General features: G+C 45.3%; 101 protein-coding genes and 3 pseudogenes (2 of these 104 running past the window's edge). 28 read left to right on the forward strand and 76 right to left on the reverse strand.

The window, feature by feature from the left end:
- Positions 1-226, reverse strand: partial view of a YrpD family protein gene (locus BM358_RS20685; RefSeq protein ID WP_028541814.1) — the 5' portion only. Its footprint begins 830 nt before the window's first position; the window shows 226 of its 1,056 coding nt (coding positions 1-226); the start codon lies at positions 224-226; its stop codon lies off the left edge, out of view.
- 219 nt (positions 227-445) lie between these two features.
- On the opposite strand from BM358_RS20685, the gene BM358_RS20690 reads away from it, so the two are divergent.
- On the forward strand, positions 446-1,855 hold the full coding sequence (locus BM358_RS20690; protein ID WP_028541813.1) for an RCC1 domain-containing protein: 1,410 nt from the start codon (positions 446-448) through the stop codon (positions 1,853-1,855).
- Positions 1,856-2,039: 184 nt separating this feature from the next.
- Here the strand turns inward: BM358_RS20690 and BM358_RS20695 are convergent, their stop codons facing one another.
- The 5 genes from BM358_RS20695 to BM358_RS20715 form a co-directional block, all read right to left on the reverse strand.
- Entirely contained in the window at positions 2,040-3,014 is a 975-nt protein-coding gene (locus BM358_RS20695; protein WP_023990345.1) for a polysaccharide pyruvyl transferase family protein, read from the reverse strand.
- The gene (locus tag BM358_RS20700) at positions 2,989-4,368 is read right to left on the reverse strand and encodes a lipopolysaccharide biosynthesis protein (protein ID WP_028541812.1); all 1,380 of its coding nucleotides are present in this window, start codon (positions 4,366-4,368) and stop codon (positions 2,989-2,991) included. Before BM358_RS20700 ends, BM358_RS20695 begins: the two co-directional genes overlap by 26 nt.
- A gap of 73 nt (positions 4,369-4,441) precedes the next feature.
- Positions 4,442-5,395 (reverse strand): glycosyltransferase family 2 protein, encoded by a 954-nt coding sequence (locus tag BM358_RS20705; protein ID WP_023990347.1) that lies wholly within the window; start codon positions 5,393-5,395, stop codon positions 4,442-4,444.
- Between the two features lie 41 nt (positions 5,396-5,436).
- Positions 5,437-6,378 (reverse strand): glycosyltransferase family 2 protein, encoded by a 942-nt coding sequence (locus tag BM358_RS20710; protein WP_028541811.1) that lies wholly within the window; start codon positions 6,376-6,378, stop codon positions 5,437-5,439.
- 204 nt (positions 6,379-6,582) lie between these two features.
- Positions 6,583-7,383, reverse strand: coding sequence for a DUF1836 domain-containing protein (locus BM358_RS20715; RefSeq protein WP_028541810.1), 801 nt, complete (start codon positions 7,381-7,383; stop codon positions 6,583-6,585).
- 224 nt (positions 7,384-7,607) lie between these two features.
- Here BM358_RS20715 and BM358_RS20720 point away from each other — a divergent pair, with 224 nt between their 5' ends.
- Together BM358_RS20720 and bacA are read left to right on the forward strand one after the other, a co-directional pair.
- A complete protein-coding gene (locus tag BM358_RS20720) occupies positions 7,608-8,978 on the forward strand; it encodes a hemolysin family protein (protein ID WP_028541809.1) in 1,371 nt (456 codons plus the stop codon).
- Between the two features lie 125 nt (positions 8,979-9,103).
- Positions 9,104-9,901, forward strand: a complete 798-nt coding sequence (gene bacA / locus BM358_RS20725) for an undecaprenyl-diphosphate phosphatase (protein ID WP_028541808.1) — start codon at positions 9,104-9,106, stop codon at positions 9,899-9,901.
- Between the two features lie 129 nt (positions 9,902-10,030).
- Here bacA and BM358_RS20730 read toward each other — a convergent pair whose 3' ends face one another.
- From BM358_RS20730 to BM358_RS20760, 7 genes are all read right to left on the reverse strand, one after another.
- Positions 10,031-10,357: a thioredoxin family protein gene (locus BM358_RS20730; RefSeq protein WP_013312008.1), complete on the reverse strand. Its 327-nt coding sequence runs from the start codon at positions 10,355-10,357 to the stop codon at positions 10,031-10,033.
- Between the two features lie 148 nt (positions 10,358-10,505).
- Positions 10,506-11,417, reverse strand: coding sequence for an aldo/keto reductase (locus BM358_RS20735; protein ID WP_028541807.1), 912 nt, complete (start codon positions 11,415-11,417; stop codon positions 10,506-10,508).
- A gap of 280 nt (positions 11,418-11,697) precedes the next feature.
- The gene (locus BM358_RS20740; protein ID WP_028541806.1) at positions 11,698-12,441 is read right to left on the reverse strand and encodes an alpha/beta hydrolase; all 744 of its coding nucleotides are present in this window, start codon (positions 12,439-12,441) and stop codon (positions 11,698-11,700) included.
- 33 nt (positions 12,442-12,474) lie between these two features.
- Complete coding sequence (locus BM358_RS20745; protein ID WP_028541805.1) at positions 12,475-13,455, reverse strand: siderophore ABC transporter substrate-binding protein; 981 nt, start codon at positions 13,453-13,455, stop codon at positions 12,475-12,477.
- A 12-nt stretch (positions 13,456-13,467) separates the two neighbouring features.
- Positions 13,468-14,226, reverse strand: coding sequence for an iron ABC transporter ATP-binding protein (locus BM358_RS20750; protein WP_028541804.1), 759 nt, complete (start codon positions 14,224-14,226; stop codon positions 13,468-13,470).
- On the reverse strand, positions 14,220-15,170 hold the full coding sequence (locus BM358_RS20755) for an iron chelate uptake ABC transporter family permease subunit (RefSeq protein WP_028541803.1): 951 nt from the start codon (positions 15,168-15,170) through the stop codon (positions 14,220-14,222). Before BM358_RS20755 ends, BM358_RS20750 begins: the two co-directional genes overlap by 7 nt.
- Entirely contained in the window at positions 15,160-16,113 is a 954-nt protein-coding gene (locus tag BM358_RS20760; RefSeq protein ID WP_028541802.1) for an ABC transporter permease, read from the reverse strand. Before BM358_RS20760 ends, BM358_RS20755 begins: the two co-directional genes overlap by 11 nt.
- A 328-nt stretch (positions 16,114-16,441) precedes the next feature.
- Here BM358_RS20760 and BM358_RS20765 point away from each other — a divergent pair, with 328 nt between their 5' ends.
- The 4 genes from BM358_RS20765 to BM358_RS20780 all read left to right on the forward strand — a co-directional run bounded on the left by BM358_RS20765 (position 16,442) and on the right by BM358_RS20780 (position 21,356).
- Complete coding sequence (locus BM358_RS20765) at positions 16,442-17,119, forward strand: response regulator transcription factor (RefSeq protein WP_028541801.1); 678 nt, start codon at positions 16,442-16,444, stop codon at positions 17,117-17,119.
- Positions 17,116-18,033 (forward strand): sensor histidine kinase, encoded by a 918-nt coding sequence (locus BM358_RS20770; RefSeq protein WP_028541800.1) that lies wholly within the window; start codon positions 17,116-17,118, stop codon positions 18,031-18,033. The genes BM358_RS20765 and BM358_RS20770 overlap by 4 nt, the downstream gene beginning before the upstream one ends.
- Before the next feature lie 108 nt (positions 18,034-18,141).
- The gene (locus BM358_RS20775; RefSeq protein ID WP_023990360.1) at positions 18,142-18,819 is read left to right on the forward strand and encodes an ABC transporter ATP-binding protein; all 678 of its coding nucleotides are present in this window, start codon (positions 18,142-18,144) and stop codon (positions 18,817-18,819) included.
- Entirely contained in the window at positions 18,816-21,356 is a 2,541-nt protein-coding gene (locus tag BM358_RS20780) for an ABC transporter permease (protein WP_028541799.1), read from the forward strand. Before BM358_RS20775 ends, BM358_RS20780 begins: the two co-directional genes overlap by 4 nt.
- Before the next feature lie 189 nt (positions 21,357-21,545).
- On the opposite strand, the pseudogene BM358_RS20785 reads toward BM358_RS20780, so the two are convergent.
- Positions 21,546-21,861: pseudogene (locus tag BM358_RS20785) on the reverse strand (transposase); the annotation flags it as partial.
- Positions 21,862-22,151: 290 nt separating this feature from the next.
- Positions 22,152-22,619, reverse strand: coding sequence for an Lrp/AsnC family transcriptional regulator (locus BM358_RS20790; protein ID WP_023990362.1), 468 nt, complete (start codon positions 22,617-22,619; stop codon positions 22,152-22,154).
- Between the two features lie 172 nt (positions 22,620-22,791).
- On the opposite strand from BM358_RS20790, the gene BM358_RS20795 reads away from it, so the two are divergent.
- Together BM358_RS20795 and BM358_RS20800 are read left to right on the forward strand one after the other, a co-directional pair.
- Positions 22,792-22,989 (forward strand): hypothetical protein, encoded by a 198-nt coding sequence (locus BM358_RS20795; protein WP_023990363.1) that lies wholly within the window; start codon positions 22,792-22,794, stop codon positions 22,987-22,989.
- A complete protein-coding gene (locus BM358_RS20800) occupies positions 22,986-24,506 on the forward strand; it encodes an MFS transporter (protein ID WP_028541798.1) in 1,521 nt (506 codons plus the stop codon). Before BM358_RS20795 ends, BM358_RS20800 begins: the two co-directional genes overlap by 4 nt.
- 231 nt (positions 24,507-24,737) lie before the next feature.
- Here the strand turns inward: BM358_RS20800 and BM358_RS20810 are convergent, their stop codons facing one another.
- Positions 24,738-25,268 (reverse strand): GNAT family N-acetyltransferase, encoded by a 531-nt coding sequence (locus tag BM358_RS20810; protein WP_028541796.1) that lies wholly within the window; start codon positions 25,266-25,268, stop codon positions 24,738-24,740.
- A 249-nt stretch (positions 25,269-25,517) separates the two neighbouring features.
- Between BM358_RS20810 and BM358_RS20815 the strand changes: the two genes are divergently transcribed.
- Positions 25,518-26,489 (forward strand): ring-cleaving dioxygenase, encoded by a 972-nt coding sequence (locus BM358_RS20815; protein WP_028541795.1) that lies wholly within the window; start codon positions 25,518-25,520, stop codon positions 26,487-26,489.
- A gap of 261 nt (positions 26,490-26,750) precedes the next feature.
- Here BM358_RS20815 and BM358_RS20820 read toward each other — a convergent pair whose 3' ends face one another.
- The 7 genes from BM358_RS20820 to BM358_RS20845 form a co-directional block, all read right to left on the reverse strand.
- Entirely contained in the window at positions 26,751-27,428 is a 678-nt protein-coding gene (locus BM358_RS20820) for a hypothetical protein (RefSeq protein WP_028541794.1), read from the reverse strand.
- A 517-nt stretch (positions 27,429-27,945) separates the two neighbouring features.
- A complete protein-coding gene (locus BM358_RS26985; protein WP_256026502.1) occupies positions 27,946-28,080 on the reverse strand; it encodes a hypothetical protein in 135 nt (44 codons plus the stop codon).
- A 21-nt stretch (positions 28,081-28,101) separates the two neighbouring features.
- A complete protein-coding gene (locus BM358_RS20825) occupies positions 28,102-28,443 on the reverse strand; it encodes a hypothetical protein (protein WP_028541793.1) in 342 nt (113 codons plus the stop codon).
- A 76-nt stretch (positions 28,444-28,519) separates the two neighbouring features.
- A complete protein-coding gene (locus BM358_RS20830; RefSeq protein ID WP_028541792.1) occupies positions 28,520-30,217 on the reverse strand; it encodes a M3 family oligoendopeptidase in 1,698 nt (565 codons plus the stop codon).
- A 237-nt stretch (positions 30,218-30,454) separates the two neighbouring features.
- Positions 30,455-31,264, reverse strand: a complete 810-nt coding sequence (thiD, locus tag BM358_RS20835) for a bifunctional hydroxymethylpyrimidine kinase/phosphomethylpyrimidine kinase (RefSeq protein WP_013312022.1) — start codon at positions 31,262-31,264, stop codon at positions 30,455-30,457.
- A gap of 197 nt (positions 31,265-31,461) precedes the next feature.
- Positions 31,462-32,868 (reverse strand): hypothetical protein, encoded by a 1,407-nt coding sequence (locus BM358_RS20840; protein ID WP_023990369.1) that lies wholly within the window; start codon positions 32,866-32,868, stop codon positions 31,462-31,464.
- A gap of 246 nt (positions 32,869-33,114) precedes the next feature.
- Positions 33,115-35,025, reverse strand: coding sequence for a bifunctional 2',3'-cyclic-nucleotide 2'-phosphodiesterase/3'-nucleotidase (locus tag BM358_RS20845; RefSeq protein ID WP_028541791.1), 1,911 nt, complete (start codon positions 35,023-35,025; stop codon positions 33,115-33,117).
- Positions 35,026-35,277: 252 nt separating this feature from the next.
- On the opposite strand from BM358_RS20845, the gene BM358_RS20850 reads away from it, so the two are divergent.
- From BM358_RS20850 to phnE (BM358_RS20865), 4 genes are all read left to right on the forward strand, one after another.
- Positions 35,278-36,246: a phosphate/phosphite/phosphonate ABC transporter substrate-binding protein gene (locus tag BM358_RS20850; RefSeq protein WP_023990371.1), complete on the forward strand. Its 969-nt coding sequence runs from the start codon at positions 35,278-35,280 to the stop codon at positions 36,244-36,246.
- A gap of 133 nt (positions 36,247-36,379) precedes the next feature.
- Positions 36,380-37,150, forward strand: a complete 771-nt coding sequence (gene phnC / locus BM358_RS20855) for a phosphonate ABC transporter ATP-binding protein (protein WP_023990372.1) — start codon at positions 36,380-36,382, stop codon at positions 37,148-37,150.
- Complete coding sequence (gene phnE / locus BM358_RS20860; RefSeq protein WP_028541790.1) at positions 37,147-38,001, forward strand: phosphonate ABC transporter, permease protein PhnE; 855 nt, start codon at positions 37,147-37,149, stop codon at positions 37,999-38,001. Before phnC ends, phnE (BM358_RS20860) begins: the two co-directional genes overlap by 4 nt.
- Entirely contained in the window at positions 37,998-38,795 is a 798-nt protein-coding gene (gene phnE / locus BM358_RS20865) for a phosphonate ABC transporter, permease protein PhnE (RefSeq protein WP_013312028.1), read from the forward strand. Before phnE (BM358_RS20860) ends, phnE (BM358_RS20865) begins: the two co-directional genes overlap by 4 nt.
- An 85-nt stretch (positions 38,796-38,880) precedes the next feature.
- Here the strand turns inward: phnE (BM358_RS20865) and BM358_RS20870 are convergent, their stop codons facing one another.
- The 14 genes and pseudogenes from BM358_RS20870 to BM358_RS20935 all read right to left on the reverse strand — a co-directional run bounded on the left by BM358_RS20870 (position 38,881) and on the right by BM358_RS20935 (position 52,570).
- A complete protein-coding gene (locus BM358_RS20870) occupies positions 38,881-40,011 on the reverse strand; it encodes an aminotransferase class V-fold PLP-dependent enzyme (protein WP_028541789.1) in 1,131 nt (376 codons plus the stop codon).
- 162 nt (positions 40,012-40,173) lie between these two features.
- Positions 40,174-41,049, reverse strand: a complete 876-nt coding sequence (cysW, locus tag BM358_RS20875; RefSeq protein ID WP_013312030.1) for a sulfate ABC transporter permease subunit CysW — start codon at positions 41,047-41,049, stop codon at positions 40,174-40,176.
- A 79-nt stretch (positions 41,050-41,128) separates the two neighbouring features.
- Positions 41,129-41,962 carry a sulfate ABC transporter permease subunit CysT gene (cysT, locus tag BM358_RS20880; RefSeq protein WP_028541788.1) on the reverse strand — a complete coding sequence of 278 codons (834 nt, stop codon included), beginning with the start codon at positions 41,960-41,962 and terminating at the stop codon, positions 41,129-41,131.
- A 78-nt stretch (positions 41,963-42,040) separates the two neighbouring features.
- A complete protein-coding gene (locus BM358_RS20885; protein ID WP_028541787.1) occupies positions 42,041-43,105 on the reverse strand; it encodes a sulfate ABC transporter substrate-binding protein in 1,065 nt (354 codons plus the stop codon).
- A 354-nt stretch (positions 43,106-43,459) separates the two neighbouring features.
- On the reverse strand, positions 43,460-44,143 hold the full coding sequence (locus BM358_RS20890) for a hypothetical protein (protein WP_023990377.1): 684 nt from the start codon (positions 44,141-44,143) through the stop codon (positions 43,460-43,462).
- A gap of 116 nt (positions 44,144-44,259) precedes the next feature.
- On the reverse strand, positions 44,260-44,448 hold the full coding sequence (locus tag BM358_RS20895) for a hypothetical protein (RefSeq protein ID WP_231517203.1): 189 nt from the start codon (positions 44,446-44,448) through the stop codon (positions 44,260-44,262).
- 120 nt (positions 44,449-44,568) lie between these two features.
- Positions 44,569-45,618: a leucine-rich repeat domain-containing protein gene (locus tag BM358_RS20900; RefSeq protein WP_028541786.1), complete on the reverse strand. Its 1,050-nt coding sequence runs from the start codon at positions 45,616-45,618 to the stop codon at positions 44,569-44,571.
- Between the two features lie 134 nt (positions 45,619-45,752).
- A complete protein-coding gene (locus BM358_RS20905) occupies positions 45,753-47,054 on the reverse strand; it encodes a pyrimidine-nucleoside phosphorylase (protein WP_028541785.1) in 1,302 nt (433 codons plus the stop codon).
- A gap of 32 nt (positions 47,055-47,086) precedes the next feature.
- Entirely contained in the window at positions 47,087-47,794 is a 708-nt protein-coding gene (gene deoD, locus BM358_RS20910; RefSeq protein WP_023990381.1) for a purine-nucleoside phosphorylase, read from the reverse strand.
- Between the two features lie 91 nt (positions 47,795-47,885).
- Positions 47,886-49,070, reverse strand: coding sequence for a phosphopentomutase (deoB, locus tag BM358_RS20915; protein WP_177235832.1), 1,185 nt, complete (start codon positions 49,068-49,070; stop codon positions 47,886-47,888).
- Positions 49,071-49,099: 29 nt separating this feature from the next.
- On the reverse strand, positions 49,100-50,278 hold the full coding sequence (locus BM358_RS20920; RefSeq protein WP_023990383.1) for a NupC/NupG family nucleoside CNT transporter: 1,179 nt from the start codon (positions 50,276-50,278) through the stop codon (positions 49,100-49,102).
- A 75-nt stretch (positions 50,279-50,353) separates the two neighbouring features.
- On the reverse strand, positions 50,354-50,749 hold the full coding sequence (locus BM358_RS20925; RefSeq protein WP_023990384.1) for a cytidine deaminase: 396 nt from the start codon (positions 50,747-50,749) through the stop codon (positions 50,354-50,356).
- A gap of 30 nt (positions 50,750-50,779) precedes the next feature.
- On the reverse strand, positions 50,780-51,442 hold the full coding sequence (gene deoC, locus BM358_RS20930) for a deoxyribose-phosphate aldolase (RefSeq protein WP_025722509.1): 663 nt from the start codon (positions 51,440-51,442) through the stop codon (positions 50,780-50,782).
- 209 nt (positions 51,443-51,651) lie between these two features.
- Positions 51,652-52,570: pseudogene (locus tag BM358_RS20935) on the reverse strand (sugar-binding transcriptional regulator).
- Between the two features lie 275 nt (positions 52,571-52,845).
- Here BM358_RS20935 and BM358_RS20940 point away from each other — a divergent pair.
- Entirely contained in the window at positions 52,846-53,259 is a 414-nt protein-coding gene (locus BM358_RS20940) for a chemotaxis protein CheW (RefSeq protein WP_023990387.1), read from the forward strand.
- A 60-nt stretch (positions 53,260-53,319) separates the two neighbouring features.
- Here BM358_RS20940 and BM358_RS20945 read toward each other — a convergent pair whose 3' ends face one another.
- From BM358_RS20945 to BM358_RS20970, 5 genes are all read right to left on the reverse strand, one after another.
- Entirely contained in the window at positions 53,320-54,438 is a 1,119-nt protein-coding gene (locus BM358_RS20945) for a slipin family protein (RefSeq protein ID WP_028541783.1), read from the reverse strand.
- Between the two features lie 837 nt (positions 54,439-55,275).
- Positions 55,276-58,194, reverse strand: coding sequence for a glycosyl hydrolase (locus BM358_RS20955; protein ID WP_049828437.1), 2,919 nt, complete (start codon positions 58,192-58,194; stop codon positions 55,276-55,278).
- 596 nt (positions 58,195-58,790) lie between these two features.
- A complete protein-coding gene (gene ribD, locus BM358_RS20960) occupies positions 58,791-59,891 on the reverse strand; it encodes a bifunctional diaminohydroxyphosphoribosylaminopyrimidine deaminase/5-amino-6-(5-phosphoribosylamino)uracil reductase RibD (RefSeq protein WP_028541782.1) in 1,101 nt (366 codons plus the stop codon).
- Positions 59,888-60,652 carry a GTP cyclohydrolase II gene (locus tag BM358_RS20965; protein ID WP_025722502.1) on the reverse strand — a complete coding sequence of 255 codons (765 nt, stop codon included), beginning with the start codon at positions 60,650-60,652 and terminating at the stop codon, positions 59,888-59,890. The genes ribD and BM358_RS20965 overlap by 4 nt, the downstream gene beginning before the upstream one ends.
- 68 nt (positions 60,653-60,720) lie before the next feature.
- The gene (locus BM358_RS20970) at positions 60,721-61,827 is read right to left on the reverse strand and encodes an FAD-dependent monooxygenase (protein ID WP_028541781.1); all 1,107 of its coding nucleotides are present in this window, start codon (positions 61,825-61,827) and stop codon (positions 60,721-60,723) included.
- A 268-nt stretch (positions 61,828-62,095) separates the two neighbouring features.
- Here BM358_RS20970 and BM358_RS20975 point away from each other — a divergent pair, with 268 nt between their 5' ends.
- Complete coding sequence (locus BM358_RS20975) at positions 62,096-62,431, forward strand: winged helix-turn-helix transcriptional regulator (RefSeq protein ID WP_023990392.1); 336 nt, start codon at positions 62,096-62,098, stop codon at positions 62,429-62,431.
- Between the two features lie 170 nt (positions 62,432-62,601).
- On the opposite strand, the gene BM358_RS20980 is transcribed toward BM358_RS20975, so the two are convergent.
- Positions 62,602-62,994: a winged helix-turn-helix transcriptional regulator gene (locus BM358_RS20980; protein ID WP_013312050.1), complete on the reverse strand. Its 393-nt coding sequence runs from the start codon at positions 62,992-62,994 to the stop codon at positions 62,602-62,604.
- A 149-nt stretch (positions 62,995-63,143) separates the two neighbouring features.
- Between BM358_RS20980 and BM358_RS20985 the strand changes: the two genes are divergently transcribed.
- Together BM358_RS20985 and BM358_RS20990 are read left to right on the forward strand one after the other, a co-directional pair.
- Positions 63,144-63,662, forward strand: a complete 519-nt coding sequence (locus tag BM358_RS20985; protein ID WP_028541780.1) for a DJ-1/PfpI family protein — start codon at positions 63,144-63,146, stop codon at positions 63,660-63,662.
- Positions 63,663-63,856: 194 nt separating this feature from the next.
- Complete coding sequence (locus BM358_RS20990; protein ID WP_023990394.1) at positions 63,857-64,558, forward strand: YoaK family protein; 702 nt, start codon at positions 63,857-63,859, stop codon at positions 64,556-64,558.
- Between the two features lie 12 nt (positions 64,559-64,570).
- Here BM358_RS20990 and BM358_RS20995 read toward each other — a convergent pair whose 3' ends face one another.
- The 4 genes from BM358_RS20995 to BM358_RS21010 all read right to left on the reverse strand — a co-directional run bounded on the left by BM358_RS20995 (position 64,571) and on the right by BM358_RS21010 (position 68,565).
- Positions 64,571-65,746 carry an alanyl-tRNA editing protein gene (locus BM358_RS20995; RefSeq protein ID WP_028541779.1) on the reverse strand — a complete coding sequence of 392 codons (1,176 nt, stop codon included), beginning with the start codon at positions 65,744-65,746 and terminating at the stop codon, positions 64,571-64,573.
- Positions 65,747-66,077: 331 nt separating this feature from the next.
- Positions 66,078-66,509 (reverse strand): universal stress protein, encoded by a 432-nt coding sequence (locus tag BM358_RS21000; RefSeq protein ID WP_023990396.1) that lies wholly within the window; start codon positions 66,507-66,509, stop codon positions 66,078-66,080.
- 2 nt (positions 66,510-66,511) lie between these two features.
- Positions 66,512-67,747 carry a CynX/NimT family MFS transporter gene (locus BM358_RS21005; protein WP_028541778.1) on the reverse strand — a complete coding sequence of 412 codons (1,236 nt, stop codon included), beginning with the start codon at positions 67,745-67,747 and terminating at the stop codon, positions 66,512-66,514.
- Between the two features lie 251 nt (positions 67,748-67,998).
- Positions 67,999-68,565, reverse strand: a complete 567-nt coding sequence (locus BM358_RS21010) for a helix-turn-helix domain-containing protein (protein WP_023990398.1) — start codon at positions 68,563-68,565, stop codon at positions 67,999-68,001.
- Positions 68,566-68,900: 335 nt separating this feature from the next.
- On the opposite strand from BM358_RS21010, the gene BM358_RS21015 reads away from it, so the two are divergent.
- The 3 genes from BM358_RS21015 (at position 68,901) to BM358_RS21025 (ending at position 72,122) form a co-directional block, all read left to right on the forward strand.
- Positions 68,901-69,434, forward strand: a complete 534-nt coding sequence (locus BM358_RS21015) for a MarR family winged helix-turn-helix transcriptional regulator (RefSeq protein WP_023990399.1) — start codon at positions 68,901-68,903, stop codon at positions 69,432-69,434.
- A 134-nt stretch (positions 69,435-69,568) separates the two neighbouring features.
- A complete protein-coding gene (locus BM358_RS21020; RefSeq protein ID WP_023990400.1) occupies positions 69,569-70,888 on the forward strand; it encodes an HlyD family secretion protein in 1,320 nt (439 codons plus the stop codon).
- A complete protein-coding gene (locus tag BM358_RS21025) occupies positions 70,872-72,122 on the forward strand; it encodes an ABC transporter permease (RefSeq protein WP_028541777.1) in 1,251 nt (416 codons plus the stop codon). The genes BM358_RS21020 and BM358_RS21025 overlap by 17 nt, the downstream gene beginning before the upstream one ends.
- 122 nt (positions 72,123-72,244) lie before the next feature.
- Here the strand turns inward: BM358_RS21025 and BM358_RS21030 are convergent, their stop codons facing one another.
- Positions 72,245-72,805: an NAD(P)H oxidoreductase gene (locus tag BM358_RS21030; protein WP_028541776.1), complete on the reverse strand. Its 561-nt coding sequence runs from the start codon at positions 72,803-72,805 to the stop codon at positions 72,245-72,247.
- Positions 72,806-72,964: 159 nt separating this feature from the next.
- On the opposite strand from BM358_RS21030, the gene BM358_RS21035 reads away from it, so the two are divergent.
- A complete protein-coding gene (locus tag BM358_RS21035) occupies positions 72,965-73,360 on the forward strand; it encodes a winged helix-turn-helix transcriptional regulator (protein ID WP_028541775.1) in 396 nt (131 codons plus the stop codon).
- Between the two features lie 30 nt (positions 73,361-73,390).
- Here the strand turns inward: BM358_RS21035 and BM358_RS21040 are convergent, their stop codons facing one another.
- The 3 genes and pseudogenes from BM358_RS21040 to BM358_RS21050 form a co-directional block, all read right to left on the reverse strand.
- Entirely contained in the window at positions 73,391-74,680 is a 1,290-nt protein-coding gene (locus BM358_RS21040; protein ID WP_028541774.1) for an arsenical efflux pump membrane protein ArsB, read from the reverse strand.
- An 88-nt stretch (positions 74,681-74,768) separates the two neighbouring features.
- On the reverse strand, positions 74,769-75,122 hold the full coding sequence (locus BM358_RS21045; protein ID WP_023990405.1) for an ArsR/SmtB family transcription factor: 354 nt from the start codon (positions 75,120-75,122) through the stop codon (positions 74,769-74,771).
- Positions 75,123-75,202: 80 nt separating this feature from the next.
- Positions 75,203-76,788: pseudogene (locus tag BM358_RS21050) on the reverse strand (alkaline phosphatase family protein).
- A gap of 185 nt (positions 76,789-76,973) precedes the next feature.
- Between BM358_RS21050 and BM358_RS21055 the strand changes: the two are divergent.
- Together BM358_RS21055 and BM358_RS21060 are read left to right on the forward strand one after the other, a co-directional pair.
- Positions 76,974-77,747, forward strand: coding sequence for an alpha/beta fold hydrolase (locus BM358_RS21055; protein WP_028541773.1), 774 nt, complete (start codon positions 76,974-76,976; stop codon positions 77,745-77,747).
- Between the two features lie 430 nt (positions 77,748-78,177).
- The gene (locus tag BM358_RS21060; RefSeq protein WP_023990408.1) at positions 78,178-79,683 is read left to right on the forward strand and encodes an alpha/beta hydrolase family protein; all 1,506 of its coding nucleotides are present in this window, start codon (positions 78,178-78,180) and stop codon (positions 79,681-79,683) included.
- Positions 79,684-79,879: 196 nt separating this feature from the next.
- On the opposite strand, the gene tnpB is transcribed toward BM358_RS21060, so the two are convergent.
- On the reverse strand, positions 79,880-80,131 hold the full coding sequence (gene tnpB / locus BM358_RS21065) for an IS66 family insertion sequence element accessory protein TnpB (protein WP_081819224.1): 252 nt from the start codon (positions 80,129-80,131) through the stop codon (positions 79,880-79,882).
- A gap of 597 nt (positions 80,132-80,728) precedes the next feature.
- Here tnpB and BM358_RS21075 point away from each other — a divergent pair.
- Positions 80,729-81,955, forward strand: a complete 1,227-nt coding sequence (locus BM358_RS21075; protein ID WP_023990409.1) for a sugar efflux transporter — start codon at positions 80,729-80,731, stop codon at positions 81,953-81,955.
- Positions 81,956-81,962: 7 nt separating this feature from the next.
- On the opposite strand, the gene BM358_RS21080 is transcribed toward BM358_RS21075, so the two are convergent.
- Together BM358_RS21080 and BM358_RS21085 are read right to left on the reverse strand one after the other, a co-directional pair.
- Positions 81,963-83,180 carry a macrolide family glycosyltransferase gene (locus tag BM358_RS21080; protein WP_028541772.1) on the reverse strand — a complete coding sequence of 406 codons (1,218 nt, stop codon included), beginning with the start codon at positions 83,178-83,180 and terminating at the stop codon, positions 81,963-81,965.
- A 189-nt stretch (positions 83,181-83,369) separates the two neighbouring features.
- Positions 83,370-86,678 carry a pectinesterase family protein gene (locus tag BM358_RS21085; protein WP_028541771.1) on the reverse strand — a complete coding sequence of 1,103 codons (3,309 nt, stop codon included), beginning with the start codon at positions 86,676-86,678 and terminating at the stop codon, positions 83,370-83,372.
- Between the two features lie 188 nt (positions 86,679-86,866).
- On the opposite strand from BM358_RS21085, the gene BM358_RS21090 reads away from it, so the two are divergent.
- A complete protein-coding gene (locus BM358_RS21090; protein WP_023990412.1) occupies positions 86,867-87,706 on the forward strand; it encodes a helix-turn-helix transcriptional regulator in 840 nt (279 codons plus the stop codon).
- 223 nt (positions 87,707-87,929) lie between these two features.
- Here the strand turns inward: BM358_RS21090 and BM358_RS21095 are convergent, their stop codons facing one another.
- From BM358_RS21095 to BM358_RS21175, 17 genes are all read right to left on the reverse strand, one after another.
- The gene (locus BM358_RS21095; protein WP_028541770.1) at positions 87,930-88,967 is read right to left on the reverse strand and encodes a threonine aldolase family protein; all 1,038 of its coding nucleotides are present in this window, start codon (positions 88,965-88,967) and stop codon (positions 87,930-87,932) included.
- A complete protein-coding gene (locus BM358_RS21100; RefSeq protein WP_028541769.1) occupies positions 88,954-89,415 on the reverse strand; it encodes a MarR family winged helix-turn-helix transcriptional regulator in 462 nt (153 codons plus the stop codon). The genes BM358_RS21095 and BM358_RS21100 overlap by 14 nt, the downstream gene beginning before the upstream one ends.
- A gap of 166 nt (positions 89,416-89,581) precedes the next feature.
- Positions 89,582-92,692 (reverse strand): efflux RND transporter permease subunit, encoded by a 3,111-nt coding sequence (locus BM358_RS21105; RefSeq protein ID WP_023990415.1) that lies wholly within the window; start codon positions 92,690-92,692, stop codon positions 89,582-89,584.
- Positions 92,689-94,080, reverse strand: a complete 1,392-nt coding sequence (locus BM358_RS21110) for an efflux RND transporter periplasmic adaptor subunit (protein ID WP_028541768.1) — start codon at positions 94,078-94,080, stop codon at positions 92,689-92,691. The genes BM358_RS21105 and BM358_RS21110 overlap by 4 nt, the downstream gene beginning before the upstream one ends.
- Before the next feature lie 201 nt (positions 94,081-94,281).
- Positions 94,282-94,932, reverse strand: coding sequence for a response regulator (locus tag BM358_RS21115; RefSeq protein ID WP_023990417.1), 651 nt, complete (start codon positions 94,930-94,932; stop codon positions 94,282-94,284).
- The gene (locus BM358_RS21120; RefSeq protein ID WP_028541767.1) at positions 94,929-96,167 is read right to left on the reverse strand and encodes a sensor histidine kinase; all 1,239 of its coding nucleotides are present in this window, start codon (positions 96,165-96,167) and stop codon (positions 94,929-94,931) included. The genes BM358_RS21115 and BM358_RS21120 overlap by 4 nt, the downstream gene beginning before the upstream one ends.
- Positions 96,168-96,353: 186 nt before the next feature.
- Entirely contained in the window at positions 96,354-96,821 is a 468-nt protein-coding gene (locus tag BM358_RS21125) for a hypothetical protein (RefSeq protein ID WP_028541766.1), read from the reverse strand.
- A complete protein-coding gene (locus tag BM358_RS21130; protein WP_028541765.1) occupies positions 96,814-98,838 on the reverse strand; it encodes a S9 family peptidase in 2,025 nt (674 codons plus the stop codon). Before BM358_RS21130 ends, BM358_RS21125 begins: the two co-directional genes overlap by 8 nt.
- Before the next feature lie 45 nt (positions 98,839-98,883).
- Entirely contained in the window at positions 98,884-99,888 is a 1,005-nt protein-coding gene (locus tag BM358_RS21135; protein WP_028541764.1) for an ABC transporter ATP-binding protein, read from the reverse strand.
- Positions 99,885-100,862 carry an ABC transporter ATP-binding protein gene (locus BM358_RS21140; protein ID WP_023990421.1) on the reverse strand — a complete coding sequence of 326 codons (978 nt, stop codon included), beginning with the start codon at positions 100,860-100,862 and terminating at the stop codon, positions 99,885-99,887. The genes BM358_RS21135 and BM358_RS21140 overlap by 4 nt, the downstream gene beginning before the upstream one ends.
- A 23-nt stretch (positions 100,863-100,885) precedes the next feature.
- Positions 100,886-101,818: an ABC transporter permease gene (locus BM358_RS21145; RefSeq protein ID WP_028541763.1), complete on the reverse strand. Its 933-nt coding sequence runs from the start codon at positions 101,816-101,818 to the stop codon at positions 100,886-100,888.
- Positions 101,819-101,835: 17 nt separating this feature from the next.
- Positions 101,836-102,753 carry an ABC transporter permease gene (locus BM358_RS21150; protein WP_023990423.1) on the reverse strand — a complete coding sequence of 306 codons (918 nt, stop codon included), beginning with the start codon at positions 102,751-102,753 and terminating at the stop codon, positions 101,836-101,838.
- An 85-nt stretch (positions 102,754-102,838) separates the two neighbouring features.
- Positions 102,839-104,386 (reverse strand): ABC transporter substrate-binding protein, encoded by a 1,548-nt coding sequence (locus BM358_RS21155; RefSeq protein ID WP_028541762.1) that lies wholly within the window; start codon positions 104,384-104,386, stop codon positions 102,839-102,841.
- Between the two features lie 69 nt (positions 104,387-104,455).
- Positions 104,456-105,640: a M20 metallopeptidase family protein gene (locus BM358_RS21160; RefSeq protein WP_028541761.1), complete on the reverse strand. Its 1,185-nt coding sequence runs from the start codon at positions 105,638-105,640 to the stop codon at positions 104,456-104,458.
- A 47-nt stretch (positions 105,641-105,687) separates the two neighbouring features.
- Positions 105,688-106,413: a FadR/GntR family transcriptional regulator gene (locus BM358_RS21165; protein ID WP_023990426.1), complete on the reverse strand. Its 726-nt coding sequence runs from the start codon at positions 106,411-106,413 to the stop codon at positions 105,688-105,690.
- A gap of 249 nt (positions 106,414-106,662) precedes the next feature.
- A complete protein-coding gene (locus tag BM358_RS26590; RefSeq protein WP_007432293.1) occupies positions 106,663-106,833 on the reverse strand; it encodes a hypothetical protein in 171 nt (56 codons plus the stop codon).
- A 19-nt stretch (positions 106,834-106,852) separates the two neighbouring features.
- Positions 106,853-107,047, reverse strand: coding sequence for an H-type small acid-soluble spore protein (locus BM358_RS21175; RefSeq protein ID WP_028541759.1), 195 nt, complete (start codon positions 107,045-107,047; stop codon positions 106,853-106,855).
- 199 nt (positions 107,048-107,246) lie between these two features.
- On the opposite strand from BM358_RS21175, the gene BM358_RS21180 reads away from it, so the two are divergent.
- Positions 107,247-108,434 carry a macrolide family glycosyltransferase gene (locus BM358_RS21180; protein ID WP_028541758.1) on the forward strand — a complete coding sequence of 396 codons (1,188 nt, stop codon included), beginning with the start codon at positions 107,247-107,249 and terminating at the stop codon, positions 108,432-108,434.
- Positions 108,435-108,508: 74 nt separating this feature from the next.
- Here the strand turns inward: BM358_RS21180 and BM358_RS21185 are convergent, their stop codons facing one another.
- From BM358_RS21185 to BM358_RS21205, 5 genes are all read right to left on the reverse strand, one after another.
- A complete protein-coding gene (locus tag BM358_RS21185; protein ID WP_049828436.1) occupies positions 108,509-109,924 on the reverse strand; it encodes a glycoside hydrolase family 32 protein in 1,416 nt (471 codons plus the stop codon).
- Positions 109,925-110,007: 83 nt separating this feature from the next.
- Entirely contained in the window at positions 110,008-110,835 is an 828-nt protein-coding gene (locus tag BM358_RS21190) for a carbohydrate ABC transporter permease (protein ID WP_025723176.1), read from the reverse strand.
- Positions 110,835-111,719 carry a carbohydrate ABC transporter permease gene (locus BM358_RS21195; protein ID WP_028541756.1) on the reverse strand — a complete coding sequence of 295 codons (885 nt, stop codon included), beginning with the start codon at positions 111,717-111,719 and terminating at the stop codon, positions 110,835-110,837. The genes BM358_RS21190 and BM358_RS21195 overlap by 1 nt, the downstream gene beginning before the upstream one ends.
- A gap of 59 nt (positions 111,720-111,778) precedes the next feature.
- Positions 111,779-113,104 carry an ABC transporter substrate-binding protein gene (locus BM358_RS21200; protein WP_028541755.1) on the reverse strand — a complete coding sequence of 442 codons (1,326 nt, stop codon included), beginning with the start codon at positions 113,102-113,104 and terminating at the stop codon, positions 111,779-111,781.
- Positions 113,105-113,268: 164 nt separating this feature from the next.
- Positions 113,269-114,246 carry a LacI family DNA-binding transcriptional regulator gene (locus BM358_RS21205; RefSeq protein ID WP_023990435.1) on the reverse strand — a complete coding sequence of 326 codons (978 nt, stop codon included), beginning with the start codon at positions 114,244-114,246 and terminating at the stop codon, positions 113,269-113,271.
- A 500-nt stretch (positions 114,247-114,746) separates the two neighbouring features.
- Here BM358_RS21205 and BM358_RS21210 point away from each other — a divergent pair, with 500 nt between their 5' ends.
- Positions 114,747-115,343, forward strand: partial view of a beta-glucanase gene (locus BM358_RS21210; RefSeq protein ID WP_028541754.1) — the 5' portion only. The gene runs 117 nt beyond the window's last position; only the first 597 of its 714 coding nucleotides appear in the window; its start codon is at positions 114,747-114,749; the stop codon falls past the right edge of the window.

Below are 115,343 nucleotides of genomic sequence, written 5' to 3' on the forward strand. Positions count from 1 at the left end.
CTTCTCTAACAACTTTTTTGGCTTGAATAATAAAGTTGTTTATCTTTTCCTGGCTAACCTCAGCATCATTTTTTACTGTAACATTTTTAGAATGTTCTAATCCATAAGTTGATTGCGTTACTGAATCGCTAACTTTTTCCGTAATATCTTCGTTATTAGCCGAAGCAGTAACACCAATTGAAGAGAATAACAGAAAGATAATTATTGAGAACTTTACCTTTTTCATTCACTCTCACCTCATCCTAATTTTTGAGAAAAATTTTTGCTATTCCCCTTCCCTAATATTGTAAAAATTTTCACCCAAAACATATAATAGTATTTCATTATTCATTTGTCTACATTTTTTATGGAAACAAATACATATTAGCTGGATTTATTTGCAATTTCTTTCTTGTTTATGGTTATATGATATTAGAAGTTATTTCAAAAAAGGAGAGAGCATATCTTGAAAAATCAAAATTTAAAGCAATGTTTCATAGCTTTATCAGTTATTTTATTAATTTTCTCCTCTTGCTTAGTTTCAAAAGAAGCATATTCAAACGAATATGTAAAACCATCTCCAGATATAGTTCAATTTTCAAGCAGTGGTGAACATACTTACGCTATTGACAATCAAGGAAAGCTACTTGCATGGGGGCGTAATGAAGATGGGGAATTAGGCTCAGAAGACGGCATAAATCGTTCCGTACCCTCTCCTGTGGTTTCTATGTCATCTGATACTTTTAAACAGGTCACCACGGGTCGCTTTGGTTCTCTAGCCATAAAAACAGATGGTACCGTTGTTAGTTGGCAAAGTAAAAAAAATCAAGGTCGTAGTGTTGCCCCTAAAACCTTCTCAAGCCTAAAAAATGTTGTTAAAATTGCCGCCGGAGGAGATCACTTTTTAGCATTAGATCAAAGCGGGCAGGTTTGGGGCTGGGGTGATAATTCTCGGGGACAATTAGCCAACTTTAAGTCATCTTTCATCAATGAACCAACTTTAATAAAAGATCTACCCATGAATATTGTGGGTATAGCAGCTACGAATCAGGGTTCCTTTGCACTTTCCAAGGATGGAACATTGCTCTATTGGGGCGGCGACAATGAAGATGCGAATATTAAAGAACCACAGCTGCTTAAACAACTTAAAAAAATTAAAATGATTAAAAGTGGAGATTTTGCTATAAGTGCAATTGATATGAATGGCAACGGGTGGACATATAATCCGCTAGAGAGCAAAACTAAACAGTTTAAAATTCCACAGAAGTTAAAAGATATCTCTGCTCAATTCGACCACACTGTTTCATTTGTAACAACTACTGGCGATGTCTGGATTTCTGCTGGTAATTCCAATCCAGAGAAAGTAAAGGGGCTTGCTAATATATCGGAAGTAAACTCTGGAAACGACTTTACAATCGTAAGAACGGAAAACAATAAATTATGGAGTTGGGGGAGCAACGTTAACGGTCAACTTGGAATTGACTCGACATTGAAAAATGTAAAGCAACCGACTATTGTAGTGAAGCCTATTCAATTGACCGTAGATGGCTCTATCATGGATCTGACTACCACTCCCAAATTACTGAACGGCTCAGTCTATGTTCCTTTCAGAGGAATATTTGAAAAATCAGGAGCTAAAGTCATTTGGAATAGTAGCCAAAGGGATCATGTCACCATCACAAAAGGTAAACTGACTATAGAACTAGTTGTAAACCAAAAATTCGCATTGGTTAATGGAAAAAAAGTAAGTCTCGCTGCTCCTCCAAAATATATAAACGGGAGTATTTTGGTACCGATCAGATTCATTTCTCAAACCTTGGGTGCAAAGGTAAACTGGAACGCATCAAAATATGAGGTAACTGTCAATAATCAATAGAAGCCAAGAAAGAACGAGCGATCATCCCATTAAATATGAATAGCCTTAATAGTTCACAAGCTTAACTCTTAACTATCCTTATTAATTTAACACAAGCAAAAATCTCCTATACCAATGAAATGGTCAGGAGATTTTTTGCCGTTATCATACCTTTGAAATTAATCATACGTATCTTTTCTTACTATTAAGATGGCTGCTCCAACGCACTTGGAGCTTCACTAAACAGCTGCGCCTTTGGATTCGGCTGTGTCCAGGTATTATAATATTGCGAGTTCTTGCCGTAGGAATTGTCAATGACAACGTGCGGCATATCAAGCAGACAGGCCAGAATGTGACCGTGCAGCCGTGAAGTGCGAACCTCGCGGTAAGAGCTGAACAGCGTAACCGCTTTGTTCATGAGATGGTCTGTGTACTTGTACCAGAACGTACGTGTAGGCAACGGTCCACCGATTTTCTTATCCAGTCGATAAAACTTCTGGAAATAGACAATTCCCTTCACTTCCAGCGGAGTGAACAAAGTATCCCAGTCCAGCCGGTGAGCGGCATCTGCCTCGTCATCGAACTTCTTTTGTCCACCCACCGTTTCAATATCAGTCCGCAGGAAATACAATACATCCTTCACTGTTTCCGTAGTCGGCTTCAATGGCCAGAGCTGGTGCGCCATATCAGGGCATAGTGTGATACTGCACTGGTTCAGCTTGTCCTTAGCCCACTGATAAGAGCGTGTATCCCGCACAAACATATGTAGATCCGGATGAGCATTGAACAAGGCAGCGACTTCATTAGCCTTCTGTTCAGATTGAAAGTGGATCGTCTGCGGCATAATTACAATTCGGTGGTTAGGGAAATCGCGAACGATGCGTTCTCGCAAATTTTGGTGATTTGAATAGAGATCGCCGAAGTTGCCGCCGCCGTGGCACACGATAATCCAGTCACCCGGAATTTGAAGCCGATCGGGAATATCCATAGCGCTATAACGGGCACGGACACGGATGCCATTATCCTTGAAGAACGCTTCGGTGCCTTTCATGATGAGTACATCCCCACCGTTATTATAGACGGGATAATCGACATAAATGATATTCGAACCTTGGGGGACTACGTCGAGAATGACGCTCAGCTTATTTTTCAGTTTAGCCATGGGATGCAAATTCGGCATCTTTCAGTTCTCCCTTCCTGCGCTTCTTTTGTATAGTCTGAATGACAAATGTAATGTCACTTTTATCAAAAATGATCCGTGATAGCGGAACATTGAAAAACATCGGGAATGAGAACAGTGAGAACGCCAATCGTACACAAGCGCCTACAAGCAAAGCAATCGCAATGCCGTCCAGACCAAAGATCGGTGTACAAATAAAAAATAGACCGACGGTGATCGCATAGGCTACAATTTGCCGGAACAATACCAGTCCCGGACGTCCCAGCGCGTTAAAGGCCGAAGCCAGAATCCATGAGCCGCCACCAATGATACATTCCAGTGACAGCAGGTAGAACGTTAGCGATGCTTCCAGAAAAGCGGGGCCGTACAGCAAACCCAGCATGTATCGTCCAATGAAGAGAGCAGGCACAATGACGATTAGCATCGCAGCCATAGAGATGCGAAAAGCACGACCTACTGTTTCGACAATCTTGCTGTGCTCCATCCCCGTCACCTTAGGAAAAGTAACGTTAGTGACGGCATTTTGCACCACATTGAACACACGAGACAAGGCGTAGACGACAGAGTACAGACCGAACGCTTTGGGTGATAGCAGCGCCACAATAACGATTTTGTCCGTTTGTGTGGACAGCGTCCCCATCAGCTCCATCCCGTAAACCCTCGCTCCATAGCTATAATAAGGACGAAGCACTTGGCGGCTGGTAAATGGACGGAAAGCACGCAAATTCATATACTTGCGCAAACGGAGGAACGCCCATACTAGCGCAAGGAAACTCGCGGCAAAATTCACTGCTCCTGCCAGCTGCACATTGAGCAGGCCCATCAGCCACAGTGTCACCAGACCGATGAAATTCAGTAACGGGTAGTAAAACAACAGACCGTTATATACGCTAAATCGATCCAGCCCTTGCGACAATGCTGTCGTCAGCGCTGTAAGCACTGCCAGCGGTATGGCTGCCGCACAATAAAGCTGGGACAGCTGGATGATATCCGCACCATAACCATTCAGCCACAGCGGCATGCATATCCAGGCCACCGCTCCCGCCAACAAGCTGGCAGGCAACTGAATCCAGAGCGACAACGCCAGCAGTTCTTCCGTCGTGCCTGTTTTCTTCTTGATGTTATAAATTAACGACGTTGGTAATCCGAAGCTCAACACACTGCCGATCAACGTAGGCCAGAACAGAACTGCCGCCAGTTCTCCTTTCCCCTCTACTCCGAGCATACGTGCGGTCAGGATGGAAGTCAGGGTCGTGACGATTAGCACAAAAAAATTGTTAAAGCTCGTGCGCATGATCGTTTTGGCGAGACTGTCACCCGTGAATACTTTCCTTGCTGCTGTCCATGTGCTCATGTTACGTCCAACTCCTGTTCCTTATTAAGCCTCTCGTCTCTATGCTCACATTGCGTCTTTTGACGCACCTCCATCAGCCTACCGTTTTTTTGGAATTGCGTTCAGGCAACTGTCCCCCGCCAACAGGCTCCTTTGGACTTGAAAAGATTGCTTTCAACGCTCTTCTATAGCCTTGAATGGCAGTATGATTTTTCTTGGGCTTTTCTCTCAAAATCTGATACAACGTCGTCCAGTATAGTGCTGCATAACCAATCGGCCCAGATCCCTCTTCACGCAGGAGATGAATATGATTCATCACCCGCATATAAGTAACCTGCTCCATATTGTCGCGCGAGGACGGCGATTCGTGATGAAGCAGCGTAAGCGCCGGGTTAATGTATAACGGACCGCTTTTCATTGCGATGCGTGAAAGTAATAAATCCTCGCCTACGCTATAGCTTTGCAACCAAGGTACCGGCTCCAGACTGCGAATCGCCTCACGGCGAAATGACATATTGCAGCCATGAAAAAACTGGGTTCTAAACGTCTTCTTGGCCTTATGCCAGTTATACATCGAGCCGGACTGACCGCTGAGGGACAACCTCCCTTTGGACAAAGACTGCTGGAATGACAGCAAGCATCGAATCGTTCCCATGAAGCTGTTACTCATTCCCTGTGCAATACCGCCAACACCAGCGGCCTGCGGGTAAGCCTCATAGGTACGCATCAACTCATTCAAATAGTTGCTCGGCAGCTCAACGTCATCGTCAAGGAACAAAATGATGTCACCCTGCGCAAGTTCAGCTGTCTTTACACGAGATAACCATAATCCCGGCTGCTCCTTGCGATGATATCGGTAGGTAATTCCCGCTCTGCCCAACTGACGCTCATAACGTTCCAGCACATGCTTCGGCAGTTCTCCGTCGTCAATAATCCATAGCTCGGTTTCACATGCCTCCGGTGCTCCCCCAATGGCAATTGAATTAATGCATCGGGTCAGATCATCAACCCGATTTCGGGTGCACAGAGCAATGGACAAGCTTAACATCATACTCCCCCTTTATCCTGTCAGTGTGTTAAAAAAACAGTTTACTGAACCGCCGGGCCTAAATATTCGTTATATTTTTGCTTGCGCGGGTTCAGAATGAACAACACCCCCTGCTTGTATCCATCTGCGGCATTAAAATTGCGGCGCAGCATTTCTTTGAGCATCAAGTAGGATAAGGTCCATAAAAGGGCTCCATACTGAATCACTCCAGCCTTTTTCAAGGCAAGAAAATAATAGTGGTTAATCGCTGTAGCCTTGGCTACTTTGCCCGCCTTATCGCGCGAGCTTGGAGATTCATGATGAATGATGGTTAAGTCAGGATTGATAACCAATTTGCCGTAACGGCTCGCCAACTGGCACATGTACAAATCGTCAGCAACGGCATAACTGGTCATCCACGGATACGGCTTCATGTCCCGAAGCGCATCCCTCCGAAATGACATATTGCAGCCATGGAAAAATTCTGTATCGAAAACCTCAGTCGCTTCGCCCCAACGCAGCAAAGAACCTGCCAGACTACTAGGCGAGAGCTTGCCGAGGGATGAAGACATCTGAAATGTCAAAACGCCCAGCAGCTTTCCTGCCCGGCTCGAATGTAATCCCTTTGCAATCCCTCCAACACCCACAATCGTTTCATCCTGATCATAGGTATCGAGCAAGCGCCGGATATAGAGTTTATCGTCCAGTTCTGCATCATCGTCAAAATACAGCACAATATCATACCGCACAAGAGACAAGGCCTCATAGCGGGACAACCAAACGCCGGGACGACTTTTTTTATAATATTTCAAAACGCTTTGAGGCAATCCGGATACCATGTGACGGTACTGCTCGATCTGTTGGTCGGAAATATCGCCGTCATCAACAATCAGCAGTTCTACAGCCGTATGCTCCAATTGCTGCTGTACTGCAATAGATTGTATACAGCGTGTCAGGTCTTCGATCCGGTTGCGGGTACAAATGATGATGGAGACATCGGACATGCCATTACCTCCTGTGTGTGTATCCAGATGCTTTGGAAGAGATATTCTAAGTTTTTCCAATTGCTGGATTATATATGTTTATTGTATCTTTGACAGCGTTTTAGTGTATATACCTCTTTTGTATACTTTTTCAGTCTCCAAAAGGGTAGACAATCCTCTAAAAAGAGCAAAAAAATAGGATTGGCTTCTAGTGCCAATCCTGATTTACCCCTGGAAGTCCAGAAACAACGTCGCATTCACATACCGACGTGCCATGGACAAAAAATAACTATTTTGCACCGCTACCGCTGCCACCAGCAAAGTATTACGCACTGCTTCACACTGGTTAGGGGTCAAATGCTGTAAACGGCTGATGTATTGATCGGCCGCCTGAACCAGCAGCTCCTCTGTCGCAGCTTCCTGGCGCTGCTGTCCTGTAACGGAATTTCCGTTGTCCTTTGCATAGCCTGCTCCAGCAACATCGAGCAGTTGGTCTCCGTTCGCATCCAGCTCCTCAAACAAAGTTGAATAGGCGGCGTACAAATCGACCGGCTGAATCAGATCGTCCGTATCATCTTCGGGTTGTTGGAACAGGATATGAAATAGCTGACGAATGGATTCAAAATCAAGACATGATTTTAAATCTTCCACAATGAGCAATATAGCTGCCTGGTTGACCGAGTATTTTTTGCCGATCTTCGGAGCGCCGAGAAATTCCTTGAAGTCGCGTTTGACCCAATTTTGCATAGATGCCAGTGAGACATGACTGTATTCGACCAGTTGACCCAGGGAAACGATCTCCTGCAGCGAAAAGGCTGCGCTGTGCTTACCCTTGATGATTTTATCTAGCACAGGTGTCACGTCGGTGTATAAAAATGTCGGCATCGTGCTCCCGGAACGGGCGAGATGGCTATGAGTGCGCCTCCAGGCGTCCTGTAGAACGGCCAAAGGCTGCAATTCGCGGCGACCTTCCATGGCCAGCAGCAAATGGGCCATATCACGACGAGTAAGGGTAAAAGACTCCATCTGCTTTCCTCCCTTTATTACATTTCAAGTTCATTTGAACTCATCATACGCCCTCAAACTAGGCTTGTAAAGTGAAGCAATGAGCCGTGCGGGTTCTATTATGCCTTATTTTCCGTGTAAATTGGAGGTAGGTGACCTGCTATGATTCCATATGAACCTTGTATATTTCCTTTTAAGTTCTTAAAATAAGTTCAAGTGAACTTAAAATGGAGTTCCTTAAAAAATTGAACGAAAAAGGGATGAGTGAAAATTATATGGGTATAGGTGTCAGTCTATTTTTGTTTGCGGTGTTGATTTTATTTAGTGCTTTTTTCGTGGCTACCGAGTTTGCGATTATTAAAATCCGTTCCAGCCGGGTCGATCAGCTGGTCGTGGAGAACCGTAAAAACGCACTGGCGCTACAAAAAGTCGTCAATAATCTGGACGGCTACCTGTCCGCCTGTCAGCTTGGTATTACGATTACAGCGTTGGGACTCGGCTGGCTCGGTGAACCGACCGTAGTCAAATTGCTGGAGCCTCTCTTTCAACAGCTCAACATCAATGGGGATTTTTCACATATCCTGGCCTTTATTATTTCATTCGTCATTGTAACTTACCTGCACGTGGTGATCGGCGAACTGGCTCCCAAAACATTGGCGATCCGCAAAGCGGAAGCTGTCAGTCTGTTAACCTCCCCAGTCATCGTGTGGTTTAATCGGATTATGTATCCGTTTATTTGGCTCCTTAACGGCTCGGCCAATCGTCTGGTTCGTCTGTTTGGTCTTCAACCGGCTAGTGAGCATGAAGAAGCGCACTCTCAGGAAGAAATTCAGATCATTTTGTCCGAAAGCGTGGAAAGTGGTAAGATCAATAACACCGAATATGGCTACGTAAATCGTATCTTTGCTTTTGACGAGACCGTTGCAAAAGAAATTATGGTACCACGTACAGATATGGTATGCTTGTTTACGAATCGCTCGCTACAAGAAAACATGCTGACTATTCACGAAGAGCAGTATACCCGTTTTCCGGTGGCGACAGACAGCAAGGATCAGATCATTGGTATGATTAATACCAAACAGCTATTCCTTGAGTATGATCGCAATCCAGAGCTTGTTTTCGACAGTCTGATTCAACCGATCTTGACCGTTCCGGAAGTTATCCCCGTCAACACACTGCTGAAACGTATGCAGAAGGAGCAGGTTCATATCGCTCTCCTGGTCGATGAATACGGTGGAACCTCCGGCCTCATTACCATTGAGGACATTTTGGAGGAGATTGTTGGCGAAATTCGGGACGAATTTGATAAGGATGAACGGAAGGAAATCGAGAAACTGACGGAGAACAGTTATTTGATGGATGGTAAAGTGATGCTTTCCGATCTGAGTGATCTGACGGGCTTGACATTGGACGATGAAGACGTGGATACTGTCGGAGGGTGGGTGTATAGCCGGGTTCCGGAACCTAGACAGGGCAAGGAATTCATAGAAGAGAATGTGAAATTTATCATTCGTGAAATGGGTAAAAATCGTATTCGTCGGGTGGAGATTATTTTACACCACACATCCCCCGCATCTGAATTGGAAGCAGAATCGGACACTTCTTCCCGGGAGTGAACCGTGTGACCTGAGCGTTTATCTTTGCACTTGACACTTGTGTTCACTCCTACTGAAATGACATATTCCCAGGGCAAACGGCTTAGGTCGTTTGCCCTGCACGCGTGTAAGGAGGAGCTAGTAAAGTGGATATTTTATCTTCTATTATTATGGGAATTATTGAAGGACTGACAGAGTTTTTGCCGGTCTCTTCGACGGGTCACATGATCCTTACGGCTAATCTTCTAGGATTAAACACAGAGAATGATACGGTCAAAACGTTTGAGGTTATCGTACAATTAGGTGCTGTGCTGGCAGTCGTTGTATTATACTGGCGCAGATTCCTGAGCCTGTTTGATTTCAGACGCAAAATCTCGAGTCAGCCACGTCTAAACCTGTTACATATTATTTTAGCCATGATCCCTGCAGGCTTGATTGGCGTACTGTTCCGTGATGTAATCAAGCAATACCTGTTTGGTCCTGAAACGGTTTTATACAGTTTGGTGATCGGGGGCCTGCTCATGATCGCGGCTGAAAAATTTCATCCGCCTATTAGATCACATACGCTGGATGAGATCACGTACAAACAAGCATTTACCATCGGTGTGTTCCAAGTCCTAGCTCTGTGGCCAGGCTTCTCCCGTTCAGGATCAACCATGTCTGGGGGCCTATTCGCACGTGTAAGCCATACGGCAGCCGCGGAATTTACATTCCTCGTATCTGTTCCGGTCATGCTGGGTGCATCGGGTATTGATATGATCAAAAGTATGGATCATCTGTCTATGAGTGATTTCCCAGTGTTCGCGGCCGGCTTTATTACTGCCTTTATCGTCGGGATGCTGGCGATCAAAACATTCCTCGGTCTGCTCAAACGCTTGAGCCTGACTACGTTCGCCATTTACCGCTTCGTGCTGGCGGCTGTGTTCTTTTTCATTATTTTATAAGCCATCGTTTGGTACCAATAAATAGTAAAAGGGATATCCATAGGATCTGAATGATCAGCCTTGGATATCCCTTTTACTATTTTGCTGAAAGGAAAGATAGTCTGGAACTATCCCTATCATGCGTTCTGATTATTGTTTGGATTCCAGCGTAGTCAAATATTCCGAGATTTGAGCTGGCGTTTTAGCGTATTTGCTGTGCAAATGAGCAATTTTTTCGCCATTACGGAACACGAGCAGACTCGGAATGCCGCGCACTTGATTTTCTTCGGCAATCGGCTGGAATTTCTCCGCATCAAGCGCAAAGAAACGCTTATCTGCGTTTTCTTCAATAATGCCGTCCATAAATTTATCCAGTGTCTTGCAATCCGGACACCAGGTTGTATCAAATTTCACGACAGTCAGACCGTCACCATTAATTAAATCCTGATATTGCTGCTGAGATTCGATGCGTTCCATTCGTTGGTCCCTCCTAGAGTGTATTTATAACGTCTCCATATTCACATATGAATTATAAACCGAGGCTTATTCCTATATTGTAATGATTCTTTTATAAATTGCAACTGGGACGGGTACATGTTTGACACTTGTCCTATACTTGCTCGGATTAGCGATATTGCGCATCATACCGATTGGCTCGGCTGATTTGCTGTAGCGTCTGCCGCTCTTGCCTGGTTAGCGGTGCAATATCCGCAGCAGAAATATTATGCTCCAATTGTCCCAAAGAGCTTGCACCCGGGATCACAGCAGCGACAGTCGGATGAGACAGGCTATAACGGATCGCTGTCTGACCCATACTACGGTCCGCCCCTGCAAATGCCTTTAATTGCTTACGCACGTCCAGCAGCTCTGCTTCATTGTAGTCCAGATATCCCTTGGCTATCTTCCCTTCCCCCTCTTCAGCCAATACACCACTGGCCACTGGCCCACGTGCAATCACGCTAATTCCCCGCTCCTGAAGCAAAGACAGTACCTCTTCCTCTGCACGCCGATCCAGTAAACTATACTGATTCATAACACTAACGATATTCGAGCGTTTGACATATTCACGGATGACATGAGGGCGAATGGAGGAAATACCATAATAACGGATGACGCCCTCCCGCTGTAGTTGCTCAAAAGCCTCTATCGTTTCGTCTATCGGATCGTCAATTGTCCCTCCGTGCAGCTGATACAGGTCGATGTAGTCCGTTCCAAGGCGTCGCAGGCTCTCTTTAACAGCAGACAGGATATATTCCTTGGACGGATCCCATCCCCAGCCCTCCTGCCCCGGTATACGCCGGTTGCCGACCTTGGTCGCCAGGATGACCTCCTGCCGTCGTCCACGGATTGCTGTCCCCACAATTTCTTCATTGCGCCCATGCTGGTACAAATCGGCCGTATCCAACAGGTTTACGCCCCTGTCTAGCGCTTCATGAATCAAGTAAACACCTTGCTGCTCATCCGTACCGACCGACATACATCCCAAGCCAATCTCACCTACCAGTAAATCTGAAGATCCCAAGCGGTTTTTTTTCATTTATGCTCCCCTCACTTCCAATAACGTATAACTTTAAATTTTTAATATTCCTCTATTGAATCAATTTCATAAATGATTAAACTAACGAAATGTAAACCTCATATAGACAAATTAAACCATTTTGATCTATATGTACTCTTTATTAAAGCTACTCAAGGTATTATGAAATTGATTCTATTATACGAAAAAAAATATACAAAAAAAACAACCCCAAAGGCATAGAGACTCCACGCTCTCCAATCCTTTGAGGTTGTTGTATGAAATTCGTATTCCATTCATGCTATCCGAACAGCCATCGGACGGCCTTAGGAAATTGACGCTGAAAACAATCCACACGATGCACCGCATCCTGATCCAACTCAAGGAGCATATCTTTTGCATCCAGTCCCTGTGTCCGCAGCACCTCGTGTGCCTGGAGGGTCAGCGGAACCATATCTTTTTGTACATTCGTCTTCCCTTCACCTTCACGGGTCCCGACAGATATATAAAAGCGATGTATCCCATCCCTCACAGTTGCACAAGATGCAGATTGCATATAACCAATCATACCCGGATACCAATACGAGCCTGAGACGGAACCGACGCGTCCGAATATGTCCTTATACTTGAAGACGGCATACATGGAAATTAATCCGCCCAATGAGGCGCCGATGATTCCCGTATGCTCCGGTCCGGTTTTTACCGGATATCTCCCCTCGACGTACGGCATTACTTTTGTAACCACAAACGCCAGATAGGCATCTCCGTCACCACCAAAAGCAGGTCTTCCTTCTACTAAAGCAGCTGCCTTCCAAGGCGTATAATCATTCAGCCGATTTACGGGCTGAATACCTACCAGCACGACACGGGGCAACTCTCCCGTAGAAAAACCTCTTTCCAGCTCATCCAACCCGCTTAGAAATAAAGAGCTGCCATCCTGCACATACAGCACAGGATACAGCTCATTATGACTCACGGAGACGGGAGGTGTATAGACGTGCACAAGATACCCATCTAATGGAATTTCATCTACATGACCTTTCATCCTACACAGTCCTCCATGATGTGAATGTATTCATTACAGTGCAGCATCCATTTCCTTGATCATTTCAGACACAGATTCCAGACCATTACCTGACAGGTACCAGTAGTTAGGATCAAGGTATACAATATGACCGTTTTTAAATGCATTGGTTTTCTTCACCAGTTCATTCTCAATGGTTTGTTTACCTGTAACCTGTTCCTTGCCTTCCTCGACCACCACAGCCCCACGGTCAACAACAAAAATATAATCCGGATTTTTTTGCTGTACATATTCAAAAGAAACCTTTTGTCCATGCGTGGATACTTTAATGCCCGGATCTACAGGGGTTACGCCAAAAGCATCATGAATGATACCGAAGCGGGATTGTGAGCCATATGCGCTCAGGCTTCCTTCATTCGTCAGCACGATCAGTCCTTTAGCTTTGCTCGCTACAGCCTTGTCATGTACGGCCTTGATGGAGCTATCAATCGCAGCCAGCTCCTGCTTGGCAGCATCCTCTTTATCGAAGATTTTCCCCAATGTTTCAACGTTTTTCTTAAAGGAATTGATATAATCCTTGGTGTCTACAGCCATCGAAATGGTCGGTGCAATTTTACTCAACTCTTTATATGCATCAGCTTGTCTGCCGCCGATGATGATGAGTTCAGGAGACAGATCACTGATTTTCTCGTAATCCGGTTCAAACAGCGTGCCTGCACTTGCATATTTGGAATCTTTATATTTGCTCAAATACGTAGGAAGATCCTGCTGCGCTACTGCCGCAACGTCAACGCCCAGCTTATCCAGCGTATCCAATGAACCAAAATCAAAGACAACGACATTTTTTGGATTAACTTTGACTTGGACCGGGTTTTCATCCAGTGCGTGTTTGACCGAGATGGTTTTGGATTCCGTTGTTGCAGCAGAGGAGCCGTTTCCAGTCGCTTCCGGTGTTGCCGGAGCTGCTTTGCCACAGGCTGACACAATCAGTACCAATGCAAGCATTAGCGTTAAAAACATCATATTTTTCTTCATTTAACATTCCCCCTAAGTGAAATAAACGCAAATTTTATGGTCACCGATCTGTTGAATCGGAATATCCATATCGTACAAATCCTTTAATACCTGACTATCAATCATCTCGTCAGCCGTTCCTTGTTTTAGCAACCTGCCATCCTTCATCCCTACAATATAGTCTGAATAGCAGGATGCAAAATTAATGTCGTGCAACACGACCAGAATCGTTTTGCCCAGATCATCCACCAAACCGCGCAACGTCTTCATAATCTGAACCGAATGCTTCATATCCAGATTGTTCAGCGGCTCATCCAGCAGGATGTATTCTGTGTCCTGAGCCAAAATCATGGCAATAAAAGCCCGCTGTCGCTGTCCCCCACTAAGCAAATCAATATGCTTATCTTTCATGTCCTCCAGTCCCATGTAAGCCATAGACTGCTCCACCATTTTGCGATCCTCGCTGTTCAATCTGCCCTTGGAATACGGAAAACGGCCGAAGCTAACCAGCTCCTTCACGGTTAAGCGGATATTGACATCGTTCGTCTGTTTTAAAATAGATATCTTCCGGGCTAGCTCCTCACTTTTCGTCAGACTCACGGCCTGCCCGTCAATGAGGATTTCTCCCTCATCACTGTCAGTCAGGCGACTGATCATCGACAACAAGGTGCTTTTTCCAGCGCCGTTAGGTCCAATAAAGGAGGTAATGGTACCTTTAGGTACAGTGACGGATACCTGATCCACCACATTTTTATTCCCGTAGCGTTTGGATACGTTTCTGACTTCTACCATGACTTATTCTCCCGCAGCAAAAGGTACAGGAAGTACACCCCCCCGATAAAGTTAATAATGACACTGACCGTTGTCGATAAGTCGAATACTCTTTCTGCCAGCAGTTGGCATCCTGCCAACGCAATGACACTGACACAAATAGAGGCCGGAATAATATAACGATGCTGATAGGTTTTCATCACCTGATAAGCCACATTGGCCACAATTAACCCTAGAAACGTAATCGGCCCGACAAGTGCCGTGGATATGGAGATAAGAATCGCTACGATAATTAGCAGCCTTTTGATAATAAAACTATAAGGGAGCCCTAAATTAATCGCATGCTCTCGTCCGAGCGACAGCACGTCCAGATACTTGATGAATCTCCACGCATAAGCAAATACGAGCACAAGAATGAATACAGAAAGCCACAGTAGTTCGGTGTTTACATTACTGAAGCTGGCAAAGCTCTTGTCTTGGATTTTCGCAAATTCGTTCGGGTCAATCAGTACCTCCATAAAGGTAGACAGACTGTTGAATAGTGTGCCGAACACCAGACCGATCAGCAAAAGTACATAAATACCGCGTCCATCTTTGCGGAAAATTAATTTGTATAGCAGTCCTGCGAACAGCACCATCAGCCCTACCGACAGCAAAAAGTTCAATTCTTTGCTGGTCGAAATGAAAGGGACGGAACCAAATGCAAAAATAATCGTCGTCTGAATCAGCATATACAGTGAATCCAGTCCAATAATACCGGGAGTCAAAATCTTATTATTCGTAACCGTCTGGAAAATAACTGTTGCAAAAGCAATGGAGCCACCTGTCAGAATGAAGGCTGCGATCTTTTTCAATCGTCGTGGCAGCGCGTAATGCCAGGTATGTGGAAGATCTATAAACACGAAAGCAGCAATCAACACAAGCGCGGCAGCGGCTAATATTCCGATTTTTAATTTAGGATTCATAAGCCCTTCTCCTCAGCAGCAAATACAAAAACAACGCGCTCCCGATCACACCAACCGTAAGCCCTACAGAAATTTCATACGGATAAATGATCACCCGTCCCAAAATATCGCAAAACAGCACAAAGACGGCGCCCAAGATCGCTGTATGGGCCAGGCTTTTTTTCAGATTATCCCCCATATACATGCTGACCAGATTGGGTACAACCAGCCCCAAAAAGGGAATCGTTCCGACCGTTAAGATGACAACAGAAGAAACCAAAGCCACGATCACCAAACCGACATTGACGGTGCGCTTGTAATGTACACCCAAGTTGGCCGCAAAATCCTCACCCATGCCTGCAATTGTAAAACGATTCGCATATATGTACGCCAACGCAACCAAAGGAATACTAAGATATAGCATCTCGTAGCGACCACTCATGATTAGAGAAAAGTCTCCCTGCATCCACGAAGAAATGCCCTGGATCAGATTGTATTTGTAAGCAAAAAAGGTCGTTACCGAATTTAAAATGCCTCCAAACATCAAACCGACAAGCGGGATAAATACCGGGTCCTTGAAACGGATTTTATCCAGTATTTTCATGAAAATCAGTGTTCCCCCTAGAGCAAATCCGAAAGCCGTCAGCATCTTCGTCCAAAATCCTGCTGCTCCAAACACCATAATAGCCATCAGCACACCCAATCGTGCCGCATCCATCGTCCCTGCAGTGGTGGGAGAAACAAATCGGTTCCGGGTAAGCTGCTGCATAATGAGCCCACAGATACTCATACTCGCCCCTGCAATAATGATACTGATCAATCGTGGGAATCTGCTAATCAGGAGTACCTGCGCCTGATCGTTGGTTAAGTGGAACACATCAAGTGGAGTTACATCATGAACACCGATAAAAACCGAGGCGAAGGCCAGTACCAGAAAAGCCACTATTAAATAACGCAATTTCATGTTCTAACCAAGGGAGCCTGTTCTCCAACAACCTGTACCAAGCTTCGGCCCTGTCCTCCCCTCCAATAATGATAATGATTATCAAAATCAACTAGCATAAATTATATCAGTCATACCGTATCTGTCAATGTGATGAGGTTTTAAAGCAGGACAAAAAAGCTGCAGAGAACTTTCTCGACACCCCACCTGGACAACCCAATGAGCAAATAAGAGTAAAATCCGGTAAACTAGAAATAGAGAGTTTGGGAGCCCTTTTTTATGTTTATGGTGAGCAGTTCTGGAAACCGAGTTCATTAACTTTGGTTAGTAAAAAAATAGGAGGAGAATGATGAATCACATATTAATCATCGAGGACGATATCGCCTTGAGTAACGGTATTGTTCTTGCCCTTAAAGAACCTAACAACGTATTTACGCAAATGTATGACATAGCTACTGCAAAAGAACAATTGAACGTTACCGCCTTTGACCTAGTGATTCTTGATGTAAATTTGCCGGATGGAAGTGGACTCGATCTGTTAACCCATATACGAAAAAGAACAACTTTACCAGTCATCGTTCTGACTGCGAATGATATGGAAACAGATGTCGTCACTGGTTTTGAGCTGGGTGCTGACGATTATATAACCAAGCCTTTCAGTCTTATGGTACTGAGAGCAAGAGTTGGCGTTCAGCTAAAGAAATCCAGATACTCGCTTGCAGACTCCATTCAGCTCGACAATTTTTCCTTTTCATTCGAGAGGATGGAATTTACTAAGAATGGTACGCCCATTGAACTAAGTAAAACTGAACAAAAATTGTTGCGCATCCTATTCGATAATCGAGGCAATACTGTATCTCGCGATCATTTAGTAGACAGCATCTGGACTGATGGAGCTGAGTATGTAGGTGAAAACGCCTTGTCTGTTACAGTAAAAAGGCTACGTGACAAGCTCGAGGATCATCCTTCCTCCCCACAATATATTAAAACGGTTTACGGGCTGGGCTACACATGGGCGTTGAAATGACAACACTCCTATATATATGTATTGGAATTGCCGTTGTTGCTGTATGCACCGCTGTGTGTGCTATTATGCTTTATCGCAGGAGCATCCATAAAACAATGAAAACTATTGAGAACATGCTGGATGCCGCGATAAATGGCAGCTTCTCAGAGGATGTCTTTGATGAATCCGTTCTTTCTTCAATAGAAGCTAAATTTGTGAGATTTCTTTCCATTTGTTCCGTGTCCTCCAAAAATCTGCTTGCCGAAAAGAATAAAATAAATGAGCTGATTTCCGATATTTCACACCAAACGAAAACACCATTGGCCAACATCCTGCTTTATTCCCAACTACTTAGCGAATACGAACTATCACAGGATACCTCCACTTGTGTGAAAGCTCTATCTGCACAGGCCGAAAAGCTTAACTTTCTGATCCAGGCATTGTTGAAAACATCGCGGCTTGAAACGGGGATTATCACGGTATCGCCAAGGCGAGAATCTGTTCAAAAGCTCCTTGATGCTGCACTGGAGCAAATGATGCCAAAAGCTGACGCCAAAGGGATTTCAGTTGTTATGGAGGACACAGTTACCCATGCTTATTTTGACCTAAAGTGGACGAGTGAAGCTGTCTATAACATTATGGATAACGCCATAAAATATACAGAGACAGGCGGAAGCATGAATATAAAAGTAATGGCATACGATTTGTTTTGTCGAATTGATATTACCGACAGTGGTATAGGCATTGCAGAAGAAGAACAAGGTAAAATCTTTACCCGCTTTTATCGCTCCCCTACTGTTAACTCGCAGGAGGGTGTAGGTATTGGACTGTTTTTAGCTAGAGAAATCATCGCTGCGGAGGGGGGTTACATCAAGGTACGATCACGCTACGGCCGTGGTTCTACCTTCTCTATTTTTCTTTCTATGGATACTTAATTCTTTCAATACCGTTAGATTTCAGAAAGATTGTAGAAAGATCAGTGTGTTAATGTCTGTACTGTAGATGACTACGATACAGACATTTTTTTGTGGAGGAGAACGTATATGGGTCTATTGAAAACTCAGGCATTAAAAAAACATTATGGAAACGGAGATACTGCTGTTTATGCCTTAGATGGTGTGAATCTGGAGGTGGAAAGCGGAGAATTTGTCGCTATTGTCGGTACGTCCGGGAGCGGCAAATCTACCCTTCTCCATATGCTGGGTGGACTTGATCGTCCAACAAGTGGAAACGTTACGATTGACGGCAAAGATATTTCTACATTAAAAGACGAAGAATTGACTATTTTTCGCAGACGAAAGATTGGCTTTGTGTTTCAAAATTACAACTTGGTACCTGTCTTGAATGTCTACGAAAATATTGTGCTTCCTATTGAACTGGACGGTAAAGAGCCAGACAAAACCCACATAGATAAAATTGTACATACCTTGGGCCTTGACCACAAAATGAATAACCTGCCAAACAATCTTTCCGGTGGACAACAGCAACGTGTAGCTATTGCCAGAGCACTGGCAGCCAAGCCCGCCATTATCTTGGCAGATGAACCCACCGGAAATCTGGACAGTAAAACGAGTCTGGATGTGATGGGATTGATCAAAGTATCCAGCCAGCAGTTCCGCCAAACGATAGTGATGATTACCCACAACGAGGAAATTGCGCAAATGGCAGACCGGATCATCCGTATTGAGGACGGTAAAATTGTCGGCGGTGATGCCAAATGATCAAGGTAAAGAACAAAAAAGTAATCCGCAAGCTGGCAGATAAAAGTTTCAAAGTAAACAAAGCCCGTAACCTCTTTGCTATTGTTGCCATAGCACTAACCTCATTGCTATTTACAACACTGTTCACTATGGGGATTGGCGCTGGGGAAAACTTACAACGGGCGACCATGCGCCAGGTCGGTGGAGATGGACATGCCGTACTTAAATATATAACGGATGACGAATTTAATCATGTCAAGGATCATCCGTTGATCAAGGAAATAGCTTATAACCGTATATTAAGCGATCGAGTTATGAACGATAATTTTCTAAAACGCCATACGGAGTTCTGGTATTACGACGATGTAGGGATGAAGCTTGGTTTTATTGAGCTTAAAGAGGGGCACAAGCCTGCGGCGGAAAATGAAGTAATCGCAGACTCCAAGACGTTGCAGCTATTGGGTGTTCCACTGGAGGTTGGAGCACCTTTGAGACTAAAGCTTGACATACGAGGTAAAGAAGTACAGCGTGATTTTATCCTCTCCGGCTGGTGGAAAAGCGATCCTGTGTTTAACACAGGACAAATATTCGCCTCCAGATCCTATGTCGATGCTCATGCAAAGGAATTACAAAGCACCTATAAAAAAGATCATTTCTATACAGGAACCATTAGTGCATATATGATGTTCGACAATAGCCTTGATTTGCGGGGAAAGCTCAGTAAAGTGATTACCGAAAGCGGGTATTCGCTTGACGAAGATGCACCGAACTATATCGCGAATAATGTAAATTGGTCATACATCTCGACCAATTTTAGTATGGATGCGGGAACAATCATGGCACTTACTTCTGCCCTGATACTGATCGTATTTACCGGCTATTTGATCATCTATAACATTTTTCAAATATCGGTGATGCGAGATATTCGTTTTTATGGTCTTTTAAAGACGATCGGCACAAGCGGCAAGCAGATCCGCCGGATCATTCGCAGACAGGCGTTAGTTCTTTCAGTGATAGGAATCCCGTTTGGATTAATAGCAGGTTTTTTTGTCGGTAAAGCACTTATACCACTTCTTATGAACAACACTACCTTTGCTGGCACCGAGATATCGGTATCTCCCAACCCATGGATTTTTATAGGATCGGCTTTGTTCGCGCTCATTACCGTAATGATCAGCACTTTCAAGCCAGGCAGGATTGCGGCAGCTGTTTCGCCGGTTGAGGCAGTAAGATACACAGACGGAAATACCAAGGGCAGCCTTAAGCTGAAAAAATCCACCAAAGGCGCTAAAATGATCCACATGGCTCGCTCCAACTTGGGGCGCAATACAAAGCGTACCGTGTTGGTAGTCATCAGTCTTTCGTTGAGCCTTGTACTTCTTAACACGGCCTTCACCCTGTCTAAGAGCATTGATATGGATAAGTTTGTATCCAATTTCAATGACACCGACTTTCTCATTGCTCATGCTGAATATTTCCATAGCCCCTTTTTTAAAGGCCCTGAAAATGAGACCTCCGAGAGTTTTATTCAGGCTGTACAGACACAGCCCGGCTTTGAAGAGGGCGGTCGCTTGTACGGCGGCAAATTAGTGCTTACTGTCGAGAATGGAAAAGACACCCATGAGGACGATGTGACTGACTCTCGCGGCAACTTCATGGCGACAGTATATGGGCTGGAAGATTTACCATTGCACCGTTTGCAATTGCTAGACGGTGAGCTTGATTTTGAGAAGCTGGCTTCCGGTAAGTATATATTGGAAGGGGTAGATTTAGATGACCATAACATCCCCCATATGGAAGAAGCTCTTTATAAGGTGGGTGAAAAGGTCACGCTTCACAGTTATATGGGAGCAGCAGAAGCTCCGCTGGATAAAGAGTATACTACGCATGCATTCACAGTGCTTGGTCATGTTGCAATTAAATATATGACCAATTCTGATCGCCTTTCAGATAAGTATAATTTTTATCTTCCAGCGAATATTTACAAGCCGCTTGCGGAGCAACCTGCTGTGATGAGCTATGCCTTTAATGTATCCCCTGATCAGGAAGAGGCCATGGAGGTTTTTTTAAAAAGTTACACCGAAACTACAGAGCCGGTAATGAACTACACATCCAAATTTACTTCAATGAATGAGTTTTCCGGTATGCAAAACACCATCATGATGATCGGCGGCACGCTTAGTCTGATTATCGGCCTAATTGGTATCCTCAACTTTGTAAACGCAATTCTGACGAGTATATTGACACGGCGTCAGGAGTTTGCCATGCTGCAAAGTATCGGCATGACCAAAAAGCAATTGCGGGGTATGCTGATCTATGAAGGGCTATATTATGTTCTCGGCACCGCCCTATTCTCCATTTTATTAGGGATCATATTTTCTATTTTGATTGTGAAACCTTTTTGCAACTTGCTATGGCTTTTGAGCTATCACTTTATAATCTGGCCACTTCTAGCCTTATTGCCTTTACTGTTATTGCTTGGGATACTTATTCCAGTAGCGGTCTATTCTATGAACGACAAACAAAGTATTGTGGAGCGGCTTCGAGAATCAGAGTAGATTTACCGAGAAAGTCCATAATACCAGTGTGAATAATAAAAAGATGACTCCTGATCAATTCGAGGCCACCGAAAAACCAGCCTTTCGTGAAAAAAACAAGAACACGAATCAAAAAGACGACGGTTTATTCTGAATTCACAGAATGAACCGTCGTCTTTTCTCTTGCTCTCCGCCTCATGTGGCCCTTGCTTACTCCATCAGTTTCAATATTCGTTTTAAATTGACAGTGAATATCGCCATAGCCCCCTGGATTTCCATACCTATCAGACCCGAGGAGGACGCTACATCGTACCCGTGTCTGTGCTTCAGTTCACTATTCTTCGCCTCAATTTTGTATCGTTCTTTGGCCTTGGCTTTAAAGCTTTCGCTTTCTTGAAACGTAACTTCTTCAAATGCTCATGGCTTTTTATACTTTTTTGCCTTCACGCGCTCTGCGGATCGCCAGATGTCCAGCTTTGCATACGTACATTCCCGCATCTTTGTTAAACTCGAACTCGTCTTGTCGTGACAATAGGTTTCGTTCAGTTCCTCATAAATAAAGCTAAAGTCCACCAATTCGTCCATTCTTCCGTAACAGATGGTCTTTGGGAATCAACAGATTGTATAGTTCAATATATGGACTTAGGACCATGCTTTGCTGTTTCGGAAACACCGGAACCACCCGCCTTTATTTGGATATTTTAATTATACCGAAAAAGCGAGACAGTAACCTCTGTTATGGAGGAACTGTCTCGCTTTAGAGTTTAGGACTTTTTCAGTGGCCTCGGGATATCCGGGGTTGTCTTTTTTTCATCCTTAATCTTTTTCTGAATGAGCAGCTCCACTTGCTTCTTCCAGAGAATGAATGAGAAGTCTATGATCGATCGGTGACGACATGACAAGCAGGCTCGTGTAGGTTCCATACTTATCGCACTGGTTGCTAAACTCTTCGAGGGTGCGCGTCGAGCTGGTCACTACTTTTAATAAATAACTGTGTTCTCCGCTTATACGATGGCACTCGGCAACATGTGGAGATGTATGAACAAAATCAAGAAATGCATGGCAATCTCTAGTCCGAAACAATATATAGGCTGCCGTATCCTTTCCTATTTTTTCAGGAGAGATGATAGTGCGATACCCCTTGATAATCCCTTTTTCTTCCATTCTTTTAACTCGTTCTGTTACAGCAGGTTGGGATAAACCCACGCATTTCCCTAGCTCTGTCATTGAAATTCTCGCCTGACTTTGAAGATAAAAGAGGATTTGTTTGTCTACATGATCCACTTTGAATTCCCTCCTTTAAATTTAACGTTTTTATGAGAAATTCATTAAATTACTTTGTATAATCATCATAATGGATTGATTGCGTTATGTAAAATGAATGATTTAGATTATATAATAAAACTCATATCGATAAGGTGAACCAAACATGAAAAGATAGAGAGGATGGCTGCCCTTGAGCAAATACGTTTTTAATAAGGTAGGAACAGTAGCAGATTTAGAAGTACATATTGAAGAGGCTATTGATCGTACAATTGTCGAAAAAAGGCTGGTTGGTGCTGGTATACGAGTTACGCTTAATGAGGCGCAATATTATAGTTGCGCTGCCGGATGTCCAGACCGTGAACAAAAGTCTGGGGGGACCTCTCAGTGAGCCTCTCCCTCTCCCGCAAAAATATAATTGCATTGGCTGCTATATGTTTGTCCGCATTGATGTTCGGCCTCGAAATTTCCAGTGTGCCAGTGATACTGCCAACTCTGGAGAAAGTATTGCATGGCGATCTTAAGGATATGCAATGGATTATGAACGCTTATACCATTGCATGTGCCACAGTTCTGATGGCTGTTGGAACGCTGGCTGACCGGTATGGAAGGAGGCGTATTTTTATTATCAGCCTCGTCTTGTTCGGTATTACATCCTTGATTTGTGGCTTGGCGCAAAGCACATCGGTTCTGATCATCAGTCGGTTTCTTCAAGGGGTGGGTGCTGGTGCGATGCAGATTTGCCAGATAGCAATTCTTTCACATCGGTTTCAGGAAGGACAAGAACGCAGCAAAGCCTTTGGCATATGGGGGATCGTGTTCGGTATCGGCCTCGGTTTTGGACCTATCATCGGCGGCATAATCGTGGCCGTGTTGAACTGGCATTGGGTTTTCCTGGTCCACGTTCCGTTGACCATCCTCACTTTGATTCTTGTTTTTGGTGGCATAGAGGAGTCCAGAGATCCGCAGGTGAAAAAGCTGGACATTATCGGCATCGTCACGCTTTCATTGACAGTTTTTGGCCTTGCATACTTTATCACGCAAGGGCCGGAACTCGGCTTTACCAGCAGAGCATCCATCAGCATCCTTGTTGCAGTAGCAATAAGTTTCATTATTTTTCTATTTGCGGAAAAGCTCAGCGCCCATCCGATGTTTGACTTTTCCGTATTCAAGATACGTAATTTCTCCGGCGCTCTCCTTGGCTCCATCGGCATGAACTTCAGTTTCTGGCCGTTCATGATCTATCTGCCGATCTATTTCCAGAGTGGCCTGGGTTACGGCATCGTAGCCGCCGGGCTGTCTCTCTTGGCTTATGCGCTGCCCACCTTGGTAATTCCACCTCTGGCAGAGCGTTTTTCGCTCCGCTACCAGCCGCGCATAGTCATTCCATCAGGTCTGTTCATCCTCGGTATGGGCTTCATTTTGATGAAATATGGCAGCGGCAGCGATCACGCCAGTTGGTTGACCATGCTCCCTGGCTCCTTGTTGGCTGGTATTGGGCTTGGCTTAACGAACACGCCTGTGACCAACACGACCACCGGCTCTGTTCCAAGTGCCCGTGCAGGCATGGCTTCCGGTATAGATATGAGTGCTAGATTGATCAGTCTAGCCATCAATATCGCTGTGATGGGATTCATCTTGCAGGCAGGTATTTTGTCTTATTTGAAGAGTGCCCTTTCCGGGACTCTCAGTGCAGTGCAATTGCGGTCTGTAGCCGAAAAAGTAGCCGCCGGAAATACTGTATCTCTCAGGCAGAGTTTGCCAGAACTCTCCTCTCTGGATGCGTCTGGAGCCGTCGTCCATGCGGCGCTTATGCACGGCTTTGGCTTGATAATGCTCTACGGCGGTATTGGTGTCTGGGTTCTAGCCGCGATCAGTTTTATGATTTTTGGACCTAAGAGAGCATAAAGACAATCCCGGGGATATCGAGGTACTGAAAAAGTCCCCCATTGTTGAGAGTAAGAGAATATCCAAAGAAAAACGAGCCTCTAGAATCGCTTCTAAGGCTCGTTTCGCGTTCAGGGAGACATATTTGTACCCCTAAAATCTTTGTATTTTCGGAAATCAACAGTTTTTCAGTGGCCTCGATCAATTCAGAGGTCATCTTTTTATGCTTAGAAAGGTACTTTATATGAATATCTACAGTTCCCACTCTTCCCGTAAAAGCCCCATTCGGATCGAGTCATAATACTCTCCATTATAATATCTGCACTTTCGAAGCCTGGCTTCGAGGGTCATGCCCAGCTTCTCCCCCACCTTCATCATCCGATGGTTTCCTGACCAGGTTGTAAAACCTACTCTTACTAAAGGCAATGTATTAAACAAATGCGTGATCCACAGTCGAAGCGCCCTCGTACCATACCCGCCGCTCCAATACCCCGAATCATAGATAGCTATTCCCATTTCAAGCCATTGCGAAGGCTGATGCTCCCAATAATAGCTCACTGATCCAATGACCTTGCCTTCCACTTCAATGATCCAAAAGTCATCTTGTCCGATTCGTTTTTCCTTTTCTTTTAAATAATCATCAAAAGAAAGTGGCTTATGTTCATAGTAGGGTGCATCCCACTGCTTCCATTCCGGTGATTCTTCCTTAAAAGTTAACGTCCAAAGAACCGGCAGGTCTCCTTCTGTAACAGGCCTAATCGTTAAATCCTTATCCGTATACATTTAGTGCACTCCTTTTATAATAAAATTTGTTCTATCTATATTGGGCTATATCGGGCTTTATTGTATCTGCTTTTGCATTATTTCAAATTTCTATATTTGTCCGTCTTTGGAGCCAGTGCAAATTCAAGTTGACAAACAATCAGAAATAATATATCTTAATATCAAGATAATAAATATAAAGAAAAGTTTTTCGACTGTTTATTTTGTTTAGAAAAACCTAATCATATAAAAACCAAGGAGGATAATGACATGAAACTATTAGGATTGCATCACGTTTCGGCGATTACAGCGGCAGCGGCTAAAAATGTTGATTTTTATACTCAGGTAATGGGACTTCGGTTGATCAAGAAAACGGTGAACCAAGATGATGTTAGTGTGTATCACCTTTTTTACGGAGATGAGCGTGGAACTGCGGGTACAGAAGTCACTTTCTTTGAAATTCCACATGCGGGACAAACTCGTACAGGAAATAACAGCATTTCAGCACTCTCCTTACGGGTACCGAACGACAAGGCACTGGATTACTGGAAAAACCGCTTCGAGCAGCTGGATGTAAAGCATGGTGAAATTACGGATCAAGCAGGACGCTTGGCGCTTTCGTTTGAGGATTTTGAAGGACAACGCTTTTTCCTCGTTTCAGATGAACATGATCACGGAGTGCGCGGCGGCACGCCTTGGGAGAAAAGCCCTGTCCCTGCCGAGTACGGCATTGTAGGACTTGGGCCGGTTCATCTGACCATTCCTAAAGCGGAGAATACCATTCTCATTCTTGAACAGGTTATGGGCTTCCGCAAAAAAGGCTCTTACCCTTCCCCCGTTGCTGGACAACCAGATGTGGTCATCTATGAAACGGGTGAAGGCGGTACGGGAACTGAAGTTCATCTGGAAGAGCGCAACGATCTGCCACAAGAACGACCAGGACGTGGCAGTGTGCATCACGTAGCCTTCCGTGTTGAAACTGAGGAAGAGCTCAAACAGTGGGTAGACCGTATTGGGCAGCTGCAAATTTCCAACTCAGGCTTTGTAGATCGCTTTTACTTCCGTTCATTGTATTTCCGTGAGCCGAACGGCATTCTGTTTGAATTGGCAACCGATGGGCCCGGCTTTGATACGGATGAAGAACTGGAGTTTCTGGGTGAATCGCTGGCGTTACCACCATTTTTGGAATCACGCCGTGCCTCTATTGAAGCCAATCTCAAACCGCTTAACACCAAACAATAATTGAAGTTTAAAGATACGATCAGGTATGGTCAATTCGCCCCATAAATATTTTTATCTCATGTTATTTATCTCATGAATTGTGACCGTTTATTGTGCATAGAACGACCAGAATGACAGAGCAGATCGAACACATTCTACCATCTCCCGGATCTCCTGGACTATCTGGCCTCAAATTTCAAAATGAGCCGATAAATGAAACAAAGAAAGCTTCAGACCGATGAAGGCCTGAAGCTTTCTTTGTTTATCGCGCTTTACTTAACATCAAGCACCATACACTTTAGCTGTAACGAAGTTTACTGCTTGGCTAGCAGGGTCACCAGCCCAAAATGCATCAAAATAAACCCCTCTGCCATTATCCGCATAAACAATGCTTGCACCTTTAACTAAAAATATCCCTACAACAATACCTCCAATCCAGCCTGGTAGACCCAAAGACGAAAGAATACCGGTAAGAGTTGATCCGGATATTGCACCAATTCCCCCAGCGTAAAGGGCTTTTGATTTGATATCATTTATTAATTGATGAGAAAAATAGATACGGTATCCCCACCAAAGTAATTCATAATCCCAATAAGAGGAAGTATTAATCGAGGCTGTAGAGAATTTATTAGTAGGTACTACTTTTAAACTGTTATTATCCGTTGTAGTAACTGTTACATCACCTGAGATATTTTTCGCTTGATTATTTGCTGAATCTAAAGCTTTATTAACGAGTCCAAGTTCATCTTCAGTTAAATTTTTTGAAGCCTCTTCACTTAAAGTGAATGTTTGTGACTGTAGTTTTATGTAGGGATTTGCTTTGTTAATCAATTCTTGGCTGAGTTCAGAGGTTGATTCTCTCTGTACTGCATTTGGCGTTGTTGCTGCCATTGCTGCTGTACTGCCGATAACAAGCATTAACATAACTGATGCCATCAAAGTCGATACAAATTTCTTCATTTTACCACTTTCCTCCTAATAATACGATATAATTGTAATAAAAATATATAGAGTACCATATATAAGCTATTTTGGGTACATATTTTTAGAAGGAGTTGTCAATTTTGAAAAACTTTTCAAAAATCTTATTCATTGGATTTTTCACTGGAATCTTGACTATATTTATACTTACTGGAAAAGTAGAACTAAATGGTTTACTAGTTTGCTTTTTAAGCGCAGGAATAGTAGCAGTAGGATATCTGGCTATATTTTTAATAAAGAAAAGGCGTAAATGATTTAACACGGGATTGGAGACCTCGAGTGTTCCAGCTCGCTTGGACTGATTTATATAATTACATCACCTAATACAGTGCTATCACATTACCTAGATGGCATATGTATAAAATCCAGCTTTTTTTGCATATGTCTAGCCTTCCGTGGAACAATGCAAAAAAGCAGAGATTTGGCCATCCAGCTGATCTCTGCTTTTCTCCCGATTCCTTTGATTTTCGCCTATGCCCATTTCCGAAAAAACTCCTTATTCTGGCTTACCCTTCGGTGGAACATGGCCGTTCACTTCATCCAAAAGCTTCAGCACGTTGCCCCAATTTCTCGGCAACCGGTTTTTTACCTGTTCTGCCGGCATTTCTTCGTCGCCAAAATGACTCCCCACGGATAAACTTTCCCTTCTGCATCAATTCATGGTTAATTTAGAATAACCCAAAAAATCGTTTGTGCTTGCCGTGCAGCTCCAGCCGCGAAACAGCCCCGCAATTTCCGTGAGTTGCTGATCTGCACGTTCTTGAGCTTGGCGCACTTCCTCCAGCACACCATTTACCTGGTCACCAACCCCGGAATACGCCCACTGCTCCACAACAGCATTTATGGCGCTCTGATACTCAATGCCACGATTCAGGAAGTCCAGCAGCGCACAAAAGGCTACTTTGTCGTGATTTACAAAGGCTCGATGCTCTTTTTCATCCTTAGCAAACGCATAGCCAGCTTCTTCAAGAGTTCTCGCATACTTATTGACCATTTACACAAAGAGGCATTCCGCTATCTGTAAGCTTTTCAGCTTTGACAGGTAAGCGAAATGCCCTTTTTAATTATGCTTACAGCTTTTTATCATCCACACTGTTCAGCCATGCTTCGATTTCTCCGATTACAGAGGCGATACAGCCATCTTGGAAGGGCGAGATTAGTCCAGCCAACTCAACCAATCCGGTAAAAGAGCGACTTCCCCCGGCACGGCATAGCTTCAAATAATCTTCCCACGCAGCTGTCCGGTCGATACTCATGCGTTTCCAGAATTGGAACGCGCACAGTTGCGCGAGTGTATAGTCAATATAGTAGAACGGGGATTGAAAAATATGACCCTGTTTGTGCCAAAACCCGCCCTGCTCCAGATACTCGTTGCCTTCATAATCCAGATGCGGTTTATACTTACGTTCAATGGAGCGCCATGCGCTTTTACGTTCGGCTGGGGTCCAGTCTGGATGTTCGTATACGGCATGCTGGAATTCGTCCACGGCTACGCCGTAAGGCACGAACAGAAACGATGAAGATAGATGTTCAAAGTGATATTTGTCCGTATCTTCCTCGAAGAACAGATTCATCCATGGCCATGCGAAAAACTCCATGCTCATAGAGTGGATCTCAGCCGCCTCCATGGTTGGCCAATGGTACTCAGGAATTTCAAAATGTCGGCTTTCATAGACCTGGAAGGCATGACCTGCTTCATGCGTCAATACGTCAATATCCCCGGATGTACCATTGAAATTGGAGAAAATAAACGGCGTGCCATATTCGCTCAAAAATGTACAATAGCCTCCGCTTTGCTTGCCTTTTTTGCTGATCAAATCCATCAATCCACGTTCAATCATAAAGCTGAAAAATTCATGTGTTTCCGCTGAAAGTTCCTCATACATACGTGCTCCATTGCGAATGATCCACTCCGGGTCACCTTTAGGCGTAGGATTGCCTGACAGGAAGTTGAAGCCCTCGTCATAATAGCGAAGCTGATCTACTCCGATCCGTTCGCGCTGGCGTTCCTTCAGCTTGGTTGCCAGAGGAACGATGTGCTTCAGCACCTGCTCGCGGAAATTGGCTACCATTTTGGCATTGTAATCTGTACGTCCCAAGCGAGCATAGCCCAATTCTACGAAGTTGTCATAGCCCAGCTTGTGTGCCATGCGCGTGCGCACCTTCACCAGTTCATCATAAATCCGGTCCAGCTCGTCCTCATGCTCACTCATAAATTGATATTTAGCCTCGGAGGCTTGTTTGCGCGTCTCCCGGTTGGTAGCCATTTCAAAAGGCAGGAGCTGCGACAATGTGCGTTCTTCTCCCTCGAACGGGATCTTCGCTGAAGCAATCAATTGAGCATATTCCGAGGTCAGCTTATTTTCCTGCTGTAAATCCTCAATAATATCCGGATGGAACGACTTGAGTGCTACTTCGGCAATACTGAAAAGCTGGCTGCCCCATTGACTCTCCAACTCGGTTCGGAATGGAGAATCCACCAATGCACGGTAGTAATCGGTTACATACTCCTGAATAACCGGCATGAAATCATCAGCGTACTCTTGCTCCGCTTTGTAAAAGGCGTCCTCCGTATTAATGGAGTGCCGAACTTCCACCAATTGCAATTGCGTTTCCACGTTACTGCGCAGCTTGTTAATCGCATGAATCACTTCATTTTGACGTTCTACGCTGTCCGCTTCACGAAACTGCTGCAACAGCGTTTTAAACCGCTGTTCAATTTCAGGTTGCTCTGGTCGGCTGTAAGCCATTTGGCTGAATAATGTCATTGCTTCGGTTCCTCCTTAAATATAATAAATCTGATGCCTATTATACAGTACGCTTAGACCAAACTGGAAGCTATAATTCCAATAAAATACAACCTCAAGAGCCGCAATACCATGTATTGCGGCTCTTGAGCCTCATCTAACTCTATATATCAAAAAAGTCATGGTCTAAAACAATCTAATATATATTCAGCCTGATGGAGATTTATAAGTCTTTCTAAGATCGCAGACCTTTATGCTTTATTGATTTTGCAAACGATGTGCCGCATGCAAAGTCGGACCGACGAATTCATTCAGCTTGAAGCTACCTTCAATGGCCTGTGTAATGAATCTCTTGGCCTGATCCACTGCTTCACGTACAGTCAGCCCTTGAGCCAAACCAGCCGTTACCGCTGCCGAAGTGGTGCAGCCTGCACCGTGGGTAAAGTTTGTTTTTACAACATCGGCTTCAAACCAGTCAAAAGTGATTCCGTCATATAGCAGATCCATCGCTTTACCTGCGCGAATTTTGCCACGGTCCTTGATCAGTACATGCTTAGCTCCACGCTCATGGATAATCGCAGCTGCTTCCTGCATCTGCTCCAGTGTCGTGATCGGTCCATTCTTCGCCAGTTGCGAAGCCTCGAACAAGTTCGGTGTTACCAGGTCAGCGCCAGGAATCAACAATTCCAGCATCGCCTCTGTATTTTCCGGCTGGAGCACTTCATCCGTGCCTTTGCAGACCATGACCGGGTCAATTACGATCCGCTTCAGATCATGCTTTTTCAAATGACTGGCTACCAGCTCGATAATTTCAACGGAACCAAGCATACCTGTTTTCATCGCATCAAAACCGATACCTTCCAATACAGTACGCAGCTGCGCTTCTACCACATCCAACGCAACAGGATATACAAGATGATCCCAGGTTTTAGGACCCATCGCTACTACGGTTGTCAATACGGTCATGCCATATACGCCAAGCTCCTGAAAGGTTTTCAGGTCTGCCTGAATACCCGCTCCACCGCTTGTGTCGGAGCCGGCTATCGTTAATGTTTTGGGAATCGTCATTTGTACATGCTCTCCTTCACTTTCTGTGCTGCATTTATCCTAATCCCGCTCGCGAAACTTGTCAACGCGCAAAACGGTCCTCTCTATGCTAAAAGTCACAGGCGACGACAGTAGCTAAAAAACGAGAACATCCCCTTTTGAAACAGGAACATCCTCGCAATAACGTGTTATATGAAGAATTCGAATGAAATTTAGAATTATAAATACCCACCGGTACTATGATCATAGGCATGATTCTTTTCATTTGCACGTACGCCTAAGCACAGACTCTGATACAACTGCTGCTGTTCCAGTGTAGCAAAATTCCGATGCTGCTCAAATAAAGCCATACAACCAATGATATGTTCTGTATAGCTATTATCGACAGACAGTTGCAAGCAATGCAGTGTTTGTCCCACTCCCTCGGGGTAATCGCCTTTTCGGAAATAGTATTCCGCATACACCTTACAAAAGGATGCAAAGCGAAATGCGTTAAAGTGCTTGCGATAATGAGTGTCCCATCGTTCCGGTGCAAGCTGCCAAAAGCTTTTGAGTTGCTGACTAAACAGTCCCAGTTCGGCATCCACGAAATAACCAAACCGGTTCGCTGATTCGAGCAAGGTGTTCAAGCCCTCCAGTGTCTCATCCGGATGCTCACGCAGGTAAGTAATATAATCATAGATTGCAGAAGTGTTGCCCATTTTAATTTCAATACAAAGTCGGTTGCCCTGTGCATATACACGATGTAGGTTGACCACTTTCCAGCCTTCCTCGTCTAAACCCTCAAACCAGCTCAAATCTGCATAACCTTCAATCCATTGCTTGGATTCCTCATATCTACCCTGAAACTCATAGCAACTGGCCTTGAGCAGATGCCCCTGAGCATAGTAATAAACGAGCGGCTTAAGCAGCTCCAGGTGCTCATCTCCAAAACGGTTCCGATTGCGATACAATGCCTGCGCCAGCTCTCTCAGCTCGTCCGCATACATTTCCATCTCGGACCATTGCATTTTTAAAGCAAACACTTGAGATAGCATATGTAAGCCTTCCAGTGCGTAAATTTCCGGTAGACGACTACGGTACAAATGGAATTGTACAGCAGCCTTCAAGTTCCGTTGGTTATCCTTAATCTGAATCTGGAATATACGGAAATAGCTGATCGCCAATCGTTCAGAGTGGGTATACTTTTCACTCTCGATGACACAATCATACAGAAGCATGGAAGCTTCATGTCTGCCATCCTCAAACATCGCTTCTGCGGTCTCAAAAATAGCAGGAACGTTCGATAAATCGTCCATCAAATAGCCAAGTACACTGCGTATACACTCCAGCTTGTTCAACTCTGAGCAACGCAGGAGAAACGGACGCAACCTTCTCCAGTGTGGTAAGGAATGAATAAAACATTCATCAACATACATCTCGAACAAAGATCCTTCTTCCAATCCCATGGCCTCGGTAATCAAATCCAGCTGATTGACTGAGATCGGCCGTGGTGGGTTCCGGTTAAGTATACCGCTAAGTGTACCCGGATTTACCTTGGAAGCATCTGCAAAACATTGCATTGAAATGCCTTCACTTTGAATATACTTTTCTATTTCTGCGCGGATCGTGGTGTTTTTTTCCAAAGGGACACCCCCTCAAACGAATGATGGTGACTTTTTCATTACCTTTTAAACCAAAATTTGTTTAATCAAAGTATATGTCTATTTATACGAGAGGTCAATAACTTTAAATACGACTCAGGACATATAAAATCACGAATTTTGTACGATTTTAAAACTGTTTTATGAAAAAAGACCGTCCTCTGCGGGACAGTCTTTTTCTATTATTTTGATGCTGTGGACTTATAGGACAAAAACAAGTTAGCAGTTTTACCGTGAACGTCCGAAATCGAGGGCAAACTTAGCGTATCCCTCTACCGTTAACCCTTCATAAAGCAACTCCGAATAGGCATTAGCGGCATCCGTTGCTTGCGGTGAGGTCAGGAAGGTCACATGCGGACGCCCTGACCATGGGGCGAGGGACCAATGGCCGTCAGCTTTTGGCGTCAACGTCTTCATATGCCGCACGTATTCGGTCAGCACATGACGGTTCTCATCCGGTGAAGCAAGTATGATTCGCTCTCCACCCGGATTGACCAGCGCAGAGGAAAACGCGCGATAGTTATTCGTAACAACCAGATAATTTCGCTGCATATCCATCGGTTCGTCATCAAAAGACATCTGAATGATTCTGTGTGCATCTGGGTCCTTTAGGCCCCCGTCAGCATCATATCTGGCTGGCTGTGTTACATCAATCTGATACCTGATGCCGTCGATGATATCGAAATTAAAGCTTGGAAAATCAGAATTAATCAGCTCTTGCTCTTGTTCTGCTGAAGGATCAATTTGCCGGAATTGTCCAGCAGACCACTCCAGCCATTCCCGGATTTCCGTTCCGCTCAGCCGAACGACATGCAACGTATTCGGAAAATTGTACAGATCGGCGATATGCTTGATCGCCAACGTCCCCGCCGGAATATGGGTATAGTACGATGGGCCATATCTGCCACCTGTTTTAAAAGGAGCTGCTGCCGACAGAACGGGCAATCCTTCGTGCTCGCTCCCTTGCATCTGCTGCTTCACATACCACATTTGCGCATCATTCACCAGCTGAACCGAAGCATCATCCATCACCTGAGCAAAAAAGCTGTTCACCGCCACCGTCGTCTGACCTACAGGTGCACGAATATACTCCAGTGTTCCGGCGTGCTCTTCTGCTACCGCCAGCTGAATGGCAGTATCCGGTTGTACCAGCGCCTCCTTGCGTATCGGATCATACACCGGGCGTACCTCGGCAGCAGATGCAGCCACTTGCCACTTCTCTCCACTAAAGGTCAGCTCCAGATCAATGATACCCAGATGATCCCCCCAAAAGCCCGGCTCCACTGCTGGGATATCGTGGATGGTACCTCGCTCTACATCAACACCTGTTTTCCCCATAAACGAAGGTCCGGGAAATACTTTATGTGCATGACCAAACACAATGGCATCGATCCCTTCCACCCTGCTCAGATGCAGCACCCCATTTTCCATATCAAGCGTTTCGGGAATATCCTCAAAGCCTGCATGGGGCATAGCAATGATGAGATCGGCTCCCGCCGCCTTCATTTGTGGAATAAACCGTCTTGCCGTTTCCAGCATATCTTTGACGATGATTTTCCCCTCCAGCCACGCCTTGTCCCATTGCATAATTTGCGGAGGGACAAAGCCGATGACTCCCACCTTCAACAGATGCTTACCACCTGCTTCATCCTCTACCGTCTTATCCAGCAATAGATAAGGTGTAAAGTAATTTCGTTCTTGTTCTCCCGCTATATAAATGTTGGCATTCACATAAGGAAATTGCGCTCCTCGAAGGCAAGTCTGCAAGTATTCCAGTCCATAGTTAAATTCATGATTCCCGATATTGCCTGCCTCATACCCAAGCAGATTCATAGCTTTATAGGCGGGATGCACCGTGCTTGGGTCCTGTTGGATTCGCTGTACAGCATAATCTCCCATCGGATTCCCCTGAATCACATCTCCGTTATCCAGCAGCAGGTGATTGGGTACCTCCGCCCGGGCTATTTGAATCAAGCTGGCTGTTTGCGCCAGACCGTAATGCAGCGTCTCCTGATCCGTATAATAATCGTAATTCCACAAGCTGACATGCAAATCGGTTGTAACCATAATGCGGAATTTCACTCTCACAAGGCTTACATTGTCCTGGTCTGCCTTTTCGTTAATATCCAAAATATCCAATCTTGTTCTCTCCCTCAGCTTCGGTCATAGAGCTTGAACAAGTCTAACAGAGCACTGTTAAGAGAATGTTAAAACAAGCATTTTGCATAAATCCAGAAAATGGTTTTAAGCATACGATAAATTTTACATCATTTTTACCAAAGTCAGGAGTGGTTTTTACCCTAGCTACGGGACTAGCTGTTAAGATTTGGTTTGTCACAGCATTTACAGGTTTTTTATTATCGTTATCACTATGTTTAGGGGGAAATTATTTTGTTCAAAAAAGCACTGACCTTGTGCATGACTTTCACACTGGCAGCGGGTCTAGCCGCTTGTGGCTCCAATGCAAGCAATAACAACAGCGCGTCCACTCCGGGTACAGATGGCTCTAAAAACGAAAGCACAGCCTATGTTCCTAAGGAGTTAAAGGTACAGTTCGTTCCTTCTCAAAATGCAGATACGCTCGAAGCCAAAGCCAAACCGCTCGAAAATCTACTGGGTGACAAGCTTGGGATCCCGGTGAAAGTAACTGTATCTCCTGACTACAATACGATTGTGGAAGCCATGTCTTCCAAACAGGTAGATGTAGGATTCCTTCCGCCGAATGCTTATGTACTGGCCCACGATAACCGTAAAGCAGCCGACTTGCTGTTGCAAGCTCAACGCTACGGAATTGAAGATGCTACAGGCAAGGACACGACTGAAAAAGTAAACTTTTATAAAGCAATGATCGTGGTGAAAAAGGATTCTCCGATTCAAAGTCTAGCTGATCTGAAAGGCAAGAAGGTTGGCTGGCAAAATGTAACCTCCTCCGCAGGCTACGTGTACCCTGCAGCAGAGCTAAAAAAAGCTGGCGTGGACCCCGACACGGATGTGCAGGGTGTGACAATCAAAGGCCACGATGCTGCTATTCTGGCGTTGCTGAACGGTCAAGTTGATGCGGTAGCTGTTTTCCAGGATGCACGTAACACGGTGAAGAAGGAAATTCCGGATGTATTTGAAAAAACTCGCGTCATTCATTACACAGCTAAAATTCCAAATGATACCGTCAGCGTACGTTCTGATATGGATCAAGCGTGGAGAGACAAGATCAGCCAAGCCTTTATTGACATCGCCAAAGATCCTGCAGGCGGCGAAATCATTAAAGAGATTTACACCCATGTAGGTTATGAAAAGGGCGACGATAAAAACTTCGACTCCGTGCGTGAATACGCCAAAGCCGTTGGTCAAGCGGTTAAGTAATCGGAACAAACAAGGTACTGTAATGAAGTAACAGCTACGAAACAGGCTTTACGAATGACAGGGCAACACCGTCCATGTATTCATGGCGGTGTTGTTTTCATTCCACCCCATCGGGGGAGAAAGTTGGGAGCATATGATCGAATTTCGTAACGTATCGAAAACATACCCGAACGGCACCAAAGGGTTAAACAATATTAATTTGACGATTCAGGAGGGAGAAATGGTCGTCATTGTCGGCTTATCCGGTGCAGGTAAGTCTACCCTGCTGCGTTCCATTAACCGACTGCATGACATTACGTCCGGCGACATTGTCGTGGGTGGCAGGTCCGTCACGTCTGCTGGAAGCAGCGAGCTGCGGCGCATTCGCCGTGATATCGGCATGATCTTTCAAAGTTTCAATCTGGTTAAGCGTTCGACGGTGCTCCGCAATGTACTTTCCGGCCGCGTCGGCTATCATTCAACGCTGCGAACCATTCTCGGCCTCTTTCCGAAGGAAGATATCGAACTGGCACTAACAGCGCTGGAGCGCGTGAACATCCGCGAAAAAGCCTACAGCCGGGCAGATGAGCTGTCCGGTGGCCAACAGCAGCGCGTATCCATCGCCCGTGCTCTGGCGCAGGAGGCTAAAATCATTCTGGCGGACGAGCCTGTCGCATCGCTGGATCCGCTGACCACCCGCCAGGTCATGGATGACCTTCAGCGGATCAACCGTGAAATGCAGATTACGACCATCGTCAATCTGCATTTCATTGATCTGGCGCGCGAATATGCAACGCGGATCATCGGATTGCGCGCCGGGGAAGTGGTCTTTGACGGCACACCGGAGGAGGCTACGGATGAGGCCTTTGCGGAGATCTACGGCCGGGCCATCAAGCATGATGAGCTGCTGGGAGTGGGATCATGAAGCCCGACTCTACTGCCCAGCCGCTCTCTTCGACGCAACCGTCACCGCATGCTGGACCGCCTCAGCCAAGTAAGCCGCCCGCAGGGCCACCGTTGCCAGGACGTTACAAACGTTATGCCACCTGGATGATTTTTATCGTGGTGCTGGTAGCCTGCTCCATTCATACGGATGCCACACCTTACCAGTTGATCGTCGGCTTGCCGGAGATGGGCAAATTGTTGGGGGAAATGTTTCCACCCGACTGGAGCTATCTGCCTACCATCTGGAAACCGATGCTGGAAACGATCCAGATCGCCATTGTTGGCACGACACTGGGAGCCATATTGGCGATCCCTGTCGCGTTACTGTGTGCCTATAATGTGATGCCGCGCAAACTGATTTCGCTGCCGATGCGCACGATCCTGAATCTAGTACGGACGATTCCCGATTTGCTGTTTGCCTCGATCTTTGTGGCGGTGTTCGGCATCGGGCCGTTTGCGGGGATGCTCGCCCTGCTCTTCTTCTCCTTTGGCATCATAGCCAAGCTGACCTTTGAGGCGATTGAAGCCATTGATCCCGGGCCGCTGGAAGCCATGACCGCTGTTGGCGCGAGCCGCATTCAGGTCATCGCCTTTGGTGTGGTTCCGCAGGCTCTTCCTTATTTTGTGTCGTACTTGCTGTATACCTTTGAGGTTAATGTACGCGCGGCTTCCGTTCTGGGCCTGGTCGGCGCTGGAGGTATCGGTCTGCTGCTTGACCGTTCTCTGGGGCTGTTCCGATATGATCGGGCAAGCATCATTATTCTACTGACCCTCGTCATCGTCCTTGCGATTGATTACGGCAGTAACCTGCTACGGAGGAAATTATTATGAATGATCCTACGCTTCGCAGACCTATTGGCTCCCGCCTGCGCCTATGGGCGATAGCTATTCTGCTAATCATCATTTATATTTGGGCTTTTCGCGGGATGCAGTTTGAAGGATTACAGGGAACGGCCAAAAGTGTCTCTGTCGCTATATTGGACGGCTTCCTTCATCCCGACTGGTCGTTCGTCTACATCCCTGAGGGAGAGGATTTACTGCGCGGGTTGCTGGATACGCTGGTCATTTCAGTGCTCGGAACCTTCGTATCCGCATTTGTCTGCCTTCCGTTCGCCTTTTGGGCGTCCAGCAATATGACCCGTCTGCGTCCCTTATCGGGTAGCGGGAAATTTGTGCTTAGTGTCATCCGGGTATTTCCCGAAATGATCGTCGCCATCTTGTTTATCAAAGCCGTTGGACCCGGCTCGTTTGCGGGTGTGCTTGCCCTCGGCATTCACTCCATCGGCATGCTGGCGAAGCTTTTCTCGGAAACGATCGAAAGTGTCGATCACGGGCCCCAGGAAGCTTTGATCGCGTGCGGTGCCAATCGTTGGCAGGTGATCTTCTTCGCCGTGCTACCACAGGTGATTCCACAGTTTCTTTCGTATTCGCTTTACCGTTTTGAAATTAATATCCGTTCTGCTACCACGCTCGGTCTGGTCGGTGCAGGTGGTATCGGTACTCCGCTACTATTTGCACTCCAAATGCGCAACTGGAACCGTGTAGGCGTTATTTTGCTAGGCATTGTGGTTCTGATCATTTTGACGGATCTGATTTCCGGCTGGCTGCGCAAACGGATCGTATAATTAGAACTCTAAACGCCCAAAAAGCCTCTCCTGTGTAAAAAGGGACATGTCATGCTCCCATTCACTCGGAAGAGGCTTTTGTCGTTCAACGTCTCCCTGCCAATTCATCTATGACCCGTCGGACTTCCTCAGCCGTATTGTAAAAATGAGGAGCCACACGGATAACATCCTTTCGTGCTGAAACGATCATATTTTGGCTTCTCAAATTCCTCTCCACAGCCGACACGTCGGCTACTTCAACAGCGAGCAGGCTTGGTAATGTGCCTCCCCTGTAAGGTACACGTATGTGTAGCCCTTTGCGCCGTCCATATTCAACGGAAAAATCCAACAACTCACTCATATAGGCCTGAATATTCGTGACTCCAATCTCTAGCAGCAGCTTTAAAGCCGCATTGGCGGCAAAAATGCTAATAAAAGAAGGCAATCCCGTCTCAAAGCGTCGGGCTCCCGCCGCCGGAAACGGGTGAGCAATATCAAACCGGGAAGCAGGCTCCTGCCCAAGCCAGCCTGTAAGACGGGGCTTGAAGCGGTCTATTCGGTCCTTGCTTACATAAAGAAAAGCCACGCCCGGAATTCCCAGCATATATTTGCGGGCTCCCGCGACCAAAATATCTACGCCCATTGCCTTAACGTCCACTGGAACGATCCCTGCAGACTGATAAGCATCCACAAACAGCAACGCCTGATTTCGGTGAGCTATATCTGCAATGGATTTTAAATCCTGCTGAAATCCGTTGGTATAGTTCACTTGTGACACCATAACGAGCGCAGTTTTCTCCGTAACATGCTCCTCATACTGCTCTATCGTCACTTCTCCCTCGACGGAGGGGATACAGCAGATGTGATCATGGAACATCTCCTGTGCCTGCCAGATGTGTCCCACCGTCGGAAAGTCGGTGTCCGCATACACAATGCCTTCTTTTCCCGGTACATAAGGAAGGGCTGTAGCCACCCCAGCAATCGCCTCAGAGGCTGAGGACAGGACCGCAATTTCGTCAGACTCCGCCCCGATGAGCTTGGCAAAATGCCCTCTGGCCTCCTCCAAACGTGCCATAGATAGATCGCCGTTATGACCGTGTTGCAGCAAACTTCGATGATATTCCTCAATGGCAGCGGAAACCGGCCTCGATACGGCCCCCTGGGAACAGCTTCCTACATGGATATGTGAGGACAGCACTGGAAACAGCTGACGGTAGGACTGAAACGGATGTTTCATTTTTCCCTTCGCTCCTCCTGGGCACACCAACGTGCCTTGATATGATCATTTTATTATCCATATAAGCCACCTTAGAACAAGGGCCTCTCTTCCCATCTTCTCGCCGTTAACAGACGATAGACGCAAAGAGAGGCCCTGAGGGATCATATACAAAATCATAAATTAATGCACGCGTTTGCGTCCAAACCAGCTTTTAAGTACCAAGGTTGCCAGAGCAAGTAACAACAACAACGAGGCCACCGCAAAAGATGCCGAGAACTGATATTCGTTATACAAAATTTCTACATGCAGCGGCAGTGTATTCGTCTCTCCACGGATATGTCCAGAAACGACGGACACTGCACCGAACTCACCCATGGCTCGCGCATTACACAAAATGATGCCATACAACAAACCCCACTTGATGTTCGGCAGCGTCACTTTCCAGAAAATGCGCCAACCGCGCGCGCCCAGCATGACAGCCGCTTCTTCCTCCTGCTGTCCCTGATCTTCCATCATTGGAATGAGTTCTCGCGCCACAAATGGAAAGGTGATGAACAGCGTCGCTAAAATAATACCAGGCAAAGCAAATATAATTTTAATATCATGCTCGTCCAACCACGGTCCAAGCCAGCCCTGTGCGCCGAACACTAATACATACATCAGCCCTCCGACGACAGGAGAGATGGCAAAGGGTAAATCAATTAAGGTGACCAGCAAGCCTTTGCCGCGAAATTGAAATTTCGTGATCAGCCAAGCGGCAGCTACACCAAATACCGTATTCAGCGGTACCGTTATCGCTGCCACCAGCAGCGTCAACCGCAATGCGGACATGGCATCCGGGTCCCGTAACGCTTCGACGTATACGCCCCATCCTTGCTTGAGTGCTTCGGTAAGCACGACGATTAGCGGCAATACCAGCACCCAGAGCAAAGCTAAAAAAGCAGCACCAATCAGCGTCCACTTCACCCAAGCGGCCTCGGTCGTGACCCTGTTGGGCGGTGCAGATGAAGGCACTGGTGCAGAAGCAAGCTCCTGCCCAGTTATCGCTTGTGACATAATCTATCCCTCCTTAGAACGTGGATATCATGCGCAGCCCTGCATGTTAACATTAGATAGTCACATTAGACAGTTGCGTTTAGGCAGTACGCCGTCGTGACCAGCGCTGAATGCTGTTAATCACGAGTAACAGCAAGAATGAAATTACCAACAGCATCAACGCTACTGCCGTAGCTCCTGCATAGTCATTTTGCTCCAGCTTGGACATTATGAGCAGTGGAGCAATTTCCGTCTTCATCGGCATATTGCCAGAGATGAAGACGACAGAACCATACTCGCCAATGCCACGGGCAAAGGCGAGCGCAAAACCCGTCAGCAGCGGTGGCACCAGCTCTGGTACAATAACGCTGCAGAAGATACGCCATCTGCCAGCTCCCAGCGTAGCAGCGACCTCCTCCTCATCCTTGTCCAGCTCCTCCAGCACCGGCTGCACTGTCCGTACAACGAACGGAATGCCAATAAACATCAATGCTAGCGTAATCCCCGTCTGTGAGTACGCCATCCTCCATCCAAGCGGTTCAAACAATGAACCGATCCAGCCGTTCTGTGCATACAGAGCAGTCAAAGCAACCCCTGCTACCGCAGTAGGCAAAGCAAAGGGCAGATCAATCACCGCATCAAAAAGTCGTTTTCCCGGAAACTCATAACGCACCAGCACCCAAGCTATCAATAAACCGAGAAACAGGTCGATCAGCGCCGCAGCCGCAGCACACAAAAAGCTTACCTTGTAGGAAGCCAGCACCCTAACATCAGTCGCCACGTCCCAAAATTTCTCCCACGTCAGTCCAGTTGAATTCAGAAGCAGTGCCGATAAAGGCACCAGCACCACCAGACTGAGATACAGCACACTATAACCCATTGTTAACCCGAACCCGGGAAGTACGCGTTTTCGAGTGGCTTGCACTTGATTCATGTTCTGTCCATCCCTCTCTGAATCCATTGACTATGACACTCGCGGCTACCGACCCAATCCCTACACAGTCCACCTATTTTATGAACTGCCGGGTACATAAATCTGGTCAAAAATGCCCTTGTCGCTGAAATGCTTCTGCTGCGTCTCCTTCCATGTCCCGAATACATCCTTCAAGGTCACGAGCTCCAATTTAGGAAATTGATCCTTGAACTTTGCCGTCACGCTCTCCAGTGTTGGGCGATAATAATTTTCGGCAGCAATGGTCTGCCCTTCTTCACTGTACAAATATTTCAGGTATGCGTCCGCCACCTCGCGTGTACCTTTTTTATCTACCACCTTATCAACTACCGCTACCGGTGGTTCCGCCAAAATACTGATCGACGGATACACGATATCGAATTTGTCCGCACCCAGCTCCTTCACCGAGAGCAGTGCTTCATTTTCCCAAGCGATCAGTACATCGCCAATTCCACGCTCTACGAAAGTCGTTGTCGCTCCACGTGCTCCGCTATCCAGTACCGGCACATGCTTATACAGCTCCTGTACAAACTGCTGGGCCTTGGCTTCATCGTTATTGTTCTTCTTGAGCGCATAGGCCCAGGCTGCAAGATAGTTCCAACGTGCTCCACCCGAAGTTTTAGGATTCGGTGTAATAACTTGCACATCGCCACGGATTAAATCGTCCCAGTCCTTAATCCCTTTCGGGTTCCCTTTGCGTACCAGTAACACGATGGTTGAAGTGTACGGGGCGCTGTTATGCTCATATTTACTTTGCCACCCCTCTTTAACGAGTCCTTTTTCCTGTAGCGCATCAATATCATAACCCAGGGCCAGAGTTACCACGTCCGCGTCCAGTCCGTCCTGCACAGAACGACTTTGCTTGCCAGATCCTCCGTGAGATTGCTTGATCGTAACCTTCTGCCCTTTCTCCTTCTCCCAATGGGCGGCAAATGCTTTATTATATGCCTCATACAGCTCACGGGTCGGATCATAAGAAACATTGAGTAACTCCACGTCCTTGGAACCGGCAGCAGAGCTACCATCCGCCTGCGTCCCTCCCTTGCTTGCCCCGCAAGCGCTTAGCATAATCGTTAAAACCAAAGATAGTCCGAGAATAAGTCCATTTTTCCATTGCCTCTTCATCAAGACACCCCGAATTCTATGTAATTTGTATTCATTTACGCCTGTTATTGACAGACATAATCAAAAAAAGAGCGGAGAATTCCCTGATGCAGCCCTGATAGGTCAAACCTGTCACGTGGACAGTGTCTGCCTGCTGTTCCTAGAGGTTCTCCGCCAAAATGGCGAGATCATACATTAATTCTTTAATTCCTACCTGTTTAATGAGTTATATGGATATAATACGAGAGTTTAGGAGTGATGTCAAACCTTTTTTTGGTATGTATCATCTGGACTTTTCTTTCTTTAAGGGGGGGCAGTCAGAAACATTATATATGTTTCCGACCGTTTAGAGGTCATTTACACACGAAGTACGACTTAGTTGGCAACCGTTTCAAGATTAATCGAAAAGACTCCAAAAAGCTTCGGATTGTCCGTAGCTCTTCTCAACCACAGTTCACCCGATCCCACCATGACTCCCTGATAATTAACAAACAAATCATCTGTCTTTTGATTCACCAGCGCCTCGCGAATTGCGTCCGTAAAAATCTGATCATACTTGGCCATAAAATCTTTCTTATTCGGAATCGTTAGCGACTTTTCACTATCATTAACACGCAGAGGGTACAAAATATAATTGGCCACTTTTTCCTTGTCATTGTCGGCAACTGCCTTCTGCAGCGCTTTGAACGTGTTCAAAAACGCTTTAGGATCTTGAATACCTGCTACCTCAAATGGATTTTGCGATGGATTGGAGGCTGCCGGAGAAGAAGATGTATCCGATGAAGCAGATGGAGCTGAAGGAGTTGATTTTTGTGCATCAGTACCGCTGTTTTCTGCACTCTTGCTCTCTTTCGCTGCTTTGTCACTTTGGGCTGAACCGCTACGACTACCACCGGCTCCGTTCTCGATCACACTTGTACTGCTTCCAGTATCAATGGTTTCAGCATTCTTATCCTGACCACAGCCAGTAAGTGCTACAAAGGTAAGTGTAAGTAAAATGGCTGTGAGTGACAGCCTCCGTGACATCTTTTGATTACCGAATTCATGGTTTTTGGGCACAACGGGTCATCCTTTCTGCTTTCTGCTCTGACCTATTCTGTTCATTAAGTCTTCAACCGTTCTATTGTAACATAAGTAGACTAATGACCGCATGTCGTGCCCTTTCTGGAAGGAGCTTACAGTGTAATATATGCGAAGGTTTTAACGTTTCCTTGCGATCCATCGTCCGTACTTACTTTCAAAATCATCTCTTTCAAGGAGTCATTTGCAGCTTCATCCTGTCCCTCTGGCTTTACAAACACCAGATCGTGGCGTTCTCCCGGCTGCAACGTTCGGCTGGAAAACCCGCTCGTTGGCCCTTGCAAGTCTAATCCATTCGCACTATTGAGCTTGTATTGTACGGGTTGCTTACCTGTATTCTTGATACTGATGTACAGCTTGCGTTCCTCTCCACCATTTGATTTCCTCCTCTTCTTATCTTTCCTTCAGTCGTCACCGTGATTGCACAGATGGAACGGCTTATCTTCTATAAGGAAGCGATTCAGCCAGGTCATTTTATATATAAAATCGGGTGCCGATTCGATGAATCCATTCACAATGTCCAAGGAGCGTAGATTTTTCAGGTTTTGTAATTCAGGAGGCAACGTACGGATTCCGCTATACTGAATATCCAGATACTCCAGTTGTTGCAGCTCTCCGATTTCAGGAGGCAAATGCCGAAATGCCAGCTCCGCCTTGGGAATCACTTTGAAATCTGGGGCCGGACGATCATAGCATCCACAGCTGATCCTCAGGTTTTTGAGATGGGTCAGCTTGGCAATGTCAGCGGGTAGCTCTTCCAAATCCGCTACTTGTATCGTCAGTGACTCCAACGATTCCAATTCGAACAAAGCGTGCGGTAGTGTTCGTATATCCTGCTCGAAAATAGTCAGATGCTTCAGGGAATACAATTCTCTAATCCGTTCCGGTATCTCCCTCAAGCCAAACCGCATAAGCTCTACTCGATCCGGTTGATGCCGAATAGCATCGTCCAGAAAAACATCTATATCCTGATGATATTCAGGTTTGTGAATAAACACACCAGGTATAAGCTTCTCCAATTCATCCGCTTCTTCTGTAGCCATGTTTAGTCCACCTATTCGTTCGTGAGCTATGTTAATGATCCAATCCCTTCCCTCCGCATTCTGGAAGCACAAATCCTCAGGTAATTGGGGATGTACCCAGGAAAACAAACTAGACGCCGCCTGCTTTAATAATCCCCCTGCCTCGGGCGCACACTGGTATCGGTAAAATGTTCCTTGTGTGTAGGCAATGGAATGGATGCCCCTAATTTCCTCATAAGAGTGTGTGGACAGCATAAAAGGATTCAATTGCTGTAACAATTCCTTGAACAGGACATCCTGGTCGATCACCCCATTCTCATCCTCTGTCGCCCATTTATGTATGCCCAGCATAAACGTGTCTGCCCGTTCCATAGCATAATCAATCAGTCTTTCATAGGCTGCTCCCCGGACATCGCTGTATAATCTGAACATGTCTCTCCCCCTCTGTGCAACCCTCGGCCTTACAATAAAAAAAGCCGAACTCATATCTATTATGAGTCCGGCTGTCATATTTTTCAAACTTGATCAAAGACACTCAACACGACTTTATAAATATGGCTTATCGCTTACTCTGTCACTGTTCCGTAGATTAGCACTGGCGCTTCCGCGTGATCCGCAATACGGATGTTCGCGTAGATTTTCTCCAGCACTTGGGCTACATCTTCACGGTTCGCATGAATAGTAACCAGTGAATCGCCTTTTTGAACAGCATCCCCGACCTTTTTGTTCAGCATCAAGCCGACAGCCAGATCAATCTCGGATTCTTTGGTCGCACGTCCTGCTCCAAGCAACATCGCTGCGGTACCGATTTCGTCAGCCACGATTTCAGCTACCACACCGTCCTGCTTCGCAGGCACCTCAATAAGATACTGTGCTTGCGGCAAGCGTTCAGGATGATCCACTACAGAAGCGTCACCGCCCTGATTCGCAATAAACTCTTTGAATTTCTCCAGTGCTTTGCCATTGCGAATGACTTCTTTGAGCTTCTCTTTGGCGTTTTCGAGAGATTCTGCTTTCCCTGCCAAAAACACCATCTGACTGCCCAAAGCCATACACAGCTCTTCCAGATCTTTTGGTCCTTCGCCACGCAGCGTATCAATCGCTTCTTTCACTTCCAGCGAGTTACCGATGGCCAGACCCAGCGGTTGACTCATATCGGAAATGACTGCCATCGTTTTGCGACCCACATTGTTACCGATGCTCACCATAGCATGTGCCAGTGCTTTGGCATCATCTACGGTTTTCATAAATGCGCCTGCACCTGTTTTTACATCAAGCACGATGGCATCGGAGCCGGCAGCGATTTTCTTACTCATAATCGAGCTGGCAATCAGCGGAATCGAGTTGACCGTCGCTGTAACGTCACGCAAGGCATACAGCTTTTTGTCCGCAGGTGTCAGGTTACCGCTTTGCCCGATGACCGCAATTTTGCTGCGATTCACCAAATCCACAAATTCGTCCTTGCTGATTTCGACGTGGAAGCCTGCAATAGCTTCCAGCTTGTCGATCGTTCCTCCAGTATGTCCGAGGCCGCGGCCTGACATTTTGGCTACCGGAATGTCCAAGGCTGCTACGAGCGGAGCCAGTACCAGCGTTGTCGTATCACCCACACCGCCAGTGGAATGCTTATCGACCTTTACACCTTCAATCGCGGACAGATCAATGGTATCACCCGAATGAACCATCGCCATCGTCAGATCAGCGCGTTCGCGTTCAGTCATATCTTTGAAGAAAATGGACATCGCCAATGCACTGACTTGATAATCAGGAATTTCACCCTGAGTGTAGCCTTGGATAATAAAATTAATTTCCTCCGTACTCAGTTCTTTTCCGTCACGTTTTTTCTCAATCAAGTCTACCATTCTCATATGTCATTTCTCCTCACTGTGCGTATGATCGTTTACAGAGATACTGCTGTATCCAGTGCAACTTCCATCATTTCTTTAAAAGTTGTTTGCCGTTCTTCTGCGGTCGTTTCTTCCCCCGTCAGCAAATGATCGCTTACCGTCAGAATCGTCAGTGCGTTTACACCAAACTTGGCTGCCAACGTGTATAAAGCCGAAGTTTCCATTTCTACACCCAGCACGCCGTATTCCATCAGCTTTTGTACCACTGATTTGTCATCACGGTAGAAGCTGTCTGAGCTGAATACATTGCCGACATGCATGTTCAGGCCTTTGGCAACACCGCGATCATAAGCGCCCTTCAATAGATTGAAGCTGGCAATCGGCGAGTAATCGTAGCCGCCAAAGATATGGCGGTTCATGCCGGAATCCGTACAGGATGCCTGTGCCAAAATGACGTCACGAACGTGCACATGCTCCTTCATTCCGCCGCATGTACCCACGCGGAACAGGTTTTTCACACCATATTCGCTAATCAGTTCGTTGACATAAATACTGATGGAAGGCAGCCCCATCCCAGTTCCCTGTACAGATAGGCGTTTGCCTTGGTACGTCCCCGTGAATCCGAGCATTCCGCGTACCTCGTTGTAGCAGGTCACGTCCTCCAGATACGTTTCAGCAATAAACTTAGCCCGTAACGGGTCTCCTGGCAGCAAAATCGTTTCTGCAATTTCTCCGGGTTTGGCTCCAATGTGTACACTCATGTTTTTTTATTCCTCCGTCCCATTTGTCCATGCTTGTATTGTTATTTATATCGTTACTAGTAATCTTGCTTGTACTCTTGCTGGTCCTTGATTACTGAAGCTCTGCCAAAAAGCTCGTTCCATGTTCAGGCAGTTTCACACCAAAGTTATCCGCCACGGTCGCTCCAATATCAGCAAAGGTTTTACGAACTGCAAGCTCCTTGCCCCCAGCTGTAAAACGCGGGGAATATGCCAGCAAAGGTACATATTCGCGGGTGTGATCCGTTCCCCGATACGTCGGGTCATTCCCATGGTCCGCAGTGATGATTAGCAGATCGTCATCGGTCATTTTGGCAAAAACCTCTGGCAGACGCGCATCGTAATCGTCCAAGGCTTGACCATATCCCTGCGGATCACGACGGTGACCGTATACAGCGTCAAAGTCCACCAAATTCAGAAAACTTAATCCGGTGAAATCCTCATCGAGCGTAGCCACCAGCTTATCCATGCCGTCCATATTGGACACCGTACGCACCGCCTTCGTCACACCCTCACCGTCATAAATGTCGGAGATTTTACCCAAGGCGATCACATCTAGACCTGCATCCTTCAGCTCGTTCATGGTGGTGCGACCAAACGGTTTGAGCGCATAATCATGTCGGTTGGAGGTACGAGAGAAGTTCCCTGCCTCGCCTACGAACGGACGTGCAATAATGCGACCCAGCATGTACGGATCTTCCAGCGTGATTTTACGGCAGAACTCGCAAATCTCATAGAGCTCTTTCAAAGGTACAACTTCCTCATGCGCCGCAATTTGCAGCACAGAGTCCGCCGAGGTATAGATGATGAGCGCTCCAGTTTTCACGTGTTCTTCGCCCAGCTCATCCATGATTTCCGTTCCGCTGGCCGGCTTATTGCCAATAACTTTGCGGCCTGTGTGCTCCTCAATGCGCTGAATCAGCTCATCCGGGAACCCATCAGGAAATACACGGAAAGGAACAGCAATATTCAAGCCCATGATTTCCCAATGACCCGTCATCGTATCCTTGCCATTGGACGCTTCCTGCATCTTAGTGTAATACGCAAGCGGCTTGTCGGCCGCTTCCACACCTTCTATGGAACGAATATTGGATAGACCGAGCTTACCCATATTCGGCATCTTTAGACCACCGCGTTCGCGGGCAATATGACCGAGTGTATCTACATCGTAATCATCAAACTGGGCAGCATCCGGCGCTTCGCCGATACCAACCGAGTCCATAACCACCAAGTGAATTCGTTTGAATTTAGACATCATAAAAATCCTTTCCTAACTCGCTGTTTTTTTTACAAAAACAACCCTGCAATCGTTGCCGACAGCACGCTAACCAGCGTTGCCCCGTACAACAGCTTCAGACCAAAGCGGGCCACCACATTTCCTTGTTTTTCATGCAAACCCTTCACAGCCCCGGAAATGATACCGATGGATGAGAAGTTAGCAAAGGATACGAGGAATACCGATACGATCCCGACCGTGCGCTCCGACAAGCCTGTTTGCTTGGTCAGATCAAGCATGGCCACGAATTCGTTGGACACGAGTTTGGTAGCCATAATGCTGCCCGCCTGAACGGCTTCGTTCCACGGAATACCCATGACAAAAGCGAAAGGCGCAAACACATATCCAAGCAGCGCCTGAAAGCTGATTCCAAACAACCAAGAGAAAATCCCGTTAACCATGGCAATCAGCGCCACAAAACCGATCAGCATTGCAGCTACCGTAATAGCAACCTTGAAACCGTCCATAATATATTCCCCGAGCATTTCGAAGAAGGACTGCTTCTCTTCCTCCTGAACCTCCAGTAAATCGTCTTCCTTCTCAATCTTGTACGGATTAATAATGGAAGCGATAATAAAGCCGCCGAACAGGTTCAATACCAAAGCTGTGACCACATATTTTGGGTTTAACATTTGCATGTAAGCTCCCACAATCGACATGGACACCGTTGACATCGCAGACGCACACAGTGTATACAACCGATGTTTTGGCAGCAGACCAATTTGCTTCTTAACGGAAATAAACACCTCGGATTGACCCAAGATAGCCGAAGCTACAGCGTTGTAGGATTCCAGTTTACCCATTCCGTTTACTTTGCTCAAGACAAGCCCGATATATTTAATAATAAAAGGCAACACTTTTACATATTGCAAAATACCAATCAGCGCAGATATGAACACGATTGGCAGCAGTACACCGATAAAGAACGGGGCTGCTCCTTCATTCGCAATTCCGCCAAAAACAAAGTTAATCCCTTCAGTTGCATATGCCAAAAGACTATTAAAACCTTTTGCAAAGCCTTTGACCAGAAATTCGCCAATTCCTGTATTCAGCAATACGAAAGCAAGCGCTGCTTGCAGAACAACCATAACTATCAGCGGACGATACCTGATTTTACGCTTGTCACTGCTGGCAACGTAAGTAAGTGCAAATACAACGAGCAGTCCCACCAGAGCGATTACATATTTCATTTAATTTCCCCCTCATTACATTAAGCGCTTACATTCCCCGTAAAAAGAATGCGCTCCAAAGAGGCATTCTTTTTTTTATTTCCCCAGATCCGCAGGTCGAAAAGCACCCGGCAGTAATTGATCCACCGTCCACTCTTCCGTGTTGCCATGAAGGTTTGTCAGATAAATTTTGGTATCTTGATGAGCAAATTCGGAAATAACCTGACGACAGGCCCCACATGGAGACACAGGCCCTTCCGTATCAGCTACTATCGCAATCGAATCAATTTGACGGCAGCCTTCGGATACCATTTTGAAAATCGCTGTCCGCTCTGCACAATTGCATAAGCCGTAGGAGGCATTTTCCACATTACATCCGTGATAAATCGTGCCATCGCTTCCGAGAACCGCAGCACCCACCTGAAAATTCGAATACGGAACGTATGCCTGTTTACGCGCCTCAAGCGCTTTCTGAATCAATTGATCCTTCATCGCGAATCCCTCCATGACTTTAAAATAAACTTAGTAGGAAGATGTAGACTGCTCGCCCTCGATGATCTTCACACCGGAACTTGCACCGATCCGACTTGCGCCAGCTTCTACTAATTTTTGCACGTCTTCCAGACTGCGTACACCGCCTGAAGCCTTAACACCAATCTCAGGTCCTACCGTTTTGCGCATCAAAGCCACATCTTCCGCAGTAGCTCCACCTGTTGAGAAGCCTGTCGAGGTTTTCACAAAATTCGCTCCCGCTTTGACGGACAGCTCACATGCCAGTACCTTCTCTTCGTCTGTCAGCAGGCATGTTTCGATAATTACTTTTACCAGTGTACCGGCAGCTGCCTCCACGACCGCACGGATGTCCTGCTCGACGAGCTGTACATCACGTGCCTTCAAAGCGCCTATGTTAATAACCATATCGATTTCAGTCGCACCGTTAGCAATAGCATCTTTCGTTTCAAATGCTTTCGTTGCGGACGTGCTCGCTCCCAGCGGGAAACCGATAACTGTACAGATAGCTACTCCTGTGCCTGCGAGCTGTTCTGCTGCATAAGCTACCCACGTCGGGTTCACACATACAGAAGCAAACTGATATTTTTTGGCCTCGGCAGTCAATTTCGTAAATTCATCCTTCGTCGCATCTGCACGCAACAATGTATGGTCGATTAATGCTGCAATGTTCATATCTAAAAGCTCCTTCATTAGATAAATAGTGTGAAGACAAAAGTCCTTTATTTCTCTGTGATGAGACCATCATAGCACGCCTTTGAACATATGTAAAACACATTTTGAAATTATGTTCAAGCTTATGCGCAAGGCGTCACCTACAATTCATATTACCCTGTAGGGAAACGCCATAACCGTGTATTTTGCTGGATTGAGAACGACTTGCTCTATTGTAAAAGTGCTTGTGCCGTAAACTGATCTGTCACCAAGATATTCGCATACTTGCCACGCAGCGATGCCCGAATGGCCTCCAGCGACGAGAATGGACTTCTCCTTCTTTCGCAAATCAGGCAAATCAATCCCGACGGTACGGCTATTGATTTCCTGACTGCATATGTTGCCCTCAGCGTCAAAAAAGCGCGAGCAAATATCGCCCTTGCCGATTCTTTGCAGTAGCTTCTGCTCTTCTCCGTTAAAATAGCCCAATCGGAACAGCAATGCATCCTCCTTGACCGTACCCACCGTAAACACAGCGATGTTCGCCTGCTTGCCAAGTTCAATGATACGCTGGATATGCCGATCCTCCTCGACCATTTTCTTAACGGCGTGACTGTCGAAAATCACAGGCAGCGGCAAATACCGTGCTATGGTATGAAAGGCTTCTGCGAACAAATTCACGGTTTCCACGGCATATGTGTTGACATGCGAATGGCTCACGCCTCCTTTGAGCTGAACCACCTCAACTCCCTTGACCTGCTTTTGCTGGAGATGAAGCGCTACGGCATGCATCGTTGTTCCCCATGTCACTCCAATAATATCAGCATCCTGTACCGTTTCATGCAAATAATCGGCTGCTTTTTTGCTAATATGCTTCTTGATCTCCTGATATTCATTTAACGGCGAATAACAGACTAACACGGTATCCAGTCCGTACTTCTTCTTCACCTGCTCTCCGAGCGCGTCCATATCCTCCATCGGGTCCACAATACTGATCCGCACGTATCCCTGTTCCTTGGCAGCCTGCAGTAACCGCGATACCGTAGGACGCGAAACCCCGAGTCTGACCGCGATATCTTGCTGACTGTAGTCGTTTAGATAGTATAATCTGGCTGCCTCGATACTTAATCGCTGCTTTTCATGATCCATTCTACCTCAACCCGCTTATCTTAAAATGTAGTGCCAGCGGACACAGCTTTAGTCCCAAACATTATATATGAAGGGAAACTTGAAGCCACGCCTTGGCCGTATAGTTGTTAATTTGGAAGATTTAACTGCTCGTTTGTGATATTCTGTGATTAACTACAACTACTTTACCGCATCCTCAACTTTATCGTTCCATCTGTCAAAACGCAATAGTTAACCCATTTTACCGCTCATTCACAACCTGTGATGGCTTATCTGAATATGTAAGGAGAATTGCTATGTCTGAATTTATTGTGTGCAGTCTGGCGGACAAAAAGTTCGCGTTAAACTTTGTGGAAGTAGAAGAAGTCATGAATGCCAAAAAAGGAACGCCTCTTCCCTTTTCCGAGGCGTGGCATGAAGGAATGGTGACTATTCGCGGCAACGTATTTACGATCCTTAATTTACGCAAAAAGCTGTTTCTTCCTGCATCAAGCGATTCCGCCGAGGACAAAATGATTTTGCTCAGCCGTGCGAAGATTGCTCTGCTTGTCGATCAGGTAGAGGACACGGCTTCTGCCGAGGACAGTCAGCTACAAAGCAATGAGGAAGAGTGGCAGCGCGAGTTGTTCCCTACTGTGATGGAGCATCAGGGTACCCTCATTCCGGTGATCGATATGGACGCTTTTCTTGCATCCACCAAGACGAACTAAAACGCAAAATACTCCCAAACCTTGAGCCGGCTTGCACTCATCGTTCGGGAGTATTTTCAGTTATTGGAGTCCCTGCCCCTCTTTCATGTGAACCAGCGTGTTCAGCTGCTCCAGTAACGTATTTCCGCCAGTCAGCGAAATCGTGCCAATCTTCTCGCAGATTTTTTCCATGAATTCCAGTTCTTTAAGACGATAGAGGGTGGCATTCTCGTCCATCAGCTTGGCCGTATTGAGCAGACTACGAGTGGATGCCGTCTCTTCACGTCGTGTGATGAGGTTGGCCTGTGCCTTCTTCTCTGCCAACAGCACGGTATTCAGAATATCCTTAATATCCCCCGGCAAAATAATATCCTTCACCCCAGCTGACGTAAAAGTCACTCCATATTCGCCACTCTGCTCATTCAGTCGAGTCAAAACATATTCCGCAATCTCTTGCTTCATTTTCAGCAAATCATCCAGCTTCATCGTGCCAACGTATTCGCGTAGCAGCAGTTGAAGCATAATATACATTTGTTCCTCGTATGCCCGGAATTCCAACGCCCGCAACGGGTCGATGATACGGTACTGACAGACGAAGTTGAGGCGCAGCGTGATTTTGTCCTCTGTCATGATTTCCTGTCCCATCAGGTCCATCTGCTGTTGTCGCATATCTATCGTTTTGATCTCTGTATTCACTGTGGACATCCAGAAATAATATTTGCCCGGTTTTAGCTCACCCTGCAACACATTATCGTAATACAAAAATCCCAATTCATAGCTGCCCACCTGAAGTGCCTTCCAGAAGCCCGGTGTCTTGGACAAGAATGCTTGCCCCAATGCCTTATCAATCGCAGGCTGCCGAGTATCTGCACGAACAAAATGATGTTTCTTGAGCATGTTCCAAAAAGCATATTTCCCTGCCGTCAGTAGCTCCACAAATCGATTATCCTCATAATGCAACACATATTCATGGTCCTCTACATCAATGACATTCAATTGCTCAAGCAATAGGGGATCTGTCAAAAACAAACGAATGTCATGATCAGGTACAAAAAATGGTTCGGCTACATTCAAAATTTCAACTGCTTCCTGCCGAAATGTTTTCAATAGGTAAGTTCCTGGGTGCAACAACTTGTGGTAGCTTCCTTTTTTGAACAGCAGCCCGCGCTCATCAGATTTAATCGTTATCTTCTTAAACATCGTATCACTCCTAGTATTTAAAATCCTCAACTTAAAAATGTACATTTCCGCGTGTAGCGGCTTCACGTTCCATTTGATCTTCCGATCGCTGTTGCAGTGGAATTCCTTCAATTACATAAAACATTCAAAGGTAGGAATTCCACTGCAAAGGCGAACGCTTCGCTTCTTCAGATTCAAATGGTCCGCTCCGCTGATTCGCATGTTATAGTAAACACATATTTTTAAAATGAGGATTTTTTATTTTTATTTGTTGTAGTAGGGTTAGTGACCCTTGCAGAGCATCCCTTCGGTGTGGACGGCGGGGTCAAGCTTAAGGAAAAAGAAAGATACCGCCTGTTTCCGTGTTCTAGGGATGGAATTCATCAGCCCAACATCGATTGTGAATCTGTATCCCCGAAGCCTCGAACCCTGTCGGCGCTTGCTCTCTCCGGTATCCGCTGGCCGCATAGCCATCGCCCCGGTACCTGTCATCGAGACCAGACATGGGATGCTCTTATCCGGGTCTTTTCATTGTTTTTATTCGATCATTCGAATACTCTACCAGAAGTCGCGTGGAAGGCGATTGGGAATTGAACCCTAATGTTGGTGGATACATCAGAATTACAGGATACCTGACCCCATCAGGGCAGGCACTGCGGGACCTTTGGAAATCCTCGCCTCGGTAATATCTTCCTGTATCAGCCTTTATCATTATCGCGCAACCTGGAACTCACGAACATGGCGAAAGTATTACGACCCTATAAAAAAACAAAAAAAGACACAGGAGAAGCGTATTTGCTTCCCTTGTGTCTTTCTTTCTATAGTTAACTGTCGCGTTCGTATCTTAGGCCTGATCCACTAGGATGTTTTTTCGAAAACGGGATCAACGCTCGGTAGTGGAAGTTCTGGAACGTCTATCGTTGTAGAAGCAGTCTGCTGGTGTGTATAGCTGAATGAAGGGGTCTCGTATTGCAATCCCGCCTTTTCATAGGTAAACCAATAGCTGACAGCCTTCCCGATATCGAGGTCTGTAATCCGCTGCTCCCAGACACCGCCGTTGTTTGTCATTCGGTAATTGAGCTGTTGTCCACCAGTTAAAGTATAATGCACGTCAACATAGGCCGAGGCTGTTTTGGGTGTAAATTGAAGCAATGCTTCATGATCGCTGACAAAGCGAGCTCCTACTTTATAATCCTCCGTTTCCCCGCCACCCTCATTACCACCAGATGCTGGCTCTGTCGTTACCCCTACCGCATTGCTTGCTGCAGATAGGTTACCAGCTGCATCTCGAGCCTTAACGGTAAAGCTGTAAGTGGAAGCTGCATTCAGCCCTGTAATTGAAGCGGAAGTACCGCTTATCTCTGCTGCCTGAGCCCCGTCCCTATAAACGATATAACCCGTAACGCCAACATTGTCTGTAGCTGCAGCCCACTCCAGAGTGACTACCGAAGCCGTTTTGGTCGTAGCTCGAACATTCGCCGGGATGGACGGAGCCTCCGTATCAGGTTGCGGATTGCCACCGCCGCTTCCATTTCCGGTATTAAAGCTATTCGGCTGCACGGTAATACTGTGCCCATCTGAGAAGGTTACTGTTTTGACTTGGTTTGTAAAATTGTAGGCCACATAAGTTTTTACACCGTTTTTATGAAATAAGGCATAAATAGGTGAATTAGCAGTGATGCTGCGGTCGATGTTGCCTAAAGCATCCAAATTGTAGATCCAGTGGTAGGCATTCGCCTTGGAATTCCCCGCTTCCGGTGTCATGGCCGCTACGCGTGCACTGAATTTGGCCTTGGCATCGGACGGGTCCGAGATCGCTCTGTACATATACACAATATCTTCCCATGGACTGAAATTCCCACCGCTTTTTCGCAGCAGATCGTTATAATTTTTAGCTGCATAATCTGAATACTGCGTCAGATACAAGGAAGCCGAGGTGATCGGTAGCCAGTTGATACCATGCACCTCTGCGGCATTATTGGTCCACCATGTTGCATTCCCTACGGTTTTACCACCCCAGATCATGCTTGCCGTCGCGCTTTGCATCCCTGCAGGGGTGTTTGTGCCATGCACATCAAACCAGTATTCGTTAATCGCATTCATTTCCGTTGTGTATAGATAGATGCCCAGATCACGAGTTTGAGTATTTCCCGTCGCCTCGCCCCATAAAATAAGACCTGCCCAAGCATTCATCGCTTCCGAGGAGGATTCATTGTTGTTGCCATCACCAAATTTGGCATGGCCGGAAGCCCAGGTGTGCCCGGCATAGGGATCAAAATTACGCAAATACGGAAATTTCGAATCAGACCTGTCGGTATTGGCGATGTCACGAATGAGCAACTGTACCATCTGCCCCCATTGGGAATTGGATGCCCAGCTCTTGTCCACACGTGCAATTTCGGCCGCGGCCTTGATAAAGTATCCATAATGGAAGTGATGGTCATTTAATTCTACCGCACTGCCAAAGCTGTCGGGATAACCGATCAACGTCCCCCAATTGTTGTTATACACAAATAGACTGGAGCTTTTCAGATTACCCGAGCTGTCACTGGCCTTAAACCAGTCCTGCAGCCGGCTTTTGATCTCATTGCGGAACTGGGTCGCTGCTGCGGTATTGCCAGCCTGGTCGGCAATCGGCGCCAGCGCTGCTAGCTTGCCCAGACGTTTTCCAGTCCAGTACGTGTCTCTATCGCCGGAGTAGACTTCCGCTTTCGCTTCGTCTATATAACTGTTGAGCGTATTTTTATCGTAGGACCCCAAGTCGGGCAGGGAAGGCAGTACCCCTGTAAACTTCATTTTCGTTTGAAAAGAAGCACCTTCTGCTGTTTTCATCAGACCGCGTACAGAATTGTACGTATAGCCTAGCAGGGGTTGTGATGAATTTTTCCACTGATGCGGGTATAAGGCAAAAATAGTACCGCTTTGCGTGCCTTCCTTCGCTGTTGTCGCAACAGTAAAGGTGGTCGTCACTTCGGAAGAGGCTTCGTTATAGCTGTACTGTGCTTTGGAGTTTGTAACGAAAGAATAGGCGTATTGCTGAAATTTGTCCAATGTCGCGGTTGTTTTGTCAGGCAAAGCCGCCACTGTAAAATAGTTTTTCCCGTTCAATTGATTGATCAGAGTACTCGTTCCGAGGCCAGACCAGGTGCTGCCGGAAGGACCAAACAGACCATAGTGTGAGCCATTAACCGTAATGCCAAGCACAGGGGAACTAGCTGACCCAGACCAAACCTCTGGCACCCCATTAAATGAAAGCTTGGGATTGCCACCGCCAAACTCAAAAAAAACATAGGGGGAGCCGTGTCCATAGGTAGCACTCATTTTATTGCTGCCGCTTTGAAATAATGATTTGACAAACCAGTCACTGAAACCGTCCACCTTGGCATCTGGAAATGAAGCGCTTACAGAATGGCCGACGGAAAAATCGTTCACATCATCCATCCAACCTGCGATGTATCCCGGATTTACTGTAATTTTCTCACTCGGGTTAAAGATGCGTAAACCGTTTTGCTGATTTTTCAAGGCAAGGGGATGCGGATATTGAGCCTCGGAGTACGGTACCCAGGCGAGGCTGCTCCACCAGTCATTGGTAGGCATTGGGCTGGTTACATTCGCTGTTTTGTAAATCTCGTTTTGCGGTGTTGCTGCTCCGGCAGGTAGTGTGGTTGAATATGAGCCAGCGCCTTGTGTGACCTCACCCGAAAAGGCTTTAGTAGAAACCGGTGCAGCTAAAAATATCAGACTGGCACTTAACAAGCATAATAACGTTTTTTTCACAACCTACATCCTCCTTTGAGTTCTATAATCCCTTTCACTGCAAGGCTTTTCCCTTCTCTTCCAAGTTGATTTCAACTTCATTGTGCTTGATCTCAATTTCCAGGTCAATCCTTTTATTTCTATATTCTAACTAAACGAGGCGAAAGTCTCTAAAAATACATAAGAAACCAGGACGAAAAACCCAAGCATGTGTAATTATGTTATCTCGAATTCACCCCATTAGACATTTACCCTATGAGTTATTCATCCCATTAATCATTCACCCTAATAAACGTTTAGTATATAAAAAAAGAATCCTCCAGGCCTTTTAGCCCTTCAGATTCTCTGTTCTTTTAAGTATATGAGCTTTTGAGCTTTTGAGCTTTTGAGTATTTAAGTCCTTTTGCCTTTCCCATGCTCCACACCATTTCGAAAAAATGAGTGACTTTGCGGTGGGCAGTAGCGGAGCGAAGGGGTTGAATCTGGAGAAGCGTAAGCGTTCGCCTTTGCAGTGGGATTCTTACCTTTAAATGTCTTATCAATCCGAAGAATCCCACTGCAACAGCGATCGGAAGATCAACCCCTTAGTGGAGTGCCTTCTCCCCCGCAAACAACACTCATTTTTCCCGCTCAAAATACCCTTCTAGTTTCCAGTCTACACCAACCTGTGTCACGCTCAAATCATGCAATGCCACCGCATCGCTCATCGCAGACACGCCCTCTCCCCCGAGAAATCCCGGGGCTGCGCGTCCTCCAACCAGCTTTGGTGCCATGTACAGCACCAGCTTGTCTGCCAGCCCTTGCTGCACGAAGGAAGCGTTCACCTCGGCTCCGCCTTCCACGAACACCGATGATACCTCTGCCGCACCCAAAATATCCAGCATTTGCGGCAGGTTAACCCGATCGCTGTTTTCATCCTGAGTCGGAAATACCTTTACACCTAGCTGTTCCAACTGGCTACGCTTGCCTTCATCATAAGCGCGTCCTGTGAATATCCAGGTAGGCGCCTCCCCATCTGTAATGACACGGGCATCCAATGGAATACGAAGCTTGCTATCCAAAATGATACGAATCGGATTCCGTCCTTCTGGTAGACGAGTCGTAAGCTGAGGATTATCGTGAATCACCGTCTGTACACCGACCAGGATTCCCACATGCTCGTTACGAAGACGATGCACATCCTCCCGTGCAGCCTCAGATGTAATCCATTTGCTTTCCGAGGTGCGGGTTGCAATTTTACCGTCCAGTGTTACTGCCGATTTGATCGTAATAAAAGGACGCTTGCTCACAATATATTGATTGAACACTTCATTCATGCGGATTGATTCCTGCTCACATACTCCGACAATGACCTCAATGCCCGCATCTTTCAAAATCTGTACCCCTCTGCCGGAAACCAGCGGGTTCGGGTCCAGCGCTGCAACCACCACCCGACGAATGCCTGCCTTCACAATGGCTTCCGCGCACGGGCCTGTCCGACCGTGATGGGAACACGGCTCCAGCGTTACGTAAATTGTCGCTCCCTGAGCGTGTTCACCCGCCATACGCAACGCATGAATCTCGGCATGTGGCTCGCCGGGCTTCAGATGAGCGCCGATCCCAACGATACGACCGTTGTTGACAATGACTGATCCGACGAGCGGATTCGGTTCGGTTTGCCCTTTAGCACTTCTGGCATTTTCCAGTGCCAGGCGCATATATTTTTCGTGAGTGGTCATAGAACCTCCCTGAGATCGGAATCCCGCAAATGGCCGGATCGTTCCACTTTTGTATTCAAATACCGTTCATTATATTGCGACACATCGCCCCAGAGCGGCATGCGACCCGCCACATTCATACCCGATTTCTTCAAGGCATCCAGTTTTTTGGGATTATTTGTGATCAGGGTTACTGGTTTTTGTCTCAGGTGACGGAGCACACTAATGGCATCCGCATAGTTGCGTGTATCATCTTCAAAACCCAATTGATGATTGGCTTCTACAGTATCCATGCCTTCTTCCTGCAGAATATAAGCCATTGCTTTACTAAACAAACCGATTCCGCGGCCTTCATGGTTAGCCAGATAGAACAATGCACCCGTTCCATGTTCCACAATCATTTTCATGGACTGGTGGAGTTGAAATCCGCAATCACAACGCTTGCTACCAAAAATATCTCCAGTATGGCAAATACTATGCATGCGAACTAATGCATTTTCCGACTGTTGAAGATCGCCATACACCAAAACGCTTGACTGTTGTCCCTCTGCCAAATCCAGTGTGGACAATCGCTTCACAATCGTCTCAGCGGTGGCATTCAGTAAGTCCTGGCGATCTTCCTCATCCCGTACAGGCAACCAGCAGTACCACTGAAAAACAACCGTTTCTCCTTCCATATTAACTGGCAGCTTGATCGGTCCTACTAAAATCGTCGAAGATTGCTCTCCGCGAACGGTTTGAATTTTATCGTTAAGTAGCGTAGCTACATCTTTTTGGTTCATCTCTCTGCACCATCCTTTATATAAACTCTATATATGAAAATTCCGGTAATTCATGTTGTTGTCAGGATTTATATCCTTTGATTATCGGCTTGTAAGAAATGTTCATGAAACGTGGATTCCATCGTCAGCTGCCGTTCCTGAAGCTCGGTTACAGCCTGTCGTCGTCCGTCTTCGAACGCCTTTAGGTCTCCTGCGGTATAGCTCTTCTGTCGTAAACGAAGAAGCTCACTAGCTAGCACATCGGCATCCTTTAACGCTGCATTCAAGCCAAAAGCTCCGGTAGGTGTCATGGTATGCGCCGCATCTCCAATAAGGACCAGCCCGTTCTGCGCCCAGGTGTCACTGCGACTGCTGAAAATATCCAACGGTACGAAGTCCTTCCATGAACGAATGTGATCATGCACACTATGCTTCAAATCCGGAAAAGCCTCGGTAAGCAGTTGTATAAAGGGTTCAAAGGATTGCTTAAACAGGGTTGGAAAGCTACCTTCCTCCACATTCCAGCCAATTTGAATATAGCCCTCAGCCTGCGAGAATAAAGCCAACTGCCCTCCGTTGACCCGTGCCAGACGAGTGACGGGCTCCCACCCAGCAGGTGCTGTGATTTTCGCCCATAGCAGATCATAGCCGTGTCGAATGTTTGTCACAGGCATCTGCGCCAGCTTGCGCACAGTCGAATAGCGACCGTCTGCCCCTACAATCAACGAACTGTCAATCGTGATCTCATGACCGTTCTTATCGCGGGCGGCCAAGCCCGTGTACCCCTGCTCGCTGTTACCTTCCAAGGTAGTCACAGTTGTACCCGCCAGGTAACGGAAGGACTCGTAGGTTGACGCCTGCTTGAGCAGAGCCTCCAAAAATCGAGGCTGTGGAATATGAACCCCCACATTACCATCTACTGATGCTGGCTTGACCGTCTTCACTTGCTGCTGATGCTCCCAATATTCGATTCTTGTAGAGGCGAGAACATAGTCCTTATGAATTTGTTCGAGCAGCTTATGCTTTTGGATCACTTCCTGACCCTCATCATTCAAGATTTCACCGCGGAAAGCCTTTCCCGCTATGCTCTGCCGCTCAATCAATATCGTGGATACACCCTGCGCCGCCAGTAGACAGGACAACAAAGTTCCTGCGGGTCCCCCTCCAACTACGCACACTTCACATTCCAACTTCATCTGACTTCCCCCTACGCCCAAACCATCACCATAACGATTAGTTCGTATCTGTTCATTTAATTACATCATTAATAATATCAAAAATAATATCAAATTAAGTTCAAATTTTAAGTATTCATATCTCAAGCTCCGTATCAAAGTCAACAAGTTACTTTATGTAACAAAGTATATTTATATCACACCATTTCGTCAAGTAATAAATTTATGTAAAGTAAAATCATTTACTTTTAACAGTGGATCGTTAATAATAGGAGCATGAGGTGATCACATGAACATTCCGCAGATGTGCCCACGGTTTGAAAAAGCTATGGAGCTACTGAGTAAGCGTTGGACGGTGTTGATCGTATTTCAACTAACTAATGGTCCGCAACGTTTCGTCGCTATTGAGAATTCAATCCCTAATTTAAGTGGAAAGGTCCTTTCCGACCGTCTAAAAGAGCTGGAGGAAGAAGGAATCATACAACGTATGGTTTATCCTGAGAAGCCTGTACGGATTGAATACTCTCTTACAGATAAGGGACGCGATTTAGCTCCTTTGTTTGACCATATCGGTACTTGGGCTACACGCTGGATTGAGGTTCTACCAGCACTTGAAAAGCAATGATCCATATGGGCTACAGCTATTTTTCCTAAACTAACATGATAAAAACACACAGACTGCTAACATGCCAAAGAACGCCTTTGCTCTAAGTACAATTTGTACTCATAGTGCAAGGCGTTCTATTTTTCATATGAAGGAACTTTATTGATTCACCTACATATCGATTCCATTATTTAAACGTTTCCCTCACCGCTGCGTTGCATTTCCTCACGAATGGATTGCACCCGTTTTTTCCCCCAGTCATACATCATCTCCACAATGGGCAAAATCGTCATCCCCAGTTCAGTCATCGAATACTCCACCTTTGGAGGTACCTCGGGATACACTTCCCGGTGCACAATACCGTCCTCCATCAACTCCCGCAGCTGATTGGTCAGCACTTTATGCGACAGCTTCGGAAACAGCCTTTGCAGGTCACTGAAACGGTGCGCCCCTTCTACACCCAGATGCCATAAAATGACGACCTTCCACTTTCCGCTTAAGACCGAAAGGGTCAGTTCCTTTTCGCAGTTATAGTCTCCGTTGACGATCTTCTCCCGTATTTCTTCTCTTAGCGTATCGGACATATATCAATTAACTCCTTCTAAATCATCATGGTCTTGCACTCTAATAGTAACCTACAGGTAACCTCCGTACTTGAAAGTGCATTCTTCACAGCCTGACAAGTCCACCCTACAATAGTAGGTAACGTTACACATTCAAGGAGGAATAAAGTATGAGTAAAAAAGCTCTTTTTATTATACCCCCAGAGCGCTTTAATGAGGATGAATTGTTTAAACCAAAGGAAGCACTGGAGCAAGCAGGTGTTACTGTGACGCTAGCTAGTACAAAAACAGGCGAAATCATAGGTGACTACAACGGTAAAGCGACAGCTGATCTTGTTTTTACTGACGCTGTGCTGGCTGATTATGATGTGGTATCTGTGATCGGCGGATCAGGAACGAATGACTATCTTTGGAATAACGCGGATCTCCAAGCTCTGCTGAAACAAACTCATGAGCAAAAGAAACTATTGGCTGGCATCTGCGCAGGTTCTGTAGCCGTGGCTCAAACTGGACTGCTCTCCGGCAGAACGGCTACATGTTATCCTGTGGATGTACAAAAGGACCAGCTCCAATCGCATCAAGCCGAATATGTGGCACAGCATGTCGTTGCGCATAGCGACATTATTACAGCCGACGGTCCAGATGGTGCACAGGACTTCGGCGCAGCACTTGTCAAAGCCCTGCAATAAGCACATCTTTGAGGTTCTAGGTGGGCACTTTAAACAGCACTCCAAAAAGCCGCATCGCGTCCTTTCTTTTGTATGGGACCCGATGCGGCTTCTTTGTGCCATTTTCATGCTTAAGTGATTAATTTAATTGTATGGTCCTGGATTTTCGTGTTAGCTTTAAAGAATCGACGTTTAGTATAGGAGGCTTATATGCCGTGTTTATGAAAGGCAAAATCCATTTACATCAGGTAACGTCCGAATCGTTGCGACTGGGCGCCTTACTATCATTAGTAGGGGGCTTTTTGGACACATATACCTTTGTTGGAAGAGGCGGTGTTTTCGCCAACGCACAGACAGGCAATATCGTGCTGCTGGCTGTTAAAGTCATTCAGGGGCACTGGATTCAGGCATTATCCTATATCCCGCCTCTGATCGCCTTTTCACTGGGGGTTTTTGTTGCTGAAGGGATTAAACGCAAATCAACCCACCGTTTAACTCCAGACTGGACCCGCGCAATTCTTTTACTGGAAATCGCGATTTTTTTCATCGTGGGATTGATTCCGCAAGGAGTTCCCAATACGGTAGTAGTGGTGATCGTCTCATTCGTCGCTTCCGTGCAAATGACTTCCTTCCGCAAGCTCATTGATGTGCCGTACACCTCCACGGTCAGCACCGGTAACCTTCGATCAGCTATCGAGGCTGTGTATGTCGCTGTAACGACCAAGGACACGAACGCTGCCATTCGAGCGATGCGTTATGGTGTCATCCTGGCTGCCTTCTTGGTAGGAGCCTTGCTGGGGGGATTTCTGACTTTGACGATTGGGGATAAAGCCGTTTGGGGCGCTGTTGTTGCACTTATTTTTTCTTTTATTTTATTTACAGAAGAGGAAAAGTGGAAGCTGCCGCTTCGTCACTAATCCTCCATTACATCAGCCCTGAATGAACTGCCGCTGGGCCGTTTCGAAGAAATTCAAGAGGTCATTGCGGGACGAAAATGCTGCCTGCGCAGATTGGTTGCTACCGCCCCCTTTGCCCTGAAACGCGCCCAGATTTTCCTTTAAATACGCTCCGCAGCTAATGGAATGGGTACCATTATGTGCCAGAATGATTTTGTTTTCGGCTGTTGTGGCAAATAAAACAAGCAGATCATGCTCAGCGGTCAGCTTGGCAGCCAATTGCTGCATCTCCTGAATGGATTTTTGTTCAAATACATGAGCAAGAACATGCCCCTGTACAGCAGACAGCAACTCTTTCGCCTGGTACGATGCATTTTCCTCTTGCAAGAACTCCACTTGCGCCTTGAGCTGCTTATGCTCCTGCTCCCACTTTTCGAATCGAGTCAAAATATCCTTTCGTCCAGTATTGAACTTCGTAGATAACACGTCCAAAATCCGAACACTCTCATTAAAGTTCTGGAGTGCGCGAGCACCACATTTGAAATGGATTCTCGCCATCCCTTTTTGCTTTTCCCATTTCAAGCATTTAATCATTCCAATTTCCCCGGTCTGAGCTACATGTGTACCGCCGCAAGCATTATATTCAATGCCCTCGATCTCGACAATCCGAATATTTTCCGTCACTTTGGGCGTTTTCACCAGCGGAATATCCTTCAATTGCTCACTGGTTACAAAAAAACTTTTTATGTTGCGATTACTATAGATTTGCTGATTTACTTCCTGTTCGATTGCCGATAGCTGCGCAGGTGTTACATCCGAACAGTTCACATCAATCGTGGCATATTCTTGTCCCAGATGAAAGCTTTCAGTACGCGCACCCAACAACTCCAGACAAACCGCTGACAGCAAATGCTGCCCGCTATGCTGCTGCATATGATCAAATCTGCGCTCCCAATCCAATTGGCAGGCTACTTTCCTATCCTCCGGCAAATGCTCTACCTGATGCCAAATATCCCCATCCTCGAGAACAACATCTAATACACGGACGCCCTGAATTGTTCCTGTATCACAAGGCTGGCCTCCGCCATGCGGATAAAAGGCCGTTTCCTCCAGCATAACCAAATATTTTCCGTCTCTTTCCATGCTCTGTGTAATATGAGTGTCCCACTCCGTAAGATTTGGAGCAGTGTAGTATAATTTTGTCGTCATTCCAGATTCCTCACTTTTAGGTTCTTTGTCTCGTACGATATCCACTTATTATCAAGCACTTCATTGTAAATATCAATGTAGGGAAAAGCTTGAACCATGGCACGAACAACTGTAGAAAGAAAATAAAGTACTAGACTGGATATGTTGGTCCCACGCGACATTTCGAATTATAAAACCGTCAGATCTCGTAAAAAAAGTATTAGACTGGCCCCAGCTATAAAAACAGCGGCAGCCGTGGACGAGAAAATAAAGTCCTAGACTGTCGCTGTTTTATTGAACTAAAGTTCTCCGTTAGTATAACAATGCATCATCTTTACGGTTCCCGAAGGAGTTAATGCACAATGAGGACTGGGCAACTTGATAGCTGTGAAACCTTGTGGCTGACACTTCCAAGCATCATTTCTTTTATGCCACTTAGCCCACGGCTTCCAATAATAATGAGTTGCTGCTTGGAATCTCTTGCATAATTTAATATTTCATGTGCAGGATCTCCCTTAAGATGAAGTGTTTCCGGGTTAATCCCCGCAGATTCTAATTTGGATTTGGCTTGTTGCAACTGTTCCAAACTCGCTTTCTCCATTTCGTTCAATATTTCTTCCAAGAAATGCCCTGGTAAATATGTCATGCCATTCGATACATATTCCTGGCTGACATTAACCAAGGTAACTTGAGTTTGTTTGTTTCGAGCTATTTCAACGGTTGCATCGAGGAGTTTGTTCGTTATTTCAGCTTTATCAATTGCCACAATAATTTTGTCAAACATATTTATCGTCCTTTCCGTGGCAGCTCGTAACTATTTCGGCTACCTACAAAACGGTTTCTTGCTGCTCCTATACCGACTAAAAAGAGTAAGACCGAAGCGCCAAGCAGAATGAAAAGTGGCAGATTCCAACTATTTGTCGCATCATGCAGAAATCCTATAAGGGCAGGACCGATTGCGGCAAGAAGATATCCGATCGATTGCGCCATGCCAGACAGTTCCGCTGCTTGATGCGCATTTTCAGTACGTAAACCGAAAAACATCATGGACAAACTAAAGGCGCAGCCTCCACCAATTCCGAGTATTATAATCCACAACAGAATGATATTGGAGCTTCCGTATAGAAGTCCGAGCGTTCCCGTTAAAAGCAAAATGATTGTGATGACCACTAACAAACGTTGGCTAGACATGCGCCCAGCAATAACGGGGACAATAAAGGTAAATGGAAGCAGAGCTAACTGCATTATCGAGAGGTACCATCCTGATTGGTTTGAGCCAATTCCTTGCTGCTTTAAAATTTCAGGCAACCATGCGATCAACACATAGAAAACCATGGACTGTATACCCATAAACAAGGTTACTTGCCAGGCAAGAGGGGATCGCCAAACATTCACATCGTTGCTGGCCATCTGTTGACTCGTCGTGGTTGTTTGCTTCGTTTGATTTCTTAATTGGGGTAACCAACAGAGAATCGATACAAAGCTTAGAATCCCCCATATTCCCAATGCTCCCTGCCATTTTAGACCTGCGTTCACGGCTAGCGGTACACTGATTCCCGATGCGATTGCTCCAAATAAACTCATTGAAATTGAGTAAACACCTGTCATGGAGCCAATTTTATTTGGGATATCCCTTTTGATTAAACTTGGCAATAATACATTACATACGGCAATTGCGAATCCAAGAATTGCTGTCCCAATATATAGATTAGCTGCGCCAGATAAAGAACGTATTACAATGCCAACAGTCAGAACGATTAGGGCAATCAAAATGATACGTTCAATCCCATACCTTCGTCCAAATTTGGGTACTAGAGGTGATAATAAAGCAAAGGCAAGCAAAGGTAGCGTTGTTATCAGGCCTGCTACTGTATTTGAAATACGAACGTCATCCCTTATGAGACTCACTAAAGGACCGACTGAGGTTAAGGGAGCACGTAAATTAGCTGCAATAATAATAATGCCGAGAATTATCAGTCCTATAGAGGATGGTACGGCTTTTATATTTTGTTTGTTCGACATTCTTCATTTCTCCTTACTAAATTCATACGTAAAATTTGTTTCCTGCTGATTAAAAAACTATGAAATAACATCCGCGCGAACAATAAAAGTATATTATAATATATTATTTTTAACAATAATTATTTTGTAATATATTATTTTTAACAATAAGTATTTTATAACACACATTAACTCATCTAAAAACAAAAATACAACTCTGAATTCCCGTCATGGAATTCGGAGTTGTATTTAATAAGTGGAATTTTCGACTTTTAGAAACCATACTTTAAGGATATATGGAGCACTGTTTCGCTATTCGTACGATTGGTATAAGAGTGAGGACAATCTGCACGAAAACTGATCGTATCATATTGATTCAATGTGTAAATCTCTCCATTGACTTGAATTTCAATGGAACCAGTCATTACTGTCGCAATTTCAGTTGTATTCACATGATGACCTTCAGGGTGATACGAGCTATTCGGCTGTAAGTAAGCCCGACACATTTCAATATCGTTGCTTGCGTTTTTAAAGACCGGTTCAATGATCCAATTTTTTTGATCATTAGAAAACCGCAGTCCTTCGCCTGCTCGATACAAACTAACAGGGTCTTCTGATTTCAACAAAGCTAATAGCGGTAAAGATATGCCTTTTGAAATTTTCCATATAATCGCCAAAGTTGGATTTGTATCGCCACGTTCGATATTCCCCAGAGTAAGTTTGCTTACACCCGTTAATTCCGCTAAGTCGTCTAAGCTCATGTTTTTTTCTTTTCTGTACTTTTTCAAGACACCGCCGATTTGTAATACAATTTGTTTTGATTCATCGATTTCATCCATTTGATATGCACCTCAACAAAAAACAATTATAGCTAGTATACTGTTTATCTAGACTCTTTTCCATACAATTAGTATGGGATGGTGGACTACACTCCTATGCAAAATTCTGACGTCTATGTAACTAATCTGCCAGTTAGCTTAATGAAGCATCGTCAGTCTAACACTTTATTTTTCAGTCTAATACTTTATTTTCTTTTTACAACAACCTCCATATAGTGAAAAATATACATGACGATTAACAAATTTTAGCTTGAAATTCATTTTTGAATAGATTAAGATTAGTCGGCTAACTAATTTGTTGATTGGAACATACTGTAAGAAGAAAGGAGAACCCTATGGATTTTGATTTACGGGACTTGCCCACTCGTGAGGCGCTGCAAGAATTTTCTAAGCGTATCCCCGAGATTGATGTAAGAGCGACAGAAGCTATGCTATTTTTTATGCGAGTATCTTCCAGTGTTTTTAAAGTCAGTTTTGAGGGCTTTGAGAAGTTCGGTATATCTCATGGAAAATTTTCAATATTAATTCTCCTGTACCGCAACATCCAAACAGGATTGCTGGCTACAGAGCTTGCGGAGAAAGTAGGGGTTAGCAAGCCTACCGTTACCGGTCTGCTTGATCGCCTGGAACGCGATGGGCTTACTATGAGATCCGTACACCCTTCCGACCGCCGTATGAGCATTGTTAAACTGACCGAACAAGGAACAGAAATGATGGAAAGACTGCTGCCTACACATTTCACAAGCACTTCCACACTGATGAGCCACCTATCCACCGATGAAAAAGAGCTGCTCCTGACATTACTCCAAAAAATAGAAAGCGGCATCCCTCAAGCAAAAGAGATATATAAAGCAGCAAAGCCAGAATAAGTTTTAATTTTGCGTTTTAGTTAGCCGACTAACTTTTAAATTATTAAATAAAAGAATAAATAAAATGTACATACCAGGATATTTATTCGAGTCTATGTTTAACTCATTTTATGAATGTAAGGAGCGTATTACTCATGAATCGCACACAAGTCGCCAGCCTCATCATCCCTGTCATTTCTATTGCCTGCCTTATCGGCGGGGGGTTCCTGCTTCAGACTAACGGACAAGATCAAGTCAATGCTTCTCGATCTGTTAAAGGCACAACACTAAATGCGGATAGCATTCATGTATCGTTTGAACAAGTAGGAGGCAAAATCCTGAACATCCCGGTAACAGAAGAAACTAAGGTGAAAAAAGGAACTGTCCTTATGACTTTGGATTCCAAAGATGTGGATCTGCAAATTGAGCAGCTGCGGACACAAATCGCCCAGTTCAATACGCAGATCAGCCAACAACAACAATCCATCCATTTAGGGTATACACGAGCAGCAACTCAGGAAAAACAGGCACAGCTAGATATCGCGCAAGCTCAAGTGACTGAGAGTAAAAGTCAGGCCGCATTGCAGCGGGCACAAGCGGCTGAGCGTCAAGCCACTGCTGCGGAACAACAGGTCAATAACGGGGCTCGGGATGAAGATGTTCAGCAGCAACGAATTGCCGTAGCCTCAGCCACCAAAAACGTTCAGACAGCGCAAACCAACTATAAGCGTAATAAAGCACTCTATGATGCAGGAAGTGCATCCAAAGCAGCGTTGGATGATGCCGAATCCTCTTTGACTTTAGCGACAAATCAGTTGAGCCAGCAAAAAGAGTCTCTTCAAAAGCTACTTCATGGTGCCACTTCTGAAGAACGTATGCAGGCCAGTGAACAGACGACACAAGCAGCCGTTTCGGTAAAACAAGCCGAGGAAGAAATTCGCGGTGCCCAATTGTCCGTCGATCGTTCCAAGACCCAACTGGAAACCATTCAGCAGAGTCGTCAACAGTTGGCAGATCAGAAGCTGGCTATTGACCTCTTAAAGCAACAAAAAGACACACAGGAAGTTCAGCTTAAAACGTTGCTGCTCAAAAAAGAACGCCTGGTGTTAAAAGCACCACAGGATGGCAAGGTTACTTCGATTAGTACCAAAGTCGGCGAAAATGTGGCGCAAGGGGCTCCTGTGATTACCCTGGAAACCAATGATTTATATTACGATCTCTATGTGAATGAAGAACAAGCGGGGAAATTCAAGGCCAATCAAGAAATTAAAACTCATATCTCTGGTCTCAATAAGGACCTGAAAGGTACGGTACGCTATGTAACTGCCGCACCACAATTCGCTAATGTGAAGATGTCCCGTGAAAAAGGAGAAGCAGATACCGCTACATTCCAGGTACGTGTATATGTAACAAGAGAAGCAGCTTTGCTACCAGGCATGACAGTTGAGGTGAATACAAATGAAATCTCTTCGTGATGAATGGTCGTATCTGGTTCACTCCAAGTATCCGATCATAGCTATCATCTTCCCGTTGATTGCCGTACTGGGGTATTCACTGTTGCTCCCAAGCAGCCAAATTAACGACGCTAACGTGGTAGTGGTGGATCAAGATAACACAGCTTACAGCCGTGAGTTCATTCAGAAAATAGATGCTTCCCCGTATATGAACGTAGCTGAGATTGTTTCGTATACGGACAACCCTGAACAGTATTTTTATCATGAGCAATATTTGGCTGTTATTTCCCTGCCGCATGGTTTAGAGGATAATCACAATCGTTCCCTTTCCAGCCGCGTGGGTCTCATTCTCGATAATACCAATGTTCAATCTATTACTTCGATTCGTACAGCTATGCAGGAAATTAGCGTTTCCGAGAATATGGAACTGTCTGTTCCAGCTATGTTGAAAACCGGGATGAACGCAGAACAGGCCCAAGGGGCCCTCAATGGTATCGCCTTGGAAGTGCGTTCCCTGTTTAATCCAACGAATGACTATCAGAATACGACGATACTTGCATTCACTTGTATGTTCTCTTTTATGATACTCAATATAAATAGCTTACCTCTGGTCGCTAGACTCCGGGTTTCCAAGAGGCTGGCTGCTGAGCTGCAAAATCCGTTCAACATACTACTGCGTGTGCTTCCTTATACGCTGTTTTCGACGGCTGGCTTAATCTTCTCTCTCGGGATGCTTAAAGTGTTTGGAGGAGGCCGTTTCGAGGCCAATCCGATTCTCTTTATAATTCCGGTTGTCCTGTATGTATTCGGTACCGTTTGTATCAATGTCCTGGTTGCATGGGGCGCTGCACATCCAGGAATAGCCATCGGCAGAATGGTGATGATACTCATGCCTGCTTTTGTTTTATCAGGGGCTGTTCTTTCCAGATCACTGTTTCCACCTTTAGCGATTCAAATCGGTGATTTCTTCCCCTTTGTATGGATGTACAAATTCCTTCGTACCATGGGTCTGCGTGGTGCACCTTTGCAAGAGATGCTTCCCGAACTCGGTTCTCTGTTACTATATGTGGGTGTACTCTCCATGCTGGTGATCGCCAGAGCACTGTGGGAAAAACAAAAGCTGGCCAAGCAAACTGCTGGCAATGCTTCTGAAAAGGGATCACCACATCCCGTTGTTCCAGCAAGCTCAACTGGCGGCGGGTTATCTATGCAAGGGGCACCATCAGCACCTATGCATGAGCCTATAAAAGGATAGAGTCTCGTCTATAAAATAAAAAAGGGTTAAGTGCCGTCTAACGAGCCTTAACCCTTTTTCAATAATCAGGATTTTGCAAAATTCTCAATAATATTAAATTGTCATTGTTATCAGAATAAAATTCACTTATATGCCCGACCTAATTGATAAGCGTGCTCCAGTAAACCTTCAATGTATTCTTTCGATTCGGACAAAGTATCATAGAAGAACTCCACCTTGGACTCTCTTACTCTTGCGTAACCAGCAATGGCTTTATTCAAATAATTAGTAACTAAATCGTGATATTCATACTTGATCAGATGTTCTTTCGTTCCTCCCGCCAAGCACAGCCACAAGACCTGTTTTGTCTTGAACTCCTCAAGTAAACCTATGTTCCACACTTTATCCAGGTACCCTTTTAGCATGGAAGGAACACTGTACCACCATAGAGGAAACACAAAGACCAGAGCATCCGCAGCAGCAATTCTGTCCATCTCTCTCCGTGTTTCAGGAGCATATTGTTTATGAGGCGTATTCCAATCCAGCTCATCTGCCGCGCTATATACCGGATTAAACCCATCCCGATACAAGTCCAAAATATCTACCTCGTGCTTATTCTCTTTCAATCCCTCTACAAAACGATTCATGACCGCAAGGGTAAGTGAATCTTCTCTAGGATGCGTGACGACCAATAGAACTTTCATGTATCCGTAACCTTCTTTCTCCTCGTGATTGGTGTACCCTGTTTACAGATGCTATTATGGTTGATATATATAAAAGTGTGAAGTACGCACTTCATTGTACCGTAGGTACTTTAAGGTTCCTTAGTGCTTTTAGAACTACAAATTGGAGGGGGAAAGTTTATGGAAGACAACGCCAAAACCTATATGCTCGGGATCGAGGCAACTTTGGAGGTCATCAGTGGAAAGTGGAAAGGCATCATCCTATACCATTTAATCAGCGGCAGAAAACGTACATACGAACTTCGTCAACTCATTCCCAAAATCACCCAAAAAGTGCTCACCCAACAGCTTAGAGAGCTTGAAAAGGATGGAATCATCCACCGTATCATTTATAACCAGGTTCCACCCAAAGTGGAGTACGAGCTTAGTGAATATGGATGGGATTTTAAAGATCTGCTTGATCGTTTTTGCTTATGGGGAGAAGATCATTTGGATAGGATCTATGGAGATAAAACAAAGGTGCTGGAAGAGTATACTGTGAAGGAAAAAAACGCCAAACAAGCACCACCTCTTTAAGGAAGCGTGCTTGTTTGAAATACTATAGCCCTATGAAATGACTAACCACAGGTATAAGCCGAGTAGGGTCATAAAAAGTGTAGGAATGGTTAAGACAATGCCTGTCTTAAAATAAGCCCCCCAAGAAATTTTCACGTTTTTCGAACGAAGCACATGCAGCCACAACAACGTGGCTAATGAACCAATCGGAGTTATCTTCGGCCCGAGATCCGACCCAATGACGTTAGCATAAATCAGCGCCTCTTTGACTATACCGGTTGCATGGGTGGCATCAATGGCAAGCGCATTAATCATGACCGTAGGCATGTTATTCATGACCGACGAGATAATCGCCGCAATAAAACCCATGCCCATGGTGGCCACAAACATACCTTGATCGGCAGCCGCTTGAATCACATGGGCCAGCAGATCCGTCAAACCGGCATTACGCAGACCATACACCACAACATACATTCCGATGGAGAAAAATACGATAGCCCATGGAGCGCCCTTGATGACTTCTTTCATCGGCACTGCAGGGCTTCTACGCGCCATCAATAAGAAAAAGATAGCAATAATACCGGCCACCACCGAAACGGGAATATTAAAAAATTCGCATGCAAAGTAGCCAATGAACAAAACCGCGAGAACGATCCAGGACATACGGAACATCTTTGGATCTTTAATCGCTTCCGCAGGCCTGATTAATTGTGTCGCATCAAACGTTTTCGGAATCCTTTTACGAAAAAAGAGATACAGTACTCCTATACTGGCTGCTAAAGAAAATAAATTAGGTATAATCATGCGACTCGCATATTCCATAAAGGTGATACCAAAGAAATCGGCTGACACAATATTAACCAAGTTGCTGACCACAAGCGGAAGCGACGTCGTGTCTGAAATAAAACCGCTCGCTATGATAAAAGGAAAAACCATTTTCTCATCCAATTTAAGTGCCCGAACCATCGCCAGTACAATCGGTGTCAGTATTAAGGCCGCACCGTCATTCGCAAAAAAAGCAGCAACAACGGCGCCAAGAATGGTCACATAAACAAACATCCGGGTTCCGCTTCCTCGCGCAGCTCGTGCCATGTGAAGCGCCGCCCATTCGAAGAAGCCTATTTTATCAAGCACCAACGAAATCAGAATAATGGCTACAAAAGCCAGTGTCGCATTCCAGACAATATGAGTAACTTCCCAAACATCATGCAAATCGACGACACCCACCAGCAAGGCGAGTATGGCACCGCCGCAGGCAGACCATCCTATGGACAAATTTTTAGGCTGCCAGATCACCAACACTAAAGTGGCTAAGAATATAATGCATGCCAACAAAATCAATGTTTTAAACCTCCATTACATCACCTTATAAACATATACTTATATTAAAAACATCTTTATCCCTGCAAGGAGTTAAACGGAGCAGCCTTTAGGATGAGCAGCAAGCCGATGAATCCGGTCCACAAGATGCGATCGGCTCCTCTTTATTCAGCCATTTTAAAATCTGCTTAGAGTCTGGCATACTCTCAAGAACAGCTTGAATATGCGGCTTGTCGTCTACATTTAAGGAATAGTATACCCACTGACTTCGTCGTTCTTCTTTTACAATCCCTTGCGACTTTAATTTTCTCAAATGTTGGCTAATGGCTGGCTGCGACATATCAAAGATATCTACAAATTCGCAAACACACCATTCTCTCTCTCTTAGCAGGGAAAGCATGGCCAGCCGAGTTTTATCCCCCAATAGCTTTAAATGATCGGCTACATAACCAAGTTGATCCAAGGTGTGCCCCCCTTCCACTTATATAACTATATGCTTATATACTAATGGAGTACGGTTTTAATATCAAGCACGAATAATACTTATTCGTTCACCAATTGCATAATCCAGTCTTTTATATCCACGATTCGCAGTGTTTTGGGACGTGTATTCGTTCCGGAAATAATTAATGGGACAAGGGAATCTTTTTCATGCAGCGATCCATGAGCTCCCCCTCCGATGTGAGTAGGGGAACTTTCGCCGACGAGTTCATATCCAGGTTGGACCGTGACGACAACATATCTTCCTTCATGTGAATTCATTGCCCCGTGTAGCCTCGCCAAAACGTCTGGATATTTTCCATATTGGATCCGGTTGTTATTCACCGTAATATCCACAAGGTCCTCTTCGCCCGACAAGGTCCACGATTGCCCATATTCATCGATGAATTTTCCACCGGGATGATAAGAAAACAGCTTACCCTTTTTTCCCTTTGTAACATGAATATTGTTTTTACCATCTTTCATAGCGATAATGTCGAGCTTGTCCTCATGCTGTAAAAGCTTCGCCACGTTGGACAGCTCTACGTTATCGTTTATCGCATAGATATAGGCCATCCGTTCATTAGCGGCAATCACGATTTGGTCATCACTTCTTACAGGTTGATTTAATTTTGCAATACGGTAATGATTCAAAAGCGACTTTAAATCAACAGCGGCAACCTGTCGATCATCATAAACAGCGCTTTGCGCACTGTCACCCATGACAACCCATATCGCATTGTTTACAGCTTGTTCCCACGAACCATATGCATTCAACACAGTTTGCAGTGCTTGATCTGCTTTTTCGATTCCCTCCAGTTGAGTCGGGCCCTTTCTATGCGCTAAATTATCATTCTCTGGAAAGTATGTGATGGTTACGTCTGGAAGTTTCTTCTGGCTTATTAGAAAAGCGGTATCTTTTGCGGAAAATTCGTCGTTCATCCCAAATTTTTTCCACAAAGGAGTATTCCAGCTATTTTTCGGATTCAATTGTGCCAAAGCTGCATAAGATAACCATTTAGGCCCTGTTACTATCATTTTTTCTGGCACCCTGCTGCTATTCGCTATGAAGTCAGGCACTTTTAAGGCATGTTTCGTTTTCCCTCTGAAGACAATAGCATTGATGGACGCGGATTCTTTTCCTTTGTCAGCCAATTCCTCATGTATGGTTTTCGTTTTTTTATTCAAATGAACTTGGTTTAATTGGTAAATTGCGTCTAAGAATACTTGCAGTTGGTCTATCTTCAAGGCTTCTTTGGCACCATTGCCGTAGAGAATCATGCGTTTCTTTTGGTCGCTGTACCAAACGAGTCCGGGCACATGATGTTGGTTTGCATACGTTCCCGTTAATAATGTACTGTCGATTGTCACAGACATCGTGGGAAATGAACTCACGGGAAATATTGCCCTTGATGAAGGAGATATTGCATCGCGGGTGCACGGCCTTCTTGAATCGCATCTTGCAAAGGCTTATCCATTAATGAATCAATCAAGATCACAATGACAGGTTTTTTGCCCATTTGATTTACTATGATAGGTGACTTCACACTTTGTTGTTTTAGCTGTTGACTGGAGTCCGCTCTACAGCCCAAGATCATCAACAATAAACTTAGCACTAGTGCTATGGTAACTTTATTTTTCATGCCCATGTATGTGTCCCTTTCTTAGAAAAACTTGATCCTCTTATTTTTTTCTTGTACTAAAAATATTATTCCTGTATTGGATCATCGGGACAAAGGTATTTCATACAAGCAATTAAAGTTACGCCTCCATGAATTTTTTGGATCTAATAGGCCAAATTTAAGATCAAACCATTCAGGGAGGGAGCATAACCATGGCTAATACAAACATAAACGAATACTCTATGCATTACATGGATTCTGGTGAAGGAATGGCCATCCTATTCATTCACCCTCCAGTACTCACAAGCTTAAATTTTACACACCAATTCCAAGAGTTATCATCCGATTTTCGAACTATAGCTTTTGATATCAGAGGACACGGTAAAAGTCAGCCTTCCGAACAAACGGTTACTTATCCTCTCATCGCCCTGGATATTAAACATTTGATGGACCGGATGAGCTTAGATAAAGTATTTTTGTGTGGATATTCTACCGGAGGCTCGATAGTACTTGAGTTCCTCTTGACTTATCCAGATCGGGCATGGGGAGGCATTGTTATCAGTGGAATGTCGGAAGTAAACGAATGGCGACTAAGAAACAAAATTTCTTTGGGCCTTGCTCTTTCCAAAATCGGCGCAGTCGGTACACTTGCCCTTTCTATTGCTTGGTCACAAACGAAACAGCTATCTTTGTTCCGTAAGTTATTCAACGATGCGAAGCAGGGAAATCCCAGGAATGTCGAACAATATTACCGTTACAGCTTGAAGTACAACTGCACCTCTCGGCTCAAGGAAATCCAGCTTCCTGTCCTGCTCGTTTATGGTGAAGAAGATAAGCACTTTCATCCCTATGCCAAAATATTGCATCAACAATTACCAAATAGTGAGCTGGTTTTCCTTAAGAAAGCTGATCATCGCCTTCCTACGAAGGCCGCCGGATTATTGAATGAACTGATCAAGCAGTTCGTAGATCGCTTCAGTCTTTAAGGTAAATCCTACAGGAAAATCCCACATACATATCTACATCCCACTCCTGTTACGTAAGCGTCAAGTAGCCCCCACCTGTTCAACTAAATGAGGGCTAAGTTATGCTGAATTATGATTTAACAAGTTAGCGGAAGTGATGCTGACCGAGGTGTTTCGGTCAATCTCGCCTTTGAACCCTTCCATAAACGAAGCAAGAAGCTGAGTTCTGAAAATCATTTTATCGGAGATTGGAGATTGAGCTGTCTTCACAATTGTGAAACAAACAACCCCGGCCGAAAGGCAGGAATCAGCACATTACATGCCGTTTTCTGCGCCATCGTCGCGCAACCTTACAAGAGTGTTAGGCAATTGTCATCTAGATCAATGGTATCAACCTAGCTGCTCCTCTATACTAATCCATTGATAGGATTATTTTTAAGGGGGAGTTGGCGTGAGGTTTTTTGAAATGCTGCTATTCTTTTCAAGTGCTTGTTTGTTGGCACTCCTGTTCATTATCAATCAACGTATTCGAAAACCAGCTTTGCTCCTGACAAGCGGAGCAGGCTCCATTTTTTTAGTGATACATTTGCTTGTCGAAGGATACAGGGTTCAGCTTTTATTTTTATACGGATTTACGATCCTGATGCTTATGCTCTCACTTATAGACGTTTTCATAACGCTGAAAGTCGTTCGGACTGCCTCGCGAATCCGTAGGGTGCTGGGCCGCCTTTTTATCGTGATTGGGCTAATCGCAACGGGGTGCTTCCTCTATGTGTTTCCCGTATTCGACTTTCCGGCGCCAACCGGCGAGTTGAAGGTAGGTACGCAAGTCTTTCATTTCATCGATCCAAGCCGGGAGGAGACATTTGGCAAAACCACGACAGGCAAAAGGGAATTGATGGTTCAGGTATGGTATCCAGCTCAAGCTGGCATCGGCAAGTATGCTCCCTTTATTCCCGAAACCCAGATTTTACGTTATATGGCCGCGGACTATGGCCTTCCCGGGTTTACTTTTCAACACCTGAAGTACGTACCCAGTCATGCTTATTCGGGGGCCGAAGTCTCTTGGGCACAGACTTCATACCCGCTGATCCTTGCGAATCCCGGCAACGGCTCTTCCAGGTACCTCCACACGTCGCAAGCCGAAAATCTCGCGAGTCATGGATATATCGTGGCAGTGATCGACCACACCTACAATACATTTGCAACCGAGTTTCCGGACGGGCGAATCACGACCAGCACAACCAACGACTTATTCTCGCCCGACCATGATTACCAGACGAGTAGAGGAAATCGCGACAAGTTGGGACAAGTTTTAACCGGCGATGTGGCGTTTGCGCTGGACCAATTCGAGCTCATCCAATCGGGACAGATTCCAAGTCATCTAAAAGGGAGAATTGATCTTGGTCATGTCGGGGTGTTCGGTCATTCCATCGGCGGAGCGACGGCCTATGACGCTTCTTACGATCCGCGAATCGCGGTTGGAATAGACCTTGATGGAGGGCTTTATCGACTGCGTGACAGAGAGGGTCTGCGAAAGCCGTTTTTGTTCATCAACTCGGAAAGCTATTTCGAAAAATTAAAAATGGTGATGGATAACCGGGTCTACACGGATGCAGAGCTTAACCATATGGGCTCAACAAGAGAGTGGGAGGATCAAGTAACGGAAGATAAAAAGTTGGAGCTTGAACGGATGCGCGAAACGGTCGACGAAGGAGGACAAGTCCTCTATATCGAAAATACGGAGCATTTGAATTTTGCCGACGTACAGTTCATTTCTCCGATTTTCAAAATGCTGGGCATTACAGGAAAGATTGCGCCCGAAAGAGCGAACTCCGTTATCAATGCCTATATGCTGGATTTCTTCGATAGGTATCTGAAAAATCAAGGCGGAATCTTAATGAAAGGACCGGATAGCCGCTTTCCGGAGGTGAAGTTCGTAACCTCGCTATTATAAATTACGGAACAGGCTACCGATTTTGATATGCTCCCCTTCAAGTAGACAGGTTTAATAAATAAACCGCTACTTGAAGGGGAGTTTTCCTTTGTCTAAGAAGAACGAATACAATGCGATTGAGAAACTAGCCATCATACAGGAGTTAAAAGCAGGACAGAGCAGCCGTGTGGAAGTAGCAAAAAACATAACATCAGCGTTACCACCTTAGTAAAATGGCTACTACTTCTTCCTTGCCTGTAGGCCATTGAAATCTGCCACGTTCTAGGCTGCGATGGTAAAGCCAGAACCCATTGTGATCCCAATATAGAATTTTGAGCTTGTTGCATGCCCGGTTACAGAATACGAATAAGCCGGAGGAGAACGGATTCAGACCAAAGCTTTCCTGAACGATGGCAGCAAGTCCGTCGATCGACTTGCGCAGATCGGTGGAACCACAAGCAAGAAACACACGCTGATGCTTGGAAAGGTCAGCATGGTGAAGTAAGCGCGTGAATCACTTCGCGCAAAAGCATTGGGTCAAAGCGGGAATGAAGCTCGATACTGGCTTCACCGATATGAAGGATTAGAGAAGGAGAAACGCTGCCAGGTGGATCTACAGTGGCAAGAGGTACAAACTGTACGGGAGAAGTCTTTGGATCTGGAGTAGCTGAGGATGATACCGCTTTATTTTGTACAGCAATATTTCAATTGTTCGACAGAACAATGATTTGCGGAGCACCAAGCTTTCATCGTGAGGCCACTTGCCCGATAGGCTACGATACGTGTGTGCCAATCTTGTCTGCGTTGTTCTTTGGCATTCATGAGTTACCCTCCGTATTCAGGTTAATCTCATGATCTCATAGCTAGGTTAGTAGTTGAAGGTATGGAGAGTTTGACTCTTAGCCTGTTACTGTATCTTTGCCTGTATATTGACCTGCTCCTCAAAGTGAAAAATAATATATAATATTTCACACCATGTAAATATACATTTTATACTAAAATCATATATAGTTTAGGAAGGATAGATATGTTTCTGCTACTAAATCCGAAGGGGTGTAAAAAAGAAATGCTAAAGCGTATTCAAAATCTTTTCGTTATCCCTAACTACCCATTGTTCATGATCTGCATGTTATTGCAAGGCATGGCTATATCCATCAGCGCACCTTTTTTAGCTGTATATTTTACAAGTACACTTGGCGTATCTGTGGGAACCTTTGGTGTGTTTACAGCGGTGACTTTGATTTGTGGCATATGGATAAGCTCTCTGATTGCCAAACGTTCTGATACCGGATTAGATCGTAAACAAATTTTGGTGATTTGTACGTTATTTAATGCCGTAGCATTTGCAGGATATCTTGTAATCCAAAATTTTTATGTACTTTTTGTTTATATGACGATCTTTACGGCCATTGGTGCTCCTGGGATGCCGCAGTTATTTGCCAGTGCACGTGAAGCAGTAGATCGCAGTAAATCTGCGGATCACGCCTTTGCTAATTCAACGCTTCGGTCTATGTTTTCTCTTGGCTTTATTACCGGGCCGCTTTTTGGTTCCTTTTTGATTGCACATACGGGCTTTAAAGGTATCTTTATGGGAACGACCTCTATTTTTGTTCTCATTGCTGTTCTTTTATTCTTTTTTATCCAGCAGCCTCCCGCTCAGCTTAAACATAAGAATCAACTTTCACTTCATAACATTACATTACATAAAAATATTGAGATTCTGATCCCCTTTTTAGTTCTTACTCTGCTCTATACGTCTCACTGGATGAACAGTTTAAATATTTCTTTGTTCATCATTCACAATTTAAAAGGTGACACGAGTGACGTTGCTCTAGTATCCAGTATTTGCGCCATTTTAGAAATCCCCTTGATGCTCATGCTAGGCGTACTAGCAGCTAAATACTCTAACCGTTTGCTTGTATTTTTAGGGGCATTAACAGGAGTTGTCTATTATATCCTTGTTATTATGTCTACGGAGATGTGGCAGCTATTCGTGGGGCAACTTCTTCTAGCCTTTTTTGTTGCAGTGATTTCTGCCATTGGCATTAGTTACATGCAGGATTTGTTGCCCTCTCTTCCAGGGTACGCATCGACGCTATATTCCAATGCGACAACCATCGGAAGACTGGTAGGGAGCTTGATGGGCGGATTAACCGCTCAATGGATTGGTTACCGAAACACCTATTGGGTATGTTTGGCCCTAATCATCTGCTCCCTTGGTCTCCTGGCAATTTCGAAGAAATTAGAGTTTGAAAAATCTGCTGCTTTAAAAGAAAGGAATCACAGTATATAGACTGCGCTTATTTTTCTATGGTGGAGAAATGACTCATAATTGTATCTGCAGCATGTCTATACCCACCAGCCTGGCGTAATGATTCGCCGATCACATGAGCCTGTTCTTTATAGGTTGGATGACTCAATACCTCTAATAAGGCAGCTCTCAAACTAGCGGGTGTAAGCTCATTTTTATCCACAACAACACCCGCTCCCAGTTCCTGCACCCGACTGGCTACGATCGGCTGATCCGATGTTAAAGGAATCATGACCTGCGGTACATTGTAATATAGGGCTTCACTTGTACTGTTCATCCCCGCATGTGTAACAAAAGCGTCCACATGCTGAAGCATTTCCAATTGCGGAATATAAGGCTTGATTATAAAATTGTCAGGGATACACGGGGCCAATGGCTCCATGTCTGTATAATTGCCTGAAGACAGCACAAACTGCACAGGCAAATCGCGAAATGCTGCAAAACAAAGCTTATAAAATTCCAAGTCTTTATTCAAAATAGTACCCATTGAAATGTAAACCGCCTGTGGATGCAGAACACGAAGTTGTTCGAACGGGAAAGATGGAGCATCTTTCCGCGGTACAATAGAAGGACCTGTAAAAATAAAACTGTGATCCAGTTTTTCGGCTTGCGGTTGAAAATAGCGGCTTGTATAAACTATTCTTAAGCGCCCGCCATGAGGAGCAATCTCTTCTATAGCCGGAGCGTCAACCTGAAGCTCATTAGCTAGTTGATGCGTTATTTGCATCGTAGCCGTGTACAACTTTTTTACCTCCGGATCATTGTCATTCATGCCTTGCCCCGATCCCAATGGCTCTACGAAAGCAAAAGAAGCGATGGAGCACACAGCAGGGATTCCTAGCTTCTCTGCAATAATCGTGCCTCCCCAGCCCATCAAAGAATCATAGATTAAATAATCATAGGTTCTGTTTTCAATAACTCTCAAAACCTCTGGAATAATCGGAAGAATCATACCTTTTACCATCATGTACACAAATTGATAATGATGTTTGTATTCTGCTGGCTTTAAATCAGAGTCTTTAGAAAAAGCATCATCAACAAAAGGGTAGGTGATCATCTGTGCTCCTGTCTGTTGAATTCTCGTACGATATTCTTCCGTACACACATAGTCAACATCCTCCCCACTGTCTACCAACCTTTTCACTAATCCTAGTGTCGGATTAACATGGCCTTCAGCAGGCGTGATCACTACTAACACACGTGCCATACCTTACACCTCCAAATCAATAATAAATTACAATTTGAAATAAATGCACTTTTAACATAGCAAACATTTACCATATAAACAAGTATTTTCAACACCGAAAATTAAGTATGTATCCTCTACTCAAACTATAGAAATAAGCGAGGCTGAACGCTAGAAGCGCTTGCCCCGCTTAACCATTGAACATCAAATTTAAAGACGCCAATCCCAATGGTCTGTCCCGCTCAGAACAGCTTCAACGGTGTACTGGCTTGCTTCATCGGCGGTAAGCTGTTTGGCCCAAGGTACACGCCCGCTACTTTCCGCACCTGGCCCAAAGTTGTCAAACTCTCCAAATCTTGCGGTCTGCTCATTGGATTCCTTGCCCCAATTGTTCCAGCCGCCCGGCTTGATATGGTCATCCATATAGGTCTTCAAAAAAGTAACATGAGCGTAAGGGCGCCATGGCCGTCCGAGATCCACCTTGCCTGTCAAGCCATTTTCTGTTGTCAGCCGACATTGAATAAATACAAAGCCCGGCTTGTTCTCTTCTGTTGAAGCTGCTGTCACATATCCAGCACGCAGGCTGTGTATGATCGAATTATCAAACACGGCAGGTGCATTGCCAAATATAAAATCTACACTGCCACTGATGTAGCTGTCCTTGAAATACTGTCTGCCACGGTTCACAAGCAACGTATCCTGTAGGCCGGTAATTTTGACATTGTGATACTTACCACGATCGCCTTCGGCATATAACGCTACAGCCTGCACCTGCCCAGTTCCTTCTGTATTGGCAACCGTGACATTCTCCAACACAAAATCGGGACTTTGCACACGCATTGTATAGCTGTTGCTTGTTCCTAATTCTTTTCCGTCCACCACGGTTTTGGCCGTATCATCAAAAGAAATGATCGTTTTGTCGCGATCTTCTCCGATAATGCTCAGATTTTTTTTGGAGGAATTCACCTTTATTTTTTCACGATACGTACCGTTTTTGAGATGGATAACTGTCCTTGTGTTGCTGTCGTCAGGGACTGCGTCAATAGCTGCCTGAAGAGATCTAAAGTCAGCAGGGCCATAGGTTGCTACCACCACACTAGTGGGATGAGTTCCTCCTGAGTCTGTCAGGTTGCGGATGGTGACATTGCTGAATTCCGAAGTATTGTAATTCCATACATCGTTTTGTTGTTTGGATGCATCGGTAGCCAACCCGATCAATAGCGGCTGATTATCCGGCACATCTATAACAGTTTCACCAACCTTCTCCCAGTTCGCCACACCATCTGCGGATACCCAGCCGGTAACCTTTTGTCCTTGTCGTACAAGACGAACCGAATATGGCGTTGTAATAAAAGCCTCCATTGACGCACGTTTCGTCTTACCATCCGTTTGATCACGACTGATAAGAATACCCTGTTTGCCATATTTAACAAATGCTAAAGACATAAAAGCCATTTTTGATCCAGGCTTCAGCGATTCACGAATCATTACACCCGCTTCGGCATTATCATCCACCGGGGTAATTTGTTCCACACGGGCTGTGATCTCAGTGTCACCTTCCCATTTTTGATAAGCATAATGGAAAATATCTGCCTTACCGTCAACGTCTCCCGCTGACTTCAGTCGTATGCTCCTACCGCTTGCATCTTCTTTTAAGACCTGAGTATGCCCTTTTATATAACCATCGTTGCCCTCAGAGCCAATCTCTTCGCTGAGCCAACTTCCCGATGGCGCAGTCGTATTGACGTGAATGGTAACAGGATTGGAAAATACAGCAGTCCCCTTGCGGTCGGTCACCCGTACAATAATATTGTGGGTACCGTCTGTTACATGATTCCAATCGAGATGATAAGGTGCGGTCTCTACTTTACCAACAAGTTTGCCATCAATGATAAATTCAACGTGAGCAATACCATCTTTGTCCTTGGCTGTTGCTGTTATGGTCGCATCCCGGCCTGCTTCCAAAATATCGTTATGCTTTAGTGAACGTCCGTTTGCATCCGACACCTGAACGACGGCCTCTGGATTATCCACCTCATTTCCATTCGACAGCTTCTCAATAAGATCATTTAAATAGACCTCAAGATTCGTATAACCCTTGGCAAAATGAGCATACGCCCCTGTGCCGGCAAGCCCCTGACCGTTACGGTCATCTGCATTATTGGGGTCCAGCCCATTGGCACGTTCCCATTCATCCGGCATTCCATCATGGTCACTGTCAGAAAGCTCCGTAGTCGTTACGTTATAATCGTCATAAATCCACCCTGCTTCACGCGGAGAGTTAATAAACGCACCCGTTCCATTCTTCACATCATTCATAATTCGAGCGTCCACCGCATCTCTTCTTGGCAGCGTGGCTCCTGAGCCGGCAAGCACCTCAGTATATGCGGTTTGTGCATCTGTCGCTTGATATGGACCATACGCATCTGGTGAGATTCCGTTGTCGTATTCCCCTCTAACTTCAATCGGCTCCGCCAAACGGGTGGAAGGATCAATAATTGACCCAATGGATGTTCCAAGCTGCCAGTTGTCTTTTGTAACCGAGTCATTGCCGTACATGTAGTTACCACCAATAAAGATGCGTGTTTTATATTTTTTACTACCCACGTCCACAAAGATTTGACCGCGAACGTCCTGATATGTGTTGGGGCCATACTTATAATAGTTATTTAGCACATTATACGATCCTTCACCGCCGCCGTACGAAGAGAAAAATCCCCAGTTATAAATGACATTATTGGTCATTTCCACAGCGTCGATTTGTTTTTTATCGGTTGGAAAACGCGGATTACGGCTTGCATTGTGAGCCAACAAGTTATGATGATAGGTGGAATTCCGTCCGCCCCATATGCCGCCATAGCCGTGGCGACCTTTCTGGTGCGTAGTCATTAGCATACTCTCGGACGCAATGGACCATTGTACCGTTGTATTGACGTTGTCATACAGGCTCAGTACCTCATCCACCGACCAGCTAAAGGAACAGTGATCAATCATTATGTTTTTATGGTATCTGGCCCCTAACGCGTCATCCTCACTGGGGTAACGGTCGGTCAATCGGAAACGCAGGTAACGGAGAATGACGTTATCTGCATCAATCCCTGTTGTGTAATCGCTTACAGTTATGCCGTCGCCAGGAGCTGTCTGACCAGCAACCGTCAGGTTGTTTCCCAAGATTTTAAGTGGCTCCTTGAGATGAATCGTTCCACCCACCCGGAATACGACCGTCCGATTATCGGAGCTGACCGCTGCGCGAAGAGATCCGGGTATTATCTGTTCCCCTTTGCCGTAGTCTGCCAGCGTGGTGACCTCATACACTTCACCTCCGCGTCCACCAGTAACATATTTACCGCCACCCTCAGCCCCCGGAAACGCCGGAATATCCGTCGCCACTTTTGCCACCTTTGCGATCTCTGTTCCTACCGCAGTCTCCGCTTGGATTAGTGGTGGGCACAAGGTCAACAACAATGAACCCACAACCACATTACATAGCACCTTTTTCCATGTACGCTGCTTGCTCATATTCTGTTTCCTCCCTAAGATTTTCTTCCACATCAGCGCATATTTTTATAAAAACACGATCCGAGACGTTCAGAAGCGCCTTCACCTCCTTTCATCAATCTTTTCTGCTTTTATCATTGGCAGGTTGTCATATATACTGTTGGTATATGAATGCGCTTACTTATCTTAATTTGTAAAGGAAGAAGCACATGAATGAAATGAAAGAAGATAAATATGTCATTGGAGAACAACAATTCTCCATTCATCACATCTATCGTACCGGTTTCACAGTTATGCCCCGGCCTCATGTCCACGAGAACTATGAGCTGTATCTCTTACTGCGAGGCGAACGCATCTATTTTATGAATGGCAAGGTATACACCGCTCGCAAGGGGGATCTGATATTCATCCTTCCTCATGACTTGCACTCTACCGCCAGTACGCAATTGCAGGAAACAGAGCGCATCTTGATTCATTTTTCTCCGACGTTTCTCCCACAGCAGGATCATGACATTCTTGACCTGCCGCCGTATCAGCAATCCGCGTTGCTTCGCTTACCTGCGAGAGAGCAAGTGGAGGTTGAACGTTTATTCCTACAGATGAATACCGAATGCAGGAATAAGCAGCCTCTGCATGACCGTTGCGTACAGCATTTACTGCTGGAAATGCTGATCCTGGTGCACCGATCGGAAGCGATCGAGCGTAGTGAACCTGTTTCCTCTCATCCCATGCATCAGAAAATCACGGAAATTTCTTCTTTTATTCAGGATCATTACAATGAACCGTTAACTCTCGAACAAGTGGCCGCCTGCTTTTTCATTAGTCCAGCGTACCTAAGCCGTATCTTTCTAAAGTTGACTGGTTTTCATTTCAGCGAATACATCCGCGTAGTGAGGGTCAGGGCGGCCCAAACCAGACTTCGAACCACCAAGGACAAAATCCAGCATATTGCAGAGGATGTCGGGTTCGGTCATGCTTCCCACTTTAATAAAATCTTCAAAAAAATAACTGGGCTCTCCCCTCTTCAGTACCGCAAGCAGGTTCGGTAGATATTCAGTGTAAAGAATTAGACGCCGATTTTATACCTCCGCTCTTGTCTTGTTTTTCCATTTTTATATCCACTTGCTCTTTCATGGAACTAAAGACAAGCCACTTTGGAATAAGTAAAATGCACAAAAAAAACCATACTTCGCTGCAATGCATGCAACGAAGTATGGCTATTACATAGTCATTCTACATCTTTAAAATTATAAATTACTCTTTCTATGACCTTTATCGCAATGCTTTAATATCCTGAATTAGCAATTCAACATTTTCTTTCTTCGTTGCCCAACTGGTACAGAATCGAACAGCACTATGTGCATCATCAACCTTTTCCCAAAAGGAGTAAGTATATTTTTCACTCAATGCCTTTAGTATACGATCTGGTAAAATCGGAAACTGCTGATTGGTTGTAGAACGGTATTGAAAAGAAAACCCTTGCTCAGATAATCCGTTTTGAAGCAGCATGGCCATATCTATGGCGTGTTTGGAAATTTCAACGTATAAACCGTCTTCAAACAAAGTTTCGAATTGAATGCCCAACATTCTTCCCTTAGCCAGCAGCCCTCCTTTTTGCTTGATCATATATCGAAAATCTTTTTTCAATGTACCATTTAGAATGACTACTGCTTCTCCCATCAAGGCTCCAATTTTGGTTCCACCAATATAAAATACATCGCATAGCTTCGCTATATCTGCTAAAGATACATCGCTATCTTCGGCCACCAAGCCATAACCTAATCGGGCTCCATCTATAAACAGTGGTAAACCACACTCTCGACAGACTCTACTTAATGCCTCCAGCTCTGATTTACTATAGATCGTTCCATTTTCAGTAGGTTGGGAAATATAAACCATACCGGGCTGTACACTATGCTCAGGAGCGGCATCATTCCAGTGAGCGTCATACAAATCTTGTACCTGCTCGGCCCGGATCTTCCCATCCCCGCTTGGCAAAGTAAGTATTTTATGTCCAGTAGCTTCAATTGCTCCGGTTTCATGAACAGCAACATGTCCAGAAACTGCCGCAACGACGCCTTGATGTGGACGCAGAATAGAAGAAATGACGGTGGTATTGGTCTGTGTACCTCCAACCAAAAAGTGTACATCCGCATTTGGGGAGTCACATGCTTCTTTAATATATGCTCTGGCTTTTTCACAATGATCGTCCACACCATAACCTGGAGTTTGTTCATCATTAGTCTCCAGTAGTCGCTTTAATATGCGCTCATGGGCACCTTCGGTATAGTCGCATTCAAATCGTATCATTCTGTATCCTCTCCAAATTATCCAATTTCTTCTGAATTAACAACATAGAAGCATGTAATTCCTTTATCTCTTCTTCTGAAAGTCCTTGAACTAATTTTAGAATTTGTTCATCAGACCTTTCATTCAGTTGGTTATAGAACTCCTTTCCTTTAGGAGTCAAACGAATCAGATTTGTTCTATTATCCAACGTTGAATTTTCCTTAACAAGAAAGCCCTCTTTGCAAAATTTAGCAATGATCCTACTCATATAGCTGCGATCAATTTTAAGAGATTCGACAAGAGTATTCGCAATACATGGCTCGATCAACCCGATCTCTATAATGACACGGGCCTCGGTAAAGGAATATCCGCTATCCAGCACATGTCTATCTAAAACACCCAGTATATTCGTATAGAACCGATTAAAACGCCTCATATCCGCTATCATATTAGCATTTATATTGATCATAACTCCCCCAATTTAGTGGACTTTTGCAACAATTATAGTAATGATTTTTGTGGACTATGTCAATGAAATAATAATCACAAAAGAAAAATCGTACATTAAGACACTCGTCTAATGTACGATTTCATAATAATAAGGAAAAATGAAGTATATTCTTTTCTATATTTACCTACAAGGTCATTGAGCTATCGCTATTTATAGCCTTTTCCTTCTTATGCTTCCGTTTCAGCTTCAGATGAGCTACGACCATATAAAGAGTCGGAACTACAAACAACGTTAAAATGGTTGAAAAAATCAGTCCGAATATAATGGTCGCTGCCAATGGCTTGAATAGAATTTCTCCCATCGTAGCAATCGGTATCATTCCGACGATCGCAGTTAGCGAGGTGAGCAAGATCGGACGGAAACGGGCAGAGCATGCCATTAAGATGGCTTCTGTTAATTCTGCGCCTTCACGCCGCGCATCTTCAATAAACTCGATCAATACAATACCATTGCGCACGACGATACCGGCAAGTGAAATGATACCCATAATACTCATAAAACCAATTGGCATACCTGTAATAAAGCTACCAAGCACTCCTCCTGCTGCTGCCAGGTACACAGTCGTCATTATAATGATCGGTGTGGAAACCGAGTAAAACTGCATGGTGATCAAGAGCAGAATGAGAAAAACAACGATAACGGCTAATTTGCCTAAATCCTTAAACAAATCGGTCTGCGTAGATGTTTCCCCGTCCATTTCCCAAGTGTACCCCGAATCGAAATGTGTACTTGTAAGCTTGCTACGGATGTCCTGGGTGAGCTCCGTAGCCGTACGCCCTTTTGCATTGGCGGAGATCGTTACCGTCCGTTCCAAATCATAGCGGTGGATTTGCTGAATGGAAAAGTCCGGTTTCATCGTTGCTAACTGGGATAACGGGATCTGCTCTCCTCCCGCATTAGTGACACTTAGCTGTTGGAATAACACCTCAGGATCATGGTTAGGTTTATCCATGTACATATTGATATCCAGCAGTTCCTTACCCGTGTCAAAATCCGTGACCTTCACTCCGTCACCCATTAGCAACAAAGTGCGGGTTAAGTTGGAATAGTTGACCTGATATTTATCCAAGGCCTGCTGGTTGACTTGAAAATTCAAATTATAGCTTTGCATCCCCATATTATCGGTCACATCTACAGCTCCAGAAGTTCCCGCAACAATTTCTTTTATTTTTGTGGTCATCGTTTGCAACTTTCCAAGGTCTTCTCCTTTAATACGGACAGATACTGCACTACCGACTGGGATGCCTAATTGAGGAACACGTATACTTATTAATGCTGCTGGATATTTGGCTTGCAGCGTACTTGTCCAGCTGTCCACTGTTTTTTTGATATCAAAGACTCCCTCTTTACCAACAACAGTAAGTTGTCCGTGTACCGCTCCCACGGAGCCACTACCAGCTACTATATCGCTGTACATTTGAGGTGCTCCACCACCTGCCGTTGCTGCCAAATGTTCGGTTTCTGGCTGCTTTTTAACCCAGTTCTCAATCTCGGTTATAACCTGATTGGTTGCCTGCAACGACGTTCCTTCTGGCATCGTTACGTTGATTGTGGCATCCGGTTGGTCCGATTCAGGAAATAATTGAATGGGCACAATAGCAAGCAGTCCATAAGCTGCCGTACCAATCATAAGACCAATAAGCGCAGTGAAAAGTGGTCGACGCAGTATTCTCGGCATCCAGTTTTTAGCGTATACATTAGAGAGGGACTGAATTTGATTGCCAAGAAGCCCTGGAGGCTTGGTCGGTTTGCTACGTTCTTTACCTTTATGACGGTTATCGTACCATTGACGGAAAATAGGAATGATCGTAAGCGACATAATCATGGAGGCCAGCATCGTTAACGAAATAACGGTAGGGATCGGTTTAATAAAGTCTCCCATATTGCCCGGTAGAAATAAAAGCGGGGCAAATGCTGCAACCGTAGCCAGCGTGGCTGTAATGATCGATAAGGATACTTCTTTCGTTCCTTTAATTGCCGCCTCCGTAGCATCTTCCCCAAATTCAGAGCGTCGGCGTTCAATGTTGTCGTTTACCACAACGGCATCATCAACCAGTATCCCCAGTACGATGATTAATCCGATGACTGAAATTTGATTCAGCGTCGTTCCTGTCATCGGCAAGACAATAAAACCGATGGCAATAGAAACAGGGATAGCCAAGGCCACAAATGCAGAGGTCAGCAAGTTCAAACCTAATGTACAAATCACAATAACCGATGCAATAGCAATCATCATCTCTTTGGAGAGATTACCAAATATTTCACTTACACGGTCATTTTGAGCGAAAAGTAGTTCAAAATGTACATCCTTAGGTAAACTACTCGCAAGTTCGTTGATTTTGGCTGTTGCCGCTTTGGATACCGTTGGTACGTCTGTGCCTTTATCTCCACTCAAACTGATTGAAATAGCAGGCTTGGTATTCACATACGTATAACTCCCCGTTTTTTTTAAAACAAGCGAGGCTGAACCTATATCCTTCAAGGATATAGGGAACCCTTCTTCGTTGCTTGAAATCTGAACATTATTTAAAACATTGGGATCAGTTGAAGCATCTACTGTCAACTGATACGTACGCTGATTGAAATCCAGACTTCCTGTAGGCACTCTATCGTTTTCATTTTTAATGGCTTGAACGACCTGTTCCCAGGAGATGTCATATTGCTGCATTTTTTGAGTGTTCAGGCTTATCCGTACTTCTTGTTCTGGAATTCCTTGAATATTAACTTTTGAAATTCCTGAGACCGTTTTTAATTGATCTTTCCATTTATTCATCAATTCATTTAACGCATATAAATTTTCAACTTTATCAGAAGTGATTGCGTATGACCCGATGAAGGAGCCTGCCATACTATCATTGATAATGGGCTGCATCGCATCGTCCGGAAGTTCAGACTGCGCATCCTGTACCTTTGTACGAAGATCGGCCCACACTTTTGTCGGATTTGCCTCATCCAAAGCTTCTATACTTATACTAGATTGGCCCTTAGATGAAGTGGAAGAAATAGTTTTGACACCCTCCACTTCTTTAATTTTCTGTTCCAATATCTTCGTAATGGTTTGTTCGATTCTTTCAGGTGAGGCCCCTGGATACACAGTTGTGACACTGGCTGACATAGGAATAACGTCGGGCATCTCCTGTTTAGGTAACGATGCAAAATTGTAAATCCCTAGCAAAATACACATGCCAAAGAAAATAAGTGTGATTTTCTGCTTTTTAACGATATATTTAATCATTCGGACGACTCCTCCGATTTCCCAAGTACATCATTCCCAATTAAATCACCATTAAATAAGGTTCCTGCTCCTTGCGTAACGATTTGATCGCCTGCCTGTAGCCCAGAGACCACTTCGAGTAGATTATTAGTCACTTTCCCCAGTTTAATCGCGGCTTTTACGGCCTTTCCATTCACAACTTTAAAGACATACGGGTCATTTTCCGTACTAATTACAGCCTCTACGGGTACTAAAAGCGCTTCGTTTTGATTCATGCTTTTAGAAGCACTAATGACTTGACCAGGCTTCCAATTCAGTTCAGGATTGGGAATGCTAACTTCCACATTGATGCTTCCCGTTTTGGAGTTAGTCGATGGATAGATCTGGGTAACAGTCCCTGTTCTAATTTCATCATAGAGAGACATATTTACTTTTTGGTTTTTCTTCCAAGATAAGATTTCACTGTCCGGTACGGGGAGGAGTACTTTTAAAGTCTTGATATTCCCGACAACAAATGCCTCACTCCCGCTGGAGCCCAGTTGACCATCAGATATCTTTTTTTCAATCACAACACCTGTGATCGGGGAGGTTAAAGTAGCTTTTTTCAGTGACAAGGATGACTGTTCATAAGCAGCCAATGCATCCTCATAGGTAGCCTGCGCCTGGGCTTTGCTGGCTATCCCTTGTTGCCTAGTAGCCCTAGCTGACTCCAGCCCTGCTCTGGCCTGATCTACCCCAGCCGAAGCTTGTGCACGTTGTTCTTGGGATGCCCCTGCAAGCAAAAGAGACAATTTCTCTTGCGCATCACTTAAACTTTCTTGTGCGTTCGTTAATTCCAGCTGTGCATTCTCATTTTCCGTTAAGGATACTGCACCTGCCTGGAATAGACTTTGGGACCGTGCGGCATCCGCTTTCTTCTTGTTGTAATTATTAGTTGCTACAGTAACCGCATTTTGAGACTGTGCAATCTCCTGCTTTTTGGCGCCATTGTTCAATTCCTGTAATTTGGATTGGGCCGCATTGACCTGGGATTGTGAACTATGAATGCCCGCCTGTGCCGATTGAACAGAAGCCTCCGCTTGGCTAACACCAGCCTTTGCCTTTTCCATGGTTGCCTTTGCCCGATCCAGCTGTAACTGATAAGCAGATGTATCTAACTTCGCAAGGACACTCCCTTTTTCTACTGAATCTCCAACCTCGACCATGGTGTTCAATATACGTCCATCCGCTTCAAAGGAAACATTGGCCTCATTACTTGCCTGCAATGTCCCCGCCAAATTAAAATCATTGGCCAAAGGTTTCATTGCAAGTTTCTCCACTTTTACCGGGTGACTGGCTTGTGTTACAGAGTTCTCCGTTGCACTGGAGCAACCAGAAGCTACTATAGCTAATACAACCCCTGCAATCATTATTCTGATTCCTTTTCTCTTCAACTAATGTCATCCTCTCTGATTCTCTCTTCTAAAGGTGCTATCAGCAACCCGTGGGTCAAGTAAACTTTTTCATCCTTTTTTCATGTTATAACAATGAACAAACAAAAAAATCGTACAAAGGGGCAAGCACCTTATGTACGACTGGGCAAATAAATAACATATTTTCAGTTATTATTTCTAAAGCTGTAAAATACCACGTTCCAACGAAACAGCAACAGCTTCGGATCTGGAATCAACACCAAGCTTGTTATAAATATTCGTTAAATGTGCCTTTACGGTACGCTCGGAAATTCCCATATCAAACGCAATTTCCTTACTTTTATAACCATGTGCAACAGACTTTAATATGTGCTTTTCCTTATCAGTCAGAACTAAGTTTCTTTCGTGTGACTCTATCTCAGCTTCTCTCTTATTCGTGGCAGCGAATACCCTTGCTGTTATCTCTGGCTGAAGCAGCGTTTCCCCCCTTAGCGCAGACTCAATAGTGCGAAATAAATTTTCTCGACTGGTATCTTTTAATAAATATCCTTTTGCTCCCAAAGAGAGCCCCTTAATCATTAAATCATCTTCGTTATAGGTCGTCAGGATAATGACTGGTGTTTCATTTTGTTTTTCTCTGAGGGCTTTCATGGTTTCCAAACCACTCATTTGTGGCATATATAAATCCAACAATATGACATGCGGCTGAAGTTCTTCAATCAATTTAAGAGCCGTTACACCTTCTCCGGCTTCACCAATAACCTCATAACTGTCATTGGTCTCCAGCACCAGCTTTAATCCTTCTCTAACTACCCAATGATCGTCGACAATTAAAATCTTGTATTTCATGATAGGTCTCCTTTAGTAAGAGGCGCCTCTATTTTTATAGCTGTACCTTCTTGAAATATACTGCTAATATTGATTTTTCCACCCAGTATCCGTACACGTTCATGTATACCTATTATTCCGTAATGCCCTGTTTGCTTGGCAATAATATCCGTATCAAATCCTTTTCCATCATCGCGAATCTCGATTTCAATCTTGCCTTCGTTATCTAAAATATTAATCCATACGGTATTAGCATGTGAATGCTTCGCTACGTTGGTTAAACACTCGCTTATAATAAACAATCCATGTTCGAACACCAGTCTGGGAACTGAAGCTTTAATTTTGATGTTGCGTATTACACGAATGCTCGTAGCCATTGTAAATCGCTGTATTTCTTCCTCCACTGCTTCTGCAAAATCAACTTCCGAGATGGTTTTCGAACGCAGATTGTCTATAGCTCGCCTTGAATCAGACAATGTTCTTCGCACTTGTGACATCGATTGTTGGACGATCTCCTGAGCTCTTTGCGTACTTCCTTTTGTCAGATGGGCATCAATGGCTTCAAGTTGCATGATTAGCCCAGCAAGCCCTTGAGCCAGCGTATCATGAAGATCACGGGCCATACGTTGTCGTTCGTTAGCAATTGTAAGTTCTTCGACCTTTTGATGTGCAATTTCAAGTTCTTTAAGAACGTTTTGCGTTCGGATTCGTGCTTTGACTTGTTTGAGAAAAAGAACGGCATAAGCTACTATAACAACTGCAATTAGAAAAAACAGCGGGATGAACAACACAAATTGCTTGCCATCATTATGCCAGACCACAGCCACACAAAAAAGTACATAGGAGATCAAAAATACAAGAATAACCTTAAGCGGCTTGTAATAAATGCCTATACTCTGACCCACCAAAACTGGCATTAACCCAACCAGTACAATGGAGAAACTTTCAGGTAGAAGAAATGCACTTGAAAAGATCAATCCCCCTTGCACAACAAAATAAGCCCATGAAAAATATTTTGCAACTCTTTGAGCATGCAAGTACAAGAGGATGTGCAATATGATGATTACAGTGAATAAGACACTTTGCGGCAGATTTAGACCGCTGGACAAATGTTGAAGAATGACAGACTCACTATAAATTATAAAAATCCATATTATAGTTAACACTTTTGAAATATCTTTCTTCTCAAATTCACCTTCACTTTCACTTATTTCTGGATCTAGATTTTGAATCTGTTCATTGAATACATCAATCATAATTCCCTCCTACAATTCTGAATTCGGCTTTTCAACTTATTAGAGACAACGCCGCTATGAGAGCGCCTGGTCCATTTAGTTTGAACAGAAATCATTTATATATTATTTTACAAAAAAACAAAAAGAAAAAAACGTACACATGGGCAATATCATTTGTACGTTTGGGCATTAAATACTATTTGCTTTTTAAGAATCATCTTCATTTCGGTATAAAAGCTTAATGCTGACTCTCCTCTGCACGTTACCTGCAGCTTCATTGTCTTCAGCAATCACCTGCCACTGTCTGCCGATGAGCCCTTGTAAAGTATCAATTTCGATAGGATCAAGATACAGATTTTTCAACGTGATCCCATCTTGCTCATAATCGCGATCTAGGGCTCGATCCAAACGAAAATAAAGCAGCCTTTTCAATCCATTGATGTGTAAAAACTTAAATTCATAACCACTAAGGATCGCTTCTTCCCACTCGTCTCCTATGTCTTCTGCCGTTTGACAACGTTCTTTGAAATCCATTGTTTTTTCTTTAACCTTGTCGAGCAAAGGAGTGAAATCCTGTTTTTTGATACATTCAATGATGACGTCTTTTGGTTCACCACTCGTACATAAGTTCTCGATCAGAAAGGCCACTGGGATGGACAATTTCACTTTACTCATTGGAGTATACTCCTTTACTCAAGTAGGAATTGAACCAAGCCACCACTTGTTCAAAGTTATCCACACGAAGGGACGGTTTACCGCTCTTTAGCAATGAATGATTGGACCCGGGATATCGAATGAGGCGTGTTATTTTACCCAACCGCTTAAGAGCCGTAAACAACTCATCCCCTTGGCTAACAGGACAGCGCAGGTCTTCCTCGCCGTGTAAAATCAGCAACGGAGTTTCAATGCTATTTACATGTGCCAATGGGGATTTGAACCAGAGTAGCTCAGGATCTTCCCACGGGTTAGCCCCAACGATTCCCTCTGTGTAGGAAATACCAATATCGCTCAAGCCATAGAAGGAGAGCCAGTTGGAGATGCAGCGTTGCGTAACGGCAGCTCGAAATCGGTTCGTGTGAGAAATGATCCAGTTGGTCATCAGGCCGCCATAACTGCCGCCAGCCACCCCGAGCCTGGTTTCATCTATACAATCAAACTGGTTCAGCGCAAAGTCCAAGGCGTCCAGCAGATCACGATAATCTCCTCCCCCAAAGTCCCCCCGGCAGGCCTGAGCAAAATCCTGACCATAACCAAAGCTACCGCGCGGATTGGTCATGAGCACGGCATATCCCTGCGCAAGGAGCGTCTGCATTTCATGGCTATACGTGCCGGTATACATCGCATGGGGTCCGCCGTGAATTTGTAAGATCAAAGGAACCTGATCCCCCGGTACCATTCCGGCCGGTTTGAAAATCCATCCTTGTACCTTGAAGCCATCCGAAGCCTCAAACCAAAACGTCTCTGGTGAACTCACTTGCAAGGAAGCCATATGATCGTCGTTATGGTGCGTAAGTCGCTTCTCTTCCCCTGTCTCCAGATTCATTTGATACAGCTCGCCTGGCCGGTCCACATCAAGTGCAGCAAAAACCAAATAGCGGCCGTCATCAGATAGCGTGTACTGATAGATATCTCTATCACTTCCGCCAGTCACCGCTTGAACATCCCCGTCCATTGTGATGCGGTATATATGAACAGCACCCTGCAACGTCCCGAGCACATACATTTCTGGCTTCAATCGTGCAGGAGCATATAACGGAGATGGAGACGGACCAAATGATTTCATATCGCTTAAGGCGAAGTTGCCGATTTTCATGTCTAATTCAGGAACCAATAGTTCCGGGGCTCCCCCCGTAACAGGCACGGTGTATAGTCGATTCTGGCTACCACTTCCATAAATGCGATCACTGGCGATTAGAGTCAAAGATTTGCCGTCTGGGGCATACGAAAATTGGCTAATCGCCAAGCTGGAATCCGTAACTTTCACCAGATTACCGCCGTCGCAATCGATCGTATACACATCCGAAAACGAAAGCATGTCTGCATCCTTCATGTCGTCGTCTACACGTTTGGACAAGAAGGAAATCTGCTTGCTGTCCGTGGACCATACAGGGTAAGATGCATTCCAAGGTCCCGACGTTATTGGCGTGATCCGGCCGTTTTCAAGCTCCAATACATATAAATGACTAAATAGACCATTCCACCAGCCCGATCCTTCAGCTTTGGGAGTGGTGCGATCCACGATACGTCCCCGCTCACCGGATTGCTTGCTATATTCCTCAAGCCCCATGGCTTCCCGCTCAGCGTGTATACTCACCATACTTGTGAATACAATATACTTTCCGTCCGGTGACCAGACGAATGCACCCACTCCCCGCTTCACCTCCGTCTGCTGCTGTCCCTCTCCACCTTCAGCCGGAACCGTCCATAGCTGTTTGCTTCCATTCGCCAGACGTAAAAAAGCTAGCTGTAATCCATCGGGTGACCAAGCTGGAGCCGAATCCTTGTGGCCACCGGTCAACGGCTGATCGTCGTTCCCAAGAAGGGATGCGACACGGATGTGTGTTTGGTAGTCATTCTTTGGGCGATCTATGCTTTTATTGACGTAGGCAATCGTTCCATCGGGGCTTATTGTGGGATCACTGATCCACTGATATCCGTACAAATCCTCCGGTACAATTGATCGTTTATTCATGAGTAGCCTCCTTTTTTTGGTTAACGCCTACTTCCAAAATTTCATCTATTCGTGAGCCACCTGCTCATGCAGGGGAAAATGACAGGCAGCAATATGTCCTGGAGTATGCTCTTCGAGCAATGGACTCTGTAGTCGGCATATCTCTTGTGCATAGGGGCAACGCGTGTGAAAAGTACAGCCCGAAGGCGGATTGGCAGGATTGGGGATTTCCCCCGTCAATGTGATCCGTTCTTTACGCAGCCTCGGATCAGGAACAGGCACTGCCTCAAGCAATGCTTTTGTATACGGATGTTGCGGTCTTGCAAACAACTCGTCACGATCTGCAAGCTCCACGATTTTGCCCAAGTACATCACCGCGATGCGGTCGCTAATATGCTTGACGGAGGGCAACCCGTGGGCAATAAAAATGTAGGTAAGCTGGAACTGCTGCTGAAGCTCCTTTAACAAATTCAAAATCTGAGCCTGAATTGACACATCCAGCGCGGATACAGGTTCATCACAAACAATGAGCTTCGGTTTCATAGCCAGTGCTCTCGCTATGCCAATCCGTTGACGCTGCCCGCCACTGAATTCATGGGGATGCCGATCCGCTAAATGCGCGCCTAACCCTACCGTTTCCAACAGTCGAAAAACTTCAGCTTTAAGCTCCTTGCCTCTAGCAATCCCGTGTACCTGCAGCGGTTCCGCGACGATATCAAAAACCTTCATTCTTGGATTTAAAGAGGAATACGGGTCTTGAAATACAAATTGCAAATCTCGTCTGACTTTGCGGACTTCTTCGTCCGTTAAATCAGACAGGCTTTGCCCTTGAAAACGAATTTCGCCTGCCGTGGGTTCTAGCAGTTGTGTAATCATTTGTCCTGTTGTTGATTTGCCACACCCCGATTCCCCTACAATACCTAAGGTTTCTCCTGGCATCACCTTAAAGCTCAAATCATCAACCGCCCGTACATAACCGCTCTTTCTGGAAAACCAGCCCTTGTTCATCGGAAAATATTTCTTAAGCCCATTCACTTCGAGAAGCGGTGTTTTCTGTGTTGTCTCGTTCATACTGACACCTCCTCCATCCGCAAACATCTGACATAGTGTCCTGGATTCTTGGCCTGTATTTCAGGATGAATCCTTGTGCACTGTTCCTGGGCATAAGGACAGCGGGGATGAAATGGACAACCACTCGGCATCTGCATCATATTAGGAACGGTACCGGGAATGGAATCCAGCCATTCCCTCTGTTCCGTAAGCTTAGGGAGTGATCCTAGCAGTCCGATCGTATAGGGATGGCCCGGCTTTTCGAACAATTCAAATACGTCCGCTTCCTCGACTACTTCCCCGGCATACATCACGACTACCCGGTCAGCCATTTCCGCGACGACACCTAAATCGTGGGTAATAAGAATGATGCCTGTATTCTCTTCCTTGCTCAGCTTGTGGATTAAATTCAAAATTTGAGCCTGTATCGTTACATCCAGGGCCGTCGTCGGCTCATCAGCGATGAGCAGTTTTGGCTGGCAGGCCAAGGCCATTGCGATCATCACCCGCTGACGCATTCCTCCCGACAACTGATGTGGGAAATAACCTACCACTTTCGACGCGCCAGGTATACCTACCCTTTCCAGCATCTCTATACTTTTCTGCCGTGCTTCGGGTTTGCTCAGCTTCTGATGCTGCCGGATGACCTCACTGATTTGGTTGCCAATCGTAAATACAGGATTCAACGAACTCATTGGCTCCTGAAAAATCATGGATACCTCGTTTCCCCGATATTTGCGCATTTCTCCCTTGGACAATTGGAGCAAGTCTCGTCCTTCAAGCAGAATCTCCCCGCCCACGACTTTACCTGGTGCTGCCACTAAACCCATAATAGACAAGGAGGTTACACTTTTACCGGAACCGGACTCTCCAACAATAGCTACTGTTTCGCCTGGATTCACAGTGAAGCTGACACCGTTGACCGAAGGAACGATGCCATCCTCCGTTTTAAAGTAGGTTTTCAAATGATTCACTTCAAGCAATCTCGTGGTCATCTTTTCCGATCCCCCGCTTTCTGTTATTCTTTCGCTTTCATATGGGGATCTAACACGTCGCGAAGCCAGTCACCGAGAAAAATGACGCCCAGGACTGTGATGGTAATCGCCAGACCGGGAAACGTTGCCACCCACCAGCTCGTGGCTATATACTGTCTCCCATCGCTCAGCATGCCACCCCAGGACACTGCCGGCGGTGTAATCCCTAACCCGAGAAAACTAAGAGAAGCTTCCATAATAATCGTCGTTGCTACATTCATACCGGAAATGACGATAAACGAAGACAGGACATTCGGTAAAATGTGCTTCAACAAAATCCTACTATTTTTAGAGCCAATCGCCTTGGCTGCTTTAACAAAGTCTCGTTCCTTGATACTCAATACCTCGCCCCGGACAACCCTCGTATAAGAAACCCAATTTGTAACGCCAATGACGAAAATGAGCGTAGTCATGCCAGGCCCTACAACGGCCAAGACAACCAGCATCAGCAGAATAGCCGGAATAGCCAAAAAGGCGTCGGCAACCCTCATTATGGTGGCATCCACCCATCTACCATAAAACCCGGCGAGGAGGCCGAGGATTGCGCCAATGGTGCCTGAGACCAGAACTGCACCAATACCGACGATAAGCGAAACTCTCGCTCCATATACGATACGACTCCACATATCTCGTCCTAGGTTATCTGTACCAAGCCAATGTTTCGGCAATCCACCATCCAGCCACATAGGCGGCTTCAGACGGTTAAGCGGGTCAATTTCCGCAGGACTGTGACTGGCCAGCATAGGGGCACATAATGCCGTTAAACTAACGAGCAGTAAGATTACTGCGCCGACTGTTCCGGTTTTACTTCGTAACAGTTGCTTCCATATGCGTCCGATACCGGACGGTTGTGTCTGCTTTTTGCCATCCAGGTTTAGATCTGGACCAAGGGCTTGTACATCATGAATGCCTGCCACGCTTCCCCCTCCCCTCTCTAGTTGTATTTAATCCTTGGATCAAGCAGTCGGTAAACGACATCGGTTAAAATATTGCTGACCACCACAATAAAGGCAATCACAAATACAGCAGCCTGAACGATAGCCATGTCGTGCGTATTCACAGCGACGACAAGTAACTGTCCCAAACCCGGCCATGCAAATACCGTCTCTGTAATCAGTGTACCTCCGATCAAGCTCGTAAATTGCAAGCTCATAATCGTAACGACCGGAATCAATCCATTACGGAAAGCGTGTTTTCCGATAACCACGATTTCTAGAATCCCTTTACTTCGGGCTGTTCGAATATAGTCCTGATTCAAAATGTCCAGCATACTGGAGCGAATGAGTCGGGTCATCTGTGCAGAAAGGCCGACACCCAGTGTAAAGGCCGGGAGTATTAAATGATCCATCCCGCCCCGGCCGGACACCGGAAGCATCCCTAACATGACGGAAAATAATAAGATGAGCATAATCCCCATCCAAAAGTTAGGCATGGCCTTGCCGACTACGGATAAACTGGAAATGATTAAATCGGTAAAGGTATTCCGTTTGACTGCTGAGATGACGCCCAACGGCACAGCAATGATGACCGCAAAAATCATGGCGGCTACTGCCAATTCAAAACTGGCAGGCAGCCGTTCCAATACTAACGGCAAAGCCGATTCACCATAGCGAAACGAGGTACCAAAATCTCCTTGTAAGGCACTGCCAATAAATTTAATGTATTGCGTATATAAGGGCTGATCTAGCCCCAGCGCCTGCGTTAACACTGCACGATCCTCAGCTGTAGCGGTCTCCGGCAGCATAAGGGCCACAGGGTCCCCGGTTACCCTCACCAGAATGAATACAATAAGGGAGACAATCAACAGTACAGGAATAACCTGAAGCAGTGATTTAGCGATATACGTTTTCAATCTGTCACCTCCGTAACCAGCAGGCTTTTTTTAAAAGGACGGGCAGGAACCTTCATTGAGGTCCCCGCCCGTTCATTTCTCATCTTTATTTAGCAGGTGTAATATCCTCTGCATAGAACATTTCATCGCTTCTCGGTTGGAAGTTCACACCGTTACCGGTGCCATAAATCCCTTCCATTTGGAACAAATATACGGCTGGACGATCTTCAGCCAAAATCTGTTGCACTTGCTGATACTCTTTTTCACGCGAGGCTGTATCCAAATTCGTCAGCGCATGCTGCAGCAGCTTCTCTACCTTCGGATTGTTATAATCCGTTTCGCCTTTTGCCTCTTCTACCAGATAGCGATTATAGTTGTTGGAAGCATCAAATAGAGAATTACCAATGCCGATCATAAACATTTCTTTGAAAGATTTGGAACTGTAACGCTCACTGAAAGCACTTGGCTCCAGCACGTCCAATTTAATGTTGAATCCTTCTTTATTTAACATCGCGGCTACGACCTCGGCATACTCTTTGTATATTGAGGATACTGAAAGGGTCAATGTCGGGCCTGCGCCAGCATAACCGGCCTGCTTCAGCAGTTCCTTAGCTTTAGCCGGATCATATAATGTTTTCTCATATAAGGAAGGATCGGCACCAAAGTTGCCTGGTGTAACGGAAGTACGGGTTACAATCCCAGCACCGCCTGCGATGCTGTCTACGATTCCTTTTTTATCAATCGCGAGATCTATCGCTTCTCTCACTTTGGAGTCAGCCGTAACACTGCCCTGACTTTGACGTAAAATCAATTGCAGCACACGCTGGATCGGAGCCTTGACGATTTTCTTACCCTCTTCGCCTTGAACACGTTCTATATCCGTGGAAGGGATACCAGATGCAATGTCAATCGAGCCTGCGAGCAGTTCAGATACACGCGTAGAGGCTTCTGGAATGGAGCGAAAAACAACTTGATCCCATTTGGGCTGACCTTCGTAATACTTATCGTTTTTAACGAGTACCACCCGGTCATCCTTGATCCATTGGCTAAATTTATAAGGGCCCGTACCTATCGGATTTTTAAGGAATGCCTCTATCCCATTTTTCTCAATATACTTGGAAGGTAAGATGCCAGCTCCCATTTTGGATAAACGATTCAACAGCAACGGATCAGGTCCATCGGTGATGATGTCTGCCGTATGTTCATCTACCACTTTCACTTCTTTGATATTTTTAAAGTAGGAATTTTGTTTGAGTGTGTTATCCTTTGCCACTCTTTCTATCGTGTACTTCACATCTTCGGCTGTGAATGGATCACCGTTATGGAAGGTTACCCCTTCGCGCAGATGAAAACGCCAAGTGGTATCATCTACCTTTTCCCAGGAAGTAGCGAGTCCAGGTACTTTCTTTTGCTGACTATCATTTTTCAATAAGTAGTCAAATACGTTAACCAGAACAGCTTCACTCGCCGTATTGTTATTGTTATGTGGATCAAAACTTTCAATATCCGTAGCATTAGCAATTGTCAGTACTTTACTGTCGGTCGATGTTGCGCTGTCTTTACTATCGCCTGTGGATTGGGTACCGCAGCCTGCCAGGATCATCGCAGCAATCAGTAACGTAATCCCGCCTCTAAACCACTTATGTCTATTCATCTTGTCCACTCCACTCCATTAAGGTTGTATATTGCCACACAGCTGCATTTGAGCGTCTTAATCCCAATTTTATGTTGTCTTCAAAAAATTCAGCGCGATGGCCGACATCATGGCTACCCCATAAGGCAGTACCATTTCATCTAAATCAAATCTGGGATGATGTAATGGATAGCTAGTATCTTCATCACCTCTCCCACATCCCAACCGGAAAAACACGCCGGGTACCTGTTCACAATAAAAAGCGAAATCCTCCCCGCCTGTTGACGGTTTGATGTAGTCCCACTCCTTGGAGCCAAACAATTGCTCACTCGTTTCCGTCATCAGATCGACCATATCCGGGTCGTTCTGCACAACCGGGTAGCCCTGCTGATAACTCAGCTCATATCCAGCTCCGAACGACTCACACACCCCACGGACCACCTGTTCGATCAGCTCAGGCATCCGGTTACGCAGTTCCGCAGATAGGGTACGCACGGTACCGATCATCTCTACTTCCGGTGCAATGGCCGCTCCCATATACCCGCCACTAATTTTGCCAATCGTAATGACCATGGTTTCAAGGGGATCAACCATACGACTTGAAATGTTTTGTAGGGCAGAAATAACCTGCGCGGACACGGCAATGGCGTCTATTCCCTCATGTGGACGGGCAGCATGACCGCCTTTGCCTAGAATCTTAATGGTTAAGCTATCTGCCGATGCAAAAGCGACCCCTTTGCTGACCCCCAGTGTTCCTGTCTTCAGACCCGGGAACATATGTAGTCCTGCCATCGCATCCACTTTTGGATTCTCCAATACACCGTCATCGATCATAGCCTTGGCCCCTGCCAAACCTTCTTCAGCCGGCTGAAAGACAAATTTGATATTTCCTCTTTCAGGTCGCTCCAAATGAGCAAGTAACTGTGCAGTTCCCATCAGTATGGCTGTATGGGCATCATGCCCACATAAATGGGCCTTACCTGGGATCTCCGAACGATAGGGAACCGTTTTTTGATCCTGAATCGGTAATGCATCCATATCTGCCCTTAGACCGATGGTAGGCCCTGGGCTTTTTCCCCGTAACAGAGCCACAACCCCGGTTTTCCCTACCTGGGTTGTCACCTCCAACCCGAGACTACGCAAGTGCTCGGCTACAATGCCCGATGTTCGAATCTCTTCATAACCCGTTTCAGGATGGCGATGAAAATCCCTTCGCCATGTGATCAATTGCTCTTGAAGTGGTCTAGATAAAGCCAAAAGCTCGTGTATGTTCATGTTTGCACCCTCCCCACTCGAATCGTATTCTTTTCTGTATGATATCGTTAGCCTTTTGCAACTACTCTTGCATAAATGGCATCTGCGGAATGTCCGATATGATGCTTCATCATTTCCCGCGACTTCTCAGCATCTCGTGCCCGAAGTGCACTCAAAATTTCTGTATGGACGTCGTAATTCACCGTCCGAATCTGATCATCATAGGGCATGAGATCAAGTGCCGGGTTAATCTTGGTACGAATCTGCCTAACCGCATCTTCACAAAATGGATTGCCAGATGCTTTGGCAATGGCCAGATGGAATTTAACATCCAAGGCCCGAAACCATTCTCGGGTACAGTCCGCTTCAATGCTCTGTTCCAGGTAATGCTGAAGCAGGTCCAGTTCATCCGTGGTGATCCGCGCAGCCGCTAAAAAAGCACCCTCTGGCTCCACAATCATCCGATATTCAAAGACCTTCAGCATGTGCTCCCAATCTTTTGCAATTTCTTCCCGGGTACGTTTATGAGAGTTTGCTGTCACTGGAAGAACAAAGGTCCCTCCCTTGGCACCTACTCTCTTTTCAATGAGTCCCTTGGATTCCAATTGAGATAACGCCTCACGAACTGTAATTCTACTGGCATTAAATATTTCTGCGAGTTCCCGTTCTGTCGGTAGTTGCTCCTCGCTAAGCAATTCCTTTAAAATAATAGCCTCTTCCAACTGCTCTCTAATAAAATCACTCACTTTTTTAGCTGATACTTTTTCAAAGCGCAGAGGAGTTTGGATTAACATATGAACACTCCGATCATAAATCTTTAAGGTCTAAACCTTATACCATTGTGAAAAACAAAAAAATATAAATCTGTTGTTGTTATCATAATACCTAGTAAACCTATATGCAATACTTTTTTTAAAATATTTATGATGCTTTCGAAACAATAAAAAGAAGCAGCCCCTTACAGAGCTGCTAAATCTTTGGTTATCCTTATGCATCATATAAATAGCACGCAACAGGTTATCCTGTGCGCGCTCGGTCATTCTCTATTTCTCCTCCAACTCATCCGGTACATCGTATTTATTGATATGTGAGGTCATTGCTGCAACTGCTTCGCTGGCATCCGTCGTGGCCGGCACTTCTCTAACCACATCATCCGTCTGGTCACGAAAATTCAAACGGTCTGCCTCGACTACTTTCTGTTGATTTGGTTTCATTTTTCATATCGCTCCTTTCTTATTCCAGTACCTGATCTCTTTCCGTTAACGTGTACAAAGGTACTTCCCGTTCCTCTTCTGGATGGTTCAGCGTATAAATGCGTGCCGTCTCACTCTGCTCGTTCACATGCTGAATATAAATGGGTAACCCATCACACAACACATTCGCCATTATGGAAGAGGACGCTATTTCTTGCGCTCTTTGAACGTTCACTTAGAAAAAACCTCCCTTGCTAAGTAGAGTTCCCCCTTACTATGCACGAGGTAAATATTTGTTATACACATTTCATGCCAACATGTTTTTCATGATCATGAAAGGATATCATTTGAAAAAATAAATATTATTGTTATTATGGATTGAGAGATTCAGTGAAAACTGCGATCTTAATTGTAGAGAAAAGGAGTAATGATGAATGTTAAACATATTAATGGTTAACTTTCCGGCAGAAGGACATGTAAACCCTACGATCGGGATGACGCAAGCCTTTGCAGCACGAGGGGACCAAGTACATTACATTACAACTGAGAAATACAAGGACAGACTCGAAGCCGTTGGAGCGAAGGTTCACCTGCATTCTGATCTGGTCAGGACTGCTTCCATTAATACCAATACTTCGGCAGGACTGAACGCATTTATGAATATCCATATCCAGACTTCAATGGACATCTTAGCCATTACCCAGCAGCTGTCTGAAAGCATTGATTTTGACTTTGTATTCTATGATAGATTCGGAGCTGGCGAGTTAGTTAGAGACTATTTGAAAATCCCTGGTATTGCTTCCTCCCCATCTTTTCTGATTTCGCAGAATCGGATGGCTACCAATCTCTTTCGCTCTAATAGAAATGAGCCGTTTCAACTTGATGAACAGGCCACGACCTCACTGCAGCTCATGAAAGAAAGGTTCGGTGTTGCTCCCGAAAATATGGTTCAATTTATGAGCAATACAGGGGCTTTGAATGTTGTATATACCAGTCGATATTTCCAACCAGACGCTGACAGCTTTGGTGAAGAGAATCTCTTTATTGGTCCCAGCTTCCCAGAACGCAAAGGGGAAAATTCATTTCCTTTGGACGCACTACAAGATAAAAAAGTTCTGTATATTTCGATGGGAACGGTTTTGGATCATGTTGAGGACTTTTTCAACACCTGTATTGAAGCTTTTTCCGATTTTGAAGGTATCGTCGTGATTGCAGCTGGCGAGAAAGCTGACTTTACGAAAATCAATCCAGCCCCAGAGCACTTTATCATCTCGCCCTATGTTCCCCAATTGGAGGTACTACGTCATTCAGATGTATTTATTACTCATGGTGGAATGAACAGTGTGAATGAAGGGATTCACTTTAATGTACCCTTGGTTGTACTGCCTCAGGACAAGGATCAGCCCATGGTCGCGCAGCGGTTAACAGAACTTCAAGCTGGCTATCGAATAACCAAAGACCAAATCAATGTACAATCGTTAAGAGGTGCCGTACATGAGGTAATGTCGAACGCAGCGTATAGAGAGGGCGTACAAAAAATAAACGATAGCTTCCAGCAATCTGGCGGTACAGAAGAAGCCCTCGCAAAAATTGATGCCTATCTTCAAAATAAGCTTGTGTAAATCACACAATTACAATCCTACAAAAAAACAGGAACCCGACCATCAATGGTCGGGTTCCTGTGTGTCATGCATTTCTATGTGGATATATCCCACTTCTGAAACGAAGCAATCGTACACTTTCCGCTCGCGAACGCTCGAATGCCCGTAGATTCCACTCCCGGATACACTCTTCCTGTGAGGACGTATTCACCGTCGCCGATGAATATTTCCACCGAGCTTTTATCGACAAAAACCCGAAGCTCCAGACGGCCCTCGTGTAAGCCCAAAGGCACTCTTCTCTCTCCTCCTGGGCCTATACCAGCACGTTCACGGTTGAAACGGAACAGACCGTCATCGGGACGATACGACAGTACAGTCTCCTCTTCGCTACCCACCCGCAGTTTTAAACCGAATTCATCGGTGTTACTGGCCACAAACTCAAATACGACCTTCAGTTCGTAGCTATCTCCGCGCGTGTCCATAATCTGCTCACCTGTCAGTAAGATATCCCGCTGCTCGAACAGATTGCATCGGTAATTCTTTACCTCTTCAAGCGGACGGAACAGCAGCCTGGCGCCGTCGATAACCACTTCCCGCGGAAGACTCATCGCACCAGCCCAATGGTGCCCCTGCTGGGTCGGCATCTCCGACTCCCACATATCCATCCATCCGATGACGATACGCCGCCCTTTATCATCCAAGGTTGACTGTGGGGCATAGAAATCGAATCCGTGATCCACCTGAGCATACCGCTCTGCCGTAAATGTTCCGGCAGCGGAATTGAAATCACCTATACCGTACATGGTGGAATGCAGATTGCGGTAAGCCTCCCCCTGCGCAGGCATGCGCTGCGGGGACAGCATAAATACGTGCCGACCACCGAGCGGGAACAGATCCGGGCACTCCCAATTATCGCCGAAGCGTCCGTCACTCACGGCTAGTACATTGACATACGTCCAGCTTTTCAGGTCTTCAGAACGGTAAAGCAGTACAAGTCCGTTCCCTTTCGCATCATTAGAACCGAGAACGGCGTAATATTGACCTTCGTGTCTGAACACCTTAGGGTCACGGAAGTCTTTACGGCTGATCGTGTCCGGTACAGCGTCATAACCGATGACCGGGTTGCCCTCCCACTTTTCGAACGTTATTCCGTCTTCTGATACTGCAATTCCCTGCGACTGCTTGTAATCCTGATCTTTGTCAGGCCCGGTTACAACATGTCCGGTATACATCAGGACAAGCTTCCCGTCCTGCTCAATCGCACTGCCAGAGAAGCAGCCATCCTGGTCGAACTCACCGTCCGGTGCCAAAGCGATCGGCAGATAATCCCACTTCATAAGATCGCGGCTGACTGCATGTCCCCAGTGCATCGGTCCCCATACTGATTTATACGGATAATGTTGATAGAACAAGTGATACTGCCCGTTATATTGAATGAAGCCGTTCGGATCGTTCATCCAGCCGAATTCAGCCATTAAGTGGTAGTTCAGCCGATAATCCGGCCGAAGCATATGCTTCGATTGGGAAATAAATTGATCTGCACGCTCTCTCGTATACGCTTTAGTCTGTTTGATAAAGCATCCTTCCCCTGCAGTTATTTAATCGAACCTTGCATAACACCCTGAATAATATACTTCTGGGCGAACAGATAGATGATAATGATCGGAAATATCGTCAGTACCAAACTTGCCATCAATGGACCATAATCCACTGTATAGGTTCCATAAAAGTTGTACGTGGACAATGGAAGTGTCCTTTGCTCCGGATCGACCAGAATGAGGGAAGGCAGCAGAAAATCATTCCAGATCCACAGCACATTGAGAATGGAAATGGTGGCCGTCGTGGGCATCAGTACCGGAAACACGATCCGGAAGAATGTCTGAAACCGCGTGCATCCGTCAATTAGCGCCGCTTCCTCCAGTTCCTTTGGAATACTCTTTACAAAACCATGATAAATGAAGACGGCCAGCGAGCTGCCAAAACCGATATACATGTAAATCAGCGACCACTTACTGTTCAGCAGATCAAGGGACCCGTAGATTTTCACCAATGGAATCATGATAGCCTGGAATGGAATGATCATGGATGCAACCATCAGCATAAATGTATATTGGTTGAACTTGGTGTTGTTTCTGACAAAATAATGAGCCGTCATCGCCGCGAACAGTGAGATAAACAGAACACTTAACACCGTTATGACCAATGAGTTGGTGAAGGCAGCGATATAATTCATTTTATCGAATGCATTCATATAATTGACCATACTGAAGCTCTCTGGAAGCGATAACGGATTTGAGGTGATGGCCATGTTTTCCTTGAACGAATTGATCAGCAGAAAGACGAACGGTACGATGAACAATATGAGTATGACTGTCAACACAATGAATTTGATCACGGAGGAAGCAACTCTTTTTCTTGCCATTACGCCTCCACCTCCAACTTCTTGCTAAAATAAACCTGAAGCAGAGTGATGAGAGCAACCATCAGGAACAACACGAATGCTTCTGCCTGCCCCACACCATAATCACGGGAAAGGAATGCCTTTTCATACACATGCATCGACACCATTTGAGTACTGCTGAACGGCCCACCTTTCGTGAGCGCAAGGTTCACGTCATAGACCATAAAACCGCGCTGCAGGGACAAAAATATACATACGATGAAAGAAGGAACCATCAAGGGCAGCACCATTTTCCGCAGTCTGGTCCAGCTGTTCGCCCCATCAATGCTTGCGGCCTCCATAATATCATTCGGCACACCCGTCAATCCCGCGATGTAAATGACCATCATGTAACCCGCGTTCTGCCACACGGTTACAATCACGAGTGCCCAGAACGCTTTGTCGGGATCAGCCAGCCAAGTCGTGCTGAGCGACTGTATGCTGGCATGTTGTCCCAAATAGACAAGCACGTTGTTGAATATAAACTGCCATATAAAACCGAGTACAATGCCGCCGACAAGGTTGGGCAGGAAAAATCCCGCCCGGAAAATACTCTGTCCTTTTAACCCTTTTGTCAGCACATAAGCCAGCATAAAAGCGATCACATTGATAAGAACAACGGTATAAAACACATACTTGAGCGTCAAGCCGAACGATTTCCAAAACTCAATATCTCTAAAAACAGCCAGATAGTTTTGGATGCCAACCAGCGATAGTGTGGTGGAAATACCATCCCAGTTTGTGAACGTCAGATAGATGCCGTACAAAAATGGAATGATCATTACTGTTATGAAGGCAAACAAGGTTGGTCCGGTAAACAGCAGCCGCGTCCGCAGCCGATTCCATACTCCTTTTTCCGCAATCATGATGATCCCTCTCTTTGTCCCTGATTTCTCTCTCTATTCCGGGTAATTTGAAAACAACCTTATTTTGCGGTCTTCCAGTAGTTTTCGATTTCTTTAACCAGTGTTGCGCGATCACCCTGTTTCGCCAGATACTTTTGCATGGAAGATCCTGTCTTGGACCAGTGGTCGGCAGGCAGCATACTCATCGACTGCTCTGACTTGCCTTTTGCGATATAATCCTGGATGGACTTGCCAAGCGGGTCGGCCGCAGGCAGTGTAATATTTTTGAACGCCGGGATAATGTTTGCTTGGTTCACGAGGAAATCCTGGCCTTTCGCTTCATAGACGATCCAGTTCAGGAACTTCTTCGCCGCCTCTTGCTGTTCTGGAGTAGCCTTCTCCTTGTCAATAACAATGCGCTTGGATACAGCAGACGAAATCTCCTGATTGCCGTAGTCATCGGCATTGTTGCTGATTGGTACAGGCAGAAAACCATATTCTTTGTTAGCGGTATCAAAACTGTTGATTTGCGGCCATGCCCAGTTGCCCATGAACCAAATGCCAACTTCACCTTTGCCGAGCAGTTCCGGTCCGCGTTCATAAGTTCCTGCTAGCGGAGAAGCCTGATCGATATTGTATTTCATCATGACGTCGAATGTATCCATAAGTCCGTTAAATACAGGATTATTAGCCAAGTCCGCCTGGCCCGCTTTTAGTGACGCCATGAATTTGTCTACTTCAGCCATGTCTTTGTTCTGGCCTGCATAAGCAAGAGGCAAATAATGAGCGCCCAGGGACCAGTCCATTGATGAAATCACCAGTGCTTTCTTTCCGGATGTCTCGATTTGCTGAAACAGTTTTTCAAGGTCATTTCGGGTTTTAATTGTGGTGGGATCAAAGCTTCCGCCTACCGCTTTATCTACAACGGCTTTGTTGTAAATGAATCCGTAGCCTTCAACAGCCAGCGGAAACGCGTAATTTTTACCATCAAATGTCGTAGCAGTGGTAGCGTTTTTAACAGTGTCCGCATTCCACTTTTCCCCACTTAGATCGAGGATACGGTCCTTGAATTTCTCAACATCACCTGTATCTAGCATGATCATGGTGGGCGGGTTTCCTGATGCATACAATGCGGAGGCACGCTCAAAAGGAGAACCACCAGTCGGAACCGGCTGGATTTCAACAGTAATGCCCGGATTGTCTTTCTGGAACGCCTTAGCGGCTTCCTCCAGCTGTGGAAGGATTTCGCCTTTGGAGTTCAAAAGCGTAATTTTCACATTTTTCGAATCCCCTGTTCCCCCTCCAGAAGCCGAATTACCTTCTCCTCCGGAGCCACTGCATGCAGACACCACCATAACCAAAAGAAGCAGCATTACCATCCATTGAACTCTTTTGAATTTCCTCATTGTTGTCATCCCCTTATTTATATAATGGCTCTGAACACTTAAATAAAACGCTTACAAACGGATTATATGTCAAAGGTTTAACTTGTGTCAATCGTTTGACATGTTGAATTTTTAACATGTACTAAAAAAAATCTGTTCCCCTTGTTAGAGGAACAGATTTTCATTCAGGTCGTTGCACGCTCAATTAGTTCAACAGGCAGCAGATTGACAGGTTGCACCTGCTCCCCTTCCGCCTGCCTGCGGATCAGCTCGACCGCCAGTCTGCCGATGTCTGCAATCGGCTGTCTTACCGATGTAAGTTCCGGCGTCAGCCAGGAAGCAACGCTTACATCATCGAAGCCTACAATGCGCACATTCTCTGGCACATGCCTTCCAGCGCGAATATATTCTTTCAGCGCAAAAGCGGCAATAATATCACTTGTTGCGAACACTCCATCCACATCCGGATGTTCATGAACGAGTTTTGAAATGATTCGCTCGTACTCCTTCTGATCGAACACATTCAAGTCTGTTTGAACGATCACATGCTCGACACCATTCCTGCCCACGACATCCCGGAATGCTTTGGTCCGCTCATTGGATAGCATGTTCAGCTCCAGATTTCCGCAGATATGCGCAATTTTCTGACAGCCTTTGCGAATGAGCAGCTCCGTAGCCAGCTCGCCTCCGCGATAATTATCCGAGGATATGTAAGGAATATACGGGTCGATCTGCCTATCAAACGTCACGATCGGTGAATTCAAATGTCGGTACTCTTCTACTTCTAATGTATGGCTACCCATAATGATGCCATCCACCCGGTTCCGCTTCAACATATCGATATATACTTTTTCCTTCACGGGATCCATATGTGAATTGCACAGCAGGACCTTGCAGTCATGCTGATAGGCATAATACTCGACCTGATTGGCAAGCTCACCGAAGAAAGGATGCGAGACATTGGGAATAATAAGGCCAATAATATTGGACTGCTTACGTAGCAGAGATCGTGCTATTTCATTCGGTTGATAATTAAGCTCCTCCATTGCGTCAAACACTTTTTTGCGTGTAGTTTCGCTGATATATCCTCGGTTATTCATTACACGGGATACTGTAGTGACTGACACGCCCGCTTTTAATGCTACATCATGAATTGTCGCCATATTAACCTCTTCCCGCACAAAATAAATACATACAAACTATACTCTCTCCTCATCATTTCAACAACCTTACATAACGGAAGGCCTCAAAATGGCCGTAAATGTTAGGTGACTGAACTTTGCGAATCCAAAATTAAAGGTCACAATTGCTCTAAACCATAATGATAGCAAGGCCCCCTTAAAAAGGTCTTGCTATCTTTTCTTTAACCATCCTTCTTGGATTCAACTTCCCCGCCGGACGTAAGGGCTCTGGTTATCGGGGTGAGTAGCGTAGCGGCCCAGCGGTGCATTTTTAAACCACAACTTGATAAAATTTAGGTTTTTTTAAATTATGTTTCAAGCGTTAAGTTTGCTATAGTCTACGCCTCAATTTCAAGCTACAATGAAGATACCAAATATGGAAGCGTTTTATATTTTTTTCGGTAAGCCGGTCAATACTTGAAATAATGTATCATTGCCAGCCGTTTCTTTCATGTTTGGTCAATCTTTTATGGAGGTGTAAAATGAAGAAGAAATCTTGGTTTACTTTACTGGCAACTGGAATTGTCTCTCTGTTTTTTTCGGTAAGCGTTTATGCGGGGAATGTTTTTTGGGAACCACTTAATGGTTTCAATTCTGGTGCATGGCAAAAAGCGGATGGATATTCCAATGGGAACATGTTTAATTGCACTTGGCGTGCCAATAATGTCAATTTTACGAACGATGGCAAAATGAAGCTTGGCTTAACAAGTTCTGCGTACAATAAATTTGACTGCGGAGAGTATCGATCGACGAACACTTACAGATACGGCTTATACGAGGTCAGCATGAAGCCGGCTAAAAATATAGGGATCGTATCTTCCTTTTTTACGTATACGGGACCTACTGATGGCACGCAATGGGATGAAATAGATATTGAATTTTTAGGCAAAGACACGACAAAAGTGCAATTCAACTATTATACAAACGGGGTCGGTGGTCACGAGAAGATTGTAGATCTGGGCTTCGATGCATCAAAAGGCTTTCACACCTATGCTTTTGATTGGCAGCCAGGGTACATTAAGTGGTATGTTGACGGGGTTCTAAAGCATACGGCAACTACAAACATACCAAGCACGCCA

Origin of the sequence: Paenibacillus sp. cl130, assembly GCF_900116035.1 — a bacterium.
Taxonomy (GTDB): Bacteria; Bacillota; Bacilli; order Paenibacillales; family Paenibacillaceae; genus Paenibacillus; species Paenibacillus polymyxa_B.

Coding starts and splice junctions, on each gene's coding strand:
- BM358_RS20695 (WP_023990345.1), bottom strand. CDS start 3,014: ATGCCGAATTTGCATCCCATGGCTAAACTGAAAAATAAGCTGAGCGTC.
- BM358_RS20700 (WP_028541812.1), bottom strand. CDS start 4,368: ATGAGCACATGGACAGCAGCAAGGAAAGTATTCACGGGTGACAGTCTC.
- BM358_RS20705 (WP_023990347.1), bottom strand. CDS start 5,395: ATGTTAAGCTTGTCCATTGCTCTGTGCACCCGAAATCGGGTTGATGAT.
- BM358_RS20710 (WP_028541811.1), bottom strand. CDS start 6,378: ATGTCCGATGTCTCCATCATCATTTGTACCCGCAACCGGATCGAAGAC.
- BM358_RS20715 (WP_028541810.1), bottom strand. CDS start 7,383: ATGGAGTCTTTTACCCTTACTCGTCGTGATATGGCCCATTTGCTGCTG.
- BM358_RS20730 (WP_013312008.1), bottom strand. CDS start 10,357: ATGGAACGCATCGAATCTCAGCAGCAATATCAGGATTTAATTAATGGT.
- BM358_RS20735 (WP_028541807.1), bottom strand. CDS start 11,417: ATGAAAAAAAACCGCTTGGGATCTTCAGATTTACTGGTAGGTGAGATT.
- BM358_RS20740 (WP_028541806.1), bottom strand. CDS start 12,441: ATGAAAGGTCATGTAGATGAAATTCCATTAGATGGGTATCTTGTGCAC.
- BM358_RS20745 (WP_028541805.1), bottom strand. CDS start 13,455: ATGAAGAAAAATATGATGTTTTTAACGCTAATGCTTGCATTGGTACTG.
- BM358_RS20750 (WP_028541804.1), bottom strand. CDS start 14,226: ATGGTAGAAGTCAGAAACGTATCCAAACGCTACGGGAATAAAAATGTG.
- BM358_RS20755 (WP_028541803.1), bottom strand. CDS start 15,170: ATGAATCCTAAATTAAAAATCGGAATATTAGCCGCTGCCGCGCTTGTG.
- BM358_RS20760 (WP_028541802.1), bottom strand. CDS start 16,113: ATGAAATTGCGTTATTTAATAGTGGCTTTTCTGGTACTGGCCTTCGCC.
- BM358_RS20765 (WP_028541801.1), top strand. CDS start 16,442: ATGAATCACATATTAATCATCGAGGACGATATCGCCTTGAGTAACGGT.
- BM358_RS20770 (WP_028541800.1), top strand. CDS start 17,116: ATGACAACACTCCTATATATATGTATTGGAATTGCCGTTGTTGCTGTA.
- BM358_RS20775 (WP_023990360.1), top strand. CDS start 18,142: ATGGGTCTATTGAAAACTCAGGCATTAAAAAAACATTATGGAAACGGA.
- BM358_RS20780 (WP_028541799.1), top strand. CDS start 18,816: ATGATCAAGGTAAAGAACAAAAAAGTAATCCGCAAGCTGGCAGATAAA.
- BM358_RS20810 (WP_028541796.1), bottom strand. CDS start 25,268: ATGTATACGGATAAGGATTTAACGATTAGGCCTGTTACAGAAGGAGAC.
- BM358_RS20815 (WP_028541795.1), top strand. CDS start 25,518: ATGAAACTATTAGGATTGCATCACGTTTCGGCGATTACAGCGGCAGCG.
- BM358_RS20820 (WP_028541794.1), bottom strand. CDS start 27,428: ATGAAGAAATTTGTATCGACTTTGATGGCATCAGTTATGTTAATGCTT.
- BM358_RS20825 (WP_028541793.1), bottom strand. CDS start 28,443: ATGGTCAATAAGTATGCGAGAACTCTTGAAGAAGCTGGCTATGCGTTT.
- BM358_RS20830 (WP_028541792.1), bottom strand. CDS start 30,217: ATGACATTATTCAGCCAAATGGCTTACAGCCGACCAGAGCAACCTGAA.
- thiD (WP_013312022.1), bottom strand. CDS start 31,264: ATGACGATTCCCAAAACATTAACGATAGCCGGCTCCGACACAAGCGGT.
- phnC (WP_023990372.1), top strand. CDS start 36,380: ATGATCGAATTTCGTAACGTATCGAAAACATACCCGAACGGCACCAAA.
- phnE (WP_028541790.1), top strand. CDS start 37,147: ATGAAGCCCGACTCTACTGCCCAGCCGCTCTCTTCGACGCAACCGTCA.
- phnE (WP_013312028.1), top strand. CDS start 37,998: ATGAATGATCCTACGCTTCGCAGACCTATTGGCTCCCGCCTGCGCCTA.
- BM358_RS20870 (WP_028541789.1), bottom strand. CDS start 40,011: ATGAAACATCCGTTTCAGTCCTACCGTCAGCTGTTTCCAGTGCTGTCC.
- cysW (WP_013312030.1), bottom strand. CDS start 41,049: ATGTCACAAGCGATAACTGGGCAGGAGCTTGCTTCTGCACCAGTGCCT.
- cysT (WP_028541788.1), bottom strand. CDS start 41,962: ATGAATCAAGTGCAAGCCACTCGAAAACGCGTACTTCCCGGGTTCGGG.
- BM358_RS20885 (WP_028541787.1), bottom strand. CDS start 43,105: ATGAAGAGGCAATGGAAAAATGGACTTATTCTCGGACTATCTTTGGTT.
- BM358_RS20900 (WP_028541786.1), bottom strand. CDS start 45,618: ATGTTCAGATTATACAGCGATGTCCGGGGAGCAGCCTATGAAAGACTG.
- BM358_RS20905 (WP_028541785.1), bottom strand. CDS start 47,054: ATGAGAATGGTAGACTTGATTGAGAAAAAACGTGACGGAAAAGAACTG.
- deoD (WP_023990381.1), bottom strand. CDS start 47,794: ATGAGTGTACACATTGGAGCCAAACCCGGAGAAATTGCAGAAACGATT.
- deoB (WP_177235832.1), bottom strand. CDS start 49,070: ATGATGTCTAAATTCAAACGAATTCACTTGGTGGTTATGGACTCGGTT.
- BM358_RS20920 (WP_023990383.1), bottom strand. CDS start 50,278: ATGAAATATGTAATCGCTCTGGTGGGACTGCTCGTTGTATTTGCACTT.
- BM358_RS20925 (WP_023990384.1), bottom strand. CDS start 50,749: ATGAAGGATCAATTGATTCAGAAAGCGCTTGAGGCGCGTAAACAGGCA.
- deoC (WP_025722509.1), bottom strand. CDS start 51,442: ATGAACATTGCAGCATTAATCGACCATACATTGTTGCGTGCAGATGCG.
- BM358_RS20940 (WP_023990387.1), top strand. CDS start 52,846: ATGTCTGAATTTATTGTGTGCAGTCTGGCGGACAAAAAGTTCGCGTTA.
- BM358_RS20945 (WP_028541783.1), bottom strand. CDS start 54,438: ATGTTTAAGAAGATAACGATTAAATCTGATGAGCGCGGGCTGCTGTTC.
- ribD (WP_028541782.1), bottom strand. CDS start 59,891: ATGACCACTCACGAAAAATATATGCGCCTGGCACTGGAAAATGCCAGA.
- BM358_RS20965 (WP_025722502.1), bottom strand. CDS start 60,652: ATGAACCAAAAAGATGTAGCTACGCTACTTAACGATAAAATTCAAACC.
- BM358_RS20970 (WP_028541781.1), bottom strand. CDS start 61,827: ATGAAGTTGGAATGTGAAGTGTGCGTAGTTGGAGGGGGACCCGCAGGA.
- BM358_RS20975 (WP_023990392.1), top strand. CDS start 62,096: ATGAACATTCCGCAGATGTGCCCACGGTTTGAAAAAGCTATGGAGCTA.
- BM358_RS20980 (WP_013312050.1), bottom strand. CDS start 62,994: ATGTCCGATACGCTAAGAGAAGAAATACGGGAGAAGATCGTCAACGGA.
- BM358_RS20985 (WP_028541780.1), top strand. CDS start 63,144: ATGAGTAAAAAAGCTCTTTTTATTATACCCCCAGAGCGCTTTAATGAG.
- BM358_RS20995 (WP_028541779.1), bottom strand. CDS start 65,746: ATGACGACAAAATTATACTACACTGCTCCAAATCTTACGGAGTGGGAC.
- BM358_RS21000 (WP_023990396.1), bottom strand. CDS start 66,509: ATGTTTGACAAAATTATTGTGGCAATTGATAAAGCTGAAATAACGAAC.
- BM358_RS21005 (WP_028541778.1), bottom strand. CDS start 67,747: ATGTCGAACAAACAAAATATAAAAGCCGTACCATCCTCTATAGGACTG.
- BM358_RS21010 (WP_023990398.1), bottom strand. CDS start 68,565: ATGGATGAAATCGATGAATCAAAACAAATTGTATTACAAATCGGCGGT.
- BM358_RS21015 (WP_023990399.1), top strand. CDS start 68,901: ATGGATTTTGATTTACGGGACTTGCCCACTCGTGAGGCGCTGCAAGAA.
- BM358_RS21020 (WP_023990400.1), top strand. CDS start 69,569: ATGAATCGCACACAAGTCGCCAGCCTCATCATCCCTGTCATTTCTATT.
- BM358_RS21025 (WP_028541777.1), top strand. CDS start 70,872: ATGAAATCTCTTCGTGATGAATGGTCGTATCTGGTTCACTCCAAGTAT.
- BM358_RS21030 (WP_028541776.1), bottom strand. CDS start 72,805: ATGAAAGTTCTATTGGTCGTCACGCATCCTAGAGAAGATTCACTTACC.
- BM358_RS21035 (WP_028541775.1), top strand. CDS start 72,965: ATGGAAGACAACGCCAAAACCTATATGCTCGGGATCGAGGCAACTTTG.
- BM358_RS21055 (WP_028541773.1), top strand. CDS start 76,974: ATGGCTAATACAAACATAAACGAATACTCTATGCATTACATGGATTCT.
- BM358_RS21075 (WP_023990409.1), top strand. CDS start 80,729: ATGCTAAAGCGTATTCAAAATCTTTTCGTTATCCCTAACTACCCATTG.
- BM358_RS21080 (WP_028541772.1), bottom strand. CDS start 83,180: ATGGCACGTGTGTTAGTAGTGATCACGCCTGCTGAAGGCCATGTTAAT.
- BM358_RS21085 (WP_028541771.1), bottom strand. CDS start 86,678: ATGAGCAAGCAGCGTACATGGAAAAAGGTGCTATGTAATGTGGTTGTG.
- BM358_RS21090 (WP_023990412.1), top strand. CDS start 86,867: ATGAATGAAATGAAAGAAGATAAATATGTCATTGGAGAACAACAATTC.
- BM358_RS21095 (WP_028541770.1), bottom strand. CDS start 88,967: ATGATACGATTTGAATGCGACTATACCGAAGGTGCCCATGAGCGCATA.
- BM358_RS21100 (WP_028541769.1), bottom strand. CDS start 89,415: ATGATCAATATAAATGCTAATATGATAGCGGATATGAGGCGTTTTAAT.
- BM358_RS21105 (WP_023990415.1), bottom strand. CDS start 92,692: ATGATTAAATATATCGTTAAAAAGCAGAAAATCACACTTATTTTCTTT.
- BM358_RS21110 (WP_028541768.1), bottom strand. CDS start 94,080: ATGATTGCAGGGGTTGTATTAGCTATAGTAGCTTCTGGTTGCTCCAGT.
- BM358_RS21115 (WP_023990417.1), bottom strand. CDS start 94,932: ATGAAATACAAGATTTTAATTGTCGACGATCATTGGGTAGTTAGAGAA.
- BM358_RS21120 (WP_028541767.1), bottom strand. CDS start 96,167: ATGATTGATGTATTCAATGAACAGATTCAAAATCTAGATCCAGAAATA.
- BM358_RS21125 (WP_028541766.1), bottom strand. CDS start 96,821: ATGAGTAAAGTGAAATTGTCCATCCCAGTGGCCTTTCTGATCGAGAAC.
- BM358_RS21130 (WP_028541765.1), bottom strand. CDS start 98,838: ATGAATAAACGATCAATTGTACCGGAGGATTTGTACGGATATCAGTGG.
- BM358_RS21135 (WP_028541764.1), bottom strand. CDS start 99,888: ATGAACGAGACAACACAGAAAACACCGCTTCTCGAAGTGAATGGGCTT.
- BM358_RS21140 (WP_023990421.1), bottom strand. CDS start 100,862: ATGACCACGAGATTGCTTGAAGTGAATCATTTGAAAACCTACTTTAAA.
- BM358_RS21155 (WP_028541762.1), bottom strand. CDS start 104,386: ATGAATAGACATAAGTGGTTTAGAGGCGGGATTACGTTACTGATTGCT.
- BM358_RS21160 (WP_028541761.1), bottom strand. CDS start 105,640: ATGAACATACACGAGCTTTTGGCTTTATCTAGACCACTTCAAGAGCAA.
- BM358_RS21165 (WP_023990426.1), bottom strand. CDS start 106,413: ATGTTAATCCAAACTCCTCTGCGCTTTGAAAAAGTATCAGCTAAAAAA.
- BM358_RS26590 (WP_007432293.1), bottom strand. CDS start 106,833: ATGAAACCAAATCAACAGAAAGTAGTCGAGGCAGACCGTTTGAATTTT.
- BM358_RS21180 (WP_028541758.1), top strand. CDS start 107,247: ATGTTAAACATATTAATGGTTAACTTTCCGGCAGAAGGACATGTAAAC.
- BM358_RS21185 (WP_049828436.1), bottom strand. CDS start 109,924: ATGCTTCGGCCGGATTATCGGCTGAACTACCACTTAATGGCTGAATTC.
- BM358_RS21190 (WP_025723176.1), bottom strand. CDS start 110,835: ATGGCAAGAAAAAGAGTTGCTTCCTCCGTGATCAAATTCATTGTGTTG.
- BM358_RS21195 (WP_028541756.1), bottom strand. CDS start 111,719: ATGATTGCGGAAAAAGGAGTATGGAATCGGCTGCGGACGCGGCTGCTG.
- BM358_RS21200 (WP_028541755.1), bottom strand. CDS start 113,104: ATGAGGAAATTCAAAAGAGTTCAATGGATGGTAATGCTGCTTCTTTTG.
- BM358_RS21205 (WP_023990435.1), bottom strand. CDS start 114,246: ATGGCGACAATTCATGATGTAGCATTAAAAGCGGGCGTGTCAGTCACT.